The following is a 115,343-nucleotide window of genomic DNA, read 5'->3' as shown; positions in this document are numbered from 1 at the left end:
TATAATTGATTGGGATAGAAGATAAAGATGTATAATTAAAAAAGAGATAAAATGAAAGCAACGCTAATTTTTCTAATGTCGATTGCAATGCTCTGCTCAATGCAGGTCAATGCTGAAAACTTTCCATCAAAAGACCAGGTGATGGATAAAATGATACTGACCAATGCCTATTTTATGAATAAGTGGCCTGATACCGGTAAGTCTATCATAACCAATAAAGAACGGCCCAGTAATATTTGGACCCGTGCGGTGTACTACGAAGGTTTAATGGCACTATATGCGTTAAAGCCTGATAAAGCTTATTACGATTACGCCGTTAGTTGGGGTGAGGCACACAAATGGGGATTGCGCAACGGTATTGAAACCCGCCATGCTGATAATCATTGCTGTGGGCAAACTTACCTGGATTTATATATGATGGATTCGAAGCCAGAGCGCATCGCAGATATCAAAAAATCGATTGATTTGATGATGGATACTGAGAAGACAGATGACTGGACTTGGATTGATGCATTACAAATGGCTATGCCTGTTTTTGCCCAGCTTAGTGTAATTACCGGTGATCAAAATTACTCCGAACGGATGTACGAAATGTACATGGATTCGAAGGAACAACAAGGCTTTTGGAATCCAGAGGATAATCTTTGGTGGCGCGATAAAGATTTTATGCCTCCTTACAAAGAACCGAATGGCGAAGATTGTTACTGGTCGCGCGGGAATGGCTGGGTAGTGGCTGCGTTGGTTCGTGTATTGGAAATTTTACCGGCAGACGATCCTCATCGTGATGAATACCTCGATACTTTTCATAAGATGATTGAGGCACTTGTTCCAATCCAGCGTAAAGATGGTTTCTGGAATGTAAGTTTACATGATGCAACCCATTTTGGAGGAAAAGAAACAACCGGAACTGCCTTATTTGTTTATGGTATGGCCTGGGGGGTGAACAATGGTTTATTGAAAGCAAGCAAGTACAAACCAATTATTGCCAAAGCCTGGAATGCCATGGCAACAGAAGCTGTTCATCCGAATGGATTTCTTGGATACGTGCAGGGAACCGGCAAAGAACCTGCTGACGGCCAACCTGTAACTTACGATAGTATGCCTGACTTTGAAGACTACGGCTTAGGTTGTTATTTATTGGCAGGAAGCGAAGTGTACAAAATGGCTGACTAATCTCGATTGGTATAATGAATGTTATAACAATATAGAAATTAAACCCCGGTTATCCCGGGGTTTTTTTTTGAGTCTTGTATCGATTTTTCGACGCAAAAGAATCTGTTCTTAATGTTCTGTGCTTTTGATTATCTGCCTGATCATATGATGTATGGGGATGGACTATTTTTATGTCACGGTAGACTGTTTGATGCCGTTGATCTGAGTTGCTTTTCTCTTTTGATCCTTATGCATAAAAAAAATAGATAATACACACCTATTTAGTTAAATAATTACTATTTTAATGGTCTGATTTGTATTGCCAAACTAAAAAAAACTGTTACATGAAATCGAAACTGATCTTGTTGTTGTGCATGATCCTTTTTTTCGGGACACACGTTTATTCTCAAACTGAATTCCTGAGGCAGGTCAATACTCAACTCAATCAATATGTTCTAGGAAATGTCCAGGAAAAAGTCTACGTTCAAACGAATTCAAATCAGTATTCGCCTGGCGATACGATCTGGTTTAAAAGCAGCTTGGTAAATGCAATCAATCACAAACCGCTTGGTGTTGAATATTTGTACTATGTCGATTTAATTTCGCCCGACAATAAGCTAATCAGCCATCAAATGTTTTCGCTCGAAAATGGATTTTCAGATGGATCTCTTGCATTGGATCGCGAACTTTCTTCCGGACAGTATAAATTGTTGGCATACACCAACTATATGTTAAATTTCTCCAACGATTTTCTCTTTCAAAAACCCATTCAATTGATTCACAAAACTGAGCTTCAAACCGACTGGGAGTTTAGTTCCAGGGTTATCCCTTTCGCCAATGGCGATTCGGTTTTTATAAAAATGTATGCTCACAGCCTTAATGGACGGGAGTTGAATGAAGACGTTAATGTAATGCTGCAATTAGCTCGTGGCTCAATGCTGGGAGCAACTTGCCCGATTACGAACAATGAAGGCAGTTTTAGTTTTTTTGTGCCCGACTCGCTAAAACTGTCGGTTGCATTGCTGTCAGTTAAGCCAGACGGAAAAGCCGAGATGAGTGAGAAATATAGGATTAAGCTGTCGGCACAAAAACCTGACTTGCAGTTTTTACCTGAAGGAGGCGAATTGGTTGCCGGGCAAGAAAATCTACTGGCTTTTCGGGGTGTTGATGCCGACGGAAATCCGATTGATATTGCAGGTGAATTGATTGACGAAGATGCACAGCTTATTGCTCGGTTTACCAGTGAATATCAAGGTACAGGAAGTCTTAAAATAGTCCCCGAAACAGGGCAGAAATACGTGGCAAAAATCAACTATCGAGATTCCGTTTTTGAGTATGATATTCCCGAGGTTAGAGCGGATGGATACAGTTTACAGCTTACCGAACAAAATCAGGATAGTATCAGTTTTACGGTTTTAAAAAGCGGAAATGGAAGTGTAAATTACTACTTGGTTGGACATTGTAGAGGCAGTATCAAGTTTATGGGACAAGGCATTCTTAAGAATAGTCGACTTGAGTTGAACGTGCCAACGCAGGATTTCCCGGAAGGGATATTAACTTTTACTCTGTTTATCAATCGAATTCCTCGTGCCGAGCGGTTGGTTTATCACGATAGTGGCGACGCCATTCAACTTAAACTGACAAAGGAAATCGTAAATACAAAAAGTAGCGCTTCCATCAATTTTACGTTGCAGGCTAGTCAAAATGATGGAAGCCCGGTGCAAGGAAATTTTTCGGTGTTAGCTTGGAATACCAGCATAGAAAGGTCGCTCGACTCATTGGAAAATATACGTAATTACCTATTGCTTTCGTCCGATTTGCGAGGAGAGGTTTTTACCAATACGGATTTATTTAACTCATCTGATCCTAAACGTGAGCGCAAGCTCGACCTGATGTTGCTTACTTATGGCTGGCGACGCTTTAACTGGATTGATGTTGCCAGTTATATGGGTGAGACTAAACCATATGAGGTGGAGAAAGGAATTTATCTTGATGGAAAAATTTACCGAAAGTTAACGGGCAAGCCTGTTCCCAAAAACTTTGAGGTCAGTATTATTTTGCAAAATAGCAAGATGATGCATGTTGATAAGGCATATACGAACGACAAGGGGCAATTCGGTTTTTACTTGCCTGAATTTGCTGATTCGGCTAGTCTTACAATACAAACGAAGAACCGATGGGCCCAACAAAAAGACTACCTTATCGATCTTAATACAAATTTGGAGCAGCTTCATCTTAATTCAATTGGCTTCGATAAAATTACAAAAGGTAAATCATCGCCTTTGGTGCTAAACTTGCCAGCATCGAAAAAAGTGGTGCAGACTCAAGTTAAAAACCACCCATCAGCTGTAGCTGCAAAACCATCCACTATTCGGAAACCAAGAATTGATAATTATTATTTCCCGGGCAAGGACACCTTTATGATTGAAGAAGTAGAAGCTCGCTCAAAGTTTCTGAACCGGCGCGATTCAATGATTAGTCAAGTTGGCCAGCCAGATGTGGTCATTGAGTCGGCACAGCTGAAAAAACTAACAGAAGAGAAAGCCTGGTATTCCAGCCTCTGGGATCTTTTGTCCGATCAGATTCCTGGCCTTAAAATCAGACAGCAGCCTTATCAGGATCAATTGGCCAAGAATAGCAATTTGGTTATCGGTAATCCGCAGGATATTAAGAATCAAAAAGGAGACACTTTTGCTATGGGGTCACCTGCTGTTTATTTTAATATTCCGGAAAATCCCGATGGCTACTTGTATATTTTTGTGGATGATGACTTTTTGAACAATGGGAATGTTCCGTTATACGATTTTTTGAGTTATATGGATCCTGGAGAAATTGAGTCAATCAATTTTATTGCAAAACCTAAAAATTACGACATCAGTATGTCATTTATGGAAGTTTTTACTGACGTGAGTATTGAACTTGGACGACAAGATTTGGTTGAAGGTTTAGACGAAAGTCCTAATCTATTTCCAAACCAAATGGAATTAATGGAACAAATGCAGAGAACCAGTGCACCGCCATCGTTCTTGTTTATTACAACCAAGTTGAAAGGTGGCGTTTTTTACAAACGAAGCAAAGGGTTGCAAACACTATACTTGAATGGTCTGACTCCCGAGCGAGAGTTTTATGTGCCAAAATACCAGGCCAAAAACAGCTCCGATTTTGCTGTACAATCGCGTAAAACGTTCTATTGGCAACCACAATTGATAACCGATAGCCTGGGAACGGCTCATTTTTCAATCAACTCGAGGCCAGGATTCGAGAGTTTCGCCATACAGGTTCAGGGGATTGATGGCCGGGGGAGGAGTGGATCTTCTACATTCACCTTCGAAAATCAAAATGAATTGAAGGACGTGTTTGCGGAGCCGCTGATTGTGGAAAAAAAGAAGAATATCGCACCAACAAGTGTTAACCGCTATCAGAATCTTCGTTTGTACTCCGGGATTGTTACTGATAAGGAAAGTGGTAATCCAATTTCATTTGCCGATCTTAGTCAATCAAAACCTTATTATCATGAATGTACGAATAGCGAAGGAGAGTTTTTTCTTTCGGCTGATCGCTTGAATGAAACCCGGAAGATCATCGTTTCAAGTCCGGGCTACCAAATGCAAACACTTGTCCTTCCTGCTAAGACTGATTCGATTTGGCGCATTCAGTTAGTTAAATCATCTGTCGTACCGTCAACATCACAAGAGAGGGCATTGTCTATTGTTCGCGAATCCATTCGCAAATCACGTAAATTGTATGCTTCAGAGAAAAGTTTTCAAGGATATAATCGAGAGGCTGTAACCATTGATCAGGATGTTTACGGTATTTACGAAATGGCTTTTAATTACTCTTGTGGAAGGTATCCGGGAGCAGAATCTGCTATTCGCTTTGAAACGGTGAAGTTTAAAAACATGGAGGATAAAACCGGGCATCGGCTGATGATGTTGAAGCCGAATCATCGCAGTACTTTTTATCCATTAAAAGCCGATATTGTTGCCACTTCTCCCGACTTCTGGACTTTGGAGTCGAGTGATAAGATTGACTATGAGCAGATTGGACTTGTGCCGTATGGCGGTGAGTTGTGCTTCAAAATTAAGTTTCAGCAAAAAGACCACCTTGTTTTAGCCCTTCAAAGCGGGATACTTTATATTGGCTCCGAATCAGGAGCTGTGCGTTATGCTGCTTGGTCAACTACACCTGATAAGCGCAAATATCTGAGCTACGTCAATTACCTGCAATCCAATCCAATGGAGTGCGATGTTAATGTAGTTGATGATTATAATGAAGTCAGTTATGGTTTGGTTGATGGAGAACTTCGTTTGCAGGGAACAAATCAGCGGATCGAAATTTTAGTTAATCAGGAAAACGTTTTGCGATTTGACAGCCGGCTATCGGTGGTTGGCGATAGCCAGCGAAATTATAAGGACATCAAAAGTAAAAATGCCGACATGTTGATTAAAGATCAAATGGCCAAACACATGATTGTAAAAGATGCCGAATACCAGATTGAACCGTGGGTAAATCAGGGTATTATAAAACCAGAGCGAAAGTTGATTCACGATGCAGCATTTCTGCATGATATTACGGTGAATGACTGAGGTTGTTCATTTTTTTTTATTGACAATGATCGCTTATTCTGTTGTTGTTGAGCGAGGTGATCCTGTTGTTCTGATTATCGTTCGGAAGCCGTCAGCAAGTGAAATCACTTTCCTATCTTTGCGGCATGAAATCGGATCGTTTTAAGGGATACTTTTTTGCCGCAATTGCTACGGTTACTTTCTCCAGTATTTACATATTTAGTAAAGCTGCTCTAAACGAAGTTCATCTGGCTCAGTTTGGTGTCTATTGGTTCTTCGTTGCATTCGTTTTAAGTGCTACATGGTTGCTTAAAACGGGCGGGCACAGAGCCATTCCCAAATTAGCCAAACGCCAGTGGCGCATTTTGGCTTTGCTTGGTGTGCTCGAAATTCTCACGACAGCGTCGTTCTTTTTATCGATACAGATTATACCCGATCCGGCGGTTACCTCATTCATCGGAAATTTATTTCCGGTTATTCTTACGGTTATGGGCATTGTTTTTTTACACGAGCGTTTCACATGGGTGGAATCGTTTGGTGCTATTTTAGCATTAATCGGAGCTTTTATTATCAGTTACCAAGGCGGAACAACCCTGTCCGACCTTTTTATTCCTGGAGCCGGAATTGTTTTAATCAACTCTTTTTTTGCAGCCACTGCATCAATGGTGGTCAAAGTGAATGTGAAAAAGATGAGTCCCGAGTTGCTGATTACAAACCGGGCGTTGTGGTTGTTTATTTTTTCTGTAGTTATGCTGCTGGTATACAAACAGTCACTTGTTATTCCGGTTAAAGCACTGATTAATATTGCTATTGGTGCTACGCTGGGCCCCTTTTTCGCAGTAATGTTTATTTACTATTCGTTTCGTTATATCGAAGTTTCCAAGTCGAGCGTAGTCCAAAGCCTGAAAGGGGTTTGTGTTTTAATCGCAAGCTTCTTGTATTTTCATACTTTGCCCTTGCCGCATCAACTTGCAGGAGGTATTCTTTCAGTAGTCGGAGTGTTTATTATTTCAGTAAGTAAAGCACGATTATCAAAAAGAGGCAGAATCAAAAATTAGGAGGCTGCAATTCTGATCAATAGTTGTTTATATCTCGGTTGAGAGGTGTGTCTTTTCATCTTCAAACGTAGTTGTCGTTATACTTTTTGAAGTGAAACCAAGTCTTCTAAATTAAAATGGGTAATTTCGAGTATGAATTACTTGGCACATTTGTACCTGTCGGGCGAAGACGAATCAATTATGGTTGGCAACTTTATAGGCGATTATGTAAAGGGAAAGCAATACCAGCAGTTTCCACTGGCTGTTCAAAGGGGTGTCTTGTTGCACCGCCAAATCGATTGGTTTACTGATCGGCATCCATTGGTGAAGGCTTGTGCCAATCGCTTTCGTGCGAATTACGGGCGATATTCAGGTATTGTTACCGACGTTATTTTTGATCATTTTTTGGCAACAAACTGGAAGCGGTATTCTAACGATCCTTTGCGCCAATTTTCCAAACACGTGCATGCTGTTTTGCTGTCAAATTTTTCGATCCTGCCCCTTCGGGTTAAGATGTTCTTACCCTTTCTGATTCAGCATAAACGCCTGGAATCTTATGCTGGTCTGCAAGGAATCTGGCAATCGCTTGCTATTATGGGACGTCGCACCAGTTTGCCTCAGGAAGCTGACTTTGCGATAGAAGTTTTGAAGCAGGATTATGCGTTGATCAAAACTGAATTTGAAGGGTTTTTCGTTGAGCTTATTGAGTTTGTTGAAACAAATTATGAGATTGAGATTGATAAACCTCAAGAATTGTAAACACGAAAACGCCCCCAAAATAGTTAGTGACTTAGTTTTTCTGCCCGGCTGGCATCTAATCGTAAAAAGATAAATAGTAAGATGGTAAATGACCAGAGAGACGAACCTCCATAACTAAAAAATGGCAGGGGAATACCTATAACGGGAGCAAGGCCAATTGTCATTCCCACATTAATGGCTAAGTGAAAGAATATTATACAGGCCACACCATAACCATATACCCGACTAAAGGTTGATCGTTGTCGTTCTGCCAGGTAAATTAGCCGGAGCAGTAAAAGCAGGAATAGCGCAACAACCAGCGTTGTCCCTATAAAACCCCATTCTTCTCCAACGGTGCAGAAGATAAAGTCGGTACTTTGTTCCGGGACAAAATCAAACTTGGTTTGTGTGCCGTTCAAAAATCCTTTCCCGGTCAGACCACCCGAACCAATTGCAATTTTCGATTGATTGACATTATATCCGACGCCCAATGGATCTGATTCTATCCCAAATAGTTCATTAATTCGGCTTTGTTGATGAGGTTCAAGGATATTGTTGAAAACATAATCGACTGAAAACGTAAAAAACGTTAACCCGATGTAGATGGACAAAACAAGAAGCAGATTATAAAGATGTTGTCGAAAAGCAAAAACCGCAAAAATAAGCGATGAAATGATTGTTGCATAAAGTAGCCACTGTACCGAAGGTATTCCTGTTTTAAACAGACTTCCTCCAAAGATAAAGGCAGCTGCCAGACTCGAGAAAATACCTGCTACTTTTAGTGTTTCGATAGGTTTTTGTCGCATAAAGTAGTGCAGAAATAATGCTGCAATACTTAAAATGATAATAGTATGCAATGGCGAAAGAACCAGTGTGAAAATGAACACCAGTGCAATAACTAGTCCGATAAAAAGGATCGATCCGGAGAGCCCTTCGCGAAACAATACCAGTAAAAAGACACTGATAACCAGTGCCGACCCGGTGTCATTTTGTAAGAATATGAGCACGACTGGCATGAGCAAGATAAGCCCGATTGTAAGGTAGGACTTAAGCTTATGCATTTTGAAATTGTATGTGCTCAGGTATTTTGCAAGCGCAAGAGCAGTCGTAAATTTAACAAATTCAGCCGGTTGTATGGCTACACCTCCAAGCTGAAACCACGAAGTTGCTCCTTTTACTTTGGTACCAAAAATGAGCACGGCAATAAGCAGTAGAATGGTAATCCCATAGAAAGCGTAGGCGAAAAACACATAGAACTTACTGTCGATTATAATTAATGTGAACCCAATAACGAGTGCTGCTGTAATCCAAATAAGCTGCTTCCCATACCGTTGGCTCATGTCCAAAATACTACTGTGCTCATCATTATAAACAGCGGCATAAATGCTAATCCAACCCAATAATACCAGAATCAGGTAGATTCCAATTGTCATCCAGTCCAAGCTTGCCCATATGTTATTTCTTCTTGCCACCTTATTATTTGGGTTGAAATGAGTTTAATAAATTCGCTTCATGCATCCGGGTTTCTATTGAAATCCGGCGTGGAGCAATGCTGTCATTTAAGTATTTTTCAATGATCAGACTGGCAATGGGGGCCGCATAACGAGCACCCCACACTCCATTTTCAACATACACCGAAATAGCTATTTGAGGATTTTCCTTTGGAGCAAATGCGATGAATACGGAGTGGTCAGAACCGTGTGGATTCTGAACTGTTCCTGTTTTTCCACAAATAATTATACTGTCGAGCTTGGAATAATATCGGGTGTTACTTTCTTCGATAACGGCTTGCATCCCTTCTATTACCACTTCAAAATGCTCCGGATCGATCGTTGTTACATGGCGTTCAAAATTTAGCTCTTTGGGTTCATTTTCAATGCTCCATACCGATTTTACAAAATGAGGGGTAATGTAATATCCCCGATTGGCAATTGTGGCAGCCATATTGGCCAGTTGAAAGGGCGTAATCAGAAGTTCTCCCTGCCCAATAGCCATCGAACGGATAGTTAGTCCATTCCAGTGGCCTTCGCCATAATAATGGTTGTAATACCCAACTTCCGGGATATTTCCGGGTAGCTCATTGCTCAGTTCCGTTCCGAGTCGTTGGCTCAGTCCACAGCTTATCAAATGTTCTCTCCATACTTTGTATCCTTCATCAGCACGCGGATATTTCCGAACAATTGAGTTAAAGGTATTCCAGAAAAATGGATTGCAGGATTCCCGAATTGCATTACGAACACTAATTGGTGAAATGTGATTGTGTGTACACCGAATTGGCCGGGACAACGGACCATTGCAACTAAATTGGGTTTGCAGGTTAATTGTATTTTCCTGAAGTGCAATTAAAGCATTAAACAGTTTAAAGGTTGATCCGGGAGGATAGGCAGCTCGGATGGCCCGGTTAAAAATAGGTTTGAGTGTGTCTTGTGCCAGTTTTTGATAATTCGTACCACGTGCCCGACCTACCAGTAATGAAGGATCGTAGGTTGGGGCACTCAAAAATGCCAATACTTCTCCGGTGGCCGGCTCAATGGCGACAACACTCCCTTTTTTATTGTCCATCAGATACTCTGCATAAGCTTGCAGATCAGCATCCAATGTTGTGACTAAGTTTTTACCAAGCACTGCTAAAGTATCACTTTTACCATCTCTGTAATTTCCTTTGGGCCGGTTGTGTACATCAACGAGTTGAAAATTAACCCCTTTCTGTCCGCGTAGTTCTTCTTCATAAGCTTTTTCAAGTCCGGTAATTCCAATGTAGTCTCCTTGTGTGTAATAAGGGTCTTCTTGAATCTTCGAACGGTTTACTTCTCCAACGTATCCAAGGACGTGACCTGCTGTTTTTTCCGGATATTCTCTCAGTGTACGTGTTTGAACGAAAAAGCCCGGAAATCGAAAAAGCTTTTCCTGAAGCACCGCATAGCTTTCAGGCGAAAGTTGCTTGATGATCACCGATGGTTTATAACGAGAATAGTTTTTTGCTTTGTCCAGGCCGGCAATCAGTTCTTCTTTTTGTATTTCTAAGATCTCACAAAATGCAGTTGTATCAAAAGCTGACACTTCGCGTGGGGTTACCAATAAGTCGTACGAGGCTTTATTGTAAACCAATAAATCTCCGTTTCGGTCGTAAATTAATCCGCGTGCCGGATAGGTCACTACTCGGCGAAGTACATTTCGTGTTGCGTATTGTTTGTAGTCGTTGTTTACAACCTGAAGACGAAATAAGCGCACAAAGAAGACCAATGCGACCAAAATAAAAATGGCTCCAATTAGGTATTTTCGTTTTGAATAATTGTCCACGATGCTTACTCCTTAAAAATCAAAAACTGACTGATGACAATCAATATTACTGTAAACACAGTACTTAACAAACTTCTGGTTAACGTGTGTAAAAAGCCGCTCATTGAGAAAATTTCAATAAAGAATAGAAAAAGGTGATGAGCCAATACTAAAATGATGGTATAACGCAAAAACCAGCCAAATCCCATTGTTTTTAATCGAGGTGGAATACTTACCTCAATTGAATCACGAGAAGAAATGAGTGATATTGTGTACGGTCTTACAAAGGCCATAAAGGTTGCAGCAGAAGCGTGCATCCCCGGCGTATTACTGAAAATATCGACCAATAACCCAATCAGAAAACCCAGCAAAAGCAATAAATAACGGGGCGTTTCAAAGGGTAGCAGCAAGATGAAAAGAACGTACATATACGGATTGACATACCCGCTAAATTGAATATTATTGAGGAGCAGTACTTGCAAAAGAACCAGCACCACTAACATACTTGTATATTTCAGAAGATCGCTAATCATTGTTATTCAATATCTCCAGCTTTTCTTGTTCTTTGATGTGTTTGTTTTTAACCAGTTCAACATTCGAAATGGTTTTGAAGTTGCTTGATAGCTTGACTTTGATTTGATAAAAGTTGGCTCCGCTATTGTGGTTGAAATCATCGATTACTCCCAGTAAAATACCTTCAGGAAAAATGGAAGAATAGCCACTTGTTATAATTGTATCGCCTTTCGCCAGTTCAACATGAAAAGGGATTTCATTCAACTGAGCATATTGATAGTCGGAGCCATCCCAGGATAATGACCCAAAATAGGCATTCTTCTTAATTTTTGCTGAAACCCGCCAACGTTTGTTTAGTAGGCTGGGGCCCGAGCTATAATGATCGGTCACGTTGGTGACAACCCCCACAACGCCTCTCGGACCAATAATCCCCATGTCGGGCTCAATGCCATCCAATGCTCCTTTGTTGATGGTTAGGTAGTTGTATTGTTTGTTTACCGAGTTGTTAATGACCCGGGCAGGAATAAACTGGTAAGTGGTGTCTTTCCTGGTTGTGTCAAGACTACCGAAAATTTCGGCTACTTGCAGTTTTTGGAGCTTTGTACGCAGCCTTGCATTTTCGTTTGCTAGTTCCTCGTTTTCTTTCCGAAGTTTGAAATACGCAGTAAAATCATCGGTCGTTTTATAAATCGAAGCCGATATCCGGTTGCTTGAATTCAGAAATTTGACTCGTTGGAAATTATTGTAATTAACAATCAGTATCATTGAGACAACTTCGAGTGCCAAAAACAAAAATAAAAAAGAATTTCGAGCAAGAAATTGGAGCAAACTTCTCATTAAGCAGCAAAGTTTTGTTTTGCTCCTCCCTACCTGGTATTACCTGATCAGGAAAGAGAATTTATCAACATTTTTAAGCGCAATACCTGTTCCCCGGGCAACTGCTCTCAGTGGATCTTCAGCAACGTGAAATGGGATATTAATTTTTTCCGTCAATCGTTTGTCCAGTCCACGAAGAAGGGCTCCACCACCGGCCAGGTAAATTCCTTTTGAAACAATGTCAGAATACAGTTCCGGAGGGGTTTGTTCTAATGCACTCAGGATTGCGGTTTCAATTTTCGAAATTGATTTTTCCAAGCAGTGTGAAATTTCCTGATAAGAAACCGGAACTTCAATAGGCAGTGCTGTCATTTGGTTTGGCCCTTGAATGATGTAATCATTTGGCGGTTCTTCCAGTTGAGATAATGCCGACCCTACGTGGATTTTGATTTCTTCAGCTGTTCGTTCGCCAATTTTAATATTGTGTTGATGACGCATGTACTCCATAATGTCTGCAGTCAGGTCATCGCCAGCAATACGAATTGACTTGTTGGTGACAATTCCGCCCAACGATATCACCGCAATCTCGGTTGTTCCACCGCCGATATCGACAATCATACTACCTTCTGGAGCTTCAACATCCAATCCAATACCGATGGCAGCAGCCATGGGTTCATAAATCATGTAAACTTCACGTCCGCCCGCATGCTCCGAAGAGTCACGTACCGCACGAATTTCAACCTCCGTAGAGCCTGAAGGAATACATACGACCATTTTTAAGGCAGGCGAGAATAACCGGGATTTTGGATTGATCATTTTGATCATGCCCCTAATCATCTGCTCCGCTGCATTAAAGTCGGCAATTACTCCATCGCGCAATGGCCTGATCGTTTTCAGGTTGGCGTGTGTTTTTCCCTGCATCTGGCGAGCTTTCTCACCGATTGCAACGAGCTTTTCTGTTTTCAGGTCAATCGTTACAATCGATGGTTCGTCAACCACAATCTTATCATTTTGAATGATAATTGTATTAGCCGTTCCAAGGTCAATCGCAATTTCCTGAGTTAAAAATGAAAACAATCCCATAATTTATTCTCCTAGCTGTATCTTAATTTCTGCTAATAGCAGATTTTTGTATTAATGTTTAAAGTGTCGTCTGCCGGTAAACAACATGGCAATACCAAATTCATCGCATGCATCAATCACTTCGTCATCTCTGATGCTACCTCCCGGCTCAACAATGTATTTCACACCATACTCGTTGGCAGCTTCAATGCTGTCTCTGAAAGGGAAGAAGGCATCCGAAATTACAACAGACTCTTCAATCTTGATTCCTTCTTTCATGTCAAAACGGGGCATGGTTAACTGACGCATACTGTCTAGTCGGTTGGGTTGCCCCATACCGGCACCAGTTAGCCAGAAAGAACCATCTGAATTCTCGGTGACTACTGCGATCGCATTACTTTTCAAATGTTTACACGCTGTAATACCAAACTTGGCAAGATTTAATTTATTGTCATCAAATTTAATTTTTGTGACATTTTTAAATTCGCTATCCATGCCTTCGTCTTCATCCTGAACCAGCATTCCACCACTAATTGAGCGGTATAGTTTTTCTCCCGTGGTTTCTGCTTTCACAGGAGTTACCAGTAACCGAAGATTTTTCTTTTTACTAAATATTTCGAGTGCTTCGGGGGTAAACTCCGGAGCAATAATAATTTCCACAAATTTTTTCCCAAACCACGAGGCCACTTCCGCTGTCACGGTATCGGTGAAACAAATGATCGATCCAAAGGCACTAATCGGATCGCCTGCCCAGGCCAAATCCAACGATTTCAGAATGTCGTCGGTTACGGCCAATCCGCAAGGATTTAAGTGCTTGATAACTGAAACAGCAACTTTTGTATCGATATGGGTGGTGGCATGATAAGCATCGCTGGCTGACTTCCAGGCAGCATCGGCATCCAGCATGTTGTTGTACGAAAGTGCTTTGCCTTGTAACACTTCAGCATTGGCTAACGTTGTTTTACTTTCAGTATTGTTGAATTTGTAAAAGGTTGCCGACTGATGTGAGTTTTCACCATAACGAAGTACCTGTCCATTGTTCAGACTCACCCGGTTTGTTTCGGTAATTCCTTCGTTAAAATAATTAAAAATAGCCGAATCGTAGTGCGACGAAGTGGCAAAAGCTTTACGCGCAAATGCTTTGCGGTCATCAATTGAGCTTTCACCATTTTTCTCATCCAGCAGTAGGTTGAGATCATCGTATTGATCGCGCGATGAAACAATGATTACATCGTTAAAATTTTTAGCTGCGGCACGAATTAACGCAATACCGCCAATATCTATTTTTTCAATAATATCTTGTTCTGAAGCTCCCGAGGCTACAGTTTCTTCAAACGGGTATAAATCAACAATAACTAAATCAATTTCCGGAATTTCATAATCGGTAATTTGTTGTTGGTCACCTTCGTTATCGCGTCGGTTCAAAATACCACCAAACACTTTTGGGTGAAGTGTTTTCACACGACCACCCAGGATGGATGGATAGCTGGTTAAATCTTCTACCGGAATAACGTCAGTTCCTAAACTTTCAATAAACGATTGGGTTCCTCCTGTTGAATAAATATTCACACCAAGCTTATCCAGTTTCTTTACAATAGAATCTAGTTTATCTTTATGGTAAACGGAGATTAGTGCCGATTTAATCTTTTTTAAATCCTTCATTTATAGTCTTTTGAAATTGATGCACAAAGATAATAAAATCGACTGATTTTCCTTTCTGAAAAGTAGGTGAATTCAGTATTTTATTGTCAAAAGATACAAACAAGTTTTCAGTATCGGATTACTGTTTCTTAAAACTTTTTCAGATCGTGGAATTTATAATTTGCTATGGTTCATATTTCATTCGGAAGGAATATTTCTATCTTTATTGATCTAAACTAAAATGATGCTTCTGTTCCGATTAATCTTTGAGAGCTTTTCGTTTGCCGGTGATTCCATGCGTGCCAATAAATTGCGTACTTTTTTGTCGCTTTTAGGAATTACCATTGGCATTTTTGCCATCATTTCGGTTTTTACAATAATCGATTCTCTTGAAAACTATATTCGCAGTAACCTCAATGCCTTGGGTAGTAATATGGTCTATATTCAGAAATGGCCATGGACACCTCCCGAAGGAGAAAACGAATATCCTTGGTGGAAATATCAGAACCGGCCATTTCCGAAACTCGAGGAGGCGGAGACAATCGTTCGAAATTCGCAGTATAGTGAATATGCCGTTTTTCTTTTTGGATTTAGCTCGACTGTTGAATTTGGAAATAGTAGTGTTGAACGTACCGAGGTGTTGGCAACAACATCTGATTTAATAGGTACCTGGAGCCTGGATATTGATCGGGGGAGATATTTTACTGATTCGGAGATGCGTTCGGGGGCACCGATGGCGGTTGTAGGCAGCGAAATCGTTAAGCTACTGTTTAAGGAAGACAACCCGGTTGGAAAAGAAATTAAAGTTAACGGGCACCGAATGTTGGTGATTGGTACGTACAAAAAGCAAGGTTCGAGTATGGTTGGCACAAGCATGGACAAGCGGGTTCATATTCCGGTAACGTATGCGAGTAATCTGGTTGATTTTAAAACCCGTGAACGAGGACAGACGATTAATGTAAAGGCGAAGCCTGGTGCCAGTCGGGGAGAGTTTACAGCCGAATTGGAAGGTATTATGCGATCGCTGCATCGCTTGAAACCGATGGAGGAAAATGACTTTGCCATTAATGAGATGCATACCATTAGTGACCGTTTTGAGCCTGTTTTTAAAGTGATTAATGTTGCCGGCTGGATCATCGGTGGCTTTAGCATTGTTGTAGGCGGCTTTGGAATTGCCAATATTATGTTTGTGTCGGTAAAGGAACGTACGCGGCTTATTGGTATTCAGAAAGCCTTGGGGGCCAAAAAATATTTCATTCTGTTGCAGTTTATCTTTGAGGCGGTTTTCCTGTCACTCATGGGTGGAGCTGTTGGCTTGTTCTTGATTTTTATAGGAACAAGTATTTTTAGCTACGTGTCGGATATGACGATTGCGATGAATGCAGGTAATGTTATCACCGGTTTTATGATTTCTGCGGTCATCGGGGTTTTATCCGGCTTTTTCCCGGCACTGATTGCTTCCCGGCTCGATCCGGTTAAAGCAATGGGAGCGGTTTGATGTTGGAATGTGGTTTGATCTTTACTCAGCGGGTTTTTAAAGACAATCGTTTTGCAACGTTAGGGTTTATTAAGTCAAAAAAAATTAAGTTATTACACTCCTAAAAATAAAATATGCAACCAATTGATGAATTAGACGAAAAGTTTGGTCTTGAAGGAGAGGTCGGTTTCATGGAAATTGAAGGCGAGCTACCGTTTATTAGTATATCAAATAAATACGCTCAGGCTGATATTTGCCTGTATGGCGCCCATGCGATGAGCTTCATTCCTCACAATAATATGGATTTTCTTTGGATGAGCCCCGACAGTTTCATGCAGGAAGGAAAGGCCATCCGTGGAGGAATTCCGGTTTGCTTTCCCTGGTTCGGTCCTCATCAGTCAGATTCCCAGCAGCCCCAGCACGGTTTTGGACGACTGATGTTTTGGGATGTTGTAGAAACTCAGGCATTGCCGAATGGCGAAACCCTTATTCGGATGCAACTTCAGTCATCGGATGCTACCAAAGCTTACTGGCCTCATGATTTTTTAGCTGAAATGATTTTTACGATTGGGAAAAAACTGACAGCCACACTCAAAGTGACCAATACTTCGACTGCGTCATTTGAATACGGGTGTGCACTGCATACGTATTATACGATATCAGCTATTGGAAACATCCAGATGGAAGGGTTGGAAGGATTAAGCTACTACAACCAGCTGACCGGGGAAGATGGTCGGCAAAACGAAAAGCTGTTAACGGTCAATGAGCCGCTTACCCGTCATTATCTCAATACCGAAACGCCGGTTGTAATTAATGATCCGGCTTTTCGTCGCCGTATTGTTGTTGAAAAGTCAGGCAGTAAAGTCACTACCGTTTGGAACCCGGGCAAAGAAGCCACATCAGGTATTGCCGATATTCCTGATGATGGCTATGAAGCTTTTGTTTGCGTGGAAGCCACCAATGCGTTTGATTATACCGTTCAACTGACACCTGGCGCAAGCTACGAAACCTCGGCTATTCTTGGATTGGAAGAATAGTGATCGTGCAGGATTTATCGTTGTTGTGTGCACCTTTCCGCTCATGGCTGTGGGTAGCTGACCTGCTCCTGCGCGATTTTGTACTTGCCACGCGTACATAGGGGATAAGCTTTCGGCCCTTGGGGATTGCTCCAATTACCTTGGGGATCATGTTTCGCCCTTAGGGGATAAGCTCTCGCCCCTTGGGGATCATCCTTTTCCCCTTGTGACTTATCGTGCGTCCCTTGGGGATAAGCTTGCGCCCCAAAGGGATTGCTCCTGGTCCCTTGGGGATCGTGTCTCGCCCCTTGGGGATTGCTCCTGGTACCTTGGGGATAAGCTTTCGTCCTTTGGGGATTGCTCCTGTTACCTTGGGGATCATGTCTCGCCCTTTGGGGAAAACAATATGTTCCTTGGTGATCGGGTCTCGTCCCTGGGGGATGACCTTTCCTGAAATAGCTTAGGTCGTTTTAGTGGTTCCCAAATGAAGCAGAGCATCTCCCTGGTAAACAATAGGAGCATGGTTTAGTCCGAGTATATGGCCGCTTTCCGGCATTTTTACCCGATGTATGAATTTTCCATACGGATCAGAAATGCTACCGATGATTTCTCCTTTTTCAACACTCGCCCCATCTTTGATGTCGAAACGGAACAGGCCTCCGTGGCGAGCTCGAACCCAGCTAGAACTTTCTATAATAACAGATTCGCTCATGGGCAAAGCTTCGATCTCTTCAGTAAAGTCTCGCATGCCCAGGTGGGTCATGGTTTTCATCACTCCACGAACGCCACGCAAGGTTATTCGTTTGTGGAAATCGAGCGATTTTCCGCCTTCAAAAAGCAGTACTTTTTTTCCGGCCAGGGAAGCTGCCTGTCTGAACGACTTTTCGCGATTGGGGGCATAAACAATAAAGCGGGGGTTGAAAATCTTCGCCAGCTCTAGTAGCTCCTGATCTCCTCTGTTAATTCGAATTTGTGAGCTGTTGAACCGATTGGCGCCTCCTGTATGAAAATCGATGCAGTAATCGATGTGTGGCAAAATGTTGTTCATTAGGTGGTATGCAAAAATACTTGCCAGCGAACCGGTTTTAGATCCAGGAAAAACCCTGTTGAGATCTTTTCCATCGGGGAATTCCCGGGTTTGGCTCAGGAATCCAAACACATTTAACACGGGAATGCAAATAACAGTACCTCGTTTGGGTTTATTGATTTTTTTTGAAATTAGTTCACGAATAATCTCAATACCATTTACTTCGTTTCCATGGATACCCGCATTCAATAAGAGTACAGGCCCGTCTTCTCTGGCCCGTTCAACAATCACTGGAACTTCAACTTTTGCCCGGGTGTGCAGACGAGCAATATCTAAATTCAGGATGGTTTGTTTTCCCGGTTTAATTTCGGTTCCCAGGATTTTCATTGGTTTGTTTTGTCTCATACTTAAATACCCTTAAATATTGCGCTCAACATATCGGATGATGTTTCTGGCAATATCCTTTTCGGTGGCAGCTTCAATTCCTTCAAGTCCTGGTGATGAGTTGACTTCGAGAATTAAAGGTCCGTGGTTTGATTGTAGCATGTCAACTCCGGCAACACCCAATCCCATCACCCGGGCGGCTTTCAGTGCTGCATTTTCTTCATCTTCGCTAAGCTCAATTATTTCAGCCGATCCGCCACGGTGCAGGTTCGATCGGAATTCTCCTTTTTTGCCCTGACGCTTCATGGCGCCAACAACAACTCCATCAACAACAAATGCACGAATGTCGGCTCCTTTTGACTCTTTGATGTACTCCTGAACAATAACACGGGCTTTTAGTCCATTGAAAGCTTCGATGACTGATTCGGCTGCATTGTCGGTTTCGGCAAGTACAACTCCCAGTCCCTGGGTTCCTTCCAGCACTTTAATAACAACAGGCGTTCCGCCCACGCTTTGAATGATGTCTTTTACATTGCGCGAATAGTTCGTAAAAACCGTTTTAGGAAGTCCTAAACCAGCACGGCTTAATATTTGGAGGCTGCGCAGTTTGTCGCGCGAACGCACCAGGGCCTGACTTTCAATTGCGGTAAAAACTTTCATCATTTCAAACTGGCGAACGACAGCCGTTCCATAAAAGGTGACCGAGGCACCAATTCGGGGAATAACGGCGTCAACATTTTCCAGTTTGCTGCCTTTGTAATAAACTGAAGGCTTTTTCTTTTCAATAAACAGGTCGCACTTGGAGTGGTCAACAACGAGAACCTCGTGGCCTCTTTGTTCGCCTGCGTCAACCAATCGTTTTGTAGAATATAATTGAGGATTTCTTGATAATACAACTAATTTCATGGTGTTTGATTTTTTATTTAAGTGTTGGCACGAGGATTTCTCTTCATGTAATTTTCTGGTGTCTGAATTTACGAATAGGCTTGTTGTCTGTTTTTCTCTCAGTAAGTTACAAATTTTATTTTTCCTTTTTGTGAGAGGTTCGTTAATGAACTGTCAACAACAAATCGTTTCGATAAAAATTTTCGTCCCAACAAAACAGGGAATTTCATGGTTCCACGCTCTGTTAAAGTCAGGTCAATCGGAAATGTTTTTTCAAAGAGCCTTATTTCTGTTGAAATAGAATAGCGTTCTTCCATATGCCCGTTTGAGCTTTTTACCTTTTTTAAAACGAAGGTTTCAAAGATAAATTCTTTGTCGTGGTATTTGTCATGTTCCGGATCTAAAAAATAACACTTCAGTTTTTCAACTCCATCAACTTTGATCAATTCAATATTGTGGCAATGAAAACTAGATGTGTAAGCACCCGAATCGGTCTTCACTTCAATCCCCTCAAGATTTAAAAGAGGAAAGCTGGCAATGTCCTCCCGCCCGATGACGATTTTGGATTTTGTCATTTTAAATGATATTGAAAAATAGTTTAGCGATCATCATGTACATAATCAGTCCCAGGATGTCGTTCATGGTCGTAATAAAAGGTCCGGTGGCAAGAGCCGGGTCTATTTTTAGTTTGTTTAAAACAAGTGGGATTGTTGTTCCAAACAGGGAGGCAAAAACAATAACGATGAATAAAGAGATACTTACAGCCCAGGTTAGGTTCATGCTATCGCCGAAGAAAAAATTATAACTAAAAATAAGGCTTGAAAATACAAAAGCGGTGATTAGTCCGACTGCCAGTTCTTTCAGGAGTTTTTTTCCAAAAGAGTCGAAGTCGCGTGCCCCGCTGGCGATAGTCTGCACAACAATAGAAGATGATTGTACCCCCACATTTCCGGCCATGGCAGCAATAAGTGGAATGAAAAAGGCGATGCCTTTAATTTCAGCCAAGGCTGTTTCGTTTGCTCCTAAAACACGCGCTCCTAGTATTCCACCAATCAATCCAATAAGCAGCCATGGCAGCCGGGCTTTTGTTAAATTCCAGACACGGTCTCCCGATTCGACATCGCCGGTGATACCCGAAACCATTTGGTAGTCGCGTTCGGCTTCTTCGCGAATAACGTCAACCACATCGTCAATGGTGATTCGTCCTTTTAGTCGCCCAATATGGTCAACAACCGGCACGGCCACCAAGTCAAAACGTTCCATCATTTGCGCAACTTCTTCCTGCGAAGCATCAGTTTTCACAGAATGTATTTCATCTTCAACCAGATTTTTAATTTTTGATTGGGTTGAATTTAAAATCAATTTTTTCAACGAAAGAATGCCTTTCAAAAACTCTCCATCGTCAACAACATATACATAGTATATTTCGTCAATGTCTTCAGCTTGCTTCGATATTTCTTTTAACGAAGTTTGAACCGTCCAGTTTTCGTTTACTTTAATCAGCTCTTTAGCCATCAATCCACCGGCCGATTCGTCATCGTATTCTAGCAGGTCGGCAATGTCTCCGGCTTGTTCCTTGTCCTCGATCTCCTGGAGAACGGCCTCCTTCATATCGTCTTCCAGATCACCCACAACATCGGCCGCATCATCCGAGTCCATGTATTCGATAAATTGCCGGGCAATCAGTTCGGGGGGTAGAACTTTCAGGAATCGCCTTCGTTCGTTTTCGGGAATTTCAACCAGTACATCAGAAGCCTTCTCTCCATCCAGTTGTAGGTAGAGGTATTTGGCCTCGTCCATGCTCAACTCATCCATAAGCTCAGCAATCTCGGTTGGGTGAAGGCCTTCAAGTTTGGACAGAATAGCTTCGGAGGCTTCGTGTTCAATAAGGTCTTTCAGCTCGTCGATAAATTCTCGATTCAGTTCAAATTGCATGGCTGCTTTTTTAAGACTGATCTTGGATCAGCCTGGTTAAACGTTCAAAATCATTAACACTTAACTGCTCGGGACGTTTAGAAAAAATTGGATCGTGCTTTAGTTCTTCGTCGCGGAGAAATGATTTTACGGAGTTGCGAAGCGTTTTTCGACGTTGGTTAAATCCGGCTTTTACCAATTGGAAGAAAAGTTTTTCATCACAATCCAGTTGCTGCCTGTTGTTTCGTTTTAACCGGATAACGGCCGATTTTACTTTGGGTGGAGGGATGAATACATTTTCGTCTACCGTGAACAGGTATTCAATATCATAAAAAGCCTGTAAAAAAACACTTAAAATTCCATAGACTTTACTACCCGGACCTCTGGCAATTCGTTCGGCTACTTCTTTCTGAAGCATGCCGACTACCTCCGGTATCAGATCCCGGTACTCCAAAACTTTAAAAAAGATTTGCGATGAAATGTTGTAGGGGAAATTTCCAATGATGGCAAAAGGCTCCTGATAATATTCCGTTAGATTCAGTTTTAAAAAATCCCTTGAAATAATCCGGTCTTTCAATTCCGGGAAATGTACTTTCAGGTAATCAACTGACTCGCGATCAATTTCGACAACTGTTGTTTGATAAGTTTTTTTCTGAAGCAGAAACTGGGTGAGCACGCCCATGCCCGGACCGATTTCTAAAACCTGCTTGATATCTTCTGCCTGAAGGCTTTCAACTATGTTTTGGGCAATATTTTTGTCTTTTAAAAAATGCTGTCCTAAATTCTTTTTTGCTCTGACATTACCCATTATTAATTGCTGTTGTATATGATATGATATTAGATATGTTGTTAAAAATCGAGGTGATTTAAAACAAATATATATTTTTGTCTGCGAAACTTGCCTTTTCACGAGGCGTGCAAAATTAGTAAAGTACTTAATAAAAAGAAGAAGTGACGCGAAAACGATTCTAAAAATAGCGTTATTTCAATAATTAACAAGTTTGATTTGAAACAGAAAATAGTTAAGACCCTTAAGTTTCTTGCCTTTTTAGCCTTGGGTATTCTTTTATTTTGGCTGGTGTACAAAGATCAGGATGTTGACCGATTGAAGTCCGTGTTGAAAAATGATGTCAACTATTGGTGGGTCTGGCTATCTTTATTTTTTGGCTTGCTTAGTCACATCAGTCGCACGATGCGCTGGAACTTGATGATTGAACCGCTCGGTAAAAAACCTCGCCTGCTGAATACCTTTTTAGCTGTAATGGTTGGTTACTTGATGAACTTGGTTTTCCCGCGGATGGGAGAAATTTCACGTTGTGGTGTTTTGGCTCGGTACGAGAAAATGTCGTTCACCCAGTTGATCGGCACGGTGGTTGTCGAGCGCATTATTGACGTAATTATGCTGTTGATACTAACATTTATCGTGATTGTTGGTCAGTTTGGTCAGGTTATCCAGTTTTTGGAGAACAACCCGGACGTCAAAGAGAAGCTGAATAGTGTAGCCTTGTCGCCCTGGGCTGTTTTGTCGGTTATATCCGTGATTATTGTACTTTATTTGATGCGTAATAAATTATTAAGATCCTCTCTTTTTGAGAAGGTGCGTGGCATTCTTATTAAATTTGCCGAAGGCGTAAAGTCGATCAAAGCAATGAGAAATAAGTGGGCTTTTATCGCACACTCCATCTTCATTTGGGGGATGTATTACCTGATGCTTTATGTGGTCTTCTTTTCCTTCGACTTCACTTCGCATCTATCAATGATAGCTGGATTAACAACCTTTGTTTTAGGAAGCTATGGCATGGTTGCTCCCGTGCAAGGCGGAATTGGAGCCTGGCATTTCATGGTCGTTCAAGCGCTGATGGTTTATGGAATCGACAAAGCTGATGGGATGGTTTTTGCCTTATTGGCACACACTTCTATGACAGCGATGATGATTATTGTAGGGCTGATTTCTCTGCTTGTTTTGCCATTCATCAATCGGACAAAGGAATAAAATAGCTGCCCTTTCATATGCATCGAGCTTGAAGTATTTCTCAGAATACTGTTTGTTTCAAATAATCTTTCGTGAAGTCGTTGACTGCCGCGGCAAATTGTTAAATTTGACATGTGTTGTGGCAGTTCACCCGTTTTTAATCGATTGATTTGTAAATGTTGACTAGCTTTTAGTTTTAGATGAATACTGAATTATTTATAGCGCGCAGATTATTTTCCTCAAAAGATAGCGACCAAAGACTTTCCCGGCGTATTGTTCGTCTGGCAGTGGCAGGCATTAGTCTGGGCATGGTGGTTATGATTTTATCCGTGGCTATTGTAACCGGTTTTCAACGAGAAGTTGAAAGTAAAGTCAACGGATTTGCAGCGCATTTGCAGCTGGTGAATTATGACAGCAATATGTCGTATCAAACCGAATCAATTAATAAACAACAGCCTTTTTTAAACGAACTGAAAGCAATGCCTTTTGTGGATCATGTGCAGCAATATGCTACTAAGCCGGGCATGATTAAAACAGAGGAAGATATCCAAGGCGTAGTATTAAAAGGTGTAGCTGCTGATTTTGACTGGCGTTTTTTTGAGAGTAATAAAGTTGTCGGACAGCAAATCGAATTAGATTCGTTGAGAACAAACCAGGTTTGGATTTCGGAACAGCTTTCCAATTTACTGAAGTTGAAGTTAGGTGACTCATTCCGAATGTATTTTCTGAATCAAAATGAAAAAGTTCCCCGTATTCGTCAGTTCGACGTTGGCGGAGTTTATCGAACCGGCCTGGAAGAGTTTGACCGCATGTTTGTGCTGATTGATATTCGACATATTCAGCGGCTGAATTCGTGGGATGAGAATCAGATAAGCGGGTACGAGATTTATATCAGAAATATGGATGAAGTTGACCAGGCGGAGTATGCTGTTCGAAACTTGGTCTTAGCTAATATGAATGATGATGATTCGTTGTTGCGGGTTGTTAATGTCAAACGTAAATTTCCCTATATTTTTGATTGGCTCAACCTGTTGGACATGAATGTTTGGATTATTTTGGTGTTGATGATATTAGTTGCCGGTTTTAATATGGTGTCCGGTTTGTTGGTCATTATTTTAGAGCGGACTCAGATGATTGGTGTGCTCAAATCGCTTGGGGCAGCCAATGTGAATGTACGGAAAGTTTTCCTGTATTTTTCTGCTTTTTTGATTGGAGAGGGTTTACTTTGGGGAAATATTCTGGGTATTGTTTTGGGCTTGCTTCAGCATTATTTTGAAATAATTCATCTCGACCCAACCTCTTATTACGTCGATACCGTTCCTGTAAATATTTCGGTTTTACACATTGTGCTATTGAACGTTGGCGCGCTGGTGATTACCCTTTTCATGCTGATTGGGCCATCCTATTTTGTAAGCCGGATTTCGCCGGAGAAGACGGTTCGGTTTGAATAGTTGATTTGATTTACACTTTTTTGAATCTATCGTCAGCGGATCATGAATTGATAAATTGGAGATTGTCAAAACTTTTTTCAAGCTTAAATGATTATTATAAATTTAGATGTACACTAATTTCATACAACATATTGAGCAATTGCTTCAGGCTGATTTGCCGGGAGAAAAGGCACACCAGAAGATGTTGCCTCCGGGGCGAAAACTGAAAATGACTTTTGAAGAGTCTCATGAAATTAAGTACAGCAGCGTGCTGTTGTTGTTGTTTCCGTATAAAGAGAAAATTTATACCTGTTTAACTCAACGCAATCCGAATATGAAGCATCATCCGGGACAGATTAGTTTCCCGGGAGGAAAGATTGAAGTAGGCGAAAGTCCCGAATTGACGGCTATTCGGGAGGCGCAGGAAGAGGTCGGAATATCTCCGGCAGATGTTCGTTTATTGGGGATGTTGTCGGAGTTACACATTCCGGTAAGTGGTTATTCTATTTTCCCTTATGTTGGGTGGATGGATTATAAGCCTGACTTTGTACTTAATAAAGATGAAGCGGAAAAGTTGATCCTGTTTCCACTGCAAGATTTTGTTCAGAATGAGAAAATCAGTTTCACAGAGATGAATACCATTCGCGGAAGATTAACCGTGCCTTATTATCCATTTGAAGGATACGAAGTTTGGGGAGCTACGGCCATGATCTTGTCCGAATTCTTAGAGCTCGCAAAAAAAGGCCGTTTTACTTTTCAATAATGTTCTTGTAGTCTCGATAAGTTGTTAGTACCCGATTTACGTAATTATACGGTTCTTCGCCGCGACAATATCCCCATCGAACAACCGGATCTTTGTAATATTTTGAGGCTGATTTATTGAGCAGAAAAAAATCGACATTGTCATCCCAAATCGTCGGATCTTTGTCATATTTCTCTGCTAGTCGTTGGGCGTCTTTAATATGTCCAAGACCTACATTATATGAGGCTAATACAAATTTAACCCGTTGCACAGAGTCTGGAACCTCTGGTTTTAGATTTTTGTCAAGCCATTTCAGTAGTCGTACTCCAACTTTAATATTTTGAATCGGTTCTTCATATTCATTTATTCGGAACAAGTCAGCAGATTCCGGCATAATTTGCATCAGCCCATAGGCTCCTGCCCATGATTCAGCATGAGGGTCAAATCTGGATTCCCGATAAATAATAGCCGCCAGCAATCGCCAGTCTAGATTTGCTTTGTCTGCAGCTTCCTTAATCAGGTCATCAAACGGTGAAATTTGGCCACCACCAATCGAGTGGTACGTGCTGTTTACCATCGTTCGTGAGCGAATATTTTCAAAATACTTGTCGTAGAGAATGGCGTAGGTGACCGTATTTTTAAAATTTCGTATCCAGGTATTCAGGTATTTGAGCCATTCGCCTGCGTCGTTTCGTACTGCCCAAGCTATATTTTGAGGAAAGCTAATTGGTGTTTTAATGTCGAGGTTTGGGTAGTATGTTTGATTCACTTTTGCTACATTTTCATCGCTTACGGTAAAGTCAATATCTCCTTTGGCGACCATGGCAATCAACTGCTCAACACCATAAATTGAATCTTCAACAATTGTAATTTCTTCCCCAATTTCGTCTGAAAGATTGACCAGTCGTCGATAGTATGCGGTGTTCTTTTGAACGTGTATTTTTTTTTGGGCTAAATCTAGCTGGTTTCTGATGAGCGAATCTTCAATTGCTGCTCGGGTCATTCGCTGCCAGTTTTCCGGCTTTCGTTGCACAAGCACTTGCCGGGTTTGCTCCAGCGGCTCTGTAAACTGAATGGTTTCATTCCTTCTTTTTGTTACTGTCAGGTTTTTAGCTACCAGGTCGTATTTTTTCTTATTCAGCCCATCAAAAGTTTCCTTAAGGTTATTGCTCACCGATATTTCCAGCTCCAGTCCCATATCGTCAGCAAGGTGTTGTAGTAGCTCATATTTGAATCCCATTGGCTTCCCCCGGTAAACGAAGTAATTGGTGGAATTATAATCGACAACAGCTTTCAGACGACCTGAATTCATGATGCGGGAAAGCTCGCTGTTTTTGAGAGATGCTTTTTCTTTTTTCTTTCCAGAGTCAGAACTACACGCAAAGAAAATAAGGATTGCGATGAATGATAAAACTTGGATGTAGATCTTTTTATTTCTCATGCAATAAATAAAAGTTGCCAAACTAAACTAGTCGTAGAAGGTCCATGAGACACCAAGCCTGAACGTTCTGCGATAAAACGGATAGTCCGGCGCGGTCCAGAATCCACTGTCAAGCATATCTGAAGCCGCGTTTAACCATTGAAAAAACAACCGGGTGCGCTTCAGTTTGAGGTTTACATGTGCATCTACAAACGGGAAGTTACCAATTTTTTCTTGATCCTGCCAATAGAATCTTCCGGTAGGTGCGTCGTACGCATCAGCATAGAACTCGGTGTTGTAGCGAACGTCAGCGCCAATTTGGGCGTACAACACTTTCGATATGATTGTTTTATAGCTGATGCTTAGATACCCGCTAAAGTCTGGTAGATGCAGATATTCTTCCTGATTCGCATTCTGCCATAAAATTTGGCCTCTCAAAAGCCAGTGGTCAGATTCAATCGTTTTGTTCAGGTACGCAGACAATACCAGCATTTCCCGGCCTCCTTGCTGCGGGGTGGCAACAGAGTCGTTGTAGATATAATTCCCAATTAACGCATAGTTTGCACCCAAAGTCAACTTGCGTTTTTGTGAGTGAATCTCACCTTTTAGAATCATTTCGTTGATGTTTTTGAAACGATTACTCCATTGATAGTGGTTCGAGTTAAAGCGTTGCTCGAAATAGTCGGGAACAATTGTATTTAGCTCTCCTGATACTTTTAAGCTGGTTGTGTCATTGCCGATGTTAATTGGCTTATAAATATATGCGCTGAGCTCGGTTTGCCCTGAGCGATAACCTGTCAGGTAAAATTTACCTTGTGCTCCCCATTTCCAAAATACACCTTCCTCTCTGGATATTCCACCACCAACAAACGTGTTGCTATGCTTGTATTTTTGCAGTGTTGTATCTAAAGGCATTTTTATTCTGATCAGGTCATGACCAATAAAAGCTCGCTTACTAAATGTGTATTTTCGATCTGGTGCTTCGTAAAATTTAAGTTGAAATAAATTGGTTAACCGATTATAACCGATTGTGTCATTTGTCGCTGTTGAGTCAATATAAGTGTTTCGATAAAAATTCAGGTTGGCTTCATCGTCTGTATACGTTTTTTGATTCCCTGAGTATTCAACCTGATAAAAGAATCCGGTACGTGGAATAAATTCATCGGTAATGAAACCAAGTGTATCTTCCACTTCCTTGTACTTTCCCAAACGGTATTCGCTGTTCCAAAAGAACGTGTTATTTCTGAGCGTATAATTGGCTTGATCCAGATTGACGATATAGTTATCGGTCTCATCATACTTGTTTAAATCAATATTGCCATCCTCTAAGCCACCGTTTTCTTCATTTTTTAGCCGATTAAATATCAGGTTAAAGTGAGAATTGAATTTGTCCGATTCGTAACTGGAATAAAGAGCAATGGAATGATGTTTATTTTCCTGGTATTCATACTGGCCGGTAGCTTTTGATTGATCGTAAAAAAAAGTGGCGTTAAAATCCCTATTGATGTTTTGAGAATGAAAAGCGTTGAAACGGGTTTCATTTTGCGTATTTTGATTCTCACTTTGACTATAGTCCAAAATCGTATACGGGGTTGTGGTATTGAAATACCTAATGTCGGCCGGTAGTTTAGTATACAAATCAAATGCCCGGTAAAAATAAAAGTCCGACTCCCCTTCACGTTTGAAAAAGTTGTTGGATTGATAGGCTCCTCCAAAATTTCCCGTAAAGGTATTGCTTATACTTTTCTGAAATATCGGATTATAGTTATGAAAAAAATTAAGGGTTGTATCAACCTCCACTTCTTCGGTTGATGCTCCGTTATTTATTAGTTTCCAGCTGTGTATGTGAGAAACGATCGGTTTATTCTTGTCATGCGGATCAGATTGAATGCTGTCATTTCTACCGTCGTCAGGGAGAGTACTCTCGGCATTAAACCCTCCAAAATTATTCAGGTTACCCTGGGCAAAAAGGAGCGTAAATCCTCCGAGGACAATCAATATGGTTAACTGTATTTTTCGAAACATACAGCGGCAAATATAGTTAAAAGTCAAAGTCCGATTGAATTTTAATTGTTAAAAAGGTAGATTTTTGTGATGTCACAAGACATTATCGTCGTTTTTCATGTGTTTATAATTGTTTATTTCTTGCAACACATGGAACTCGCTTTATATAATCATGCTCCTGCGTGTGAATATTTTTACATGCTCGTTTCATCTAAACTGTTGCTGAGTAACGCGAAATTTCAATAAATGGTATCTGATTAATCATCTAAAGTATTCTGCATATTGCTTTTTTTGCAATATAAATTTATATTGTTGCATTGAAAAAAGAACTTTGCAAGTTGATAAGTTGTTCTTTCATAATTAAGAACTTGGAGTGAGCCCTATTTTTATGGAAAACTAGCGATCCAAATAGATCATTTAATGAAAAAAAGACTGGAAAATCAAATACAGGAAATTGCTCAAATTATAAACCATATTGAAGATGGTGATATTGATATAGATTCGTTGATGGGAATGGATGAATTGCTCGACTTGTTAAGTAGCAAGATAAAATCCACAAAGTTGGGACACTCTTTGTATGGTGATGCGAAACGCCATGAAGCTGAAAGACATGAGGCCATTTTTATTTTCGACGCTTCTTTTAAAGTTTACAAGTACACGGGGATTTTTGATCACCTTTTTTACCCCGAAAAAAATGAAAAACTCAAAGTAACCGACTTACTTAAAATTGAGGATTCTGAGTTGCTTTCGGAACAAGTTGAACGACTGATTGAAACCAGAACAAATCAAGAGTTTGAGACGATCATTCATTCGGCACAGGAAATTCCTCTGGCTGCAACAATATGCTTGGAGCTCCTCTCTGAAAAAGCGGGAGAGGAGCTGATCTTAGCAGGGGTTAATTTTGCGAACACCACATTGTCTGACATCAAAGACTATCAGCAGATTGTGATCGAAAATTTACCCGGCATAGATGTTTATTTGTTTGATAAGGAGTATCGTTATGTGCTTGCCGGAGGACGAGAGAAAGAACGTTTCGGATTAACAAATAGCTATTTTACCGGAAAAACGCTTTTCGAGGCTTTTGACGAAAAAGTGAGTAAACGACTATTCCCTTTTTACCATAAAGCGTTAAATGGGGAGATGGCTGACGGCGAAATACGCATTGAAGACCAGGTTTACTACATTTGGGCGACTCCGGTTGGCAATGTTTATGATGAGGTGGTGGGGGGAACAGCGATTGTTCAGAATGTTACGAAAGATAAAGAGATTGAACTAAGACTTAAGAAAGCTAGAAATGATGCTCAGGAAGCAGAAAAAGCAAAGTCAATTTTTCTGGCTAGCATGAGTCATGAAATTCGTACTCCATTGAACGCCATTGTCGGTTTTTCAGAACAGTTAAATAATACCCAGCTCAATAAAAAGCAAGATAAGTTCGTTCGCTTGATTAATGATTCTTCAGAGCATTTGCTTTCGCTGGTCAATGAAATTCTAGTCTTATTTAAGTTGGGAATGGGGAAGGTCTTTATTGACGAGATTCCCTTCAGTTTGACGCGAATATTGAATGTGATATACAATTCGTTTATCATTCGGGCTAATGAAAAAAGGCTGCAATTTTTCATTTATGTTGATCCGGAAATTCCGGAAACGATCGTTGGTGACCCATTTCGAATTCGACAAGTGATTATCAATTTGGTATCCAATGCATTGAAGTATACCGACGAAGGTCGTGTTGACTTGCGTTGTTTGCTTCAGAAAGGCGACCCCGAAGAGATTTGTGTTCGTTTTGAAGTGGAAGACACCGGAGTTGGAATTGCTGCCGATCTGTTACCCAGTATATTTGATGAATTTACGCAGTCTTCTTCTCAACCCGATAAAAAAAGAAAAGGGGTTGGGTTGGGACTTACCATCTGTAAGAAGATGGTTGAACTGATGGATGGCAATATTCGAGTGGATAGTGAAGAAGGGAAAGGAAGTTTATTTCATTTGACCATTCCTTTTAAGAAAGCTACCGGAAAAGAAGCATTGGACAATGAAACACATTTCTTTTTAAAAGAAAATCTGTTGAAAGGAAAGAAAATATTATTTGCAGACGATGACGAGTATAATCTGTTGCTTGCTGAAACGGTTTTGACTAACTGGGAAGCCGACTTTAAACTGGCAAGAAATGGTGAAGAAGCATTGGGCAATTTGTTGGCAACAAGTTATGATATTATTTTGTTAGATATTCATATGCCAAAATTGACTGGAGTTGAGGTGATCCAAGAAGTTAGAAAAAATAAGTCGAACCCAAATTATAAAACCAAGGCCTTGGCTGTTACGGCAAATGTTGTTAAGAGCGATGTAAAAAGATATATGGACGAAGGGTTTGATGGCTACGTTTTAAAGCCATTTAAAGAGCATGATTTGTACAACAAGATTTGCAACGTGCTGGAGGTGGGGTCGACGAGCAGCGAAGAGCATGAGGAAATGCCCGTTAAAGAAAAGGCAGGGAGCAAGGATCAGCTGGATTTTGACACACACAATTTATGGGTTACTGCAAATGGTGACAAAGTGTTTTTCAATAAAATGATTGATACATTTTTGAAAAATACAACAGTGATGCTTGAAAATTTAGAATTAGCACTCAGCAATGAAGATTGGAAAGGAGTGGGGGAGATTGCACACAAAGGAATTCCTTCATTCACTTATTTTAACCTCGGGCATGTTGTTGAAAAACTGAAAAATTTAGAAGATTTGGCGCTTCGGTCAGAAGAGTTTGACGATATACCATCACTATGCAAAGATGTTGTACTTTTGATGAATGAAGTGATAAAGCGAGCAGAAAATGCTAAATTGTAGCCCGATATCAATCGAATGAAATTGAAAATAAGAATTACCAAAAAGATATGGGAAATAAAATATTGATCATCGACGATGATACTTTTATTTGCGAGATACTAAAAAAGCAATTGGCCAGTGATGGATATGATATTGAAACAGCTTTCTCGGGGCAAAGCGGCATGGAGATTATTAAGAGTGCAAAATTTGATTTGGTACTTTGTGATTTCCGCTTGCCTGATACCGACGGAATGGAGTTGTTGCAAAAAATAAAAGCGGTGTCTCCTTCAACCATTGTTATTATTATTACTGCTTACGCTGACGTACGGCAAGCTGTGAAATTGATGAAGATGGGAGCCGAAGATTACATTACGAAACCTCTTCAGCAGGAAGAAATTCGATCACTAATTGAAAAGAAATTAAAAGGGAATTCGCCGAAAAAGAGAAAAGTACAAAGTCATATTTATACCGACGGCGATTTTTTGATGGGAAAGAGTGAAAAAATGCGATCAGTAATAAATCTTTCTCGGCGCGTTGCTCCAACCAATATGTCTGTGCTTATTCAGGGGGAAACAGGAACAGGAAAAGAATATGTTGCTCGTTTTATTCATCAACATAGTAAGCGTGGAGATAAGCCATTTGTTGCTCTCGACTGTGGTGCTATTCCCAAAGACTTAGCAAATAGTGAGCTTTTTGGTCATGTGAAAGGATCGTTTACCGGCGCTGTCCGCGATAAAGAAGGCGTTTTTCAACAAGCCAACGGAGGGACCCTGTTTCTGGATGAAATTGGGAATCTTAGCTATGATATTCAGGTGCGGCTTTTGCGTGTTTTGCAGGAACGTATGGTGTCCAGGGTTGGCGAAAATAAAACGACGAAAGTTGATGTTCGTATTATTACTGCAACAAATGACGATTTACTGAATGAGGTTGAACAGAATACGTTTCGCGAGGATTTATACCATCGGGTAAATGAATTTAAAATCAGTCTACCTCCAATGCGTGAGCGCACCGATGACATTCTGTTTTTTGCGAACAGCTTCCTCAGATCGTCAAATGATGAGCTTGGACTAACGATCGAAGGATTTAGCCCGGATGTAGAAATAATTTTGCAACAATACGCCTGGCATGGGAATTTACGGGAGTTGAAAAATGTGGTAAAGCGCGCAACTTTGATGGCTTCCGAAAATAAAATTACAAAAGATTGCTTGCCACAGGAACTTGTTTACCCTTCTCATCAACCAGAGAACAATGGTGATGTGGAGATTGGTGAGTCTAAATTAAAAGATGCATCATCAGAATTTGAAAAGCAATTAATTATCCGAACTATTGAAGAAGCAGGCTTTAATAAGTCGAAAGCTGCCCGCCTTTTAAAAATTGACCGCAAAACACTTTATAACAAAATCAAACAATACGGAATTGAGATCTGATTTGTTTGTTTGATAAATGGAACGAATATTGGTACATCTGAATCATTGAGCTTGTAGCTAGTGAGGGGGAATTAGTATGATACGAAAATCAAATGAACTAAAGAAAATAGCAATTGTAGACGGATCTTCCGATTTATTTCGTGTTGAAGAAGGACGATTGAAGAAAGAAACCGTAAAGAATCAGGTGCAGTACTTTAAAAAAGCTGCCGGCTTACTTAATTATTTGCGAGGGCTTAAGCAAGACCGATTAACCGATCAATTTCCTGATTATATTTTGGTTGATATTCAATTCAAGGATATGAAGGCAGCCAGTTTTCTGGATAGTATAGAACAGATTTTGGGTAAAATGGAAGCCCCGGAAGTATTTATTCTATCAAGTTCTGCAAGTAAGAAAAAGCGGGATTTGGCTATGCAATACCCATTTGTGAGTGCCTACTTGGAAAAACCGGTTCCTGTTGATTTGTTGGAGTTGCTGATTGCCGGCAATGATGTGGACAATTCCCCTCATTGAAATGTAGACTTTGTTGCACACTTACCCAGTTTCAAATAGTTCAACTTAAGCGAATATATTTTTTGTGTTTAAAGTCGTTTTTTTTCTGAGAAGGCTTATTTTTTGTGTCGCTGCGAAGTTTTAAAGCAATTAAGCGAATGGTTCAAGAAACGAGGGTGTGTGTTGCTTTAATGTGTTGTTGTAGAGGTGTTTGGTTGGCGTTTGTGAGTTTGTTGATCTGTTGATTTCATTTGTTCGAATTTTCCCCTTTGTTTTTTTTTATCTGTTTTTCATTTTTCGATTTGAATTTATGGTATATCGGTCTATTTAATTCAGCCTTTCGCCAAACTGCTTTTTTGTGCGATTCCCTACCATCGGATTTGAATGCAATTTTCCTCTGAAACCCCAGTGTTTGAAGTCTGTTAAGTAATCTCTACAATTTGTAGAACAAGCTCTACTGCAAGTTTTTTTCGGCAATGTGATTGATTTTGTGTATTGTCTTGAAAAGGAGTCGATTGTGGGCGTTTTGATGGAGGTGTTCTTTTTTGGAACGCTTTTTTCAGTAGTAGAAACAAACGTTAAATAAGTGAAAGCATGAAAAGTTTGAAAAAGAGAATTGATAATATACGAGTGTATCATAATTCAGATGAGTACAAAGCGAGAGTATTAAATACAATCCGAAGTGCTGATCGGCCATTGACATCCGAAAGGATGACCACAACGCTTGACAATACAAAAAGTACGAGGACGTCTGAAAAAATAAAAACGTCCATTTAATATACATTCATAATTAAAGTATTAACCATAAAAATCAAATGTCATGAGTAAAGGAACAAGTGCCCTTTTAGGGTTCGTAGCAGGCGCTGCAACAGGTGCCTTGGTTGGAGTTTTGTTTGCACCTGAAAGAGGTGATAAAACAAGGAAAAAGATTCAGAAAAGTGTGAAAAGAGTTTCGGAAGATGTCACAGACACGATCGGAGAAAAAGTTGATAGTTTGAAGGATCAGGTTGGTGAGATGATTGATCAGGTAAAAGAGCGGACAAGCGACGTTGAAGAGAAGTTAAAAAAAGAAGCCAAAACTCCAACGAACGGTAAGTAAGTAACTGAATTTTCGAAACCTCTTAATTTATGAGTAAAAACCTATCAGATAATTTTAGCGAACTGAGTGACGTTGCACAGAAATATGTGCAAGCTAGAGTGGATTTAGTTAAGCTCTCGGTCTTAAATAAAGCAACCAGTGTAACAACCTACTTAATCGGTCATTTTATTGTTTCACTGGGTGGGGCATTGATCTTGTTTTTCGGCCTCGCAGCGCTTGTCGTATGGTATGGGCAAACTTACCACGATTATCTGACGGGTTTATTGCTTGCTATTGGAGTGTTGGTTGTTCTTACTGTTTTATTTGCATTGCTGAAAAACAAGCTGCTTACGACTATCGTATTGCGGAAGTATTCATCCATGTTGTTTGACGAAGATGACGATGAAGAGGAGGTCAAATTATGAAAGAGATAAGAAACATGGGGGAGTTGCGCTTAGAACGCCAAAAAGTAAAATACAAGATTCGCTATTTGGAAGACGAATTGAAAGATCAATCGACCTTAACGGTTCATGTCTTTAAAAAATACGTGCGAAATATGGCGTTCGAGACAGGTATGAAAATCGTCCTTGGTTTATTTCTGCAGAAAAGGAGAAACAGAAAACAAAAAGAGAAGGAACAAGCATTAGATTCTTCTTGAAAAAATTAACAAAGCCCATTAAAGGTATATACTGATTTTGGGTGCAAAGATAAAAAAGCCATGAAAACAAATTTATTACTATTAGACACGCTGAAAAATATGGAAACCCTTATCACATCGGGGTTTGCATTGAGTAACCAATTAAAACGAAAACTGAAAATCGTTTATGTTTTAGATTTCGGCTGGATGAGAAGTGGAGAGTTTGTTGGCGTAGCCACCCCAAACTACCAACCGAACGTGGCGATCTCGGAGGCTCAGTTTCGTGCCGATTATGAAGCAGCCGAAGCAGAGATGAAAAAGACGGTGGCAGACTTGTTAAAGAAGATACCCCAAAGTGTTCCGTATGAAATAGAAGTCGCAGAAGTAAGTCGATTGATGGTGGTTAATGACACCATTGAGAAAGAGAAGGATGTTATTCTGCTTATGAGTAATTACAATAGTTATTCGGGCTTTGTAACGGGAGCAATCAGTTATCCAAACATCATCGAAAAAGTTGACTGCCCGGTCATTATTGTGCCGGATGATAAATCGACTTTCAGCATGAGTAACTTCCTATATGCAACAGCACTGCATGCCGAAGACCTGAAAGCAATGCGTCATTTATCTGACCTTGTTGAAGGAACTGAGAATAAAAATCTCACCATTTTCCACAATATGGAAACGACTGATTTTGATTCTATTCTTAAATGGAAAGGATTTAAGGATATGGCAAAAGACAGTATTAAAAACTTTAGTCCGAGTTTCGTTCATTCGCACGAGAAAGATGTGAGCAAAGGCTTACAGAAGTACCTGGAAGAGAATGAACCGGATGTTCTGGTGATTCTAAAGGAGGAGAAAGGCTTTTTTGAAGATCTATTCTCATCTTCAGAAACCCATTACGTTGTTACTCATTTCAATAAACCTGTATTGGTTTATCATGAGTCCAACTTTAAATAATTATTTATTCAATTTTAAAAACAATATATATTACCATGGAAACTAAAGAGAAAACATTTGTAAGATTAGGGTTCAATAAAAAAGATACCTCAGAATTAATTGATCAAGTAAATATATTAATATCAAGCTATCACGTACACTATCAGAAATTAAGAAACTTTCACTGGAACGTTACCGGTAAAGATTTTTTTGATTTACACGATAAGTTTGAGGAACTCTACAACTTTTCAAAAGTGAATATCGATGATTTGGCAGAGCGGGTGCGCGTATTTGGTGCTTTCCCAACTGCTACACTTCAGGAGTATCTGGATAGTTCAAAAATAAAAGAACCAGAAGGAGTGCCTAGCCCCGATGAGATGGTTGATCATCTTTTATCCGATTTTGAAATTTTGCTTTCGCAAATGATCAATGTCTTGGAGACAGCCAACGATATTGGTGACGTTTCGACAATTGATCTGGTTAACTCGATGGTAAAACAGACCGAAAAGTACTACTGGATGTTTACGTCGTGGAGTGATGAAAAATAATAAATTATAAAATACATTAAGCCGTTGATTTTATCAGCGGCTTTTTTTTACGCCAATTTGTAATTTGGAGCGATTATAATTTGCGCTTCACTCGGCGCTTTTTTTTTCAAACAATCACTTTAAAAGCTATTTTTGTCTTACTTCATATTTCGAGGAAGTTTTCAACCGTTCGCCATTAATTATTGACAAAATGGTGGAAATCTGAGGGTGTTTTGTTTTCTTTATATTTGTGACAAATTGCTATAAGTATGACTCCTAATTACGATGAAGGTTCGATAAGAACACTTGATTGGCAGGAACACATCCGGAAGCGCCCCGGTATGTATATCGGGAAGCTCGGAGATGGGACTGCCTCTGATGATGGAATTTATGTGCTTTTAAAAGAGGTCATGGACAATTCAATTGATGAGTTCATGATGGGCTATGGGAAAAAAATTGAAGTGCGAGTTTCAAATGAGCTCGTAAGTGTTCGTGATTTCGGAAGGGGGATTCCTCTTGGTAAGCTCTTGGATGTTGCTTCAAAGATGAATACCGGTGCAAAGTACGATTCTAAAGTATTCAAAAAATCAGTCGGGCTGAACGGAGTTGGTATTAAGGCTGTTAATGCGTTATCATCCGAGTTTACAATTAGAGCCTTTCGCGAAGGGCAGTTGAAAGAAATTATCTTTTCGCAAGGGAAAGTTGTTGAGGAAAAGGATTTGGGCAGCACCGATGAGCCTAACGGAACACAAGTTGAATTTGTACCCGATATCGATATTTTTAAGTCATATCGTTACCACAAAGACTATGTGGTAAACATGATGAAGAACTATTCTTTCCTGAATGCGGGTTTGTCGATCTATTATAATGGAGAACGCTTCCAGTCGAAAAATGGGTTGAAAGACCTGCTGGAGGAAAACCTTGATTCGGCTTCGCTTTACCCGGTTATTCACTTAAAAGGAGAAGATATTGAGGCTGCCATTACGCACGGAAACCAATATGGAGAGGATTATTATTCGTTTGTAAATGGGCAACACACTTCACAAGGAGGAACGCATTTGCTGGCTTTTCGCGAATCTATTGTTAAAACTGTTCGCGATTTTTATAGAAAAGATTTTGATCCATCAGATATCCGGGCATCAATAATTGCTGCAATTAGTATTAAGGTTGAAGAGCCGGTTTTCGAATCGCAGACTAAAACAAAACTCGGATCGAAAGATATTGGTCCCGAAGGTCCTTCTGTTCGCCACCATGTGGTTACCTTTATTCAGAAAGAACTGGATAATTACTTACACAAAAATCAAGAGGTTGCTGAGGTTCTATTAAAACGTATTCAAGAGTCGGAGCGAGAGCGAAAAGCTATTTCAGGAGTAAAAAAGTTAGCCAAACAAAGGGCGAAGAAGGCTAGTCTGCACAATAAAAAATTACGCGATTGCCGCATTCATTACAATACTACGAGTGATAAAAAAGAAGACTCTTCTATTTTTATCACGGAGGGTGATTCAGCAAGTGGATCGATCACAAAATCACGCAATGTAAATACACAGGCTGTTTTTAGCTTGAAAGGAAAGCCATTGAATACCTATGGCCTGACCAAAAAAGTGGTGTATGAAAACGAAGAGTTCAATTTGCTTCAGGCTGCCTTGAATATTGAGGAAAGCATGGAAGATTTGCGATATAATCAGGTGATTATTGCAACCGATGCTGATGTAGATGGAATGCACATACGTTTACTATTAATTACCTTCTTTTTGCAGTTTTTTCCTGAGCTGGTGAAAAAAGGGCATTTATTTATTTTACAAACTCCGTTGTTTCGGGTTCGAAATAAGAAAAAGACATTTTACTGTTACACCGAGGAAGAACGACTTAAAGCCATTCAGGAAGTAGGAGCAAAGCCTGAAATCACCAGGTTTAAGGGACTTGGCGAAATTTCTCCGGACGAATTCAAAAATTTTATTGGACCGGATATTCGGTTGGAGCCGGTTCAAATGAAAAAGCATGAATCAGTTTCGCAAATGCTTGATTTTTATATGGGCAAGAATACACCGGATCGGCAAGAATTTATTATTGAAAACCTTTACGTTGAGAAAGATGAGCTGGGATAGTCCGATAATGAATTCGAAGTAGCAGAAGTTTTACTTATAATAAAATTGTTGTGGCAGAAGAAGAAAAAAATAAAGAAAATCAACAGGCTGAACAGGGTGATGGCATTACCTATTTGTCGGGTATGTATCAGGATTGGTTTCTTGATTATGCCTCTTATGTGATTCTGGAACGAGCTGTCCCTTATGTGAATGACGGGTTAAAACCAGTTCAGCGCAGGATCTTGCATGCCATGCGCGAAATGGATGATGGCCGATACAACAAAGTAGCCAATATTATTGGACAAACCATGCAGTATCACCCGCATGGCGATGCTTCCATTGGTGACGCGTTGGTGCAATTGGGACAAAAAGATTTACTGATTGATGCTCAGGGAAACTGGGGTAATATTCTTACCGGCGATGGTTCTGCAGCTCCACGGTATATTGAAGCTCGTCTGTCGAAATTCGCTTTGGAGGTGGCGTTTAATCCAAAAACAACCAATTGGAAGTTGTCCTACGACGGACGTAACAAAGAGCCAATTACACTGCCCGTAAAGTTCCCGCTGCTGTTGGCTCAAGGGGTTGAAGGTATTGCTGTTGGCTTGGCTTCGAAAATCCTTCCGCATAATTTCAACGAATTAATTGATGCCTCAATTGCTTACTTAAGAAAAGAAGAATTTGAATTGTACCCTGATTTTCCAACAGGTGGATCTGCTGATTTTTCGAGATACAACGATGGCTTGCGTGGTGGAGCCGTTAAGGTGCGCGCCAAAATCGAAAAGATTGATAATAAAACGTTGGCAATTACAGAACTGCCTTTTGGAAAAACAACGACTACTTTGATCGATTCAATTATCAAAGCCAACGATAAAAATAAAATTAAGGTTAAACGAATTGATGATAATACGTCGGATCGGGTAGAAATACTGGTTCATCTGGGGTCCGGGATTTCCTCCGACAGAACCATCGACGCATTGTATGCTTTCACTGACTGCGAAGTGTCGGTATCGCCCAATGCATGCACGATTGAGAACGATAAACCAATTTTTATTGGTGTCAGCGAAATACTAAAAAGAAATACAGACCAGACCTTACTTTTATTAAAGTTAGAACTTGAAATTCGAAAAGGAGAACTGGAGCAAGCCTGGCATTTTGCCTCTTTGGAGAAAATCTTTATCGAAGAGCGAATCTATAAAGACAAGGAATTTGAACAGTCTGAGAATATGGATGAAGCGATAGCCCATATTGATAAGCGGCTGGAGCCCTGGAAACCTAAGTTGATGCGCGAAGTTACCCGTGAGGATATCCTTAAATTGATGGAGATTCGCATGGCGCGTATTCTGAAATTCAATACGGATAAGGCGAATAATCATATTCAATCGATTGAAGAGGAGATTGAAGAGATTAATAAGAAGATAAAGAATATTGTTCCTTTTACCATTGAATATTATCAGCACATAAAAGAGAAATACGGAAAGGATAAAGATCGAAAAACAGAAATTCGCAGCTTCGAGAATATTGTAGCCAGCAAGGTGGTTGTAGCGAATGAAAAGCTTTATTTCGATCGGGAGGAAGGGTTTATTGGAATCAGTTTGCGAAAAGCAGAATATGTATGCGATTGTTCGGATATTGATGATGTTATCGTGTTTCGGCGCGATGGAACTTATCTCATTACCAAGGTCTCAGAAAAGGCATTTATTGGGAAGAACATCCAACACATTGCTGTATTTAAAAAGAATGACAAGCGAACCATTTACAACGTGGTTTATCGTGATGGACGGCAGGGGACTTTCTATATGAAACGCTTTGCTGTTACCGGAATGACCCGAGATAAGGAATATGATCTGACCCGGGGAACAAAAGGATCGAGGATCTGGTATTTTAGCGCCAATCCAAATGGCGAGGCCGAAGTACTGAAGGTGATCCTCAAGCAAAAGGCCCGACTTAAAAAGCTAAACTTTGAAGTTGATTTTGGAGACTTGGCTATTAAAGGCCGCGGTGCGATGGGGAACATCCTTACCAAAAATGACGTTCACAAAATTAGCCTGAAAGAAAAGGGCGTTTCAACGCTCGGTGGGCGAAAAATCTGGTTCGATGCGGATGTATTGCGACTTAATTCAGATTCGCGGGGGAAATTCCTTGGCGAGTTCCAGGGAGAGGATAAGATATTGGTTCTCTATAAGAATGGAGAATATCAACTGTATAATTTCGACTTGTCTAACCATTTCGATCCGGATATTCTTCAGATTGAGAAGTTTGACAGTCAGAAAGTTTTATCGGTTGTCTACTATGATGCTGATCAGGAATTCTATTACGTGAAGCGATTTGAGATTGATGAGATAATAGGACGTCGCATTAGTTTTATTGGCGATAATCCCGATAGTCGGTTGGTGAGCATCACCTGGGTGCACTATCCGCGGCTGGAAATTGAATTTGGAGGTAAAAATGCTTCACGCGAAAATGAAATCATCGAAGTTTACGAGTTTATTGGCATAAAATCATATAAGGCAAGAGGTAAACGGCTGACAAACTACGAGGTTGAAAACATAAAAGAGATTGAACCTGTTATCAAGGATGAGGATGATAAGCCTCAAGAAGAAGAGCAAGAACAGTCGGATGAAGACGTGCCTTTTGAGGTCAATCGACCAAAGAAGGACGAGGATGAAGATGATAAGAACCAAATGTCGTTGTTTTGATGAAACGAGCGTGTAAATTTATTAATTAGAAGCAATGTTAACAGAGGTGAGTTCTATGTGTTGCCTTAAAAAGTAAACAACGATAAGCACATGAAAATATTTTTGATTGGATATATGGCCTCAGGGAAATCAACCATAGGCCGCAAGTTGTCGCAAGAGTTAGGTGTACCTTTTATCGATTTGGATAAATACATTGAGGAGAAGTACTTTAAAACGATTCCCCAGATTTTTGAGCAGGAAGGAGAAGGTGCTTTCCGTAAAAAGGAGCAGACGTCTTTAAAAGAAGTTGCCGAGTTTGAAAATGCAGTAATTGCAACGGGTGGTGGTGCTCCCTGCTTTTTTGACAATATGAATGTGATGAATCAATCCGGGCTTTGTGTCTTTTTAGATGTTGATGCTGAAGAATTGGCCAGTCGGTTGATGCAATCTAAAACAGAACGTCCGTTGATCAAAGGAAAGTCGCCGGATGAATTGGTTGATTTTATTGAAAGTATGATGGCTAAACGTCGACCGTTTTATGAGAAGGCCAAATGCATACTCAAAGGGAAAGATATTCAGGCCGAAGATGTCATTGCAGAAATGGAAGGTGAAAAGTGAATAAGTTGGAGATTTGTGCGTTGGCTTCGGGGAGCAATGGGAATTGCTACTATATAGGAAATGAAACCGAAGCCTTGCTGATTGACGCCGGCTTGTCGGCCAGACAGCTGCAGGTACGTCTGGCCGAAAAGCAGATCGATCAATCGAAAATAAAAGCCGTTTTAATTACACATGAACATAGCGATCATTGTCGTGGAGCAAGGGTCTTGAGTAAACGACTTCACCTTCCGGTTTACCTCACGAAAAAAACTTTTTTGGCGATGCGCAAAGCAGTTCGGCCAGATACCCCAAGATGGTTCGAACCAAATTTTGAATTTCAATTGGGCGAATTCTCCGTTTTCCCATTTACCAAACAGCACGATGCTGCTGATGCCTGTTCATTCCGAATTTCGTATGCAGGCAAGCATGTTGGCGTAATGACTGATATTGGTGAAGCTTGCGAAAAAGTGAAAAGTGAGTTTGCCAAATGTCACGCTGTTTTTCTGGAAAGCAACTATGATGAAGAGATGCTAAAGAATGGTCGGTATCCCTATCATCTCAAGCAGCGTGTTGCGTCGTCAATTGGGCATTTGTCAAATGATCAGGCTTTTGTACTTTTGAAGGAATTTGCTGGTAATGAGCTGCACACCATTCTTTTAAGTCATATTTCAGGAGAAAATAATACTCCTGAAAAAGCTTATAGTGTATTTGAGTCATTAAAGGAGCAGTACCGGATTGAGCTGACATCGCGGCATCGGGCAACAGAGATCCGCTCAGTATAAATTTGCTTTTTTTCAGAATGTATAATTCAAAAAGAATTGCCATCCTCTGAAGTCCAATGAACTGCTGCTTCTCGCAATCTCTATGGAATATCTCCCTTCCAGGCTCCAGTGTTTAATGGGATGAATGGAGAGACCGGCTAAAAGACCAAGCGGCACTTTTTCTAAGCTTCCTTCCTGCGCGGTATATAGATTATTTGTGTGGTTGTATTTAAGCTCATGACTTAGCCTGAACCCGATTTGCCCTCCGGAATATATGGCAAGCTGTTTGATCGGTTGGACCTGGATGAAAACGGGGATGTCAAAGTAGCTGCCTTTCGCTTTTACTTCCCAGGAATCTCGATAGGGCTCTTCAAAGGCTTTCTTTACAAAGAGGAATTCAGTCTGAATAGATATAAATTTATACACTTTAAAATTCGAAGCTGCTCCGAATTGGTACTTCCCGATCGGGTCATCAAATTCATAGTTAGAATAGAAATAATTTGGACCAATTTTAAATCCAAATGTGCTATTTTGAGCTGATAACGATGTTGTTAAGAGTATTAATAGGAGTGTGCTAAGATATACTTTCATGAAAAATGGTAATGGAGTAGTCTGACTCTCTTGCATTTCGAGGAGCTGGATTTTTACTTAGTCTAAAGGTAATTGAATTAAATTATTTCCTATGTATTGTGAAGTAGTTTGCACTGGTTATAAATAATTGCTGTAACCTAGAGATTGCTGTGTAAACCATAAAAAAAGCCTGACCGAAGCCAGGCTTTTAATAATACAAGTAGTGAAAATATCGTTAATTGAAGGAGCTGACTTTTAAAGTACCCGCTCCAATCTCAGAATTAGTCTACTTTAGTAACGTTCGTTGCAATTGGACCTTTGTTTCCTTGTCCAACTTCAAATTCTACAGTCTCGTCTGTTTCCAGACCAGCGTAGGCATCGACTAAACCAGAACGGTGAACAAAGATATCTTTGTTGTCCTCGGTTAGGATAAATCCAAAACCTTTGGTTGCGTCATACCATTTTACAGTACCTTTCATAATCAACCTCCTGAATTAGTAGTTTGATCTGAAATTGTTGTCTCTACGGCCACCACCGCCGCCGTAACCGCCGTTACCACCGCCACGGCTGTTGCCGCCACGGAAGCCACCGCCACCACGATTGTTGTCTCTCTTTTTCTCGATAGACTCATTAACAACCATAGAACGTCCTTCGACTTCTGCGCCATTCAATTCTTCAATGGCTTTTTTAGCTTCTTCTGCGTCAGGCATTTCAACGAATCCGAAACCTTTACTTCTACCAGTGAATTTATCAGTGATCAATTTTACTGAGCTTAATTCACCATACTCCTCAAAAATTTCACGCATATCATCTTCAGTAATTGCGTAATTGAGGTTTCCTACAAAAATGTTCATAATAAAAAAATAAAATATGTGAGCGACAAATGTAGACTATATTTTACGACAAAAAAAATTAATTGAGCAAAATAAATGAATTATTTGTCCTTTTTCTTTGTGTTGGAAATCAATTAAAAAGACAAGGTTATGACTGTGTCAGCTCAATGTTGGTGTATGATTTTACGATGTCGCGAAGGTTGTAATTCGAAGCCATTACCTCACCGTAAGCACCCGCTGAATGGATGGCAAGTAGATCGCCGCGTTTTGATCCCGGCAAGTCAATTCCTTTTGCAAAAACATCAGTGCTTTCACAAATCGGACCTACAACATCATAAGTTTGATGTGGCAGCTTCGACGTGAGGTTGCTAATTTGGTGCTCTGCCTGGTAAAGCATCGGACGAATGAGTTCAGTCATTCCAGCATCAGTAATCAGGAATTTGATGTTTAGCCCTTCTTTGACATAGAGGACTTTGGTAATTAAATGTCCGCACTGCCCAACAACTGATCGGCCTAGTTCGACATGCAGTTCCTGATTTGGCTTTAATTTGAGGTGATCGTTGAAAGCTTTGAAATAGGCTTTAAAATCAGAGAGTGGATTTGACGTTGGATTTTCGTAATCAATTCCCAGGCCTCCGCCAACATTGATGTGCTGCAGGTTGAATCCTTGATCTTCGAACCATTTCGAAATGGTATTGATTTTCTGACTCAGTTCCTGGAATACGCTGATGTCGGTGATTTGTGAACCAATATGAAAATGTAGTCCGGTGAGTTTGATGTGATTAAACGATGGGATCAACTTGCTAAGTTTTTCAAAATCCCAGTGGTTAACTCCAAACTTGTTTTCGTTTAAGCCGGTTGTAATATACTTGTGTGTTTTTGGATCAACGTTTGGATTGATGCGAATGGCTATTGGGGCAATCTTGCCCATTTTTCCTGCCAGTTCGTTGATGACTTCAATTTCGGGAATTGATTCGCAATTAAAACTGAAAATTTCGTTTTGCAGAGCTGTTGTTATTTCCTTATCTGTTTTCCCAACGCCGGCAAATGCTATTTTAGAGCCAGGAACTCCATGAGTCCTGGCTTTTATAATTTCATTTCCACTAACACAATCAGCTCCTAAATTCTGTGAAAAGATTGTCTCCAGTACCTTGTCATTTGCATTGGCCTTTACCGCATAGTGAACATGATAGCCATACTTTTCGCTTTCGCTTTTAATTTTCGACAATGTTTTGTGCAACAAATCCAGGTCGTAATAATAAAACGGAGTCTCCAGCTTTTGAAACTGGCTGATTGTTTTTGGATCGATCATTTTAATTTTCCAACAGGTTATCACTAATAGCCTGAAGCGTTTCTTGCTTGTGATTTGTTGAAACCAATAGGGAAATATTATGACGGCTTCCACCATATGAAATCATACGGATGGGGATACCTTCCAGTGCGTCAAATACTTTTGCAGCAAAACCACGCTCTTCGGCAATGATATCACCAACAATGCAAATGATGGTTTGGTTTTCATCAATTTGAACTTCACCATATTCTTTCAATTCCTTGATAATATCTTTCAGTTTTCGGGTGTTGTCAATGGTCAGTGAAACGGCAACCTCCGAGGTCGAAATCATGTCAATCGGTGTTTTGAAGAACTCAAAAATTTCAAAAACGCTTTTCAGGAAACCATAGGCCATCAACATTCGATCCGACTTGATTTTGATGGCAGTGATACCATCTTTTGCAGCAACTGCCTTAATTCCGCTGCCGCTGGTTTCTGATGTGATTAAAGTTCCACTGTCAGTGGGGTTCATGGTATTTTTCAGGCGAACCGGGATGTTGTGTAATTTCGCAGGAAGTACCGTTTGGGGGTGTAAGATTTTTGCTCCAAAATAGGCCAGCTCAGCTGTCTCATCAAACGAAAGCTGTTCGATCTTTTTGGTGTTGTTAACATAGCGGGGGTCGTTGTTGTGAAACCCGTCAATGTCGGTCCATATTTGTATTTCGTCAGCTTCAATTGCAGCGCCAATCAACGAGGCTGTGTAGTCTGATCCACCACGTTGAAGGTTGTCGATCTCCTCTTTTTCGTTACGGCAAATAAAGCCTTGGGTAATGTAGTAATCAGCTTCGCCAACCTCTTCCAGTACTTTTGCAATGTTGGTTTTTATCGCTTGTAAGTCGGCTGCTTTTTCCTCGTCAATCCGCATGAAATCAAGTGCAGGAAGCAATTTCGTTTTATGGCCATTTTCAAGCATTAGTTGGGTGAAGAAAGCGGTTGAAATTAACTCACCCTGAGCAAGAATCGTCTGCTCTTTTATTGGGCCAAATTTACCGTTGGCTTGCTTGCGTATCGTGTCAAAACTCTTTTCAACGATTTTTAGGCCTTCTTGTTTGCGGGTGTCAGCTTCAAAAAGCTTGTCAACTATCTTTTTGTATTTGCTTTCAAGTCTGCCGATTTGCGAACGGGCAACGTCTTTATTTTTTTTGTACAGATAATCAGAAATTTCAACTAAAGCATTGGTTGTTCCTGACATGGCAGAAAGCACAACCAGCTTTTTCTCTCCATCAGTAATCAGTTTCATAACTGCGTTCATATTTTCAACATTTCCAACTGATGTACCACCGAATTTTAAAACTTTCATGTTTTGAGCTTTAATCTTTTAACGTATTTTTTCGAGGCACAAAGATTAAAAATTTTTGCTAATTTATAAAGCCTTGCGCTAAGCGATATGAATATTTATTCATTATTCTTGAATTAATATTAATTGATGGCCGGTTGAACTGGATTTTGAAGGACAGAGCATTCAAATTAAAAAAGATGGGTGAGGTCAATCGGTTTAGTCCTTAATATTCTATTTTAGATTTCACTGTCTTTCGAGGTGTTGTAGAATATCTTAATTATTTGTAAAATACTCGTTAAATTTGGAGTGAAAATATTTTTGTGGATGTCCAAGTCTCTTCTCAAGAGATTTATGTGCAGCTAGGGGTGGATGCACGGACATCCACTTTTTTGTCGATATCCCAGTTGTTTTCTTTCTAGAAATTTCCAAAAATTGCATGCTTCTCCGAATTGAAATAAATCGTAGAGTAAATGTGAAAGCCTTCGCGGTTAGTTAATAATTTCCGTTCCATGTAGAGTACCGGGTCGCCTGTTTTTATTTTTAAAAGCTGGCTGACTGTTCCGGTTGCCTTTATTGCTTTTAATTTCTGTGTTCCTCCTTTTATTTCAATTTGATAGCCTGTTCTTAAGATGTCGAAAAGAGATTTGTTTTCGAATGTCCGGCTGGTAAAGCGTGGTAAATTGATGTTTGGAATGTGGTTGATGTCGTAAAAAACCGGTTGCTCATTCACAAAGCGTAAGCGTTCCATGTAGATGCAGCCAAAATCTTTTTCAGCTTCGGTGAGATCGAAATTGAAAGGCACTGGCCACGCTTTTATTTGAGGTTTCTGTATTATTTGCGTTCGCAGGTATTGTTTTCCAATGGCCGAAGAAGTTCCTGAGATCGATAGGATTCCAATATCCTGCGGTGGTTTTTGTACAATACTACCCTTTCCTTGTTTTTTCTGAATAAATCCATCTTGCACTAAAGCTTCCAGCGCATGTCTAACAGTAGGTCGGGTCATGCTGTGGACGGCACAAAGTTCATTTTCTGATGGGAGTAAACTTCCTTCCTCGTAAACTCCTGATGCGATATGCCGACGCAGGGTTTCGTACAGTTTTTTGTATTGCGGTATTTTATTTTCTTCAGTCATATGTTTCGTAATGATGATCAAAAGTAAGAAAAAATATTAATTTTAAATTGCCAACTTGTAAATACAAGTTATAAAATGTAAGTTTACAATCCAATTTCGTAAAAGTGTTGTGAAATCTAGTTTTAAGAGTGCTTTTAGGAAGGTTGGATTTTATGTAATGTATTAACAAGTGAAACTAATATACTATGGCTATTCCGGTAATTATGCCTCGTCAGGGGCAATCTGTTGAGACTTGTATCATTGGAGAATGGTATAAGCAAGTCGGTGATCAGGTGAAGACAGGCGATATCTTGTTTTCGTATGAAACCGACAAGGCTTCGTTTGAAGAAGAAGCCAAAGAAGATGGCGAATTGTTGGCTGTTTTTTATGAGGAAGGAGATGAAGTTCCTGTGCTAATTAATGTTGCTGTTTTAGGAAAGAGTGGCGAAAGTGTTGAAGAATTTCGTCCAGATGGTGATTCAACTGAAGGATCTTCAGTAGAACAGGAGGAGGCTCCTGCTGCATCAGATGCCACACCAGCAAAAGAAGAAAAAGCAGTGGTGCTGGATGAGAAACCTGAAGGTAAAATACGCATTTCTCCTCGTGCCAAAGTGATGGCTGAGAAAATGGGGGTGCCTTACGAGAAAGTAAAAGGTTCAGGCCCCCATGGACGAATTATTGCTCAGGATGTTGAAGCTGCGTCAGAGTCAATTCCTAAATTAACTCCGCTGGCTAAGGAAAAGGCGCAAGCTGAGAGCCTGGAGCCTGCTAAAGAAACAACCGGCTTAGGTGGACGTGCGAGCGCATCTGATCTTATTTCATACAATCCGGTTTATGGCGATGACTTTGAAGTGAAGAAATTGACGAACATCCGTAAGTTGATTGCTAAATCAATGCATCAGTCGCTGCAAAATTCAGCTCAGTTAACACACCACATGAGTGCTGATGCCCGCCAAATTATGGCATTGCGTAAAAGCTTTAAGAAAAAACTGGAAGTTGGAGAGGTGTCTCAGAATATTACCATCAACGACTTGGTTTGTCTGGCAGTAATCAGGGCATTAAAGAAGTATCCGCAAGCGAATACGCATTTTATAGGCGACAGCATGCGCTGGTTCAAAAAAGTGCATTTGGGCTTGGCGGTCGATACGGAGCGCGGATTGATGGTTCCGGCGGTTAAAAATGCCGATGACCTCTCGATCGAAGGCCTTTCGTCTCAGTTAAGCACTGTGGCTGGAAATTGCCGAAAAGGGAGTATTGATCCCGAATTGTTGAAACCTGAAGCAGCTAGTTTTACGGTTTCCAACCTTGGTAATTATGGTGTCGAAATGTTTACACCTGTCATCAACCTTCCCCAAACAGCAATTCTGGGTGTTTGTACGATTGTTCCTCGTCCGAAAGATTTGGGTGATGGTGTCTACGGTTTTGTTCCAATGATGGGGCTTTCTCTAACCTATGATCACCAGGCGTTGGATGGTGGTGAAGCGACGCTGTTCTTAAGAGAGATCAAAACTCAAATTGAAAACCTGTCAATTTAGATATTCGGATATCGGATATTTGGATTGACGGACTTCATTCGACTTGGTTTGGAAATTTCAAAATCTGATGATCTGAGAATCCAGCAATCTAAAAATCTAAAAGATAATGAGTAACAAGTTCGATATAGCAATCTTAGGCGGTGGTCCCGCCGGATATGTTGCAGCCGAGCGCGCCGGAGCAAAAGGAATGCGTGTAGTAATTTTTGACAAAAGAGCGTTGGGAGGAGTGTGCCTGAATGAGGGCTGCATTCCTACCAAAACGCTTTTGAACTCTGCCAAAGTGTTGGAGAATGCCCACGATGCAGGCAAGTACGGGATCAATGTGGGCTCCGATATCTCTATCGATTTTGGGAAAATCATGAAGCGTAAGGATAAAGTGGTCCGCAAACTGGTTTCCGGTGTTGGCGCGAAAATGAAGCACGTAAAAGCCGAGGTCGTGATGGCTGAGGCCGTTATTAAAGAAAAGCGGGCTGATGTGATTACACTAACTGCTGACGGAAAGGACTACCAGGCCACCCGTTTGTTGATTTGCACCGGTTCCGAAGCCGCGGTTCCTCCCATTCCGGGCTTAGACAAAGATGTGGTGACGACCAATCGCGAAATTCTGCAATTGAAAAAATTGCCCGAGAGTTTAGTGATTATTGGAGGCGGTGTTATTGGAACTGAGTTTGCCGATTTCTTTAACGCGATGGGAACGAAGGTAACGGTAATCGAAATGTTGCCCGAGATCCTGACCGGAGTGGATGAGGATATCGCTGCGTTTGTTCGCAAGGACTTTACCAAACGGGGAATCGATTATCATCTGAATGCAAAAGTAACCGAACTGAGAGGCAAAGAAGTTATTTTTGAAAAAGCGGGAGAAGTCTTCTCGATAACCGGAGACGAAGTGCTGCTTTCGGTTGGACGGAAGGCGAACGTTGCCGGAATTGGCTTGGAAAACATTGGTGTGGAATTGGCTCGAAACGGAATTAAGATCGACCAACATTGTCGCACGAACGTGCCCAATGTCTATGCTGCAGGCGATGTTACCGGCTTCTCGTTGTTGGCTCATACCGCCAGCCGTGAAGGCGAAGTGGCCGTTAACCACATGCTTGGGCGTAAGGACGTGATGCGCTATAATGCCATTCCGGGAGTTGTTTATACCCACCCTGAAATTGCAGGTGTAGGCTTAACTGAATCAGCCGCCAAAGCGAAAGGTATTGAAGTGGAGACCCGTCAACTACCAATGGCTTATGCCGGGCGTTTTATTGCTGAAAATGAAGGTAAAGATGGATTCTGTAAAGTCATTGTCGGGAAAAAATATAAAGAGATACTCGGAATTCACATGGTCGGCGGAGCCTGCTCCGAAATGATCTGGGGAGCCTGTGCCTTAATCGAGGCCCAACTTCGCGTGCAGGATGTAGAGGAGATTGTTTTCCCACACCCAACAGTAAGCGAAATCATCAAAGAAACGATATTTCAATTCTAAATAGTTTCAAGTTCGAAATTTCAAATTCCAGATTATGGCAACCATTGAGCGTTTTGAAGATTTAAAAGTTTGGAAGGCAGCAAGGGAATTTTGTAAAGAAATTCATCAAATGACAATCCACGATGACTTCTCAAAAGATTTCAAGTTGGTCAGCCAAATTAAAGCGTCTTCAGGTTCAATCATGGATAATATTGCTGAAGGGTTTGAGCGCGATGGGAACAAAGAATTCGGACAGTTTTTGTCCTTTTCAAAAGGTTCATGCGGTGAATCACGTTCTCAGTTGTATCGAGCTTTGGATAACGGATATATTTCTAAAGAAGAATTTGATCAAGCTTATGCTCATGCTTTAGAAATAAGCAAAATGCTAAGTGGATTCATGACTTATCTGAAAGAGTCGGAGCTGAAAGGAAAGAAATTCAAGTAATCACCCAACCCAATTTGAAACTTGGAATATGAAATTTGGAACTTATCGGGAGAAGTGAAACAGAAGAAATTAAAAGCGAAAAATTTAAACACATACAAAGATGCCAAAAGTACAATTTATTGATCCAAAAGATGTCAGGAAAGCTGGAGAAGTAACCTTCAACCCAATTCCTGTCAATCAATACAACAAAAGTATTGAGGAGGAGAAAGCGAATTTCTCGAAAGAAGATTTTCTCCGTATTTACCACGACATGGCCGTTATTCGTGAGTTTGAAACCATGTTGAATGAAATCAAAATCAAAAGTGAATACAATGGTGTGGCTTATAACCATCCGGGACCTGCTCACTTGTCAATCGGACAGGAAGCAGCCGCAGTGGGGATGGCTTACACGCTGGGTGTTGAAGATTTCATCTTCGGTTCGCACCGTTCACATGGCGAAATCCTGGCTAAAGGATTATCGGCCATTCACAAACTGAGTGACGAGCAGCTGACAGAGGTCATGGAAAATCACTTCGATGGTAAAACCTTCGCTCCGGTGAAAGCTAACTTTAAAGGAACCACCAAGGAACTCGCCATTCGCTTCCTGATTTACGGAACATTGGCGGAGATCTTTGCCCGGGAAACCGGCTTCAACCGTGGCTTGGGTGGATCAATGCATGCCTTCTTTACACCATTCGGCGTATACCCAAACAACGCCATTGTAGGAGGATCGGGTGACATCGCCGTAGGTGCGGCGCTCTTCAAAAAGGTGAATCGCAAAGACGGTATCGTGGTTGCCAACATTGGTGATGCTTCTATGGCTTGCGGTCCGGTTTGGGAAGGTTTGGCCTTTGCTTCCATGGATCAGTATACCCAATTGTGGGAAGGTGATATGAAAGGTGGCTTGCCGCTGATCATCAACATCATGAACAACCAATACGGAATGGGCGGACAAACCTGTGGAGAAACCATGGGGTATGATATTGCTGCCCGTATTGGCGCCGGAGTTAACCGCGACCAGATGCACGCTGAGCGTGTGGATGGTTACAATCCATTGGCGGTGATTGATGCCTACAAACGCAAGCGTGAAATTCTGAAAGAAAAACGCGGACCGGTATTGTTGGATATCTTGACTTACCGTTTCAGTGGTCACTCGCCATCCGACGCTTCTTCGTACCGTTCAAAAGAGGAAATTGAAGCCTGGCAAGCGGTTGATTCGATCATCTGGTTTGGTAAAGAACTGGTTGACGCCGGAATTGCCACACAAGATGAACTAAGCAGCATCAATTCAGGCAATACAGACCTGATCACCTGGGGATTGAAATTAGCGATCGACGACAAGGTTTCGCCGCTGATGGATATGGAGAAAAATCCTGAATTGATTGGTGAAATGATGTTCTCCGACTCTCCGGTTGATAGCATGGAAGCAGGCCGTGAGGCAGAAGTGAACCATCCGTTGGAGGAAAACCCACGCGTGAAACAATTGAAAAACAAAGAGCGTTTTGCCTTCGACAAAGACGGCAAGCCTTTCTCAAAAATTAAGCAATACGGTTTGCGCGATGGCTTGTTCGAGGCCATTGCTGATCGCTTTTATAAAGATCCGACCTTGATAGCCTATGGTGAAGAAAACCGCGACTGGGGAGGCGCTTTTGCCGTATATCGTGGACTAACTGAGGCTTTGCCTTATCATCGCCTATTCAACTCACCCATTTCTGAGGCTTCTATTGTTGGTACTGCCATTGGTTATGCCATGTGTGGTGGACGGGTGATTCCAGAAATCATGTATTGCGACTTCCTTGGTCGTGCAGGCGACGAGGTGTTCAACCAGTTGCCGAAGTGGCAGGCCATGAGTGGTAACGTGATTAAAATGCCGGTGGTGATCCGCGTATCCGTAGGTTCGAAATACGGTGCACAGCACTCCCAAGATTGGACGGCACTGCCCGCACACATTCCGGGGCTGAAAGTTGTTTTCCCGGCTACTCCGTATGATGCAAAAGGCTTGATGAACTCGGCACTTCAAGGAACTGATCCGGTGATTTTCTTCGAAAGCCAGCGGATTTATGATATTGGTGAGCAGTTCCACGAAGGTGGCGTGCCTGAAGGTTATTACGAAATTCCTTTTGGTGAGCCGGATGTGAAACGCGAAGGAAAAGATGTAACCATCCTGAGTATCGGAGCCACACTATACCGCGTGTTGGAAGCTGCTGATCAGTTGCAGGAAAAATATGGTATGAGCGCTGAGGTAATTGATGCCCGCTCTCTGGTGCCATTCAACTACGAACCCGTAATTGAATCCTTGAAGAAGACAGGGCGGATCGTCATTACAGGCGATGCTACTGCCCGTGGTTCTTTCATGAAGGAAATGGCTTCTACAATTACCGAGCTGGCTTTTGATGAGCTGGATGCTCCACCAGTGGTCGTTGGTTCGCGTAACTGGATTACACCTGCTTACGAGTTGGAAGATGCATTCTTCCCGCAAGCTGAATGGATCATCGATGCGATTCACGAGAAAATTGTTCCATTGAAAGGACATGTCGTGAAAAGTAACTTCACCGAACCAGAACAAATTCGCCGTAACAAATTAGGCATCTAATTTTTCTCTCTTCTATATATAATTTATAAAGTCCCTTGCTCCTGACGGCAAGGGGCTTTTTGTTTTTTATAACAACAGCTTACGGATTTGAGGTACAATCGTACGGTAGCGGAGGGAAGTATTAATATGAACTCTATTGATTATTCGTTAATAGTTGGAAGGGGGGCTTGGGAATTCTGTTTGGGTTATGTTGATTGTGTATTAAAAAATTCTTTGCTTCCAGGGTAATTGCGCGCACTGTAGGAGATGGAATTTTTATTTGCTTACAAGCTATTTGTTCAGCATACTCCCTGGCTCTCTCAATATTGCCATTTTCCTTGTAATGTTTGAAAAGACGATACAAAGGAATGAAACGACAGGGAATCATTTCTACAGCATGCTGATATCGCTGTAGTGCCAATCCTATTTTACCCGTTTGTTCATAATTATAGGCCAATAGCATTTGAAGATCATAGTCGTTAAATTTTTTCCGACATTCAGCCAATATAGCATTGCTCTGGATATAGTGGCCAACGTGGTTTAGTTCTGCTCCATAGTTATACAGAAAGAGGGGCTGTTTTTTTAGTGGCGAGTCGCGATATAGCTTTTCGTATTCAGGTAGCATTTTCTGAGTGTCTCCATTAAGTGATTTTATGGCTATTTTTTTCCATCTCATTTCCGCTTCAACATGTCCTATAATAATAAAGATACCTATTAAGGTAATGGCGAACAAACATACCCGAAATCCGATGTTTTTTGTCGAATATCCTATGTGGTAGTTTTTTTTCGGTAACAACAATGAAAGGTAAAAAACGAGCATAAGCCAAACAGGAGCGTAGTGAAATGGGTACGAAAAGCAAGCAAAAATGCTGATCGAAGTGAGTCCCGATAATAAAAAAGACGACCAATCATCTTTACTTTTTATAGCCCGGTAGACAATTACCGCATAAAGTCCTATAATAGTTAAGAGACCAGCGAAGCCAAATTCTACTGTGACCTTTAAAAACTCGTTAAACGGGTGTTTTACATTATCGGCCAACATAGCCAGTCCCGAGTTCGGATGTTTGTTGAAGTATACAGCTTGGTAGTCCATATATTCGGTTTGAAAAGAACCATAACCATGTCCTAACAGCGGTTTGTCTTTAATCATTTGCCACGAAACCTGCCAAATTAATAAACGCCCGTTGGCCGAATTTTTCTTTTGTTGATAAAGAAAGTAACAACCCCATAGCAGGGCAATAGCAATAGGAAGCAAAACCAATTTTCGCGGAAGAACAAGTTTAAGTAAGCGTTCTCGATATTCCAGTAATATAAAAACAATGAAGGCTAACGCAACGGCCAGGATTCCCGTTCTTGACCCGGAAAAGATAATTCCTGAAAGAATAATCAACTGACAGATAATAAGCCCACAGCGTTTCCATCCTTTTAAATTGTACAACAGGTATAAACCCAGCGGAAAAACTGCTGCAAGTACTGAAGTAAAACCTGCGGGGTTATCGAAGCTACCAGTTATGGTAAAGTAGCGGTGGCTCGACGGTAACCAGCCAGCAAATTGAAACAGTCCGTAAATAGCTTGTGCGAAACAAGCCAGGTAAATAGTCCATTTCGCTTGTCTATTGTTTAAACTATGCGGGTTGAATATCTTCCCATAAACTGAAAATAACAGAAGCAAGCATGATATAGCCAGCAACACAAAATAGGACTTCGGGCTATTCATTGAGTCGACAAATTTACCGGAAGTGAGAAATACACTCCCGGTAAAAATATTAGTGTATAGGACAAGCCCAATATTAGGGCGTTTTCTTTGGGTATACATATTCACCATGTAGCGATTGAAGCTCCTCTAGACTGAATGCATTTATGCCATATTTAATAACTCTAATTGAATCGGGGATGATAAGCTCAAATTCAAACAATTTTTTTTTCTTTCGAAAATGTTAGAAAAAAAGGTTTATTATATACGAACAATTCCAAGGTGTCTCTATGTGCCTTTGTTTTCAGCTTCGATAAATTTCGAGCTGATTCAGTTCGAGAAACTTTAAGTTTATTGTTTTTTGAGTTGTATTTTAAAATTACACTAGTGTGATTTTTGCTTGCACATCCTGCTAATCCCAAAATGCACATCATGACAACAATCGCTAATTTCATGTTCATTTTAAATTATAGTTTCACCCAAGATGAGACAAAGTAGATCAAGAAATAGGGTCAGTATCCTTTGACAGTACATGAGCTTGGTTTCATATACGGCTTTTATAAGGAAACTTTCTGGTGAAAATCCTGCCCTGCCTGTAAGCAAAGGAGTTTCCAAAAGATTATTGCAACGAGTAACCGAACTTGCTTTTCGTTTAATTCAGATTTGGCATCGGACACAACAAAAAACTGCGCAAAATTGATAAAAGAGAAGTATAAGTCGTGGTTGAGCCGTTTTTTTAAGTAAGAAGCCGTTTTACTATCTTGGGGATATAAAGAGTCAGTAAATTCCTGACTCATGACGACATTGTGCGATTCAAAAAAACTGTCAAAAACCATATCTTGTTTTGTTATGGTAGGTCCGAACATAATAGCAGTATCAACCCCTACGGTTGGACTATCACTCGGTTTGAAATCTAATTTTTCATCTTTCTCTTCAATTACTTCACTATAAAAACGGTAATAATGCTGCCTGTCTCGAATGAAAAGCAATTGATTAATTTTATGTAACTTTTCAGTATCGATAGAGTCTAAAAAGCCTATTTTCTTATTGATGGTTATATGCTGATAATATTCAAAATAGTCATTCAAAAATGTTTCGTACAACTTGGCTTCATCTTCAATTTTGTAGTTGGTATGTAATGTTTCAGTGAAAAATTTGTACATCTGCTTAGGAAGAGACGTATCAACCCTATTATCGCTGGCTATAATGTTCATATTTCCATAAATACAGCATAGATAAGATATAAGTAATAGATGTTTCATGACAGTGATTTTATATGTATCAATCAACAATCTAATTAGATTGTTGATTGATACAATTGCTTAATCGTTAAATGTTGTTATTGTTACAATTTTTCTTCCGGAAGGATTGTTTATATAATATTGATCTCTATCGTCCCACGAAGCTGAACCATTTTCTGCACAATCATTGGCCCAACAGTCTTCACCATCACCTGCATTATTGTAGTAACAAGCATCGTACAATCTAAAACTAGCCTCTTTTCCACCTAGTGTGCCATGGCCTTCAACGTAACAATCATCCGAACCTTTATCCCAGCGGAGTGTGCTGAAATCAAAATAAGCACTAGTGCTTGATGCTGGCATTTCGCCAATAAAATCAGTAACAGCCTCAAGAAGGTCTTGCATAGTCATATTCTTGAATTTGAACATACAGAATTTCTAAGCTTTAGTTTTTTATGCGAATGTTCTGTAAAGTTATTTTGCAAAAATGACACATCGTGTCATTTTGTAATTTGTAATAATTCTACATAATAAGTATTTGTGTTTTTATTGTAGGTTGCTTTTATATCGTCAATTTCATGAAGATATTTCAGAAGTCTAAAAAAAGTCCTCGTGCTGATTCCCAGTCTGTTTGAGAAGTGAATAGCATCGCCTTTTTCTCCGTTTGAAAACATTTCTTTCAATCTTTTGTAATTTTCAAGACACTTGATATCGCCCATTTATAATTTCCTTTGATAGTTTAATAAACTAAATCAGAATAAAGATTACATTGAAATATGGAGCTGTGTATAAGCTATTCATATGCAAATTTTGAAAAATAGAAATAAACAGATGTGGAATTTTGTTCAGATTATACCTGACAAATTGTTTTATTTCATTTTTCATAGTTTTTGGAGTTGTTGCCTTTATTTGGGCATGAGATTTAGATAGGCTCGTATAAACAAATGTCTTGGGGTAAGTCAAAGTGATTACAGTATAGTGTTTAAAGAGAAGACAATGAATTTAATTCATCAGCGAGAAAAGATTAGCTTATTCATTAGGCATCTAATTTTTCTCTCTTCTAAATATAATTTATAAAGTCCCTTGCTCCTGACGGCAAGGGGCTTTTTGTTTTAGAAGATCTTGGTGTATGGTAACTTTGACTTAAATAATCCGTTTTGTAGTTTTGTATAAACTCAATGAAATGCCGAAAATCTACGAATATTTAGGGATACTGGTTTATTTCTACTCCAATGAGCATGAGCCCATTCATGTGCATGCCAGAAAAGGGGAATTTGAAAGTAAGGCGGAGTTCTATATTGAGAACGGCGAAATTTTAGAGATTAAAATTACTTTGGTAAAAGGACAGGAGCCTTTGGTTGGACGGGATTTAAAAAATTTTAAGGATTTTTTAGCCGTTTATGCAAACCAAATCGTTGAAAAATGGGTAAACTATTTCGTGTATCATAAAGATGTTGAGTTTGAAAAGATAAATAGCAGACTGAAATGAAAATTGTTGAAGACTACCAAATACCCTATCAGGCCGAAACGATAAGAGTAGAGTCGGCCAAATATATCGGCGATTTCGCTGTAAGACTAAAGTTTTCCGATGGAAAAGAAAAACTCGTTGATTTTAAATCTTTCTTGATGAATTCTCGTCATCCCACGATCCAAAAGTATCAAAATGAGTCACTTTTTAAAGACTTCAAGATTGTAGAAGGGAATCTGAACTGGAATAATTATGACCTGATTTTTCCTGTATGGGATTTGTATACAGCCAATATTAAAGCCTGAAATTTTAGGCTATTGATAATCTCCCGGTTCTTCTATGATTTTCACTTTTTACCTCCCTTCCTGAAAATATTTTCGTCGATTTTGTTATTTTCATCTTCAGAAATAAAATCGGATATTATGAATGAATTAGCAGTAGGCACCAGGGTTTCGCACCCGGTATACGGCGAAGGAATTATCGCCCGCTCTCACCTGACCATCTATGAAATATTCTTCGAACGCGGGGGCAAGTCGGAAATGAGCAAGTACAACCCCGATTTGGAGGTGGTGGAAACACCCGAAACCGAACCGCGCACGGGTTTGTCGCTCGAAGAGCTTGAGGAGGTCATCACCTTTGTAATGGACAAATATCAGGGAATTACGCATACCGTAAAGATGGCTGAGAAATGGAAAGACGGCACCCTGGAAATGAAACCCGGCAATCCGGACTTACAGTCGAAGGAAATCCCAATCGATGGGTTTTTTCACAAAATCGTGATGCTGCGTGATCGCTTGCGGGTATTGGAGCAAAACATCAACAGCCACCCAAAGCTGGATGATGAAGATCGGATTCACCTGCAGCAATACATTACCCGGGCGTATGGCAGCCTGACAACCTTCAATGTGTTGTTTGCCGATAAAAAAGATTATTTCAAAGGGCAGGGGAAGTAGTTCTTGTAACCGTTTGTTTTAGTAGCTGGATTTTCTGATGCTTTATTGGACCGCGTAGCGGTTTGGGTATTGGATCAAGCCAAAAAGTAAAACCTGTCTGGTAAGACAATGATAGCGGGAGTGAATCCAGTTGCTGCCGCATGAGCTTTAATGATTTAAGTCCCCGACTTCGCCGCAAGGCGAAAAGCGGCGCAGGCCGTCAAAGTCGCCCGGGCCGTGCGCCGGAAAGAAAAAATCCTGACGTGAGGAGAAGGATCACTTTGACAAGATTTTTTCCTCCTTTTCATCGATTGGAAAAGGAGGTGCCCGTCCGGCACGAGGACAAATAAGCATCGATCAAAAAATAGCCATTTTGCGATGCGGCGCATGCCGGCAGCGAAATAGAAGAAATGGGGTTGGCCTATTTATGGTGTCAATAGCGTCATCATATAATCAATTTTTGTTAAATTGAAGCTTCATTCATTTTAACCAAAAATCATGAGCGATTTCAAACCTACCGAAAATCACATCGAGCTGTTACAAGCTATTCCCCCCAGCCAACTCAAACGTCCTTCCATGCCCATATCGGTCTACCTGCAGGAAGCCAACGACCTGTATTTATGGAGCAAGGACGACTGGCCCGAGCTGTTGGATGCGGGTTTGTCAGCCGAAGTGCTCGATACCTTCCTCCTGCGCTACGAGCTGTTGAGCTATTTCCAGTTGCAATGGAATAAAGAGAAGCGGCAGTCTCCCGCGATGATGGATGTCTTTCAGGATAAGCTCAGGGAAGGAAAGCAATTACATGTTAGCGTTACGAAAAGCCTTCGGTATGCCTTCCGCAAGCACCCGAAGCTGCAGGAAAAGCTACGGCAAATTGCCCGGGTAAGTCCGCATGCGGCACTTTACCAATCGCTGAATGACTTGGCCGTGTTGGGCGAAGCTCACCAGGACTTACTTCAAGCCATTCATTTCGATACAAGAGCGCTTGCTCAGGCGCGGCAACTGTCCGATGAACTTCCAGGGCTGGCTGCCGCCGCCCACCCACCGCGGGGCGAAACAAAAGACCTGCGCGACCGCGCCTATGCTTACTTCAAGGAGGCGGTAGACGAACTGTACAGCTGTGGCAAATACGTGTTTCGGAATAATGAGGACAGGCGAATTGGCTACCGGAGCCAGTACATGCATCGGAAGGGCAGGGCTCGAAAACAATCGCGAAATAGTAAAAAAGCAGTTGCAGAACACCGAAAAGACTCTGCAGAACAGTTGAGAGAGCGTGCAGAATAAAATAATTAGTATGCAGAACACTATATGTTAGGTGCGGAACTGTTCTTCATAGCGATTTTAGTGTTCTGTAAGACAAATCTGATGTTCTGCAAGCGGAATTTAATAACAGGGACCGGATACACTTAACAGGGCTTTCTTCAGTAGCTACAGGTTTCTGTTGAATTTCAAAAAAAAACTTTTCTTCCTCTTGCAGGTTATAACCTAAAAGCTGCAACTTTGCAGGATTAAACAACGCAAGCTATGACTACACTCGCAGGATTCATTAAGGGTTTGCCCAAGGTTGAACTTCACTTACACATTGAAGGCACCCTGGAGCCGGAGTTACTTTTTAAGTTGGCCGATCGGAACAACATCCGGCTGAAATACGACTCGGTGGAGGAACTGAAGCAGGCTTACCAATTCTCTAACCTGCAGGAGTTCCTGAATTTGTATTACGAAGGCGCACAGGTATTGCTCAGGGAGCAGGATTTTTACGATCTCACCTGGGCCTACCTCGAAAAGTGCAAAGCGCAAAATGTAGTCCATACCGAAATCTTTTTCGATCCGCAAACGCATACCGAACGAGGTATTTTGTTTGCAACGGTCATCAATGGTATCAACAGAGCCTTGCAAGATGGTCGCGAAAAACTGGCAATCAGCAGCAAGTTGATTATGTGCTTTCTGCGACACCTTGATGAAGCATCGGCTTTTAAAACATTGGAGGAAGCGCTCGACTATAAAGATCTGATTGTAGGCGTTGGATTGGATTCATCGGAGAAAGGCAATCCTCCGTCCAAGTTTGAACGGGTGTTTGCCAAAGCTCGCGACGAAGGCTTCCTCAGCTTTGCCCACGCCGGAGAAGAAGGCCCGGCAAGCTATGTGAAAGATGCGGTAGAGCTCTTGAAAGTCGTTCGGATCGATCATGGAATTTCATCCATTGACGATGAATACCTGGTGGCCGAGCTGGTGCAAAAGCAAATTCCTTTAACGGTCTGCCCATTGTCCAACTTGGCCTTGCAGGCTGTCGATGACTTGAAAAATCATCCGCTTAAAAAGCTGATGGATCATGGAGTGCTGGTCACGATTAATTCCGACGATCCGGCCTATTTTGGCGGGTACATGAATGAAAATTTTGAAGCTTCGGCCCAGTCTCTGGGACTGAGCAAAGGCGATTTGTGCCAGTTGGCTCGCAATGCCGTAGTGGCCAGCCTGCTTCCCGAACAAGAAAAGGAGCAGCACTTTCATGCTATAGAGCAGTATTGCCGCGAAAATGCCTGAAAGCATGTCAACAAAAAGCTGGGCGACGATGAGTTGTTGGAAGTTATTGCTCCGTTTATCCCGGCTCCATTGCTGGATAAATCGCTGAGCATGAACTACCGGCATTGGATGAAGAAAAAATCGGACGAAAAGTATGTAATTTACTTTAGCCGATAAGGGCGATTGACAACTTTGTCAGGTTGCGAGATTTCGTGCCCTGATTAATTATACGACAAGCTTTCTGTCCGGCATACAGGATACCAAAGGATGGTTTTTGCTTGTTGTTTTTCTTCTTTTGTAGTACAATCAATAAACTATAGATGAAAACCGTATGAGTGAATCAATTTTTAAACAATATCCACAAGAACGCAAGCTTTTATCCGAAGTGTTGGAGGTGAGTGAAAATATACTTCCGGTGAATGGACATTTCCATACACCCTATTCGTTTAGTGCATTTTCCGAAATTATTCAGGTTTTTGAAATGGCTGAAGAGGAAGGAGTGAAGGTGTTAGGAATTAATGACTTTTACACAACTGATGGTTACGTTGAATTTAACAGGCAAGCCAAGAAGTTTAATATCTTCCCTTTATTCAATATTGAATTTATGGCTTTGCAAAAGGATTTGCAGGCTGAAGGTGTTCGGGTAAATGACCCTAACAATCCCGGGAGAACTTATTTTAGTGGTAAAGGATTGAAGTATCCGGTTGAGATGAATGCCAAAATGCTTGAGCGTTTGTTGTCCGTTCAGGATGAGAGCAATCGGCAAACGGCAGAGATGATAGAGAAATTGAATGCCTGGTTGAAAGAATTAGGCGAAGATATAAACTTCTCATTTGATAAGATGAAAGCAACATACGCGAAAAACCTACTTCGCGAACGTCATATTGCCAAAGCATTGCGAGAAGCTATTGCTGCCAAATACACTTCCGAAGAACAGCAAAAAGCAGTTTGGGAAAAAATATTTAGTGGAAAAGAGCCGAAGTCTGCGATGGATGATTTTGCCGGATTGGAAAATGAAATTCGTGGGAACCTACTAAAGTCTGGAGGAAAAGCATTTGTTGCGGAAGATGACAAAGCTTTTTTAAGTTTGGAGCAGGTGATTGACTTAATTACTCACGCTGGGGGCATCCCTTGCTACCCGGTTTTATTGGATAACCCGAAAGGTGAGTTCACCGATTTTGAGGGTGACTATGAAAAACTATACCAGAGCTTACTTGCTAAAAATGTCTATTCACTGGAATTGATTCCGGGAAGAAATAATCCTGAGATTTTAGAGAAGTTTGTCAACTTCTTCAACGATAAAGGATTTGTAATTACGTTTGGTACCGAGCACAACACGCCGAAGCTTGATCCAATAACTATTTTTGGTGGCGATGGGAAAGAGCTTAGCCCTGCAATGAAAAAAATCGGGTACGAAGGAGCATGCGTTGTCGCAGCACATCAATACTTGTTGGCCAGCGATAAAGAGGGTTTTCTGGATGCAACCGGTAAAGCCAAGTTGTCCGAGCGTGATGAGTTTGTAGCCCTGGGGCATGCAGTCATCAGTCACTTTGTGAAATAGCAAACGGCTACAATGATCTTGTGTGGGACGAACGGCAGAAGGGGGGCGGAAACTCACGAAGACATGCAACTTGGAATTTGAAACATGAATTTTGGAATTTAATACAATTATGGAACAAGGAATAAAAGACCTCATTGAAGTATCGCAGTTTTATGGCAAACAGAAAGACTACGTGTTGGCCGGAGGTGGTAATACTTCATACAAAAACGATAAATATATTTGGATTAAAGCCAGTGGATTTGCATTGGCAACGATTGAAGAGAATGGCTTTGCCAAGTTAGATCGTTCGATATTGGCCGAAGTACATACCAAACAATACTCTGATGATGTATTGAAACGAGAGGATGAAATTGTTAAAGACTTGATGAAAAGCCGGGTGGAACCGGAGAAAGGACAGCGACCTTCGGTTGAAACTTCATTACACAACCTGATTGATTATTCGCTGGTCGTGCACACCCATTCAACCAAAGTAAACGGTTTGATGTGTAGTAACCAGGTCGCTGAAAAAACAGCAGAACTGTTTGGTGATGATGTGCTTTATATTGGCTACGAGGACCCGGGATATATTCTGTTTAAAGTGATTGAAAAGGAAATTCTCAAGTACCGCGCAGAAAAAGGAAAAGAACCTGCCGTTATTTTCCTGCAAAACCACGGGGTGTTTGTTGGTGGAAACTCAATTGAGGAAATTCATGTGGCCTACAATGAGATTGATGAGAAATTGAACGCTGCTTATGGCGAAGAACCTCTAAATGAAGTTTTACCTGTCCATTCAAGTGCCGACAAAATTATTCCTGCCATTCGTATGATGGTTTCTGGCGACGGATTAAAAACTGTTCAGCTGGCAAACAGCACGCTGTTAGATAAATACTTGCAAAAAGAAAATCGCCAGGCTATTTCTTTACCCTTTACTCCTGATGGTATTGTGTATGCCAATTCATCTTATTTGTATGTTGATTTTAAGGAAGATGTAGCGGCATTTTTAACAGATGTAAAAGCCGGAATTGAAAACTATCAATCAGAAAAAGGAAAATTACCGAAAGTGATTTTTGCTTCCGGATTGGGTGTTATTGTCATGGCCGATCATGCTGAAGGAGCCGGGATTTTGGTCGATGTAGTGACCGATCACTGTCGTATCGCTCAATTCGCCGATTCGTTTGGTGGGCAGCATCCCATGAGCAAAGCACAAATCGAATTCATCGAAAGCTGGGAAGTGGAACAGTATCGTTCTAAAATATCGCTTGGAGCAACAGCAGGTCGCGTTGATCGCAAGGTTATTATTGTAACCGGCGGAGCTCAGGGGTTTGGTGCAGGTATCGTGGAAGAACTGATGAATCACGGAGCAAATGTGGTAATCGCAGACTTGAATGCTGAAAAAGGACAGGAATTCGCCACTGAACTGAATGCTGTTAAAAGAAAAAATAAGGCTCTGTTTGTAAAAGCTGATGTTTCGAATGCAGACTCAGTAAATAATCTGGTTTTTGAAACGGTCATTAATTTTGGTGGCTTGGATGCTTTTATCAGTAATGCCGGCATTCTTCGTGCAGGGGGTTTGGATGAAATGACTCCTGAAACTTTTGAGTTGATGACGAAGGTGAATTACTCAGCTTATTTTATTTGTTCAAAATATGCTTCGGCAGTTATGAAATTGCAAAACCAGTTTAATCCGGATCATTTTGCGGATATCATTCAAATTAACTCAAAATCGGGACTGAAAGGAAGTAACAAGAACTTTGCTTATGCCGGTGGTAAATTTGGTGGAATTGGCTTAACTCAGTCGTTCGCTTTGGAATTAATGCCATCAAGAATCAAGGTGAATTCCATTTGTCCGGGTAACTTTTTCGATGGGCCACTTTGGGCTGATCCGGAAAACGGATTGTTTGTGCAGTACTTACGAGCGGGGAAAGTACCGGGAGCTAAAACCATTGAAGATGTGAAGAAATTCTACGAAGCGCAGGTGCCTGCCGGCCGTGGATGTACGCCACTTGATGTGATGAGAGCCATCTTTTACGTGATGGAGCAGGAATACGAAACCGGGCAGGCAGTACCTGTAACCGGCGGACAAAATATGTTGAAATAAGGGATATTTGTCCTTTTTGAGGGAGTCTTCCTGAACTTGTTTCAGGATCTCTTTGCAGACAGATTCCGAAACAAGTTTGGAATGACGGGTTATTGAAAAATGAAAAAATAAGACAATATGAAAACAAAAGCAGTTCGATTATACGGTAAAAAAGATTTGCGTTTGGAAGAATTTGAACTTCCCGCAATCAAAGATGATGAGATTTTAGCCAAAGTAGTTTCCGACAGTATTTGTATGTCGTCGTACAAAGCAGCAACACAGGGAACCGATCACAAGCGTATCCCAAATGATGTGGCTGAGAAGCCAATTTTAATTGGCCATGAGTTTGCCGGCGAAATTGTTGAAGTGGGGGCTAAATGGCAGAATAAATTCAAGGCAGGTCAGAAATATTCGATTCAGCCTGCTATCTATTACAAGGATGGTCCTGTTGGAGTGCTCAGCGCTCCGGGTTATTCGTACCAGTTTATTGGTGGCGATGCGACTTATGTGATCATTCCGAAAGATGTGTTGGAGCAGGATTGCCTGCTGGCTTATGAAGGACCAGGTTATTATCCGGCATCATTAGCTGAGCCGTTAAGCTGTGTAATTGGTGCGATGCATGCCAATTATCATACCACTCCCGGATCGTACAAGCACGATATGGAAATTGTTGATGGTGGAAAAATGGCGATTCTGGCAGGAGTTGGCCCCATGGGATTGGCAGCGATCAATTATGTGATTATGCGTGAAGACCGTAAACCATCATTAATGGTTGTAACCGATATTGATCAGGCACGTTTGGACAGAGCGGCAACCATTTATTCTCCCGAATGGGCGAAATCAAAAGGGATTGAGTTGGTTTACCTGAATACAAGCGGTGAAGATCCTGTTGGTAAACTGCGTGGTCTGACTAATGATGAAGGTTATAACGACGTTTTTGTTTTTGCTCCTGTACCTCCGGTAATCGAGCAAGGCGATGCCATTCTTTCAAATGATGGATGTTTGAACTTTTTTGCTGGTCCGAGCAATACTGATTTTAGTGCTAAAATGAATTTCTATAACGTACACTATGGCTCAACGCACATTGTGGGTACGTCAGGAGGAAATAATGATGACATGGTTGAATCGCTCGAGATGTTCGGAAAGGGACTGGATCCTGCCGGATTAGTAACCCATATTGGTGGGTTGAATGCCGTGATTGATACAACTCTTGACTTGCCGAATATTCCGGGAGGAAAGAAATTAATTTACACCCATAAGGAAATTCCGTTAACAGCCATTTCTGAATTTAAAGAAAAGGGTAAATCTGATCCTTTATTTGCTAAGTTGCACGAAATATGTGAGAATAATAACGAACTTTGGTCCGTCGAAGCTGAAGATTATCTTCTGGCAAATGCGAAAGATATTTAATTGAAAATTTAAAATAAACGAACTGACGCAGGATTATATTGATAGTTGAAAACTCTCAATGAGTCTTGCGTTTTTTGTTGCAAAAAAGTAAAACGTTATGATTTACATGGCAGACACGGCTGATATTAAAGCCTTGAAGGAACTATACAATTTTTTCCCTCTAGAAGGAGTTACAACAAATCCGACGATACTAAAACAGTCGGGAATGAAACTTTCAGTTGCTATTGATGAGGTTTCGAAAATTGTGGGCGATGGTATGATGCATGTTCAGGTAATGAGCTCTACTTCTGACGAAATTGTGAAAGAAGCGAAAAAGTACAAAACGTATTTCGATTTGGGTGATAACTTTTATGCCAAAATCCCGGTTTTCCCGGAAGGGTTCAAAGCTATGCGTATTCTGAAAGATGCTGGAATAAAAGTAACAGCAACAGCCATTTTCACACAGCAGCAAGCCTTGGTGGCTGCGAAAGCCGGAGCCGACTTTGTTGCTCCGTATGTTAGTCGCTTAGACAATATTTCGTCACACGGTATCGAAGTCGTACGTGACATTGCCAGAAATATGGACGAATACAAATTAGATACAAAAGTACTGGCCGCCAGCTTTAAAACAGTTGACCAAATTTACCGGGTCAGTATGAATGGTTCTCATTCGGCAACAATTAGCCCCGATTTATTGATGCAATTAATCAAACACCCCATGACTGACATTAGTATCGCTCAGTTTGAAAAAGATGGTGCAGATTTATATGACATTGAAATATAGTTAAATCATATTGATAAAAGTGAAGAAAGAGCGGTCTGATGATCTCTCTTTTTTTGTTTCTGTAAGTCTGATTCTGACACGCTTTCCGTTTCTCCCATATTGTGTTTTTAACGTAGAGTAATCTTTATTTCATGACAGCTTTACTGAGAGCTCTAAAAATGTATTAAGTACAAATGTTCTTCGTTAAGCAATATCGTCCGCTATGAAATATCTTGTTTACCACGAGAGTCATCATAAAAGCATTTATTCTTCAGCAGGAGTAAATAGTACAATCTCATTTTCTGAAGGTTTCAACGTTTGTAAATAAGCAAAAATGGCTTTTAAATCTTCAGTTTTCATGCCGGCATAAAATGTCCAGGGCATTAAAGTTTGAAACTCTCCCGGTGCAACTTTAATTCGTTCGAACGCTGAATCGGAGAACGTCCGAAACCGATCAATAAAATCTTTCTCTGTCCAATATCCAATTCCTGATTCGGTCGGTGTAATATTCGCTGAGCGTAAAACAGAACCATCAGGAAACCCAAATTCCATTCCTCCACCAAACGGATCACCAACAAACTTACCCTTTTCCTGTCGGGTGTGACAATCCATGCAGGCAGCAGCATTTACCAAATATTTGCCATAATTAATCTGATCTGATTCATCAGGCTTTTTTGAGGGATTAGCTTTTTTAGGAATCGTGTTAATAATTATATTCATCGGAAAATCAGGAGATGATGCTTCCGGGGTATTTTCTATTGGTGCCAATGAACGCAAGTACGCAATAACTGACTTAATATCCTCCACGTCAACTTCGCCATAGTGTGGATGTGGCATTAATGGAAACAGCGCCCGGCCATCTTTTGAAACCCCACTCGTAATTGCCCTGAATATCTCGCCATCGGTCCATGTACTGAGTTTTGACGGTGTAATATTTGGAGATACAAATCGACCGGGGAATCCCATGACCTGATCAAATACCTCGCCTCCCTGGCCTTTTGTTCCCGGAACCATTGGCGCAGCGAAAACACTGAAATCGCGCCTCGAATGACAATCAATACAAGACATCACATGGTTGGCCAGGTATTCTCCGCGCTCAATACGTTCTGGTGTCAATTCGACTTTCATATCGGGTGCTTGGCCAACGTTTGGGAGCATAACTTTCACATAGAATACCAATGCTACGACAACCAATACGATAAATGCTAATGCAGAGACAGTAATCTTAACGGTTAATTTTTTCATAAGAAGGATTTTGATTTACTTGCGCACCATATAAAATTAAGACATATTAAAAGACTTTTAGATCTTTTAATGTATGCTCGATAGCATGTATTCACCTCCCGTCTAAAAAATTAAGTCTCGTGGTGACGTCTTTGATATTACCCATTTAGGCACGAAGAAAGGGCTAACGATATGCATAATCATTAGCCCTTTCTTTCCATAGTACCAGAATGGTTTTATTCGCGTAATATCCTTTTTTCAATATATTTGGAGTTCATCAAACGAAGCACTCCCATGTAGTCCATTTCAAATTCGAGCTGAGACCCAACCTGATAGTTTTCCTTGTTTTTACCCAGATCGACAACCAGCATGTCGGAAGAAGCCCCAACAATTTTAAGGTCTTTATTTCTTAGTTTGATGTGTTTCTCGTCAATGTCCAAAAGTCCTAAATCGATTAATGCGCGGTGTGATTTTTCGGTTTGGACATCATCTCCAAAAATGATGGTTTCGCCCAGTAAATTTTTACCAAGTTCGCCAATCGGGCGCATGCGTTTTTCGGTGAGCTCGATAATTTCGGCATGTAGCTTAAACACATTGTTTTCCATTTGCGGAAATGTTTCGTTGTTGTAAACGTCGGTTCCCAGAAAAAATGTTTCGCCAATGCGAAAATGGTTGATCCCTTTCGGCAGCAGCCCTTGAAAGATCAGAGGAACAGTTACCGAAGCCCCTCCTGATACGTACTCAATCTCTTTGTTGAACTTGGCCTCGATAAGTTGCTCATATAAACAAAGCTGAACCAGTTTGTCGTGACTGGGTAAAATTCCGTACATGCACGTCAGGTTGGTTCCAATACCAACAACTTTAATATTCGGGAGTTTGAAAACCGCGTCATAAAAATCAAGAAACTCCTCTTGCAATACGCCTTCCCGCAACTCACCCGTCTCAATCATAATGATGATCTTGTGCATCTTTCCTTGCTTTTTAGCTTCCTTTGAAAGTCGCTCAATGGTGTCAATCTCAGTATTAAAACTAATGTCCGCATACGTTACAATTTCATCAATCGAATGCTTTGGAGGTGGTTTTATATAAACCGTTTCAACTTCTTCTGATATTGATTTAATCATCTTCAGGTTTGAAACTCGAGAGTCACACATTTGTTTTATTCCCAGTTTAATGACTTCTTCCAGGTAGGTCTTGTTTCCGCACAACATCTTTGAAACAACAGCCCATGTAATGCCATTTTTTGAAAGTAATTTTTCAAGATAGTCGTAGTTCTTTTTTAGTTTCTTGGTGTCTAATGTGATAAATGCCATAATTTAGTTTTGCCTTTTAGTCTTCCTTGTATATTCAATTTTCTATTTATCTAAGTGAAATAGTGACGCAGGGATTTACTCCAAAACAAGGTGTCTTGGTTTTTGATAAACGCTTTTGTATTTCCCTCTGGAAATATCTTTGGTTTCTTGAGTTCATTTCATTTTTAAATTTCTGGGTAGACCGCTATTTTTAAAGAGGTAAGCGAATGTGCAGTTTGCCTGTATATGTAGATTCCGTTCTTTATCTGAGAGTTTGGCCTGATATTTAAAGAGATCATAATTTCCTTTGTTTTACCATCAACAGAACAAACAACTGCAATCTGACATTGTTCGTATTTTTTTAATCCACGAATTTTTCAGAAGCTCTTCCACCGGGATCGTCAACTTTATGAGTGCCTTTCCGCATTTTTTTTGTGTGACGAAAAAAGGTGGTTTCTAAAAAAACCACCTCTAGTCACTGAATCATTTCATTCTTTTATTCTGAGAATTGATCAGTCTTTTTAGATATTTTCTTGAGTTCTTTCTTATTATTAAAACGAATTCTCGTTCTAAATTGTGATTTAACTAAATTAATAAATTGCAGGGGATTAGAAAATGAAGTAATAACTTTTGTTTTTTTTTATGAAGAAATAGGATTGAAAGAAGATCAGATTATCACTCGAAATTTTGTCCCTTTTCCAATCTCGCTGGAAACATTCACCGTAGCCCCATTTTTATCCAGAAAGTCTTTGGTTAAAAACAAACCAACTCCGGAGCTGGATTCTCCTTCTGTTCCTTCTTTGGAATGATCTTCACTGTAGGTGAACAGTTTCTGAAGGATATTTTCATGCATGCCAACACCTGTATCTTCAATTTCAATGATCGTTTTATTGTTTTCGCTAAAAACCCGAATGAATATTTTGCCCTTGTTTTCCGTGTATTTAGTTGCATTAGAGAATATGTTTCGTAAAGAGGTACGAATCATTTCTTCATCAGCATAAATCATTATTTCCTCTAAATAATAATCTTCAAAAATCTCAAATTTCTTTAGCTCTATCGTATGTTTAAACTGCGATAAAATATCTTTAAAAACAGGAATGAGGTTGAAATGTTCCTTATTGGCTTTCAGCTGCAGCAGATCATTTTTTGACCAGATTAGCAGGTTTTCGAGCGTGTGATACACGGCACTGGTGTTTTGGCTTAAAGAGCTGAGCACATTTTTTAGAAAAACTTTATCGTACTGATCAAAGCTGTTGAGTATTAATTTAAGAAATGAATCCATTGTACTCACCGAGCCTCTTACATCGTGTGATATCAGTGAGAGTAGTCTGGATTTTACCTTGTTGAGTTTCTCCAGCTCATCGGTTTTTTCTTGCAGCTTTCTATTTGTGATGAGCCATTGCAAGTCCGTTTCAATATGTAGTTTTACCTGATTTAGGAGTTCTTTGTGTGTTTCGCTATAATTATTCTCTTCATTGTCGAAAAGACAAACCGTACCAAAAACTTCACCATCAGGCCAGTTTACCGGAAAGCCCATATAGGAAGTAAACTCTGTTTTATAATTTTTCCACACCTCATCTTTTCTTGAATTGGTTACTATGAGTTGTTTCTGTGTGCCGATAACTGTTTCGCAGAAAATTCCCTGATTCAATTCGACTTTGAGGTTTTTCTTCAAGGATGTATTTTGGTGTTCGGTCACTACAAATACTTCCAGCGAATCTTCGTTAAGTTTCATAATGGAGCCTACATGGGCATTAACAACCTGGGCCACGGCGTCAATTAGCGATTGCCATTTGTTAATGGTCAAATCAATTACTTCAGGTTTCAATCCCGAACCGATCAAAACCTCCATTGTCTTATTTTCTTTTCGGATCTGGACTTCCGCGTACTTTCTCTTATCGTCCATAAATTAAGTATTTATATCAGGAAACGTCTTGTCGGGCGTGGCGTGGCGTTGATTTTTGATAAATATAGGGAAATAAAAATCATCAGATCGCAAAAAATTGTTAACATTTCTGATTGATTAATTTTGATTTAATAGAGTGAGTTCTAAACAAAGAAGATGGCAATCGGATTTTCTCTGATTGCCATCTTCTTTGTTTAGCTATACCTGACTTACAAACCTTTTATTTCGCTAACCAAGGTTTGTAAAGTATCTTTTGCATTTCCAAAAAGCAAACGAGTTTTATCATCAAAAAACAAGCTGTTTTCAATACCAGCATAGCCTTTTCCCCGACCACGTTTCATGACAATTATATTTTTGGCTTCGTGCGCCTTTATTATTGGCATGCCTGCAATTGGGCTTCCAGGGTCATTAATGGCAGCCGGGTTAACAACGTCGTTCGCTCCAATTACAATAGCTACGTCGGTATTGGGCATGTCCGGGTTGATATCGGCCATTTCTACCAATTTATCGTAAGGAACGTCAGCTTCTGCCAGTAGTACATTCATGTGTCCGGGCATTCGTCCGGCAACCGGGTGAATAGCATATCGAACATTCACTCCCTTGTCTGCAAGTAAGAGGTCGAGTTCATGACAAATGTGCTGAGCCTGAGCAACCGCCAATCCGTAACCCGGAATAATGACTATATTTTGCGAGTAGGCCAGTAAAACAGAAGCGTCACTCATGGTCATTTCTTTCATCGTTCCTTCAGCTCCGGCAGCTGCAGTGCCACCACCTCCAAATGCGCCGATAATCACATTCAGCAAGGATCGGTTCATCGCTTTACACATCAGTAGCGTTAAAATACTACCGGCTGCGCCAACCAGAATACCGCCTAAAATCATGGCTTGGTTGTTATAAATAAAGCCAGCCATAGCTGCGGCAATTCCGGTAAAGCTGTTTAGCAACGAAATAACAACCGGCATATCGGCTCCACCAATCGGCATGACGAAAAGTACTCCGTAAAGAAGCGATACAAAGAGAAGCAAATAAATAGCCCAATTAAGTTCAGCTGGTGTTTGCCCTGACAGCAGAATGAAAATTGCCAATCCGAACGTTCCAACCAATAATGCGAGATTAACAAAGCTCATGTAACCAGCCCGGATATCTTTTACCTTCCCGTCCAACTTCCCGTAAGCAATCATACTTCCACTAAAGGCCACACTACCAATAATTAAGCCCAGGAGTGTTACGAGTACCGAGCCCCAATTGCTCATGTCGGCATTTGGGAATTCTAGTAGAGCAACTAGTGCTGAAGCTGCTCCACCCGTTGCATTGTAAAATGAAACAAGCTGGGGCATGGCAGTCATTTTTATTTTTCGGGCAATGATCCAACCAATGGCAGAACCAACGCCAATTGCTGCCAGAATAATCCAGACGTTTGCCGGTTGGATACCTACTCCATTGGCATTTTTATGCAAAAGTAAGGTTGTGAGCATGGCCAGGACCATACCTCCGCCGGCATAAAAATTACCACGACGAGCGGTTTCGGGGTGGCTAAGCAGTTTTAATCCGATAACAAACAAGATCGCTGCAAGTAAGTAGCTCAATTCGAGGAGAGTGCCTCCAATCGTATAGTCAACACCGTTTAATGTTCCGAGTATTTTATCCATGGGACCTCCTATTTTTTCTTCTTTTTAAACATTTCCAGCATGCGGTCGGTAACCACGAATCCGCCAACGACATTGAGGGTGGCAAAAATGATAGCGAATATTCCCAGGATCAACTCGGTGTTGATGGTTGTTGCATCAGCATGGCCAACCAAAATGATTCCACCGATAATGATAACACCACTAATGGCGTTGGCTCCCGACATTAGCGGGGTATGGAGAACAGCAGGTACATTGGAGATGACTTCAATCCCCAAAAAAATGGAAAGAGCGATAATAAAAATCGCTTCCTTGTAAGTATAGAAAAAGATTAATATTTCATTCATCGTAGTTGGGTTTTAGCTTTGAACGACAGATTTTACACGTTCATTGATAATTTCTCCGCCATGAGTTATGCAGGTTCCTTTTATAATATCATCCTCAAAATTCAGGTTGAATTCTCCTTCTTCGTTAAACAGAAGTTCGAGGAAGTTTAAAATGTTTTTTCCGAACATCTTGCTGGCATCAGCTGGCATTAAGCTTGGATAATTCGACTGTCCGATGATGGTGACTCCATGTTCCACCACGGTTTTATTGTCTTGCGTGAGTTCGCAGTTTCCGCCGGTTGAGGCTGCCAAATCAATTATCACCGAACCCGGCTTCATGGCTGCTACAGCTTCTTTGGGAAGAAGCAAGGGGGCTTTGCGCCCCGGAATTTGTGCCGTACAGATCACCACGCTGGCTTTTGCTGCATGGTCATTGATCGCTTGCTGTTGCTTTTGCTTAAACTCATCGGTTTGCTCTACCGCATAGCCCCCCGCAGCAGCATCTTCTTTGGCACCTTCAACTTCTATAAACCTGGCTCCAAGGCTCATTACTTCTTCTTTTACTGCCGATCGAACATCGAAAGCCTGAACCTGTGCGCCAAGTTTTCGGGCAATAGCAATTGCTTGTAATCCGGCAACTCCGGCGCCTAACACCAGCACCGTAGCCGGGCGAATGGTTCCGGCAGCTGTCATAAACATAGGAAAGAAGGAGGGTAGTGTGAAGGCTGCCTCGAGTACTGCTTTATAGCCGGCAACAGTTGCCTGTGACGATAACACATCCATCGCCTGCCCCCGTGTTGATCGCGGAATGGTATCCATACTAAACGTGGTTATTCCTTTCGAGACAAATTGTTTAACCAGGTCAGTGTTCCACATCGGATTATATTGGCTGAGCCACATTTTGCTCTGGTCAAGTGCTTCTACTAACCTTTTGTCGGGAGGTTGAATACCGATCAGAAAATCAGCTTTTTTCAGCACTTCTTCTCTCGGTGAAACAGTAGCTCCGGCTTCTTTGTAAGCTGCATCAGTAGCTAATGCAGACTCGCCAGCTCCGATTTCAACAAGTACCTCCACTTTGCGTTTGGTAAGGTTGGAAACAATTTCGGGTAAGAGGGCAACCCGGTTTTCCGATTCCCCCTCTTTTAAGAGTCCAATAAGCATAAATAGTAAAATTAGATTACAAAATTAAAAGCTCTTCTATTTCGTGTTGCTATATTCTTCTTTTTGACTCCCTGCTAATATAATCATTTCTCAATCGTTTTGAAACATAATCAGATACGACTTTTTAATGAGTGCGTTGAACTTAGCCTCCTGCACTCTGTATGCTTGCAATTTGTGAAAAACTATTTCTGAAAAAGCCGATATAAATGCTTGAAGAAAATATCTTTGCATATTCATTTTAAAAGAAAACATTATGCAGACTTGGTTTGAATGCAAAGTAAAATATGTGAAGATTGATCAGGATGGTCGCGAACGAAAAGTAACAGAGTCTTATTTGGTAGATGCGGTGTCGTTTACCGATGCTGAAACGCGTATTATTGAGCAAATGCAGCAGGTCGTGCGTGGCGGCGAATTTCTGGTTGATAACATTAAGAAATCAAATATTATAGAAATATTTCCTCACGATGATGGAGAATACTGGTTCAAGGCTAAAATTGGTATTGTAACGATCGATGAAAAAGCCGGGAAAGAAAAGAAAATAAACAACTACTTTTTGGTGGCAGCTGATGATTTCAAGCAAGCTCTTCAGCGGTTGGAAGAAGGACTCTCTTATATTTTGGTGCCGATCCAGATTACAGCCATGAACCTGAGTACCATTGTTGACGTGTATCCTTATTTTAAAGATGATGTCAATGAGCCACTTCCTCCACACTTGAAACGCATTGAGCCGGAAGAAGAGCCAGTGGCTGTAACACAGGCGCCTGTTGCAAGCGATTTTGAAGAAAACACAGAAGACGACGAAGCCGCTGCGGTTAATGAAGAGAATGACGAGGAAGAGTCAAAAGAGTAATTGAGATCATTTTAACTCGATAATGTAAAGATCGTTCCAGGTCTGTTTCTGAATCGTTATCAACTTAATACAGGCTGCTTGCAGTTCGAGAAACGAGTTCTGGATGACAAAAAAATATAAAAAAGCTCCGATTCATATTTAAAAGAATCGGAGCTTTTTTGTATTCTTATTTCAGAAATTAATCTTCAATAGGCTTCAAGGTATCTACTCCAATAGTTCCTTCCAGTTCATTCAGGTACTCGGATGAAGAAACCCTGCTTAGCGTTTCTTTAGCTGCTTTTAAGCGTTCCTGTAAATTCAGGCGGGCGGTTGTTTCCGCAAAATTCTTCAGGTTGATGATCCGTTCAATGTAAGCTACACGCTTAGTCCATTGCTCAATATCACGCTTTTGTTTTTCAACCAAACGAGCTTTATACCAATCGCTATTCAGCACCGCTTCACGGGTAAACATGGCGCGAATTTTAGGATCATTGCGATCTTTCCCCTTGTACTTACCATCTACCATGATGTGAACCAGAGCCTTCAGTGGCGGGCAAAGCATATCCACTGTACCATCGCGCATCAATCCTTCAGCCACTCGTCTTTGAGTAATGCTTAGATTTTCGATTGACGCTACAAACATGTCAATGTCTTGTTTTTCAGGGCGCAACATGTCGTCGCTGAAAACCGCATCAGGCTTACTGAAGATACGAGCCAGGAAGTGAGTTACAAACTTCAGGGTAATTCGGTATCCCAACAAGCTGGCATCAACTTCTTTTCCTTTATGCTTGAAGTTTTCAATTTTTTCCAAGTACCCGTTTTCTATTAAGAATTTTGGATCGCGCTCCTCAACTGACATCCGACACCAGATTTCAGGAACCAGCAAACTAACATCGTGATCAACTTTATATTTTGGTCCAACATAGCCCGCTGCTGAAGAGAAACCATCGTAACCTGTTAAGATGTATGACAAGAATGCATTATTCAAGTCAGAAGCAGGTAACAAGGAGTTGAAAGGCCCTTTGGTTAATGCCCCTTCAGAACCAAACCCGGTGGTTGATGGAGATTTCCCGGTTATGCTACATATAAAATCGATAAACAATTCAGGCAATTCCTGATAGTGAATTGGATTATAAACGGCCAATGGTGGTACATTATTTTCAGGTTCGGCAGGGTTATTTCTGCGACCTGGCAATACTGCGTTCACCGGAGAGTGTACCGGTTGATCCAGCGGAATTTTTCTGAAAATACGTGTACCCACTTCGGCAACATATTTATCCGTTGAGTCTACCAAATCAGGCCTTGTTTGTAAGTATCTCGGATTTTTAGAAGGCACACCATTTACCAAACGGGGTTCCGAAGGAACCACCAGGTAATCGGTGGTCCCGATTTCTAAAAAGTCGTTAATTAAGTCTTTCACAGGCTGAGTGTACAGCTCAAAGCCAATTGCATCGTCTTTGATTTCCTGCACCTGCTCACGTGTCAATGGTTCAAAGTTTGACAAGAAGGTATTCGGACTTGAAAGATCTTTTTCACCTTGCTTATCATACCCTTTATGCACACAATCATCAGGTCGCTGGAATAAACGTGATTCGCAGTTGGTAAGTAATTTTACGCTTTGATTTTTATATTCGGTATTTAAGTTGTTCAGGTTTTCTGATTTCAACGTTACTGATGCTGTTATATCATCCTCTGCCTGAACTTTACTTGACGGATTATAATCCTGACGTAATAGAAAAATGCGCCATGAGTTATCCTCGTCATGTCCAACTCTCAGGAAGTTCGACAGCAGTTTATCATTCTGAAATTTCAGTTCATTTCCGGGCACACCATTTACTTTATCCACCGAGAAGTATTTTCGCCAATCTTTATCCCAGTCCGCACTGTAGTTTCCTTTAATCACATAAATCAGTACTTTGATTCGTTGCGGAAAGGAAGTCAGCCATTCGTTGTATTCATCGGTATATTCTTCAGCAGGAGTCAACAACTTTATCACTGAGCCTAAAGAACGTCGACGGCTTAAAATATGACGTGGTTTATTTTTTGAATAGTCGGGAGAAACTTTGAAACGTTTTGAGTAGTCTTTCGACATGATTTCTTCAACAATGTCCAGATCCTTGTTCAAATCAGTAACAATAACTGGTCCCTGAATCATGGCATCTTTAATCGATTTTGAGATCTCTGATTTTCCACCTCCAGAAACAGTACAAGGTTTGTGACAAAGTGTTCCTTCGGCCATAGTACCTACCAGATGCCACTTCGGTCCTTCAATACGCTTTTTCATTTCTACTTTGTACCCATTCGGATAAATGTAGTGTTTGTAGGGAAGAAGTTTAATAACCTGCTCTGCTCCACTTGTTGACCATTTAATTGTTTGCTCCATCAGGTTAAATCGGGCATCTTCAGGAATATAAATAATATCCCGGTATTTTTTGTCAACCGCATAACCTTCCTTTTTCAAATCCAGCATATCGGCAAACAAGTAGATAAAGGAAGCGAAATTCAGCCCATTATTGGGTAAACGTTCATCTAGATAGCATTTTTCACCCAGGTTATAGCTAGGGAAAGCGATGGCTCCACCGGCATGTTCTTCCTCTGCCAAACCAAATAAATTGGCTGAGTAGCCAATCATGGTTTTTACTTCCTTCTTGCAATATCCGTAGTAGTTATCGGCAATTAACGTGATGGCCACACCTCGTTCGTCACGAGCTGCAATTTTAAAAGCACTACCGTCATTGTATTTCTCATCTTCTTTTTTCCAGCACATACCATCACGACGCTGGCGTTCAGTCGCGTTATCGTAATGCGGAAGACCAAGCTCTTTCTTGGTCAGTTGTGTCAAGTGCGGCGCAAGAATTACACATCCGGTGTGTCCGGTCCAGTGTTCCGGATCTAATGCTGCATCATTTTCGGGCAGGAATGGGTCGCCGGCATTTCCGAAGATTGACTCCACAAAGTCAAGGTTCGATACCAAACTTCCAGGAGCCAGAAAACACACTTCCATCGATTTTTCAGATATTACTCCCGGAACCTCAGGAACAACAATCGGGCGTAACATCAATGTAACGAATAACTCAGCCACGTCTTCCTGATTTGCGGTGAAGGGCAATTTCAGTAGCTCCTTTGGTGGATTCATAGCCGCTTGCAACAGTTTGCAGAATGTTGTTTTTGGGACTGCCTTCTTATCATCAGGAATTGGCAATCCGCCTTCACTAACATGAAAAACTCCTTTTGTTGTTCTTCTGTCTTCTTTGGGGTTGTTCAGAACGCCCTGCGCTGTCCGATAAGATTTTACGATATCTGTTTCATACAAATCAGCAGTTGGTGGTATTGAAATCATCCGAGCCAATCCGTAACGATCTAAAATAAAAGGATGGCTTGGGAAATTAACAGTATTATCACCCGGAACATCACTAAGATAGTCCGAAATAAAATTCCGGATCCGATCTCCCATGGGAGATGTATTTTTTGATAGCAACCTCGACTTGACATTGTAGTTATTCAGAAGAGGCATGGCCATTTCAAGAAAATCGGATTTAGCTCCACTGGTGCACGTAGGATAACCATCAGCGGCCAATTTAAGGTTGATATATTGGATCTTTTTTTTGTCTGACACGTCAGGCTTATTCTTATCGATGCCGATCCCAAAGGTTCTATTTACAGTCATGATATATATTTATTTGGTTATTATTTTAATCGTATCTGATTGTTCAGCCAAACTGAATAATCAAAATTTAAGCTTGCTGTTGATCTTATCTAATCTTTAATTCTGACTGAATCTTAATTTTCCGAACCGGACAACAGCTAATGAATTAATTCTACTCCTGTTAAATAAGTACGTTCTTTATAACTAAGATGTTCAACGTAATATTGAATCAAATCAGATTTCCCTAATTAGCCACGAAAATAGGCAGAAAATGGTTTCTATTTCAGAAAAAGATAACTCGTAATTCAATTTTAACACAAAAGTTACATCATAAAAAAAGGAGCCGTAGTTGCTCCTTTTTAAGAGTTAGATTTAACGTTATCTTTTCACATCTACCAATGCTCCTTCTATGATACTTTCAACCACATCTTCATCCAACAAAGTTGAGGTGTCCCCAAGATTGGTTACATCGCCTTCCGCTACCTTACGCAATATTCTACGCATAATTTTACCACTTCGGGTTTTAGGAAGCCCCGGAACAATTTGCACCAAATCCGGTCGTGCAATAGGTCCAATAATTTTTGTAACTCCTTGCATAATACTTTTTCGAATTCCGTCAACTCCTCCTGTTGATAATTCGCCACAAACCACAAATGCGTAAACTCCCTGTCCTTTAATGGCATGAGGATATCCGACAACCGCAGACTCATTTACCAGTGGATGCTCATTAATGGCATTTTCAATTTCGGCAGTACCTAAACGATGTCCCGACACGTTGATTACATCGTCTACTCGTCCGAGGATTCGGTAATAACCGTCTTCGTCGCGTTTAGCACCATCACCGGTAAAGTACAGCTTATCGTAGGTTGAGAAATACGTTTGCTTAAATCGCTCGTGATCTCCCCATAACGTGCGGGCTATTCCCGGCCAGGGGTATTTTATACAGAGATTTCCCGCTACCGAATTACCTGTTAATTCTTTCCCTTCGTTGTTAACAATTATTGGTTGAACACCGGGAAGTGGCAAGGTTGCAAAGGAGGGCTTGGTCGGAGTAATTCCGGCAACAGGAGAAATCAAGATCCCACCGGTTTCGGTTTGCCACCAGGTATCAACAATTGGACATTGGTTGCGCCCAACATGATCGTGATACCAGTGCCAGGCCTCTTCATTAATAGGCTCTCCAACTGTTCCCAGAACTTTAAGCGAATCGACTTTTTTCCCTTCTAAAAAATCGTTACCCTGCGCCAGTAGGGCTCGAATAGCTGTTGGTGCCGTGTAAAATTGATTGACCTTATACTTGGCAACAATATCCCAAAAACGGCCGGCATCAGGCCAGGTGGGAATTCCTTCAAACATGAGGGTTTGTGCTCCCGTCAGCAACGGACCATACACAATATAGCTGTGACCTGTAATCCAGCCAATGTCTGCTGTACAGAAAAATACGTCTCCGGCATTGTACTGAAAAACATTGTTAAACGTATAAGCAGAGTACACCATGTACCCAGCAGTGGAATGAACGATTCCTTTTGGTTTTCCGGTTGATCCTGAAGTATATAAGATAAATAGCGGATCTTCCGAGTCCATTTCTTCAGCAACACACTCAGTAGATTGTCCATCAACCGCCTTGTGCCACCAAATATCACGACCAACAACCATCTTCACATCTGATTTTGTTCGTTTCAGAACAACCACCGTTTCAATGGTTGGGCATGTTTCGAGGGCTTCGTCCGCAATTTCTTTTAAGGGGGTAATTTTCGATCCCCGAAAACCGCCATCAGCCGTTAACAGGAGTTTGGCCGATGCATCGTTAATACGCTCCTGAAGTGCGTTTGCTGAAAATCCGGCAAAAACAACCGAGTGAATTGCACCTATTCGTGCGCAAGCCAAAACGGCAATTGCCAGTTCGGGCACCATGGGCATATACAATGCAACCCGGTCTCCTTTTACAACGCCCAGCCGTTTCAGTGTATTGGCAAATCGATTTACTTCTTCAAATAATTCCCTATAAGTTAGTGTTCGTGATTCATCGTTGGGATCATTGGGTTCCCAAATAATAGCCGGTTGGTTCCCATGCGTATACAAATTCCGCTCAAAAATATTCTCGGTAATATTGAGCTTCCCATTCACATACCACTCAATACTGGGTTCGTCAAAATTCCAATCCAATACTTTATCCCATCGCTTGCGCCAATAAAAGCATTCGGCTTGCTGTCCCCAAAAAGCCCGAGGATTAGCGATACTTTTCTGATATTCATGAATGTAGCCTCCCAGACTGTGAATCTTGTTTATCATTTTATTCGTTTTATAGGTTATTTTCAGGTGCTAATTTGATTATACTAATTTAAACTGAATAAAAATAAGATGCAAGGCGGGTAGCTTATACAGTCAAACCGATGAAGGATTTGAAACGACAGAAGCATGCCTCACACAGCGCTTATTTCCCAAATAATATACCACTTAAAGATTAAGATCGTGCTTTGTTCTCCCTAATTAGACTTAACAATTGGCAATAAGAGTAAGTTCGAATACTCTACTTCGCTGGGTACTCTTCAAAGCACAGTAGCTTGATTTGGAAGATCAATATTAAATGAATAGATTTGTAGACTGATTAGTCGATTCAAAATGAATACAAAAAGAGACCAAATACTAGATACGGCACTTAAATTGTTTGTAAACAATGGTTTTCACGCCACGCCCACTTCAAAAATAGCAAAGGATGCTGGCGTAGCGACAGGCACTCTTTTTCATTATTTTAAAACCAAGGAGGAGTTAATCAATACCCTTTACCTTGAAACAAAAGATAACCTAACGAATTCTCTTTTAGAGAACGTAAACGTGCAAGAAACGCTTAAAGCTAAGTTTCGCCAAGTCTTTTTCAACTATATTTTTTGGGCCGTCGATCACCCGAACCATCAACAGTTTTACACCAGTTACAGCAATTCTCCATTTATCACGAATTTAACAAAAGAACATGGTCTACAGCGATTTCAGTTTATTTATGAACTAATTGAAAAGGGACAGGATGAAGATATTTTAAAGGCGGTTCCTATCGATCTGCTGGTTGAGGCAATGCAAGGACTGTTAAACGGTATCATCAAACACTTGATGGAGAATCCTGAGAAAATGAATGAAGAAAAATACCAGAATGATGCTTTTAAGCTGTTCTGGGACACCATAAAAGGGTAAAAATTTTTTAATCAATATAGACTGATCAGTCTATGGCTTATTAAATAGAACAAACGATGAAAACAATTAATAAGAACACCCCAATTTTAGTTACAGGAGGCACAGGATATCTGGCTTCTTGGATCGTTAAACGATTATTGGACGATGGATATACTGTTCATACAACTGTCCGGAATAAATCCAACCAAGAGAAATTTCAGCACTTATTAGATTGTGCAGAAAAGACTAAAGGTAAACTTGAAATATTTGAAGCAGATTTGCTGATCAACCAATCTTTTGCCGAGGCAATGAGTGGTTGCGAATTGGTAATTCACACGGCTTCTCCCTTCAAAATTTCAGGAATAAAGAATGCCGATAAAGAGTTGATCCAGCCGGCGCTACAAGGAACACGGAACATTTTATTCTCAGCCAACGACATAGCTTCAGTCAAAAGGGTGGTGCTCACATCCAGTATTGTCGCCATGATTGGCGACGCCGCAGACATTAAAGAATTAAACAACGGGCTGATGGCTGAAAAAAGCTGGAATACCACCAGCAGCGTGAACCATCAACCTTATCCGTACTCTAAAACCATGGCAGAGAAAGAAGCCTGGAAAATTGCAGAAAAACAAAATCGCTGGGATCTGGTTGTTATCAATCCCGGGTTTATCCTCGGTCCATCATTAAGTAAACGCTCCGATTCTACCAGTATCGATCTCATGATTCAGCTTTATTCAGGGAAGTTTAAAACCGGAGCACCAGCCGGAGCTCAAGCAATGGTTGATGTTCGGGATGTCGCCAAAGCACACATTCTGGCGGGGCTTACCCCTTCGGCTTCCGGCCGACATATCACAGCTGGCCACCAAAAAGATTTTCTGGACATTGCTAAGATTGTTGGAGAGAAATATCCCAATTATCCTGTTCCTAGAAAGCATGTTCCCAAATGGCTATTTAAACTACTTGCCCCATTATTTGGTTTTACAAGGAAATATGTTGAACGAAATGTGGGACATGATATCGTCTTCGACAATTCGTATATTAAGCAAGATCTGAAAATGACATTTATTCCATTTGAGCAAACGATTCTGGATCATTTTAATCAGCTGGTTTCAGATAAGCTAATACCAGATAAAAGATGATGAAGTGAGCATCTAAAAGTTCTTACACACGGGAGTGCGAATAGGAGCCAGTACCATTTACTCTGGTAAAAAGCAAAAATTATAAGCACATGAAAAATTTGACAGCAAACGTAATAGGTGCAACCGGACTTGTGGGGAGTTATTTAGTCCGTTTATTATTGGAAGATGATCGTTTCGGGGAAGTAAACATTTTTACGCGTCGGACAACTGGCATAAAACACAAAAAACTAAAAGAGCACTTGGTTGATTTTGCAAAAACTAGCAGCTGGGCTGAGAAACTTCAGGGGGACGTTTTGTTTTCGTCATTAGGAACAACCCGCAAGAAAGCCGGCAGCATAAAAAAGCAGTTTTTAGTGGACTATACCTACCAATACACTGTTGCTGAAGCTGCCGCACAGCAGAAAGTCAGTAACTATGTGCTGATTTCATCCGCTGGGGCCGATGCAAAATCCAAAATTTTCTACAGTAAAATAAAAGGAGAACTCGACGACGACGTGAGAAAACTTGATTTTGAAAAAACAATTATCTTGCGTCCCTCCATACTCGACGGGCAGCGAGGCGAACAAAGAGGCGCCGAGCAGCTCAGTCTGAAAATTATTCGTTGGCTAACCAAGTTTGTGTTTAAAAGGTATCGGCCTATTCATGCACAAGATGTGGCTAAGTCAATGATCAACTCCGTTTTTCGCAAGCACGACACGCCTTCATATTCAATATACACATTGGATGAATTATTTGAACTGGCATCGGATTAAGATTGACACCCTTCTTGAATTAATCATCATCGCAATAAGAGGCAGGCAGATATTATCCTGATTTTTCTATATTTGCGCTATGCTACTAATTGCTTGAGTGAGTTGGTATGGGCAAAGAACTGAATGAAAATTGGAATAGTGATGAGCTATTTATCATCAACCGGATGATTGATGGTGATAAACAGGCTTTCAGGTATTTCTTCGACAAATATTATGCGGAGCTCTGCAATTTTGTTAATATTTATTTGAAAGACACTGTCCTTTCGGAAGAGGTTGTTCAGGATATTTTCGTTTACTTTTGGGAAAATAAATCAAAGATAAATGTCAGCTCTTCAGTCCGATCCTATCTTTTTAGTGCAACAAAATACAGAAGCTTAAATATGCTTCGGGAGCAAAAGAGCTTTGAGCGACTCAAAGAAAACATAAAGCATGAAAAGAGCATTGTTCCGGATCAGGAATTAGAAGCTTTCCCGAATGTGGAAGACTTCAGGAATTTATTGGATAAAGCCATTCATGAACTTCCGGACAAATGTCGTACAATATTTCTTTTGAGCAAGAAAGAAGAACTCTCAAACAAAGAAATTGCCAACCGGTTAAACATCTCGGTTAAAACGGTAGAAAGCCAAATGACCATTGCCTTAAAAAAACTCAGATCTACCTTGTACCCTCATCGCGAAAAACTTTTCGTACTTTTTCTTGCAAACCGGATTCGCGAATAAGTCGCTCAAAAACAATTACCTAAAGCCCTCGTATCCCAACTTCTTTGTCCACAACGTAATTTTCTCAACTATTTTTTAGGGGTTAGCCCTATTCGGTGTTACTTATTAGTAAAGCGACTAATTATGGCGACAAATGTCCCTTGGAAAAAAATACAATATTACCTTCAAAACAATGAGGAGTCATTTGATGAAGAATTCAAATTATGGCTGAGCTCCAATAATGAGAATAGGAAATTGTGGGAGGAATTACAGGTAACTTATTCTGTATTTGGAGAAATGCCTGAGGAATATAATCCAAACAAAAAGCAAGGTTGGACACAGGTTGAGAAAAGAATTGAAGTACGCGGAAAGAGAATTAGGGTTAATCAGTTTATGTTGAGAATTGCGGCTTCAATTCTTTTAGTTATTGCCGGTGGAGCAGTTAGCTGGTTTGTTACGAACCAAGCTGAACCCACATATACCGAAATTTATTCACCTTACGGACATAAAACACAGGTTACCCTCCCCGATAATTCAATAGTATGGCTGAATGGCGACACTCATCTGAAATACGAAAGTAGCTTTGCTCATTCACGTTCGTTACAACTGAATGGAGAAGCACTTTTTGAAGTAAAAAAGAATACGAACAAAGTATTTACCGTGCAATCCGGCGACTTGAAAGTGGCGGTGTATGGAACAACGTTCAATTTCAAACATTACAACAAAGAACAAAAAGCTGAAGTGGCATTACTCGAAGGAAGTGTTGGACTTTTCAGTGATGATCAGTTTTTAACTCAAATGTCTCCGGGAGAGGTTGCAGAATACAACGTTGAAACCCGCAAGACAGAACTATCTCAAGGAAATATTGCACAAATCATTTCGTGGAGTACCGATGAATTAATCATCGAAAATGAAACATTTAATAACGTAATAACCTATTTAGAAAGATGGTATGGTGTGGATATTCGTGTTGAAGACGATCTTGAAATTAATCAGAGATTGAGTTTTAAGGTGAAAACCGAAAGTTTGCAAGAGCTGTTTTCAATTATCAATCACATTACTCCAATCAACTATAAAATTGATGGTAAAACCGTAATAATATCAAAGAAAATGTAAACGCTACGTAATAATCAAGAGGCCCACTTAATAAGCAGACCTCTCTAATCTATTTTTTGTTTAACCGCAAATCTGCAAAATCTCAAGCGCCAACTTAAAGGATTGCAGAAATGCACAAAAATGTATGACAAACTTATGAAAAAATTGTTGAATTCAGGCGGGGACAGTCAAAGCTTCTCCCCCTGGGCTAAAAGATTCTTAATTATGAAATTAACGTTAGTCTTTTGCTTATTTTTAGGTCTGCTCAGCAGTATGGCTGAAACGACGGCCCAAGAGACCAAGCTCAATCTAAAGATTCAAAGTGGTACAGTAAAAGATGTAATTGAAGAGATCGAACAACAAACGGAATACTCGTTCATGTACGACAACAACGTTTTTGATGTCACCCGTGCAATCACTGTAAACGTTGACAATTCAACGGTCTCAGAAGTTCTCAGTCGCATTATTGAAGGCGAAAACCTGGCGTATGAGATTGTCAACCGTTACATTGTCATCTCGGCAAAAAATCCATCGGTTACACAACAGACAATTCAAAAAGTATCTGGTACAGTGACCAACGTAAAAGGAGAAATACTTCCCGGTGTTACTGTAATTATTCAAGGTACAACAAATGGAACGGTAACCGATTTTGATGGAAACTATTCGTTATCAAGTATCTCATCTGATGCGACTTTGGTGTTTTCCTTTATAGGAATGAAAACTCAGGAAGTTCCTGTAGCCGGGAAAAGTCAGATTGACGTTACCATGCAGGAAGAATCCATCGGATTAGATGAAGTGGTAGCTATTGGCTACGGTACAATGAAAAAGAGTGACCTTACCGGATCTGTCTCAAGTGTAAGCAGTGATGATTTCAATAAAGGACCGCAATTATCGACTCAACAGTTGATCCAAGGAAAAATATCTGGTGTAAACATTAGTCAAAATAGTGGTAAACCAGGCGGCTCAAACACCATTCGAATTCGTGGTGGCACGTCTATTGGTGCATCAAACGACCCATTATATGTAATTGATGGTGTACCGATTTCAACATCAGATGTTGGTCAATCCAACATTGGTAATTATTCTACTAATATCTTTGATCAGGAGCCAACAAACCCTTTGATGACACTTAACCCAAATGACATCGAATCAGTGAACGTTTTAAAAGATGCATCTGCCACTGCAATCTATGGATCTCGTGGTGCTAATGGTGTGATCATGATCACCACAAAAAGGGGAAAAGCCGGGCGATCTCAAGTTTCGTATGATGTATCATCAGGCTTTTCAAGAGGAGCAAATACTTTAGACGTGTTGTCTGCTGACCAATACAGAGAAACGGTTATTGATATCGCAGGAGCTGATAAATTGACCGATAAAGGAGCAAATACCGATTGGCAAGATTTAATATACAGAACAGCTTTTCAACAAAATCATTATTTGTCACTGTCAGGCGGTAATGAGAGTACTAGCTACAGGGCATCAGTAGGATACGGTACTCAAGAGGGTATCATGTTGGCATCTAGTCTTGAGCAGGAAAACATCAGGGTTAATATTAACCACAAAGCTTTGGATGATAAATTATCATTCGATCTTCGTATGAACTATGGGCAAAACTTATCAGACCAATCGGCTATTTCCAATACTGTTGGTAGTGAATTTGGTTCCAGTTTGAACTATGAAGCGTACGTATTCAATCCAACCTATCCGGTTCGTGATTCAGAGGGGAACTACAATCATGTCCCTCCCTTCCGCATTAATCCGGTATCTTACTCAACTGATGTTATCGACCAAAAAAGCAACTCTCGTTTTTTGGGGAATCTATCTACCACTTATCAAATTGTTGACCCATTAAGCCTTAAAGTTAATTTGGGCTACAACAGACAAACGATCGATAGAAATTCCTATATCAGTAAAACCAATCCTCAGGGAGAAGGATCGGGAGGTTACGCCAGTGTTCAGAAATTAGCTGATTATTCTAAACTGATAGAAACTATTTTAAGTTTCGATAAGACCTTTGGGAAGAACACAATCAATGCAATTGCTGGTTATTCATACCAATACTTTAAAAATGAAGGGCTGTGGAATACTGCAACGGGATTTCTTTCTGATGAGTTCAGATGGTACAGTTTGCAAGCTGCCAGCTCTATTGAAAGTGTAACAAGCTTTCTTGGGAGTAACAAGCTGATTTCCATGTATGGGCGTGTCAACTACAATTATGACAGTCGTTTTTTATTTACAGCCACAGTACGTAGGGACGGTTCAAGTCGATTTGGAGCTGGAAACAAATGGGGTATTTTTCCTTCAGGGGCTGCTTCCTGGAGAGTATCACAGGAAAAGTTCTTCCAGAGTAGTACAATCTCTGATTTGAAACTTCGTGCCAGTTATGGGGTGACTGGTAACCAGGAAATTGGTAACTACAGATCGATCTCTACTTTGGGAGCCAGTTCGTCTGGCTATCTGGTTGGAGGGAGCAGGGTAACAGTTGTTTTACCTCAGCAATACGCTAATCCTGATTTGAAGTGGGAACAAACTGCTCAGCTTAACTTAGGTTTGAATTTCGGATTTTTTGATCAACGGATTTTCGGTAGTATTGACTATTACCGCAAGAAAACGTCCGATTTATTGTTAGAGATAGCTGTTCCTTCCCCATCACCGATCACCACACAACTAGCAAACGTAGGAAGTGTTGAAAATAAAGGGATTGAATTTGAAATTAATGCAAAAGCAATTGACAAAGGAGTTTTTACATGGGATGTAAACTTTAACTTAAGTGCTAACCGTAACAAGATTTTGAGCTTGTCCAATGATCAGTATCAAGGGAATGAGATCAAATCAGGTCCCGCTGGTGGATTGTCAGGAGTTTATTCACAGCTGATTAAAGAAGGTGAATCACTTGGTATCTTCTGGGGACGTGTGTTTACGGGTATTGTTGATGGAGTTGAACAATTTGAAGAAGGCAACACAATTATTGGTAATGCACAACCAGACTTTACTTTCGGATTCAGCAACACTTTTACCTACAAAAACTGGGACATGAACATTAACATGAGAGGTTCGGTAGGAAATGATGTTTATAATGCAACAGCCAACTATTTGGGCTACTTGGTTGATCTTCCTGCGAGGAATGTAATCACGGAAGCAATAACCAGTGGAGTAACCAAAGACCAGCCAAAACAATTCTCATCAAGGTGGATTGAAGATGGCTCATTTTTACGCCTGGATAATGTGAGTCTTGGATACAACTTTAATGTCAAGAGTACATTTCTATCTAATGCAAGAATATATGTGTCCGGACAAAATTTATTCCTCATAACCAGTTATTCAGGTCTTGATCCTGAAGTAAACTCTGATGTAACCGGAGGTTCAGGTGTCCTACCTTTAGGAATTGATTACATGGCTTATCCTAAAGCAAAAACCATAAGCATTGGTGCTAATATCACATTCTAAAAGTATACAGAATACAAAAAAAGAAAAAAGAGATGAAAAACAAGATATTAAAAATCAATTTATTGGTGCTTCTGGCATTTGTTGTGGGAAGCTGCACCAATTTAGATGAAGAACTTTACGGAAGGTTGTCTCCGGAAAACTACTATCAAACAGAAGAGGAAGCGCTTTCTTCGGTTGTTGGTATCTACCAAACACTATCTAATGTCGTTAAAATTGGCGACGCATATCGTTGTGGAGAATTGGAAACTGATGAATTCTTCGTGCCTGGTCGTGCCAGCGGTGGATGGTATCACCAACCTTATCAGAATTTAATGCAGCACAAAGCAACTCCGGAAAACGCAAGAACGGCTAATGCCTGGAGTATCCTATTTCAGGGAGTTGGTAAGGCAAATGCGGTCTTACAGAGTCTGGAATCATCACCCAACAAGGAGAACCTAACAACACTGATTGCGGAAACCCGTGCATTACGAGCCTATTGTTACTTCTATACCATGGATTATTTTGGGAACGTTCCGATTTTTACAGATGCAAGGGTTGATCCCAACAATCTGCCTTCGACAAATACCAGATCAGACGTTTATGACTTTGTTGTTTCTGAAATGTTGACTGCAGTATCTAATTTACCCTCAATAACAGAGGTGAATAGAGCAGACTATTATCCACGTTTTACTAAGGAAGCAATCTTAGCTGCATTGGCAACAGTCTATTTAAATGCAGAAGTTTATTCGGGAACAGCTGATTGGTCAAGCGCCATTTCAATGTGTGACCAGATTATTAATACCAATGCGTACTCTTTAGAGGAGCAAGTAGGAGATTGCTTTCTGTCAACGAATGAGGAAAATTCAACGGAGCTGATCTCTGCTTTTTCAATTGATCCTACGATTAATGCGGGACAAAATCAGTTCATTCTTTATACTAACCATGCACTGGACAAGTTAAAGTACAACTTGCCTTTTTCTCCAGCCAATGGTTATAGTACGGGTCCTGTAGCTTTAAATCGTTATGAAGATCAAGACGAACGCAAAAGCTTAATTGAATACGGTCCGCAATACTATTTGAATGGTGATCCATTGCTTGATGCTAATGGCGAGCAATTAGTTTTGGTGCCTATTGAAGATATTGCTTCTGCTCAAGATAATGAAGGATACCATGTATTAAAATACTCTCCGGTTGGTGCTAATTTTTCTGGCTTTAATGCTGATAATGATTTGGTTTTGATTAGATATGCAGATATCCTTTTAATAAAAGCTGAAGCATTATTTAGAACCGGAGAAACAGATGAAGCCCTTGATTTAGTTAATCAAGTGCGGATTAGAAGTAATGCAACACCGTTCTCATCGCTTACTTTAAAAGATATTGAAGAAGAGCGTGCACGTGAGTTTATATGGGAAGGACACAGAAGAAGAGATATGATCCGTTTTGGCTCATTCTTTACAGATACCTGGTATCCAAAAGAAACAGTTACTCCCGAATGGAGAGCGTTATGGCCAATCCCTGCCATTGAAATTAATTCAAATCCTAATTTAGTGCAAAACCCGGGATATAATTAATCAGTTAAATCAATATTTGGTATTATCAGGGGACTGTCTTATTTTTGACTTTCCCCTGATTTAATTTAAATAAGGCACTCAGCTATGAAACAAATGCAATCGATTGTTCTTCTCGTTTTTCTGTGCATCGCCAGTCCGCTTTTTGCACAGATCGTTACGATTGATGGAATCCCCAAAGACACCGCGTACACGCCTTATTCGGCTTGGGTGAAAATCAAAAAAGATTATCCCAATGTAACTCGTGTTTACCCCATTCTTCCGGACGGCGTAAAAGCAGAAAACAACATTGTGTACGCTACGTTGCCCGATACTCCTTATGGCAAGCGCGACTTACACATGGACGTCTTTCGACCGGATAAAGGTGAAAAATACCCGGCATTGGTGATGGTTTTTGGTGGAGGCTGGCGCACAGGAAGCAAAGAAGCACAAGTGCCTATGGCTCAAAAAATCGCTGCGCAAGGTTATGTAACAGCGGCGATTGAATACCGACTTTCACCCGAAGCGCTTTACCCAGCCGCTGTTTACGATATTAAAGCGGCTATTCGCTTTTTGCGAGCCAACGCGGATAAGTATGGTATCGATCCCAATAGATTCGCCATCACCGGGAGTTCTGCCGGCGGGCAATTAGCGGCCCTGGTTGGTTTCACAGGAAACCTGGAAAAATTTGAAGGCGACCTGGGCTATAACGAAGTTTCGTCTGAGGTGCAGGCGATTATCGACATGGATGGGGTCCTGGATTTCACGACTCCATCTGAAAGTTTGGGCGATAATACCCCGGGACGGCACTCTGCCGGATATTATTGGTTTGGTGCTACCTTAAAAGAAGCTCGGGACAAATGGGTAGAAGCATCGCCTATGATTTACACCGGCAAAGATTCTCCGCCTATCTTATTCATCAACAGCGCTCAACCACGATTTCATGCGGGGCGCGACTCGGTAATTTCTGTTCTGAACACCTACAATATTTACACCGAAGTTCAAACGATTCCCGACAGCCCACACTCATTCTGGCAAGTTCATCCGTGGTTTGAGGAAACGGTAGATTATATGGTGAATTTTCTGGATCGGACGTTAAAAAATGAAGGGGAATGAAAATCAAACTAATCATCATTCTACTAGCGGTTAGTAGTTGTTTGTTCGCTCAAAAAAAGGAGTTTCCTGAGATTCCCAGAGATACGTCCTTTAATGTCAATTCGTCTTACGCGAAATATAAAAAGTACTTTCCTGAAATCAGACCGGCAAACCCAGAGCTATCAGAAAATGTGGCCGCTCACTTCAACCTTGGTTATACCACGTTACCCGACACACCATTCGGCAAACGCGACCTGCATGTTGACTTATTTCACCCGAAAAAAGAAGGCAAATATCCGGCCTTGATCCTGGTACATGGTGGTGGATGGCGGTCGGGCGACAAATCGTTGCAAGTTCCGATGGCCAAAGCAATAGCCGAGCAGGGGTTTGTAACTGTGGCCGTTGAGTACCAATTGTCATTGGAGGCGAAATATCCAGCGGCGATTCACAACATTAAAGCAGCTATTCGCTGGATGCGGGCAAATGCCGACAAATACCACATTGATTCGGACCGGATTGCCATTTCCGGCTGTTCGGCAGGAGGACAACTGGCATCGCTTGTTGGACTAACGAATGACGTTGAAAAGTTTGAAGGTAAGCAGGGCTATTCAGAATATTCAAGCTCCGTGCAGGCCATTATCGACATTGACGGTGTAATCAACTTCATGGCTCCCCTGTCATTAAATAATGAACGCCGCCCGGATTCCCCGGATGTAGAGTGGTTGGAGGGAGATTTTTATAGTCGCCCGGATCGCTGGAAAGAAGCATCGCCAATTTACTGGGCCAATGAAAACTCAGTACCCATGCTGTTTCTAAACAGCGGATTTCCTCGTTTTACCGCTGGAGAGTACGAGTTAATCAGCATGCTCGATCGTTGGGGAATTGAAAATGAACTGCACAAGTTTGATGTACAACTTCATCCTTTTTGGTTATTCCATCCGTGGTTTGAGCCAACAGGAGATTATATGGTCACATTTTTGCATAAAGTACTCTGATTTTGAAGTGAAAACTCAACATCATTGTCCGTTAACATTGAATAATAAAAAATTAACTAACATGAAATCAATTAAAAATATCTTAACCGTCGGACTGCTAATGCTCTCCAATTTTCTAATGGCAGCATCATACGAAACAGAGATTACCGTTGCTCAAGACGGAAGCGGAGACTATACATCCATACAGGAAGCGATTGACGCCTGTAAAGCTTTTCCCGACGAAAGAGTAACCGTGTTCATCAAGAACGGAACATACAATGAAAAAGTGAAAATACCTGCCTGCAACACCAACCTTTCGTTGATTGGTGAAAGTGCCGAAAAAACTATGATCACTTACGATGATTATTTTGATACCATTGACCGCGGCCGGAACAGTACTTTTTATACTTACACCTTAAAGGTTGAAGCAGATGATTTTTATGCCGAAAACCTGACTATTGCCAACTCTGCCGGCCCGGTGGGACAAGCTGTTGCTCTGCATGTGGTTGGTGATCGCTGTACGTTCAAAAACTGCCGGATGCTTGGTAACCAGGATACCTTGTACACAACCGGAGAAAAAAGCCGCCAGTATTTTACGGAGTGTTACATTGAAGGAACAACCGATTTTATCTTCGGTAACTCAACAGTACTCTTTAATGAGTGTGTTATTCACAGTCTGGCCGACTCTTATATTACTGCCGCCAGCACTGTAAAAGGCAAAAAATATGGCTATGTGTTTCAAAACTGCACGCTAACGGCAGCCGAGGGTGTCAGTAAAGTTTATCTTGGCCGCCCATGGCGCGACTATGCCAAGGTTGTTTTTATCAGCTGTAAACTGGGGAAACACATTCTGCCCGAAGGATGGTCGAACTGGGGAGGCACCAACAGAGACCAAACTGCGTACTACGCCGAATTTAATAATTCCGGTAGCGGATTCACCCCAGATCAACGGGTTGACTGGAGTCATCAACTAACGAAAGATGAAGCATCGGTATATACGATCGTTAACATTTTTGCTCCAGTTCAACCAGTTCAACCAGCTGAACCACAGGCTGAAGTATGGAGCAGAACCACCAACTGAAAATTATCCAAGTATCATTAAATACGCTGGTTTTCCTTTCATTTTGTTTTGAAGAATTGTACTTTTAAGATCGTCAAACTGTCATCCTAACTAAATGAAAACGAACTATTCCTTATTCAAACCATTTCTCTTATCGATATTGGCAGGACTGCTTATTTCTTCCTGCCAAATGAGTTCAAAAGAATACATTTTGCTGGATGAAAACTTTTCAGAATTGCCGCAGGGCCCCCTTGCCTACGATGTTGGAGCGCACACTGAATATCATTATTTGCCCGAAGCAAGCCCCCGAACCCCGTGGATTGTTACAACATTCCGCTATAACCTGCCACCATCTTGGGAAGTACGTCAGCACCATGCAAACAGCGAGTTGGTTCAAACGGCACATAATCCAAATAAGCACTGGCATCCGATGGTTGTCACCGGATCGCCATTTTGGACCGATTATACAATCGAGTTTTCATTTCAACCTCAAAAATCAGCCAGCCGTAATGGATTGGTCTTTCGCTACCTGAATGATCGCCAATATTACTTTGCCGGGTTTGAAGACAACAAGTTAGTCTTATTAAAAGTCGATCACGGCAAAGCTTTCCGAATACCAAACGAAACAGAACTTGACCAATCATTTGTCATCTTTAACCAGGCCCGGCCCATCAATTTAAAGGTACAGGCAGAAGGCAATAAAATAACCGTTTTTCAGAATGAAGACCAAATCATGTCAGCTATTGACAATGATTTTATGAGTGGAAAAATCGGGCTGCTTTCAGACAGTCCGACCTCTTTTCGTCAAATTAAAATAACAACCAGCGAAAAAGCGATTCAAAAGGCAAAAGCGCAGGAATTAGCGCAAAAACAAGAGCAAGATTCATTAATCAGTAAAACCCCGAAAATGGACGTATACAAAACAATGTTCCTGGGAGATTTCGGTGTAGGAAGAAACGTTCGTTTTGGAGATCTTGATGGAGACGCCAAGATTGATGTGCTATTTGGGCAGGTGAACCATCATGGCCCCAAAGACCGTAACAGTGAATTAAGCTGCCTGACTGCGATGACCCTGGATGGCGAAATCCTTTGGCAAATAGGAGAACCTGACCCCTGGAAAACAATGGTCACAAACGATGTCGCATTTCAAATCCACGACGTCGATCAAGATGGTAACACTGAAGTCATTTATTGCAAAAACCAAGAGCTAATCATTGCCGAAGGAGCAACTGGAAAGACAATCAAAAAGGTATCGACACCGTTAACCCCGGGAGGCAAACCAATGGAATCCGGGCACAATATGTTTAAACACATTCTGGGTGATGCCATCTATTTTCTCGATTTACAGGGAAAAGGTTACGACTCCGACTTCATCCTAAAGGACCGGTACCAATATCTTTGGGCTTTTGACTCCGACCTCAACCAATTATGGACAGGAAAGTGCCGTACCGGGCATTTCCCGTACGCATATGATACCGATCAGGATGGCAAAGATGAGCTGTTAATTGGCTATTCGCTGTTCGATAATGATGGTACGATGCTTTGGAGTCTCGATGATCAGATCCAGGATCATGCTGATGGGGTCGCTATTGCTCAGTTTGAACAGAATCAGGCACCCAAAATACTTTGTGCAGCCAGCGACGAAGGGTTGTTTTACGCCAACCTGGACGGAGAAATTACCAAACACCACTACATTGGCCATGTACAAAATCCGGCAGTTGCAAACTTTAGAGATGACTTGCCAGGTTTGGAAACAGTTAGCATCAATTTTTGGGGCAACCAGGGGATTATTCATCTTTTTGACAAAGATGGAGAGATCTACCACAGTTTTGAACCCAACCAATATGGAAGCATGTGTTTACCATTAAACTGGACAGGCAATTCAGAAGAATTTTTTGTTTTGAATGCCAATGCTGCAGAAGGCGGTGCCTGGGATGGCTACGGACGCAAAGTGTTGGAATTTCCGGATGATGGTCATCCGGATATGTGTTATGCCGTGATGAACATTGTCGGCGATATTCGGGACGAAATTGTGGTTTGGGATCCTCATCAGTTGTGGGTGTATACACAAACTGATAATCCAATTACCAACGTAGATTTGTATCACCCGGTTAAGAATCCATTGTACAACTTATCGAATTACCAGGCAACTGTTTCAACTAAAGATTAAAAATATAACCAACAGAAAAGCTGACAAATGAGTTTTCCGGATAAAGCAGGTTGGGATCAAGCGAACGAGGAAAGTTATGTGTCCAGGAAACTTCAAAATCAAATCCTTTGTAAGTCAAACTCAGGGGGATTTCCAATTGGGTATTCATCATACCAAACTTGTCGGTGTATGACGCGCTTAGCAGCGGATCGGCAAACAAGTTACCCAGGTTATCGTATTCTGCCATGGCGACTGATTCCGACCCGAAATAGAAGGTCAACTCGGGTTCTAACCTTAATTTGTTGAAGCGGTTTAGTTTCAACAATGTCAAATAGGCGTACACATCCGCTGAAAGGTGACTACCAATATCATCGCCCAGTAAGAATGAAGCATTCAAGCGTGTTCCAATGGTTTTTGTCTTAAAAGTTGTTCCCAGATTCAACCCACTTGAATATGTGGGATCAAAGTCGGGGTCGCTGTTATGGTACAGGTAATAATCGAACGAAGCCCTGTAACGGAAAAACTTCGCCTTTTTCATGCCTTTACTGTATCCAAGACTAATTACAGTCATTTGATAGGCCGGGTCAATCTGATCGTACCATGCTCCGGCCAGTCCTGCAAAAATCCCGTTGGAGTTGAGATAATACAGTTGGCCAGTCATGTTGTACAGGCTTTCTCCAATTTCGCGTCCGGCATAAAACGTGCGGGAATCGTAGCTGCTGCGCATGTACAAGAACTGCATATTATCCTTGTAACCGAACAAATAGCTCAGTTCGTCATCTCCAAAAACAACATCTTCAATCAGCGAATCTAACCGGTTCTCATAAATCTCTTCCTGCAACTCATTTTTTTGAGCTTTTAGTTGAAATGAAAACATTAGAATAAGAGCAACAAGGATAGTCTGTTTCATCCGTTTATAATTTATATTTTTCAAAAGCAAGGCATGGAACTCGCATGTAATCATTCTTCTGAGTGGGAATACCTTTACATGCTCGTTTCATGGTTCATTGAATTAAAAAGATTGGGAAAAGGCTTACAGGACCGTAATGACAATCCTGTAAGCCTCCTCTGTTGGGAAGCGATATTTAATTTCCTCCTCTACCATTTCCCTGTCCACCATGTTGGCGGCCTTGTTCTTGACCACGTTGCCGGGCATTTTGTCGGGCATTCTGCTGACCATCTTGCAGACCCCTTTGTCTCATCATTGCTTTTTGATCGTCAGTCAGACAGTCTTGCAATGCCTGGCGCTGAGCTTGGCGAGCTTGTTGGTTCGCTTCAACAAGAGCCAGTTGTTCTTCACTGAAAGTAGCACGTAAGGCTTCACGTCTTTCTTCGCGTGTCATTTCCATGTTTTGGATAATGGCTAATTGCTCTTCAGTAAATGTTTCACGTAATGCCTGGCGGTGTTCGCGATTAGCCTGGCGGTGTTCCTGCATTGTCGCCTTTTGCTCGTCAGTCATATGAAGTCGTGCGCGTTCCTGGATCGGTTCATCGGGTACTTCTTCTGTTTGTGCAAACGCACTTGTTCCGGATAACACAATCATTACGGCTGCTGCAGCCATCATTCTCATCATTGTTTTCATCTTATTCAATTTAAGGTTGATAATTTTTCTTTTCACTTGCTAACCGAATAAGATCAATTTCACCCTACCTCCACAATCAACTTTTCTTGATTATTCGTTTGAATAATGCAATTGGACCACTTTGAAGTATACCTCCAAGCAGTTTGAAAACAGTTGACCGATTCGAGTAAATACGAATCCAGGGAACAGATTGATATGAATAGCGCCTTTGAAGAATGATTTTGATTAAAATGAAAAGTTTAAAAAAACGGTTGGCGTAAAAGGAATCGCTTCTGCCTGCAAGTTGATGGACAGCTCCTGATCATCGGGCACTTGAATAAAATTGGCATACTTCAGATTGTTGTAGTCAAGTAGGTTTAAAATCGACAGCCCTCCTTCCAGTACAAAGCTTTTAGTTTGCCAACTGTAAGTAGCAGAAACATCCAAACGATGGTAATCTCTCTCGAAGTCTTCGCTATCTGTAAGGCGCGGATCAGGAAATCCGGAGCCATACACGTAGTTGGCCGAAAAGTGAAACGGGTTGAAATTGAACAAAACAGCTGTTTTTACTTCATGTCGCTGATCGTGCAAGGCCCGGTGGTAAGTTTGTTGCTGAAAATAGTCAAAACGCTCGAGCGTTTCGCTCAATGTGTAGCTGACCCAGGCAGAATGAGCTCCAAAATCTTGTTTCAGGAAAACATCTAAACCTGTTGTCTTACTTTGTCCTTCAAATACATCTTCAAACCTTAAATTTCGAATATAGCGGGTTAGTCCTTCTGTCTCTTTATAAAAACTTTCCAGGCTGAAAGTAAAATCGTTCTGATGGTATGTTAATCCGGTTACGAAGTGCTTGGCGTCCAGTACCGGAACGGTTTTCTCGTCGCAAATCAGCCAGTAGTAATGATAATTGCCATCATCGTCAATCAACGAACTGCGATTGATAAATTGGTTATGAATTCCGGCAGCTAGGTTTAACTTGAATGCGTTGGTCAATTGAATTCCGGCCGAAATCCGTGGTTGCCAAAAAAACTGATTCAGATTTAATGAATAACTGGTTCGCAAACCCAGTTTAAGTTCTAACATTCGGCTCAACGAAATCGCATCTTCCAGGTAGAGGTTGAACCGACTGCCGCTATGTTCCTGTCGAACGATCTGTACATCGAATGAATCCTCTGTAAAGCTCACGTCGTTGAAAATAAGGGAACTGCCCAGCGTTAGCTGATGCTTTTCAGCCAGAGGTATTTGATTGTCAACCGAAAAATTTGCTTCCGACACTTCATTTAGCAATTGCTGGTTTTTGTTAATTCGATTGTTGTGGCCACTGCCCATTCCGTTGCCGTTGTTTCGTTGCCGTTCTAGAAGCCGAACTGTTCCAACTTCTTTATTAAGCGTAGAAAAAGCCCCCGAAAATTTAGTTCGTGCTCCCCAATCCCAATTCTTTTGATAAAAGGCCGACAATGCATACTGTTTGTTGTGTTCATGATCTTCGTATGTTCCGCGCCAGGAATCACTGAGGTCTAAATTGTTGGAGAAACGGTCTTCGGCAATTAGCGTACTAATGGAATACATGTCTCCTCCGGAAGTTGAGCCTGAATATTTAACATTCAGATCGCGAAAGTTGTAATCCGGATAAATCGTTTGATTTGTAATTGCGGGAGAATTAACGCCCCTGTTATTTCGGAACGAGAGCTGCCTGGAATCGTACAGTTCGTAATACGTTTGGCGAAAGGCCAACACCAATGCCGAGCGCTTTTTTACCGGGATGCTAAGCAAGCCGTTCAGAGTCATGTTATTCAAACTCAATTTCAAATCCAGCTCACGCGTGTCACCGTCAATGCCGGTAATATTTACCAAGCCACCAACTCTTCCCCCGTATTTTGCTTCGTAAGCTCCTTTCAGTACCAGAATATCTTTGGCCATAAATGGATTGACCGCGCTAATGTTGTCATTGAAATTTTTCATGCCAAACAAGGTAAAACCATCAAACAAGACCTGTGTTTGTCCTTCGTAACTGCCCCAGATAACCAAGTCGTTCGACTGCTCGCCGGCAGCCAGAATGCCCGGTTGTAAACGCAAAAGATTAAATACCGAGTTATCCCCGTTTCCGGGCAGGTACTTGGCCACCTGATGATTTGCACGCATCACTCCGGCTTTATTCCCAGTTTGTAACGATTTTACCACCCGGGAGCCTTCCACCTGTATTTCCCGAAGTTCGTAGGTTGATGGAGTCAAAGTCAATACCAAATGACTTCCTGCCTTGACAACGGTGTCTTTTAAATAATAGCCTAAATACGATACCCGGATATGAAACAAGCTATCGGAAACACTCACCAATGAAAACAGACCTTGTTGATCGGTTACCATTCCCAATCCGTTAACCGACAGGTTTGAATAGGGCAGTGCCTCTGAGCTCAACCGGTCCTTCACTTGCCCGCTAAGCAGAAAGCTCGATCGGGTAGTGGTTCGTCGATCTTGGTAAAACAAAAAAACCTCCCCGGCTTTTTCATAAGCAACAGGAAGATCTTTCAATAGATAATCAAATGCGTTTTCCGGTGAACTGAAATTTTTACTGACACTTACTTTGTATCGAGACAGATTTTCATCGTCAAAGGAAAGCTGCAAGTCATAGCTGTCTCGCAACTCAACCAGCAGTTCGTTCAATTGCTTTTGCTGACAGTTGATTTCAACTGGTTGTGCCCAACTTAAGCATGTTGAAACTAAAAGTAGAATAATGATGAGATATCGGTTCAATGTTCAGGATTCATGTTTGTCAGGCGAAATTCATTTTCTCCTGTTTTTTCAAATTTAATACCGAATGGTTTACAAACAAAACCTAAAACTTCTTCTACATCTTGTCTTCGGTTAAAATTACCGGTGTATTTGTACTTGAGCGTATCGGCACCATTAATTTGAACGCCATATTGTCGTTCAATTTCGTTTAACACCATGCTCAAACTTTTGGAGGTGAAGAAAAACTCCTGATTCACCCAAGCTGTTTCTTCTCTTAAATCAACATTCTTCTGAACGTTAAACCCAGCTGAACTTAGGCTGGCTTTTTGGTTGGGAAGTAAAACAAGCTTTTCGTTATTATTGTCTGTAACCTGCACTTTGCCTGTTAAACATGCAACCTGATAATCTTGATCGCGCGAATAAATATTGAAGCTGGTTCCCAGTACCGAGGTGCTTCCTTTGGAAGAATGAACCGTAAACGTGCTTCCTTTCTCAACCTCAAAATAAGCTTCACCTTCAAAATTGAGGCTTCGGGAGAATTGCCACCAATACGGATGATAACTCAACGATGAAGCTGCATTTAAGTGCACAACCGATCCGTCGGGCAAATCAACAAGCAAGTGCTGCCCGGGAACGGCCTCCGGCGAAACCTGATAAAAGCGCATCAGACCGGTTAATCCTAAAACTAAAATAACAGAAGCTGCCACCGCCCAACGAAAGACAGGACGGTCGGTTAAGCGAATCGTCTTTAGCTCATTCACAGGTTCCAGCTTCGGTTCCATGGTTGCCCAAATGTCGGCTTTCGATTTCTTATAAGTTACCTCCAATCGCTTGTTCAGACGTTCAACGTCGTCCCAGCTTCTCGGCTTGTTTGTATGTGCGTTCTTGTGGTTCATGATACAAGTAATTTCTTTCGTAAATCATCCAAGGCATATTTCATGCGTTTTTCAACCGCTTTCATGCTGATGTTTAATCGGTCGGCAATTTCAGAATATTTCAGGCCATCCATCCGGCTCATTAAGAAAACCACTCGCTGCTTCTCCGATAATCCGGCCAGAGCTTTTTCATATTCCGCTTGCAATTCCTTTTCTTCCAGCTCATTTTCGGGGGTCACTTCATGCAGATTAAACGTAAGGCCTTTTTGATAACTGATTTCCAATTGTTGCCTGCGATACCGACTGATAAACTCATCACTGGCCATTTTATAAAGTAACCCGACATTCGGCTTTTCATTAAAATCAACCTGCTTTTCCCAGAGTTTCAAAAAGACGTCCTGTGCCAGATCGGTGGCTAAATCCACGTCTCCCGACCGGTAATAGATGTAATTTCGAATCCCATCAAAATACCTGTCAAACAACTGTTTAAACTCTTGCTTTGTCAATGTTTTAAAACTTTGTTCCGAAACCAATTCATTCGTTTTACTGCTATTCTCCCAGTTCAAAAAGTTAAGCAATATTCTCTGTTTTTCAATTGTTGACCGAATTAAATGCCATTTACCCTACCTTGGAACGGATTTTATTTTTGTAATTTCGATTCAAATTCAACAAATATGATCAAGTGGTTTCTTTTTATCTTCTGTCTTAGTTTATTTTCGGGTTGTCAATCGGCTGGAAAAAAAAGCGTGAAGTCTTCGTCGCAGACTTCTCAACGTCCGATCGTGTGCCAGTTGAGCGACAGTTCCAGGATTCAGCAGGTTTTAGCTCAATATGCAGATTCCTCCGGGCTTTCAACAGCCGATCTGCTAGCTGAAACCGGCAAACAGTTTTTGGGAGTTCCGTATGTGGCGCATACTCTGGAGCACGGAGCAACCGAACCACTGACCGTTGAGGTAGATGGGCTGGACTGCACCACCTTTGTTGAAACAGCACTGGCTCTTGCCCGAACCATAAAAAGCGGTGAGCCCGAGTTTGATCAATTTACCAACCAACTGGAAACCATTCGTTACCGCGATGGAAACAGACAGGGGTACCCGAGCCGCCTCCATTATTTTAGCGACTGGATTTTCAACAATCAGCAAAAAGGACTGGTAAGCCAACCGACTGCTGATTTTGGGAAACCGCTCGATATTGAAGTGAATTTTATGTCGACTCACCCGAATAGTTATGAAGTACTGAAAGACAATCCGGAGCTGGTAAAAACGATTGCAGATCAGGAGCAAGCGATTTCGGAACGTGACTATTTCTACCTGCCAAAATCAGAATTTGCATCCAACGAAAAGCATCTGAAGACAGGCGATATTATAGGAATCGTAACCAGCATTAACGGGCTGGATGTTGCCCACACCGGCATTTTACTTGACGTTGGTGGTCGTATTCATTTAATGCATGCTTCAACGCTCAGTAACCAGGTCGTTATTTCGGAGCAACCATTTGCTGAAATGCTTGAAAGCAAAAAATCGTATTTGGGCATTCTGGTTGCGAGGCCAACGGATGTAAATTAAGATCTGCTAGCCGTTAATGCCCGCACTTTTTTGTTTGTCAACTATAAAAGTTCTTTCCACTTTGGTTCAACCGGCAATCGTTCTCCATCAGCTGTCGTATGCTCCTCCAACGAATCCTTTTTCGACTGGATGACCATGTAGATCATTGTTTCGTCAGAAGAGTTGCAGATGCCGCGTTTCCCTGGTGGTGCAACACGTATTACGCTGCCCTCTTCAATCGGAAAGCAGTCTTCGTCAACCTGAAAATACCCGGCACCTTTCAAGATAATGTATGTTTCTTCATTTTTCCAGTGAATATGAAAATACGGTTGTTCCGAATGTGGAGGAAGCGAATTAAACGAAATTTGGGTTCCGGTTGCTTTTGTTGCATCCTTCAAAAATACTTTGCCTTCAATGAGTTTTTTATTCACCGGATGAATGAGCGAATAATCCATCAACGTATCTAAATTGCCCATATTTACAGCGGAGTAATTGGTATTCTCCGATAGGTTCTCCATTTTCTTCATCTCATTATAATTTAAAATTTTCAACGGTATTCGATGGAACTCGCTTATAATGATTCTCCTGTGTGTGATGGCCTTTACATGCTCGTTTCATGTTTTTCTATTTATTTTGCTGATAAACGGTTTAATGATGATTCTTGTTTGATTTCTTAATCACATCATTAAAGTCCAGTTTCTCGCGAGCAACGAACGTGAGCTGTTGGGAGGCTAGTCAAACCAATAATTAGTCCCATGTCAAGTATTTTCGCCAGTTGTGTTGTTCTTTGAATCCCAGTACTTCCCGGATTTTTCGATTCGAAAACAATGCTTCGTGTTCCTCCAGTTCACGAGTAATCGGTACTCCCGGAAAAAACCGTTCAGCCAACTCTTTGCTGGGAATAATCGCGCCATTGTGATCGTTTCCGGCATTGAAAACCTGATAACCAAGCTGATCTTTTTTCAAACATAAATCGACAATCTGTCCCAGATCACGCGCATCAATATAACAGAATGCATTTCGACGACGCACTTCGGGGTTTCTAAAATAATGTGGAAACAGTTCAGCGTACTCGTGAGGTTCAATCACATTCCCGATTCGAAGCGCATAAATATCAAAGCCCGATCGCCGCTGGAAACTGCGTGCTGTTTTTTCGTTCACAACCTTCGACATTCCATAGCTGTCCATGGGATCAACATCATAGTCCTCCTCCAAAGGCAGTACATGCGGGTTGGTTTGGCCATCTGAAAAACAGATGCCGTAGGTGGTTTCCGACGAAGCAATAATGATCTTCTTAATTCCAAGCTTTACAGCCGCTTCAATCACATTGTAGGTGCCCATGGTGTTTACCCGAAAGGTTTCATTATCCGGTTTGAGCAAGATGCGGGGCACGGCAGCAAAATGTACCACCGCATCAAATTTTGGAACGCCATTACCCTGCTCCAGTTCATCGATGTCGGCATACGCACTCATGGCATTAAACACTTGTCCGGAATCTGTAATGTCAGCTACCAGGTTATCGACCCCCGGATGATCCAGCGGTGTCAGGTCTACATTCATCACCCGATGTCCCTGCTCTAGCAGGTAGGGGATTACGTGCTTTCCGGCTTTTCCCGATCCTCCTGTAAATAATATTCGCTTTTTATTCGTCATATACTCTTCTGTTTTATAATGATTTTAGTTGCGATCTGCTAAAAATGCTTGCGCTGAACTCTCCATACACTGAAGCTCCAAAAAAATATTTAAAATACAAATTTTCTTTGTTAAAGAATAAACCGATGTATGGAGCCATCCACAGCTGGGTGGCAATTGCTCAAAGCCCTATTCTTGGTACTACCATAACTGTTGAACGTTTGAGAAAACGGGCTTACATTCCTTTATTGGAACGCTACAATCAGCTTAAACCAAACACGGTTTTGTTTTCGATGACTTAACGAACTGCCCGGTATGCTCCTGAGCGATAGCGAAGGGAGGGAGCGCAGCTCGCGTACGCCGTGGTGTTGTGAAAGCCTCTCCCTGCTAGTGTTTGCTAGCGGGGAGAGGCTTTCGATTAGCGGTCGTTGTTTTATTTTCTAATCCAGACGTAAAACCATACATATCTATGATTTTTGCCTTCGGATAATTTATGTTTGTTTTTTTATTAGTCTTAAAATCTGTAGTAAAAGTTTCAGATGATAATTTGTCTATTGGCACTTTATTGTTCTCATAAAATGCTTTTATAATTGACAATGAATTGGCATTAACTCTTCTGAAACCACATTTGTCTTTGGAAATCTCTCTGAAAGAATTACAAAAATAATTGTCAAATGCAGGAATAAATCCAAAAACTCCAAGAAGGATTTTTGTTATTAAAGTCAAATCAGCATTATTGTTGTCAATCAGGCATTTCTTAATGTCATTATAAATTTTGATAATTGTCTGAATATTATTTTCATCGTAATTGTCAACGTCTATTTGCCATATCGACTTATCTAATGTTGCAATATATTTAATTGTTGGCTCAAACTGTTTTACACTCTTTTGAAGTAAAAAACTAGAACCTCTAAACATTCCCCAACTTGCCAAATAAAATCCAAGGACTAAACAGCTTTTTTCGACATCTTGAGTAATATCTTTTGTTGCTATGAAATAATTGTAGCAATAATCAAATGAAGTGTATCTGTCTTGAGGATACATTTGACTTTTGAATTTGGAAACAATATTTTCAATGTCTGTTTTTGTCATTTAAGGTTGATTTGCGTTATCTTGGATTCTTTTCTTCCAAATCTTTTCTAATACAAGTTTGCCTTTGGGACTCTGATAAAAGGCCCCCGGCTACCGCACGAATCCTTTCGTGTGGTGTTTAAGAATAACCACGCGATACAATCGCGCGGGAGCGGAGACTCTTTTACCTAAGATATCTATGGTCTGCTTTGTGAAATTATCTCTACTCATAATTGCCTGTTATTTTTAAACTTGCACCTAACGGTCATTTCTATGTGGTCGGGCGGTCCCGATGCAATCAGGAGTGTCAGACCCGCAGGAAAGTGGGCGCAAGGTCTGACTTGTCAGACCGCTAAAACCCCCGCCTGCCATATACAATTTGTTGGGCGCAGTTATTTTCCAATCTCGTGTCTAAACTCATTGTAATTCATGACTGATATTTCATGTCGTAATGCACGAGCAATGATTTTCTTTTCATCTGTTACGAGTATTAAATTATTCTCTTTGGCAATTTCTGCAATTAGTGCATCTATCCACGTATTTTGTTTATTCGATTCTCCTTTAATTTCATTAAATACTTCACCAATATGATTTGTTAAGGGCGTGTCATAGTTTAAAATTAACTTACTAAATAACGCACCACTCTCTAGATTGAGAGATATTGGAGATAATGAATCGTAGTATTTAAGTCGACTATTTTGTCTGTTTAAGTTATTGTCAGCTTTGATTTCACTTAGCTGTGCAATCGATGAATAAACCTCAAAAACTGATTTTACTAACTCTGGATTAATCCCATCGTCATCAAGTTTAATAATGATATTTGTATCGAGTATTATTTTAGGTTTTGGTATCATATTTTGTTGTGGTTATAGATAAATTGAGATTGTTTTCCATGCTGATTAATTTTGTGAATCTCAATAATTTGATTTAAACTATAGAATTCATCCAAGTTGTGGAAATTTACTTTCACAAATCAAAGTTGATATATCCTCGTTAATTTATTTTTCATTGAGTCAATCTGTTTATTAGAGCGAATTATAATTGTGCCTAACGGTTTGTGTAAGTGGAGTGCGGGATTGAAAGTGATGAACTTTCAAGCTCGCACGGAGCCAATTCGTTTATTCAAATTTTATATTTTACGCCAATCGTCAAAGACGAATTGGCGGTGTTGCAACGGAGAACTGCGGTTGAATTACCCGCTGAAACCCGCATTACATTTACACTTTGTTGTAGTTCGTTTTTATTCTTCACATTTATATGTGTTATTATATTTGTTTTCTAATTCAGAGAACCAATATTTTATTGAATCGCCAGCATTATTTATATCTCTAAGTATTTCTCGTCTAAAACAAAAGTGTTCAGGATATTGAGAAGAAACATCAACAATAGTGTCATTTTTAACTGTGAGAATATTAATATCAGCATTTATGGAAAAAGAGAATACTTTATAATGATTGGGCATTCCATATTTGGCATTGCAATTATCATAATCTCCAATAATTTTATTGTATTCCATTACAATTTTTTCTCTGTCAGAATCTTCAAGTTCATATCTTACAGCTGGATTATAGTCGGCGTATCCTTCATCTATTTTTGTTATTTGATTTAGAATTTCAGGAATCCCATCCATGTTTATATCAACAATAGCACAGTATGCAATGTTATTACTATAAATCATTTTGAAAGGTACAGAAGTATTTTTATTAATCTGATTTAAAAATAAACGACTTCCAAAAACATCTTCAAATCCAATGAAATGATATAAATCTTTATCTCCGTCATTATCAAAATCTATCCAAGAAAAAGAATGTGGACCAAAATCTCCGTAGATTAGATTATACCAAATTACATTGTTTGTGGGATTCGATTCATCAACAACCAAATAACCCGTTCCATAAGGCCAGGGTTGTTCTTGATTTCTTTCTCTGAAATTAAAATGAAGAACTTTATAAGGAGAAAACGAAATAGAATCAATTTCTGTGATTTCACCAATTTTGGATTTTAATGTGTCCAATCCAAATTGTAAATAAATAGGATGGAATTGCTCAACTTTCAAATGTCCATTATTTTCTTTAGACACCTGTGCTTGAGTATTTATAAATTGAAAAAGTCCTAAAGTCAACAATATGATTATTAATTTTTTCATGTCTTTCAAAATGAACTACAACGGTTGGTACATGTTGCGGGGCGGATTTCGGAGAGCGTTCCTGTCCGCCAGCTGGCGGACACGGAACTGCGATGCGAGAATCCGCAGTTGGCACACCACCGAACCCCGCCCTGCAATATGTACTGTGTTGTGCGTTCGTGTTTTTATTTTTTTATTCGTTTTATTCTCATGTGTTCTTCTAATCCAAACCTGTCAAATACAAAGTGAACTATTTGAACATTCTCAAGATTCCAAGTATAGTTTTTAAAATCTCCGATTCCATTAGATTCCGAAGTCGGTTTGCCAAATTCGGTTTCAAAGTGAGATTGAAAATCGCTAAAGGATTTTTCTTGGTCATTGTAGTTTGTTCGGAAAAATTCCAATTCGTTTAGTAAACCATTTTTCCTTGGTTCAAAGTGAAATCCAATCATGCAATTAAGTCCATTCAACGATTTACTTGAAATAGTATAATATCCTGTCGTTACATGTTTAAAGTCGTGCGCCTTCAATTTTTGAGTCAATGTCTGTTCATCAATGTCCCAGGGAATAAAAATGTCCGGTTCGTCAATTTTATATCCTTCTTGAATATTCATCTTTTTAATCTTTTTGCCTTTTCAGCAATCTCTTTATAGTGATTAAAATCCGATTCAATTTGGTCAAATGTTTTTCCATTAGTTACTTGTCTATTAATGGCAAAATCCAAAGCTGTCAGTTCGATAATCTTGATTCTTCTGTTTTTGTCTTTTAGCATCACAAGTTTGTCAACCAACATTTCTCTAAAATCACAGTTTCCACTTTTTTCTTTTTCAGTCAGAGTTTTACAAGCTGCAAAAACTTCATCTTCATATTCAGAAGTCATTGCGATATTTATTAATTCATTTGTGTCTGGAAGTGGAAGTTTTCCGCAAACAGGACTTCCTCCTCCGTGATATTCAGTATCAACATAAAAGCAAAGCCATTTCGAATCAGTTTCAGTGTCCAAATATGTTTTTGTCCACTCAGCAAGATTGTTTTCAACTAATTCAAATTGCTTTTCCAATTCCTGAATCAGTTTTCTGTCCGCAATTAATTTTCTTTTATGTAGCATTCTGCTTCTTTTTCAACATGACGCACAACGGTCACTTGCAAGTTGTCGTTGCGGATTTCGAAGAGCGTCAGTGTCCGACAGGACATGACGGTCAAGAAAGGAGTTGCGGCAACTGATACCACGAACCCCGCAATGCAATTTGCAACTTGTTATGCGCTTTTATTCTTATTTTTTTGTTTATTTTTCACATGTCCAATCGTAAATGCCCCACTAATCATTGCTGCTAAAAGTCCAAATATTGTTGCAGGTTTTATTTGCTGTCCTGAAATGAATGCCCACGGAATTAAAACAATTCCTGCGGCAATAATAAAGTAGCCAAAACCCATCAATAATTTTCCTGTCACTCCATCATACATGTTTGGAGCTTCTGCAATTTTAAGATTGTCAGGTAGTGCTTCATTTTGTTCTCTAATGTTTCTTCTAAATGCAGCATTAAAACTTCTAAAGTCATCTTTATCATTTGAAGCGTGCTCAAACTTAAAATTTCGTTGATTTTTTACTTTTATTTTAAAAATGTCAAAATGTTGGTCTGGAGTAAATTTAAACCAATCTATGTCTTGCCATTTTATAAATCTGTCTGAATATTTATAAAGGATGTAGCTTCTTTCCCAATTGATTTCTAATCCGTTCTCAACAATTTGTACAATTAGTTTTGCTTTAGATGTCCTTTTGGATAAAAACCAACCACCTAAGAAGTAAAGTCCAACTACAATCAAAGTCATAATCCCAAACAAGTCCTTATTCGTGTCCTCAAGTTTGCCAACTAAAAACATTGTCGGAATAAGACAAACTATCGGTAAGATAAAAATTGTCAATAAGAAATGGATTCTTGAACTTGTTGTTATTTTATAAGTCTTTATTTCTGTCACTTAGTTGCTTTTTTCGTTTTGTTTAATTGCGCATAACGGTAAATTGTATGAGTAGTGGCAGATTGCGTGGTAGTTTCCTGTCAAACCGCTACGCAGTTTGAGCGGGCTACAAACCTTGATATTTACCACATTGCCTGCCATTACTTATACAAAATGTTAGGCGCTTTTATTCATTACAAATTATATTATTCACCGCTGTAAAATAAGAAGGGTATAAACTTAAAAATGCTTCAACCTCACTTTTATTTGCTTTTAAATTATCTTTTAATTCAGTTCTATAATATGAGAAATAATCAAATTTACGTGCAAGCTCTAAAGCAACAATCCTATCTGCAAACCCCAATTCATAAAATGAAATTGATAATTTATTCGGCAACCCATATTTCATCATTTTTTGAATTAAGTCCATTTTTTCTAAAATATTATCATTTTCAGTATTTCCCATGAGCCTAATCACCTCAGAAACTGCACCAATTATCAAAGTAAGTCCATAGGAATAAGTATTATGACAAATATCAATTATATGCTCAATTGTTACTGTTCTTCTTTGTCTACCAGCCTTATATTTAACATTTTCTGATAAAGAAGCAAGCAATTCGTTAAATGTGTATCCTTTTAGCCAATGATTTGTCAATTCAAAAGCTGAATTGTCTGGTGTTAATTTTTTTATACTGACAGGCGCTTTTTCGTATAATATTGTCCACAAAACTTCAAATAATTCTTCATCGGTTTTAGATACTAACAGTTTGTCAATATTTTCCAAAGTCCATGCTTCTATTTGAAGAATATCTTCTACACCTAATAATGTACGGCCAAAAGATATCCTTTTCTCATCTGAAGTGACCTTCTTACTTATATTGTCAGCTAAAACTTTAAATAATTCTTTTAATTGTTCCTTCTGGTTGTTATCTGATATACTGTACGCCAAAGTCCCCATTGCAACTTTTTCAATTTTATCTGAATCAGTACCAAGCCCGAAATCAATCCAATATGCCATTAAATAGCTTTCAATAGCAGCAATAATGTCAAGTTTATTATCAAGTTGTTTTTTCAGGCCATTAACTGAGAAATTTGAATCAGAATGTTCTTCTGCAAAATCTTTAGGGAGCTTACGAATTGCTTCGGGACTATCCAAGTATGCACTCACTAATTCCAAAGGGCTTAAAGCAACACTATAATTCTTGTCATCGCTGTAAAGCGGTTCAAAAATAGTCAGCAAAGTACTACCACAAGGCTCTGAATTTACTGGGTCGAGCATATCAATTGCATTTTCCCATTTCCACTTTTCTCTATTATTGTTTCTCTTATCAAACAGTTCTGTGTCAGTAAATATTATACTCCCTTCTGTATGCATTCCTGCTCTTCCTGCTCTTCCAATAAGATTGTGAAAATCCCGGGTTTTAATTTTTGAATCAGCTTGATAAAAGCTTGTAATCATTAGGTATTTGATTGGTAAATTCACTCCTTGTGCAAGTGTCGATGTGCAAATAACAAATTTAATTTTGTCTTCTTGCATAGCGTATTCAATTGCCAACCTCAATCCCTCAGAAGTAAAGCCACTATGAGAGTATATTCCTATCCTTGAACATCTGGTCATATAATGGTCATCACCTAAGTGCTTTTGATGAAGATATGTTAATTTCTCAACCTCTTCTATATTCGATGAAATTAAAGGCTTTCCTGTTTCAAACCCCCTTTCTGTAATATCTAAAACTTTCTCAGAAATAGATTTTACCGTAAGTTTAGAACCACAGAAGATAGCCACAGCACCATTCTTTACAAGCTTTAAAGCTAAATATAAAGCAATAGATTTACCATCATTCTTTTCAGGAAACATGCGCTGATTTCTTTCACGCCCTCTTAGAGGAAAAGTCGTTTGCTCAATAACTCTAGGAACATAAAAATCAACATTATTTGCATTATCACGATTAATATACTGCAACCTGCCAAGACGTGTTGTCCAATTGGCAAAACTTACTGTTCTATGAGTAGGTAGTAAATCAACTCCAGAAATTATTTCCTTATCCTTTTCAATTAGCCAGTCCCCAATAGCAGATGCATTATTTATCACTGCAGAAATCAAAATAACCTGAGTGTCCTCTTTTACCATATTCTTTAGTGATGATAAAAGTAACTCATATGTTACTCCTCTAATTCCATTATCAAATTGGTGGCCTTCATCATAGATAAGAAGACCAATTTTTTGAACCAATTCTGGGCTATTTCTAATAATGTATATAAACTTCTCTGGGGTTAAGACTAAAACAAGGTTTGATTCTACAAAATCAAATTCTTCAATAAAGCTAAAATCATTCTGTAAAGCATCAGAAGGTTCGTCCACATCAATATTTTCATTCTTAAAAGTATCTTGGAGGCTGTTTTTTATTTCAGAACAAAGTGCCCTAAATGGAGCAACAATTACTGCCATCTTGGTTCTTTCCGAATAAAAACTACTGCGTATAATAATTTCTAGTGATTTTGTTTTTCCCGCACTTGTTGGCATTTGAATTACAGCCGATTTACCTTTATATATACCCTTTTCTCCAAGTAGTTTTTGAGATGGCCAAAACTCCTTTATAAAATCGCCATTTTGTATTGTACTACTCCATTTATCTTTGTTAATATTTGTATATCTCTGAAGACTCATCCACGATGAATTGTAAATGCTTTTCTTTACAACTGCACGTATTACATCGACAAATAATAATTGTCTATCTGTTCCACTTTCATAAATAGATTGACATAAATAATCAAGTGCTTTAAAGACTTGTTTACTATTATTTCCGCTATTATAAAATGATATTAATTGTGCTTGAAAATCATTAATATTAGAGGGAAAGGTATTTTGGGTATGTGAAGCAGAATAGGATTTTAAAGAGTCATTTAAGATATTATACAATAGGTGTTCTAATCCTTCACTCCCTAAATCAAGTTCCGACGAAACTATTTTACTAGACAATACTCTTGCGTTCCCCTGTAAATCTGCTAAATAGTAAGATGCAGCACCAATTAAAAGAAAGTAATTAGAATTTTTATCATCAAGTCTAGTTTCTACATATGAATCAAAGAATTGAGCAGAAAAAACTAAATTCTTAATGTAATTTGTGACAACAGACTCGGTTAATTCACTTTTTTTAATCTTTCCATAATCTCCAATTAACCCTATTGTTAGTGATAGTAATTCGGAAGGATTACGAGTAAGCTCTAAATGATAACGTTCAGGAATATCAAATTCAAACATTTTAGCTTTTGAACGTGTTACACCTAGTAAATTATAAGATTGAGTTCTAGGATTCATCAGCTGCAATTTCAAAGAGTTTATGCGCTAATTTCATCATATCATCTCCTTTTACCACAATTAGGAAAAGTGCTGAATTGTATGGATGAGCAGATGTGTCAGAATTAATAACGACATCTTCATCATAAATATCATTTGAATATAAAGCTGCAACACCATATTCTGAAGTATATGGAATATCAACTTGGTTTTGAAACCTTGCGACTTTAAGGGCTTCTTCAGTTTTTCCTTTATCGAATAGCCTTTGTTTTATAGCATTTAAGGATTCTGCTTTTCTTAAATCATCTTTAATAGAATCATCAATTGCATCCTGTAATCTGGGTTTAGCTTCGTTGCCTGAATATTGAGCTTTAACCTCAAACATTTTAAGGATATCTTTGGGTGTTTTGTTTTCATCATATAGTTTAAAACCAATTAAATCAGTTCCTTTAGTTGATTCATCTCGAATTGTTTTATTCCCATAGCGTGTACGTGGAACCCAATAACCTAAGATATACTCTATATAATCAGCCACTAAAATTTCACTAAAATCTCCTGACCTTATACCTGGACCAAAACCTCTTGCTTCTGTTGGGAATTTTAATTGAATCAGAAAATCTTTCCTTGACAAGCCTGTTCCATCCCTTAAAAAATCAATTTCATTATCAAAACAATAATGATTTCTAAAGTGTTTAGCCCATTTTGATAATACGGCTTTATCAGCTAAGTCGTGATTGTATTCTAACAGACAAATCTCTTTTCCATCCTTAGATTTTAAATCAGAATCAATTCTTGAAAACCAACTTGTATGTTCAGAGCTCCATGGCATATATATTATTTTAAGGTTGTTTCAGGGCTTGTTTAATTGCGCCTAACGGTTAGTATATGAAAAGTAGGCGATTACGAAGCACCAAACTTACGATTAAGCACAAAGTTTGATACGAGCCGAAAACCTTGATTTCACTACTGTTTCGCCTATTTTTTATATACATTGTTACCTGCAGTTTTTTATTCCATTCTTGTCATTCTACAAGGGTCATAAATTATTGGAATTACGATTTCGCCCTTCTTATTTATGAAACCTGATTTTCCTTCAAGTTCGACATATGCGAATCCATTATTAAACTGACTTGCGTAGTCAAATTTGGGTTTAATTACAATTTCTCCTTTCTTATTTACAAATCCCCATTTCTCATTAAGACTAAAGTTCGCTACACCTTCATAGAAGTGCCATAAATCGTCAAATTGAGGCTCAATTATAAGTTTGCCATTTGAATTGTAAGCACCCCATTTTTCATTCTTTGCACGAACTATGTGCATTCCATCCGATAGATTTCCTGTAGCCATATAGTTCGGTGGAATAATCGTGTCACCTTTAGCATTTAATCTCCCACGTCCATCTTCCGTGTTAAATGCTCCTGGATAGGTGTTTAATGACCACAACTTTTTGTCTTTGTGTTTTTCTTCAACGTACTCAAATGTTTCACCTTCTTTGTTAATTAGTTAATCCTTATGAACTAATATTTACTGGAAATAATTGTTTTTGTCTAATGATTATTTCCAGTAAAATTTTAAGCCAAAGAACTTCTTCTTTGATTTTCCGAAGTAATCCTT

General features: G+C 40.4%; 95 protein-coding genes. 48 read left to right on the top strand and 47 right to left on the bottom strand.

The window, feature by feature from the left end; translation table 11 throughout:
• The first annotated feature begins 51 nt into the window (after positions 1-51).
• The 4 genes from GR929_RS07515 to GR929_RS07500 all read left to right on the top strand — a co-directional run bounded on the left by GR929_RS07515 (position 52) and on the right by GR929_RS07500 (position 7,513).
• Positions 52-1,173 carry a glycoside hydrolase family 88/105 protein gene (locus tag GR929_RS07515; protein WP_235934155.1) on the top strand — a complete coding sequence of 374 codons (1,122 nt, stop codon included), beginning with the start codon at positions 52-54 and terminating at the stop codon, positions 1,171-1,173.
• 323 nt (positions 1,174-1,496) lie between these two features.
• Entirely contained in the window at positions 1,497-5,738 is a 4,242-nt protein-coding gene (locus GR929_RS07510) for a collagen binding domain-containing protein (RefSeq protein WP_159518425.1), read from the top strand.
• 125 nt (positions 5,739-5,863) lie between these two features.
• Complete coding sequence (locus GR929_RS07505; protein WP_159518423.1) at positions 5,864-6,775, top strand: DMT family transporter; 912 nt, start codon at positions 5,864-5,866, stop codon at positions 6,773-6,775.
• Between the two features lie 132 nt (positions 6,776-6,907).
• Positions 6,908-7,513 carry an acyl carrier protein phosphodiesterase gene (locus tag GR929_RS07500; protein ID WP_159518421.1) on the top strand — a complete coding sequence of 202 codons (606 nt, stop codon included), beginning with the start codon at positions 6,908-6,910 and terminating at the stop codon, positions 7,511-7,513.
• A 23-nt stretch (positions 7,514-7,536) separates the two neighbouring features.
• Here GR929_RS07500 and rodA read toward each other — a convergent pair whose 3' ends face one another.
• From rodA to purH, 6 genes are read right to left on the bottom strand one after another with little or no spacing between them, the layout of a single operon-like run.
• Positions 7,537-8,925, bottom strand: a complete 1,389-nt coding sequence (gene rodA, locus GR929_RS07495) for a rod shape-determining protein RodA (RefSeq protein ID WP_159518419.1) — start codon at positions 8,923-8,925, stop codon at positions 7,537-7,539.
• Positions 8,926-8,968: 43 nt separating this feature from the next.
• On the bottom strand, positions 8,969-10,792 hold the full coding sequence (mrdA, locus tag GR929_RS07490) for a penicillin-binding protein 2 (protein ID WP_159518417.1): 1,824 nt from the start codon (positions 10,790-10,792) through the stop codon (positions 8,969-8,971).
• Positions 10,793-10,797: 5 nt separating this feature from the next.
• Positions 10,798-11,304 (bottom strand): rod shape-determining protein MreD, encoded by a 507-nt coding sequence (gene mreD / locus GR929_RS07485; protein WP_159518415.1) that lies wholly within the window; start codon positions 11,302-11,304, stop codon positions 10,798-10,800.
• Positions 11,297-12,121 carry a rod shape-determining protein MreC gene (mreC, locus tag GR929_RS07480; protein WP_159518413.1) on the bottom strand — a complete coding sequence of 275 codons (825 nt, stop codon included), beginning with the start codon at positions 12,119-12,121 and terminating at the stop codon, positions 11,297-11,299. Before mreC ends, mreD begins: the two co-directional genes overlap by 8 nt.
• Before the next feature lie 39 nt (positions 12,122-12,160).
• The gene (locus GR929_RS07475; RefSeq protein WP_159518411.1) at positions 12,161-13,183 is read right to left on the bottom strand and encodes a rod shape-determining protein; all 1,023 of its coding nucleotides are present in this window, start codon (positions 13,181-13,183) and stop codon (positions 12,161-12,163) included.
• 51 nt (positions 13,184-13,234) lie between these two features.
• The gene (gene purH / locus GR929_RS07470) at positions 13,235-14,824 is read right to left on the bottom strand and encodes a bifunctional phosphoribosylaminoimidazolecarboxamide formyltransferase/IMP cyclohydrolase (RefSeq protein WP_159518409.1); all 1,590 of its coding nucleotides are present in this window, start codon (positions 14,822-14,824) and stop codon (positions 13,235-13,237) included.
• Between the two features lie 220 nt (positions 14,825-15,044).
• Between purH and GR929_RS07465 the strand changes: the two genes are divergently transcribed.
• Both GR929_RS07465 and GR929_RS07460 read left to right on the top strand, forming a co-directional pair.
• Entirely contained in the window at positions 15,045-16,301 is a 1,257-nt protein-coding gene (locus GR929_RS07465; RefSeq protein WP_159518407.1) for an ABC transporter permease, read from the top strand.
• A 113-nt stretch (positions 16,302-16,414) separates the two neighbouring features.
• Entirely contained in the window at positions 16,415-17,317 is a 903-nt protein-coding gene (locus GR929_RS07460; protein WP_159518405.1) for a D-hexose-6-phosphate mutarotase, read from the top strand.
• Positions 17,318-17,477: 160 nt separating this feature from the next.
• Here GR929_RS07460 and GR929_RS07455 read toward each other — a convergent pair whose 3' ends face one another.
• From GR929_RS07455 to rsmA, 6 genes are all read right to left on the bottom strand, one after another.
• On the bottom strand, positions 17,478-17,678 hold the full coding sequence (locus GR929_RS07455) for a hypothetical protein (RefSeq protein WP_159518403.1): 201 nt from the start codon (positions 17,676-17,678) through the stop codon (positions 17,478-17,480).
• A 78-nt stretch (positions 17,679-17,756) separates the two neighbouring features.
• Positions 17,757-18,728, bottom strand: a complete 972-nt coding sequence (locus GR929_RS07450; RefSeq protein ID WP_159518401.1) for a succinylglutamate desuccinylase/aspartoacylase family protein — start codon at positions 18,726-18,728, stop codon at positions 17,757-17,759.
• A 12-nt stretch (positions 18,729-18,740) separates the two neighbouring features.
• Positions 18,741-19,613: a 30S ribosomal protein S6--L-glutamate ligase gene (gene rimK / locus GR929_RS07445; RefSeq protein ID WP_159518398.1), complete on the bottom strand. Its 873-nt coding sequence runs from the start codon at positions 19,611-19,613 to the stop codon at positions 18,741-18,743.
• Positions 19,614-19,711: 98 nt separating this feature from the next.
• On the bottom strand, positions 19,712-20,167 hold the full coding sequence (locus tag GR929_RS07440) for an ATP-dependent zinc protease family protein (protein WP_159518396.1): 456 nt from the start codon (positions 20,165-20,167) through the stop codon (positions 19,712-19,714).
• A 1-nt stretch (position 20,168) separates the two neighbouring features.
• A complete protein-coding gene (gene mgtE, locus GR929_RS07435; protein WP_159518394.1) occupies positions 20,169-21,527 on the bottom strand; it encodes a magnesium transporter in 1,359 nt (452 codons plus the stop codon).
• A gap of 10 nt (positions 21,528-21,537) precedes the next feature.
• Positions 21,538-22,314, bottom strand: a complete 777-nt coding sequence (gene rsmA, locus GR929_RS07430; protein ID WP_159518392.1) for a 16S rRNA (adenine(1518)-N(6)/adenine(1519)-N(6))-dimethyltransferase RsmA — start codon at positions 22,312-22,314, stop codon at positions 21,538-21,540.
• Between the two features lie 198 nt (positions 22,315-22,512).
• On the opposite strand from rsmA, the gene GR929_RS07425 reads away from it, so the two are divergent.
• The 3 genes from GR929_RS07425 (at position 22,513) to GR929_RS07415 (ending at position 25,671) form a co-directional block, all read left to right on the top strand.
• Positions 22,513-23,499: a lysylphosphatidylglycerol synthase transmembrane domain-containing protein gene (locus GR929_RS07425; RefSeq protein ID WP_159518391.1), complete on the top strand. Its 987-nt coding sequence runs from the start codon at positions 22,513-22,515 to the stop codon at positions 23,497-23,499.
• A gap of 179 nt (positions 23,500-23,678) precedes the next feature.
• Complete coding sequence (locus GR929_RS07420; RefSeq protein WP_159518389.1) at positions 23,679-24,929, top strand: ABC transporter permease; 1,251 nt, start codon at positions 23,679-23,681, stop codon at positions 24,927-24,929.
• Positions 24,930-25,035: 106 nt separating this feature from the next.
• Positions 25,036-25,671 carry an NUDIX hydrolase gene (locus GR929_RS07415; RefSeq protein ID WP_159518387.1) on the top strand — a complete coding sequence of 212 codons (636 nt, stop codon included), beginning with the start codon at positions 25,036-25,038 and terminating at the stop codon, positions 25,669-25,671.
• On the opposite strand, the gene GR929_RS07410 is transcribed toward GR929_RS07415, so the two are convergent.
• A complete protein-coding gene (locus GR929_RS07410) occupies positions 25,658-27,091 on the bottom strand; it encodes an MltF family protein (protein WP_159518385.1) in 1,434 nt (477 codons plus the stop codon). The genes GR929_RS07415 and GR929_RS07410 overlap by 14 nt on opposite strands.
• 27 nt (positions 27,092-27,118) lie before the next feature.
• Positions 27,119-29,095 (bottom strand): putative porin, encoded by a 1,977-nt coding sequence (locus GR929_RS07405; RefSeq protein WP_159518383.1) that lies wholly within the window; start codon positions 29,093-29,095, stop codon positions 27,119-27,121.
• 399 nt (positions 29,096-29,494) lie between these two features.
• On the opposite strand from GR929_RS07405, the gene GR929_RS07400 reads away from it, so the two are divergent.
• The 12 genes from GR929_RS07400 (at position 29,495) to GR929_RS07345 (ending at position 43,124) form a co-directional block, all read left to right on the top strand.
• Positions 29,495-31,912 (top strand): ATP-binding protein, encoded by a 2,418-nt coding sequence (locus GR929_RS07400; protein ID WP_159518381.1) that lies wholly within the window; start codon positions 29,495-29,497, stop codon positions 31,910-31,912.
• Between the two features lie 47 nt (positions 31,913-31,959).
• Complete coding sequence (locus GR929_RS07395; protein WP_159518380.1) at positions 31,960-33,318, top strand: sigma-54-dependent transcriptional regulator; 1,359 nt, start codon at positions 31,960-31,962, stop codon at positions 33,316-33,318.
• Positions 33,319-33,394: 76 nt separating this feature from the next.
• Positions 33,395-33,829, top strand: coding sequence for a response regulator (locus GR929_RS07390; protein ID WP_159518378.1), 435 nt, complete (start codon positions 33,395-33,397; stop codon positions 33,827-33,829).
• A 799-nt stretch (positions 33,830-34,628) separates the two neighbouring features.
• A complete protein-coding gene (locus GR929_RS07385) occupies positions 34,629-34,907 on the top strand; it encodes a YtxH domain-containing protein (protein WP_159518376.1) in 279 nt (92 codons plus the stop codon).
• A 29-nt stretch (positions 34,908-34,936) separates the two neighbouring features.
• Positions 34,937-35,311 carry a hypothetical protein gene (locus tag GR929_RS07380; protein ID WP_159518374.1) on the top strand — a complete coding sequence of 125 codons (375 nt, stop codon included), beginning with the start codon at positions 34,937-34,939 and terminating at the stop codon, positions 35,309-35,311.
• Positions 35,308-35,544 (top strand): hypothetical protein, encoded by a 237-nt coding sequence (locus GR929_RS07375; RefSeq protein ID WP_159518372.1) that lies wholly within the window; start codon positions 35,308-35,310, stop codon positions 35,542-35,544. Before GR929_RS07380 ends, GR929_RS07375 begins: the two co-directional genes overlap by 4 nt.
• A gap of 60 nt (positions 35,545-35,604) precedes the next feature.
• A complete protein-coding gene (locus GR929_RS07370) occupies positions 35,605-36,480 on the top strand; it encodes a universal stress protein (RefSeq protein ID WP_159518370.1) in 876 nt (291 codons plus the stop codon).
• 35 nt (positions 36,481-36,515) lie between these two features.
• The gene (locus GR929_RS07365) at positions 36,516-37,007 is read left to right on the top strand and encodes a Dps family protein (protein ID WP_159518368.1); all 492 of its coding nucleotides are present in this window, start codon (positions 36,516-36,518) and stop codon (positions 37,005-37,007) included.
• A gap of 248 nt (positions 37,008-37,255) precedes the next feature.
• Positions 37,256-39,091, top strand: a complete 1,836-nt coding sequence (locus GR929_RS07360; RefSeq protein WP_159518366.1) for a DNA topoisomerase IV subunit B — start codon at positions 37,256-37,258, stop codon at positions 39,089-39,091.
• A gap of 50 nt (positions 39,092-39,141) precedes the next feature.
• Complete coding sequence (locus tag GR929_RS07355) at positions 39,142-41,766, top strand: DNA gyrase/topoisomerase IV subunit A (protein ID WP_235934138.1); 2,625 nt, start codon at positions 39,142-39,144, stop codon at positions 41,764-41,766.
• A 90-nt stretch (positions 41,767-41,856) separates the two neighbouring features.
• Positions 41,857-42,363 (top strand): shikimate kinase, encoded by a 507-nt coding sequence (locus GR929_RS07350; protein ID WP_159518364.1) that lies wholly within the window; start codon positions 41,857-41,859, stop codon positions 42,361-42,363.
• Positions 42,360-43,124: an MBL fold metallo-hydrolase gene (locus GR929_RS07345; protein ID WP_235934136.1), complete on the top strand. Its 765-nt coding sequence runs from the start codon at positions 42,360-42,362 to the stop codon at positions 43,122-43,124. Before GR929_RS07350 ends, GR929_RS07345 begins: the two co-directional genes overlap by 4 nt.
• Before the next feature lie 12 nt (positions 43,125-43,136).
• Here GR929_RS07345 and GR929_RS07340 read toward each other — a convergent pair whose 3' ends face one another.
• The 6 genes from GR929_RS07340 to GR929_RS07315 all read right to left on the bottom strand — a co-directional run bounded on the left by GR929_RS07340 (position 43,137) and on the right by GR929_RS07315 (position 48,247).
• A complete protein-coding gene (locus tag GR929_RS07340; RefSeq protein WP_159518362.1) occupies positions 43,137-43,694 on the bottom strand; it encodes an outer membrane beta-barrel protein in 558 nt (185 codons plus the stop codon).
• Positions 43,695-43,954: 260 nt separating this feature from the next.
• On the bottom strand, positions 43,955-44,152 hold the full coding sequence (locus GR929_RS07335; RefSeq protein WP_159518360.1) for a cold-shock protein: 198 nt from the start codon (positions 44,150-44,152) through the stop codon (positions 43,955-43,957).
• 15 nt (positions 44,153-44,167) lie between these two features.
• Positions 44,168-44,527, bottom strand: a complete 360-nt coding sequence (locus GR929_RS07330; RefSeq protein WP_159518358.1) for an RNA recognition motif domain-containing protein — start codon at positions 44,525-44,527, stop codon at positions 44,168-44,170.
• A 127-nt stretch (positions 44,528-44,654) separates the two neighbouring features.
• A complete protein-coding gene (gene lysA / locus GR929_RS07325; protein ID WP_159518356.1) occupies positions 44,655-45,818 on the bottom strand; it encodes a diaminopimelate decarboxylase in 1,164 nt (387 codons plus the stop codon).
• 1 nt (position 45,819) lies between these two features.
• Entirely contained in the window at positions 45,820-47,136 is a 1,317-nt protein-coding gene (locus GR929_RS07320; protein ID WP_159518354.1) for an aspartate kinase, read from the bottom strand.
• A 394-nt stretch (positions 47,137-47,530) separates the two neighbouring features.
• Positions 47,531-48,247 (bottom strand): GntR family transcriptional regulator, encoded by a 717-nt coding sequence (locus GR929_RS07315; RefSeq protein ID WP_159518352.1) that lies wholly within the window; start codon positions 48,245-48,247, stop codon positions 47,531-47,533.
• A 185-nt stretch (positions 48,248-48,432) separates the two neighbouring features.
• Here GR929_RS07315 and GR929_RS07310 point away from each other — a divergent pair, with 185 nt between their 5' ends.
• The 4 genes from GR929_RS07310 (at position 48,433) to GR929_RS07295 (ending at position 54,225) form a co-directional block, all read left to right on the top strand.
• Positions 48,433-49,761, top strand: coding sequence for a dihydrolipoamide acetyltransferase family protein (locus tag GR929_RS07310; RefSeq protein WP_159518351.1), 1,329 nt, complete (start codon positions 48,433-48,435; stop codon positions 49,759-49,761).
• A 106-nt stretch (positions 49,762-49,867) separates the two neighbouring features.
• Entirely contained in the window at positions 49,868-51,229 is a 1,362-nt protein-coding gene (gene lpdA / locus GR929_RS07305) for a dihydrolipoyl dehydrogenase (RefSeq protein ID WP_159518349.1), read from the top strand.
• 34 nt (positions 51,230-51,263) lie between these two features.
• Positions 51,264-51,653 carry a four helix bundle protein gene (locus tag GR929_RS07300; protein ID WP_159518347.1) on the top strand — a complete coding sequence of 130 codons (390 nt, stop codon included), beginning with the start codon at positions 51,264-51,266 and terminating at the stop codon, positions 51,651-51,653.
• 100 nt (positions 51,654-51,753) lie between these two features.
• On the top strand, positions 51,754-54,225 hold the full coding sequence (locus tag GR929_RS07295) for an alpha-ketoacid dehydrogenase subunit alpha/beta (RefSeq protein ID WP_159518345.1): 2,472 nt from the start codon (positions 51,754-51,756) through the stop codon (positions 54,223-54,225).
• 133 nt (positions 54,226-54,358) lie between these two features.
• Here GR929_RS07295 and GR929_RS07290 read toward each other — a convergent pair whose 3' ends face one another.
• The 3 genes from GR929_RS07290 to GR929_RS07280 all read right to left on the bottom strand — a co-directional run bounded on the left by GR929_RS07290 (position 54,359) and on the right by GR929_RS07280 (position 57,549).
• Positions 54,359-55,921 carry an O-antigen ligase family protein gene (locus GR929_RS07290; RefSeq protein ID WP_159518343.1) on the bottom strand — a complete coding sequence of 521 codons (1,563 nt, stop codon included), beginning with the start codon at positions 55,919-55,921 and terminating at the stop codon, positions 54,359-54,361.
• Between the two features lie 533 nt (positions 55,922-56,454).
• Positions 56,455-57,159 carry a hypothetical protein gene (locus tag GR929_RS07285; protein WP_159518341.1) on the bottom strand — a complete coding sequence of 235 codons (705 nt, stop codon included), beginning with the start codon at positions 57,157-57,159 and terminating at the stop codon, positions 56,455-56,457.
• Positions 57,160-57,219: 60 nt separating this feature from the next.
• Positions 57,220-57,549, bottom strand: a complete 330-nt coding sequence (locus GR929_RS07280) for a hypothetical protein (RefSeq protein WP_159518339.1) — start codon at positions 57,547-57,549, stop codon at positions 57,220-57,222.
• 772 nt (positions 57,550-58,321) lie between these two features.
• Here GR929_RS07280 and GR929_RS07275 point away from each other — a divergent pair.
• The 9 genes from GR929_RS07275 (at position 58,322) to GR929_RS07235 (ending at position 67,848) form a co-directional block, all read left to right on the top strand.
• Positions 58,322-58,627, top strand: a complete 306-nt coding sequence (locus tag GR929_RS07275) for a DUF4160 domain-containing protein (protein WP_159518338.1) — start codon at positions 58,322-58,324, stop codon at positions 58,625-58,627.
• Complete coding sequence (locus tag GR929_RS07270) at positions 58,624-58,911, top strand: DUF2442 domain-containing protein (protein WP_159518336.1); 288 nt, start codon at positions 58,624-58,626, stop codon at positions 58,909-58,911. Before GR929_RS07275 ends, GR929_RS07270 begins: the two co-directional genes overlap by 4 nt.
• Positions 58,912-59,028: 117 nt before the next feature.
• Positions 59,029-59,559 (top strand): hypothetical protein, encoded by a 531-nt coding sequence (locus tag GR929_RS07265; RefSeq protein ID WP_159518334.1) that lies wholly within the window; start codon positions 59,029-59,031, stop codon positions 59,557-59,559.
• Between the two features lie 477 nt (positions 59,560-60,036).
• A complete protein-coding gene (locus tag GR929_RS07260; protein WP_159518332.1) occupies positions 60,037-60,822 on the top strand; it encodes a hypothetical protein in 786 nt (261 codons plus the stop codon).
• 240 nt (positions 60,823-61,062) lie between these two features.
• Entirely contained in the window at positions 61,063-62,079 is a 1,017-nt protein-coding gene (locus GR929_RS07255) for an adenosine deaminase (RefSeq protein ID WP_159518330.1), read from the top strand.
• Between the two features lie 310 nt (positions 62,080-62,389).
• Entirely contained in the window at positions 62,390-63,619 is a 1,230-nt protein-coding gene (locus tag GR929_RS07250) for a PHP domain-containing protein (protein ID WP_159518328.1), read from the top strand.
• 109 nt (positions 63,620-63,728) lie between these two features.
• Positions 63,729-65,696 carry an SDR family NAD(P)-dependent oxidoreductase gene (locus GR929_RS07245; protein WP_159518326.1) on the top strand — a complete coding sequence of 656 codons (1,968 nt, stop codon included), beginning with the start codon at positions 63,729-63,731 and terminating at the stop codon, positions 65,694-65,696.
• 117 nt (positions 65,697-65,813) lie between these two features.
• Entirely contained in the window at positions 65,814-67,085 is a 1,272-nt protein-coding gene (locus GR929_RS07240; RefSeq protein ID WP_159518324.1) for a zinc-binding dehydrogenase, read from the top strand.
• A 97-nt stretch (positions 67,086-67,182) separates the two neighbouring features.
• A complete protein-coding gene (locus GR929_RS07235; protein WP_159518322.1) occupies positions 67,183-67,848 on the top strand; it encodes a transaldolase family protein in 666 nt (221 codons plus the stop codon).
• Positions 67,849-68,091: 243 nt separating this feature from the next.
• Here GR929_RS07235 and GR929_RS07230 read toward each other — a convergent pair whose 3' ends face one another.
• From GR929_RS07230 to GR929_RS07205, 6 genes are all read right to left on the bottom strand, one after another.
• Positions 68,092-69,072 (bottom strand): c-type cytochrome, encoded by a 981-nt coding sequence (locus GR929_RS07230; protein WP_159518320.1) that lies wholly within the window; start codon positions 69,070-69,072, stop codon positions 68,092-68,094.
• 215 nt (positions 69,073-69,287) lie between these two features.
• On the bottom strand, positions 69,288-70,364 hold the full coding sequence (locus GR929_RS07225; RefSeq protein WP_159518318.1) for an alanine racemase: 1,077 nt from the start codon (positions 70,362-70,364) through the stop codon (positions 69,288-69,290).
• Positions 70,365-71,010: 646 nt separating this feature from the next.
• Positions 71,011-72,249 (bottom strand): GAF domain-containing sensor histidine kinase, encoded by a 1,239-nt coding sequence (locus GR929_RS07220; protein WP_159518316.1) that lies wholly within the window; start codon positions 72,247-72,249, stop codon positions 71,011-71,013.
• Positions 72,250-72,458: 209 nt separating this feature from the next.
• Positions 72,459-73,898, bottom strand: a complete 1,440-nt coding sequence (locus GR929_RS07215; RefSeq protein WP_235934131.1) for an NAD(P)(+) transhydrogenase (Re/Si-specific) subunit beta — start codon at positions 73,896-73,898, stop codon at positions 72,459-72,461.
• 8 nt (positions 73,899-73,906) lie between these two features.
• Complete coding sequence (locus GR929_RS07210; RefSeq protein WP_159518314.1) at positions 73,907-74,221, bottom strand: NAD(P) transhydrogenase subunit alpha; 315 nt, start codon at positions 74,219-74,221, stop codon at positions 73,907-73,909.
• A gap of 12 nt (positions 74,222-74,233) precedes the next feature.
• Entirely contained in the window at positions 74,234-75,361 is a 1,128-nt protein-coding gene (locus GR929_RS07205; RefSeq protein ID WP_159518312.1) for a Re/Si-specific NAD(P)(+) transhydrogenase subunit alpha, read from the bottom strand.
• A 253-nt stretch (positions 75,362-75,614) separates the two neighbouring features.
• Here GR929_RS07205 and GR929_RS07200 point away from each other — a divergent pair, with 253 nt between their 5' ends.
• Positions 75,615-76,211 (top strand): DUF4494 domain-containing protein, encoded by a 597-nt coding sequence (locus GR929_RS07200; protein ID WP_159518310.1) that lies wholly within the window; start codon positions 75,615-75,617, stop codon positions 76,209-76,211.
• Between the two features lie 178 nt (positions 76,212-76,389).
• Here the strand turns inward: GR929_RS07200 and GR929_RS07195 are convergent, their stop codons facing one another.
• Together GR929_RS07195 and acs are read right to left on the bottom strand one after the other, a co-directional pair.
• Positions 76,390-79,857, bottom strand: coding sequence for a hypothetical protein (locus GR929_RS07195; protein WP_159518308.1), 3,468 nt, complete (start codon positions 79,855-79,857; stop codon positions 76,390-76,392).
• A 357-nt stretch (positions 79,858-80,214) separates the two neighbouring features.
• Complete coding sequence (gene acs, locus GR929_RS07190; protein WP_159518306.1) at positions 80,215-82,128, bottom strand: acetate--CoA ligase; 1,914 nt, start codon at positions 82,126-82,128, stop codon at positions 80,215-80,217.
• 330 nt (positions 82,129-82,458) lie between these two features.
• Here acs and GR929_RS07185 point away from each other — a divergent pair, with 330 nt between their 5' ends.
• From GR929_RS07185 to GR929_RS07135, 11 genes are all read left to right on the top strand, one after another.
• Positions 82,459-83,022 carry a TetR/AcrR family transcriptional regulator gene (locus tag GR929_RS07185; protein ID WP_159518304.1) on the top strand — a complete coding sequence of 188 codons (564 nt, stop codon included), beginning with the start codon at positions 82,459-82,461 and terminating at the stop codon, positions 83,020-83,022.
• A 56-nt stretch (positions 83,023-83,078) separates the two neighbouring features.
• On the top strand, positions 83,079-84,140 hold the full coding sequence (locus tag GR929_RS07180; RefSeq protein WP_159518302.1) for an SDR family oxidoreductase: 1,062 nt from the start codon (positions 83,079-83,081) through the stop codon (positions 84,138-84,140).
• Between the two features lie 89 nt (positions 84,141-84,229).
• Positions 84,230-84,892: an NAD(P)H-binding protein gene (locus tag GR929_RS07175; protein WP_159518300.1), complete on the top strand. Its 663-nt coding sequence runs from the start codon at positions 84,230-84,232 to the stop codon at positions 84,890-84,892.
• 107 nt (positions 84,893-84,999) lie between these two features.
• On the top strand, positions 85,000-85,611 hold the full coding sequence (locus tag GR929_RS07170) for an RNA polymerase sigma-70 factor (protein ID WP_159518298.1): 612 nt from the start codon (positions 85,000-85,002) through the stop codon (positions 85,609-85,611).
• Positions 85,612-85,734: 123 nt separating this feature from the next.
• A complete protein-coding gene (locus GR929_RS07165; protein WP_159518296.1) occupies positions 85,735-86,706 on the top strand; it encodes a FecR family protein in 972 nt (323 codons plus the stop codon).
• Positions 86,707-86,910: 204 nt separating this feature from the next.
• Positions 86,911-90,132, top strand: a complete 3,222-nt coding sequence (locus tag GR929_RS07160; protein WP_201300927.1) for a TonB-dependent receptor — start codon at positions 86,911-86,913, stop codon at positions 90,130-90,132.
• A gap of 32 nt (positions 90,133-90,164) precedes the next feature.
• Complete coding sequence (locus GR929_RS07155; protein WP_159518294.1) at positions 90,165-91,682, top strand: RagB/SusD family nutrient uptake outer membrane protein; 1,518 nt, start codon at positions 90,165-90,167, stop codon at positions 91,680-91,682.
• 84 nt (positions 91,683-91,766) lie between these two features.
• Positions 91,767-92,774 (top strand): alpha/beta hydrolase, encoded by a 1,008-nt coding sequence (locus GR929_RS07150; RefSeq protein ID WP_235934129.1) that lies wholly within the window; start codon positions 91,767-91,769, stop codon positions 92,772-92,774.
• Positions 92,771-93,748 (top strand): alpha/beta hydrolase, encoded by a 978-nt coding sequence (locus GR929_RS07145; RefSeq protein ID WP_159518292.1) that lies wholly within the window; start codon positions 92,771-92,773, stop codon positions 93,746-93,748. The genes GR929_RS07150 and GR929_RS07145 overlap by 4 nt, the downstream gene beginning before the upstream one ends.
• 61 nt (positions 93,749-93,809) lie before the next feature.
• Entirely contained in the window at positions 93,810-94,808 is a 999-nt protein-coding gene (locus tag GR929_RS07140) for a pectinesterase family protein (RefSeq protein WP_159518290.1), read from the top strand.
• Positions 94,809-94,902: 94 nt separating this feature from the next.
• Positions 94,903-96,957 (top strand): hypothetical protein, encoded by a 2,055-nt coding sequence (locus GR929_RS07135; protein ID WP_159518288.1) that lies wholly within the window; start codon positions 94,903-94,905, stop codon positions 96,955-96,957.
• Here GR929_RS07135 and GR929_RS07130 read toward each other — a convergent pair.
• The 5 genes from GR929_RS07130 to GR929_RS07110 form a co-directional block, all read right to left on the bottom strand.
• Positions 96,947-97,846 (bottom strand): hypothetical protein, encoded by a 900-nt coding sequence (locus GR929_RS07130; protein WP_159518286.1) that lies wholly within the window; start codon positions 97,844-97,846, stop codon positions 96,947-96,949. The genes GR929_RS07135 and GR929_RS07130 overlap by 11 nt on opposite strands.
• Positions 97,847-98,021: 175 nt before the next feature.
• Complete coding sequence (locus GR929_RS07125) at positions 98,022-98,501, bottom strand: hypothetical protein (RefSeq protein WP_159518284.1); 480 nt, start codon at positions 98,499-98,501, stop codon at positions 98,022-98,024.
• A 243-nt stretch (positions 98,502-98,744) separates the two neighbouring features.
• Complete coding sequence (locus GR929_RS07120) at positions 98,745-101,249, bottom strand: TonB-dependent receptor (protein ID WP_159518282.1); 2,505 nt, start codon at positions 101,247-101,249, stop codon at positions 98,745-98,747.
• The gene (locus GR929_RS07115) at positions 101,246-102,124 is read right to left on the bottom strand and encodes a FecR family protein (protein ID WP_159518281.1); all 879 of its coding nucleotides are present in this window, start codon (positions 102,122-102,124) and stop codon (positions 101,246-101,248) included. Before GR929_RS07115 ends, GR929_RS07120 begins: the two co-directional genes overlap by 4 nt.
• The gene (locus tag GR929_RS07110) at positions 102,121-102,681 is read right to left on the bottom strand and encodes an RNA polymerase sigma factor (RefSeq protein ID WP_235934126.1); all 561 of its coding nucleotides are present in this window, start codon (positions 102,679-102,681) and stop codon (positions 102,121-102,123) included. The genes GR929_RS07115 and GR929_RS07110 overlap by 4 nt, the downstream gene beginning before the upstream one ends.
• 96 nt (positions 102,682-102,777) lie before the next feature.
• On the opposite strand from GR929_RS07110, the gene GR929_RS07105 reads away from it, so the two are divergent.
• Positions 102,778-103,668 (top strand): N-acetylmuramoyl-L-alanine amidase-like domain-containing protein, encoded by an 891-nt coding sequence (locus GR929_RS07105; protein WP_159518279.1) that lies wholly within the window; start codon positions 102,778-102,780, stop codon positions 103,666-103,668.
• A gap of 41 nt (positions 103,669-103,709) precedes the next feature.
• Here the strand turns inward: GR929_RS07105 and GR929_RS07100 are convergent, their stop codons facing one another.
• Together GR929_RS07100 and GR929_RS07095 are read right to left on the bottom strand one after the other, a co-directional pair.
• Entirely contained in the window at positions 103,710-104,174 is a 465-nt protein-coding gene (locus GR929_RS07100) for a cupin domain-containing protein (protein ID WP_159518277.1), read from the bottom strand.
• A 220-nt stretch (positions 104,175-104,394) separates the two neighbouring features.
• The gene (locus GR929_RS07095; RefSeq protein WP_159518275.1) at positions 104,395-105,300 is read right to left on the bottom strand and encodes an NAD-dependent epimerase/dehydratase family protein; all 906 of its coding nucleotides are present in this window, start codon (positions 105,298-105,300) and stop codon (positions 104,395-104,397) included.
• A 107-nt stretch (positions 105,301-105,407) separates the two neighbouring features.
• Between GR929_RS07095 and GR929_RS07090 the strand changes: the two genes are divergently transcribed.
• Positions 105,408-105,581 (top strand): hypothetical protein, encoded by a 174-nt coding sequence (locus tag GR929_RS07090; RefSeq protein WP_159518273.1) that lies wholly within the window; start codon positions 105,408-105,410, stop codon positions 105,579-105,581.
• An 85-nt stretch (positions 105,582-105,666) separates the two neighbouring features.
• On the opposite strand, the gene GR929_RS07085 is transcribed toward GR929_RS07090, so the two are convergent.
• The 9 genes from GR929_RS07085 to GR929_RS07045 all read right to left on the bottom strand — a co-directional run bounded on the left by GR929_RS07085 (position 105,667) and on the right by GR929_RS07045 (position 115,172).
• Complete coding sequence (locus GR929_RS07085) at positions 105,667-106,371, bottom strand: hypothetical protein (RefSeq protein WP_159518271.1); 705 nt, start codon at positions 106,369-106,371, stop codon at positions 105,667-105,669.
• A 371-nt stretch (positions 106,372-106,742) separates the two neighbouring features.
• Entirely contained in the window at positions 106,743-107,204 is a 462-nt protein-coding gene (locus GR929_RS07080; protein ID WP_159518269.1) for a PIN domain-containing protein, read from the bottom strand.
• Positions 107,205-107,590: 386 nt separating this feature from the next.
• Positions 107,591-108,496, bottom strand: coding sequence for an FG-GAP repeat domain-containing protein (locus GR929_RS07075; RefSeq protein ID WP_159518267.1), 906 nt, complete (start codon positions 108,494-108,496; stop codon positions 107,591-107,593).
• A 164-nt stretch (positions 108,497-108,660) separates the two neighbouring features.
• Positions 108,661-109,089, bottom strand: a complete 429-nt coding sequence (locus GR929_RS07070; protein WP_159518265.1) for a hypothetical protein — start codon at positions 109,087-109,089, stop codon at positions 108,661-108,663.
• Complete coding sequence (locus tag GR929_RS07065; protein WP_159518263.1) at positions 109,086-109,583, bottom strand: hypothetical protein; 498 nt, start codon at positions 109,581-109,583, stop codon at positions 109,086-109,088. Before GR929_RS07065 ends, GR929_RS07070 begins: the two co-directional genes overlap by 4 nt.
• A gap of 149 nt (positions 109,584-109,732) precedes the next feature.
• Positions 109,733-110,452, bottom strand: coding sequence for a hypothetical protein (locus GR929_RS07060; protein ID WP_159518261.1), 720 nt, complete (start codon positions 110,450-110,452; stop codon positions 109,733-109,735).
• A gap of 166 nt (positions 110,453-110,618) precedes the next feature.
• Complete coding sequence (locus GR929_RS07055; RefSeq protein WP_159518259.1) at positions 110,619-113,750, bottom strand: DEAD/DEAH box helicase; 3,132 nt, start codon at positions 113,748-113,750, stop codon at positions 110,619-110,621.
• Positions 113,740-114,558 carry a Hachiman antiphage defense system protein HamA gene (locus tag GR929_RS07050; RefSeq protein ID WP_159518257.1) on the bottom strand — a complete coding sequence of 273 codons (819 nt, stop codon included), beginning with the start codon at positions 114,556-114,558 and terminating at the stop codon, positions 113,740-113,742. The genes GR929_RS07055 and GR929_RS07050 overlap by 11 nt, the downstream gene beginning before the upstream one ends.
• A gap of 179 nt (positions 114,559-114,737) precedes the next feature.
• Positions 114,738-115,172 carry a WG repeat-containing protein gene (locus GR929_RS07045; protein WP_159518255.1) on the bottom strand — a complete coding sequence of 145 codons (435 nt, stop codon included), beginning with the start codon at positions 115,170-115,172 and terminating at the stop codon, positions 114,738-114,740.
• Positions 115,173-115,343: the final 171 nt, after the last annotated feature.

Source organism: Sunxiuqinia indica (assembly GCF_009847015.1).
Taxonomy (GTDB): Bacteria; Bacteroidota; Bacteroidia; order Bacteroidales; family Prolixibacteraceae; genus Sunxiuqinia; species Sunxiuqinia indica.
This window is presented reverse-complemented; position numbering and strand designations above follow the sequence as displayed.

Coding starts and splice junctions, on each gene's coding strand:
- mgtE (WP_159518394.1), bottom strand. CDS start 21,527: ATGCAATTTGAACTGAATCGAGAATTTATCGACGAGCTGAAAGACCTT.
- GR929_RS07460 (WP_159518405.1), top strand. CDS start 16,415: ATGCAACCAATTGATGAATTAGACGAAAAGTTTGGTCTTGAAGGAGAG.
- GR929_RS07165 (WP_159518296.1), top strand. CDS start 85,735: ATGGCGACAAATGTCCCTTGGAAAAAAATACAATATTACCTTCAAAAC.
- GR929_RS07455 (WP_159518403.1), bottom strand. CDS start 17,678: ATGATCCCCAAGGTAACAGGAGCAATCCCCAAAGGACGAAAGCTTATC.
- GR929_RS07500 (WP_159518421.1), top strand. CDS start 6,908: ATGAATTACTTGGCACATTTGTACCTGTCGGGCGAAGACGAATCAATT.
- GR929_RS07195 (WP_159518308.1), bottom strand. CDS start 79,857: ATGACTGTAAATAGAACCTTTGGGATCGGCATCGATAAGAATAAGCCT.
- GR929_RS07360 (WP_159518366.1), top strand. CDS start 37,256: ATGACTCCTAATTACGATGAAGGTTCGATAAGAACACTTGATTGGCAG.
- lpdA (WP_159518349.1), top strand. CDS start 49,868: ATGAGTAACAAGTTCGATATAGCAATCTTAGGCGGTGGTCCCGCCGGA.
- GR929_RS07260 (WP_159518332.1), top strand. CDS start 60,037: ATGAGCGATTTCAAACCTACCGAAAATCACATCGAGCTGTTACAAGCT.
- GR929_RS07475 (WP_159518411.1), bottom strand. CDS start 13,183: ATGGGATTGTTTTCATTTTTAACTCAGGAAATTGCGATTGACCTTGGA.
- GR929_RS07105 (WP_159518279.1), top strand. CDS start 102,778: ATGATCAAGTGGTTTCTTTTTATCTTCTGTCTTAGTTTATTTTCGGGT.
- lysA (WP_159518356.1), bottom strand. CDS start 45,818: ATGATCGATCCAAAAACAATCAGCCAGTTTCAAAAGCTGGAGACTCCG.
- GR929_RS07080 (WP_159518269.1), bottom strand. CDS start 107,204: ATGATACCAAAACCTAAAATAATACTCGATACAAATATCATTATTAAA.
- GR929_RS07150 (WP_235934129.1), top strand. CDS start 91,767: ATGAAACAAATGCAATCGATTGTTCTTCTCGTTTTTCTGTGCATCGCC.
- GR929_RS07250 (WP_159518328.1), top strand. CDS start 62,390: ATGAGTGAATCAATTTTTAAACAATATCCACAAGAACGCAAGCTTTTA.
- GR929_RS07055 (WP_159518259.1), bottom strand. CDS start 113,750: ATGAATCCTAGAACTCAATCTTATAATTTACTAGGTGTAACACGTTCA.
- GR929_RS07095 (WP_159518275.1), bottom strand. CDS start 105,300: ATGACGAATAAAAAGCGAATATTATTTACAGGAGGATCGGGAAAAGCC.
- GR929_RS07205 (WP_159518312.1), bottom strand. CDS start 75,361: ATGCTTATTGGACTCTTAAAAGAGGGGGAATCGGAAAACCGGGTTGCC.
- GR929_RS07300 (WP_159518347.1), top strand. CDS start 51,264: ATGGCAACCATTGAGCGTTTTGAAGATTTAAAAGTTTGGAAGGCAGCA.
- GR929_RS07085 (WP_159518271.1), bottom strand. CDS start 106,371: ATGACAAAAACAGACATTGAAAATATTGTTTCCAAATTCAAAAGTCAA.
- GR929_RS07310 (WP_159518351.1), top strand. CDS start 48,433: ATGGCTATTCCGGTAATTATGCCTCGTCAGGGGCAATCTGTTGAGACT.
- GR929_RS07340 (WP_159518362.1), bottom strand. CDS start 43,694: ATGAAAGTATATCTTAGCACACTCCTATTAATACTCTTAACAACATCG.
- GR929_RS07225 (WP_159518318.1), bottom strand. CDS start 70,364: ATGGCATTTATCACATTAGACACCAAGAAACTAAAAAAGAACTACGAC.
- GR929_RS07285 (WP_159518341.1), bottom strand. CDS start 57,159: ATGAAACATCTATTACTTATATCTTATCTATGCTGTATTTATGGAAAT.
- GR929_RS07235 (WP_159518322.1), top strand. CDS start 67,183: ATGATTTACATGGCAGACACGGCTGATATTAAAGCCTTGAAGGAACTA.
- rimK (WP_159518398.1), bottom strand. CDS start 19,613: ATGAAATTAGTTGTATTATCAAGAAATCCTCAATTATATTCTACAAAA.
- GR929_RS07505 (WP_159518423.1), top strand. CDS start 5,864: ATGAAATCGGATCGTTTTAAGGGATACTTTTTTGCCGCAATTGCTACG.
- GR929_RS07070 (WP_159518265.1), bottom strand. CDS start 109,089: ATGAATATTCAAGAAGGATATAAAATTGACGAACCGGACATTTTTATT.
- GR929_RS07290 (WP_159518343.1), bottom strand. CDS start 55,921: ATGAATAGCCCGAAGTCCTATTTTGTGTTGCTGGCTATATCATGCTTG.
- GR929_RS07375 (WP_159518372.1), top strand. CDS start 35,308: ATGAAAGAGATAAGAAACATGGGGGAGTTGCGCTTAGAACGCCAAAAA.
- GR929_RS07115 (WP_159518281.1), bottom strand. CDS start 102,124: ATGAACCACAAGAACGCACATACAAACAAGCCGAGAAGCTGGGACGAC.
- GR929_RS07265 (WP_159518334.1), top strand. CDS start 59,029: ATGAATGAATTAGCAGTAGGCACCAGGGTTTCGCACCCGGTATACGGC.
- GR929_RS07145 (WP_159518292.1), top strand. CDS start 92,771: ATGAAAATCAAACTAATCATCATTCTACTAGCGGTTAGTAGTTGTTTG.
- GR929_RS07335 (WP_159518360.1), bottom strand. CDS start 44,152: ATGAAAGGTACTGTAAAATGGTATGACGCAACCAAAGGTTTTGGATTT.
- GR929_RS07140 (WP_159518290.1), top strand. CDS start 93,810: ATGAAATCAATTAAAAATATCTTAACCGTCGGACTGCTAATGCTCTCC.
- GR929_RS07515 (WP_235934155.1), top strand. CDS start 52: ATGAAAGCAACGCTAATTTTTCTAATGTCGATTGCAATGCTCTGCTCA.
- GR929_RS07415 (WP_159518387.1), top strand. CDS start 25,036: ATGTACACTAATTTCATACAACATATTGAGCAATTGCTTCAGGCTGAT.
- GR929_RS07050 (WP_159518257.1), bottom strand. CDS start 114,558: ATGCCATGGAGCTCTGAACATACAAGTTGGTTTTCAAGAATTGATTCT.
- GR929_RS07295 (WP_159518345.1), top strand. CDS start 51,754: ATGCCAAAAGTACAATTTATTGATCCAAAAGATGTCAGGAAAGCTGGA.
- GR929_RS07170 (WP_159518298.1), top strand. CDS start 85,000: ATGGGCAAAGAACTGAATGAAAATTGGAATAGTGATGAGCTATTTATC.
- GR929_RS07410 (WP_159518385.1), bottom strand. CDS start 27,091: ATGAGAAATAAAAAGATCTACATCCAAGTTTTATCATTCATCGCAATC.
- GR929_RS07130 (WP_159518286.1), bottom strand. CDS start 97,846: ATGAAACAGACTATCCTTGTTGCTCTTATTCTAATGTTTTCATTTCAA.
- GR929_RS07390 (WP_159518378.1), top strand. CDS start 33,395: ATGATACGAAAATCAAATGAACTAAAGAAAATAGCAATTGTAGACGGA.
- purH (WP_159518409.1), bottom strand. CDS start 14,824: ATGAAGGATTTAAAAAAGATTAAATCGGCACTAATCTCCGTTTACCAT.
- GR929_RS07420 (WP_159518389.1), top strand. CDS start 23,679: ATGAATACTGAATTATTTATAGCGCGCAGATTATTTTCCTCAAAAGAT.
- GR929_RS07075 (WP_159518267.1), bottom strand. CDS start 108,496: ATGAAAAAATTAATAATCATATTGTTGACTTTAGGACTTTTTCAATTT.
- GR929_RS07065 (WP_159518263.1), bottom strand. CDS start 109,583: ATGCTACATAAAAGAAAATTAATTGCGGACAGAAAACTGATTCAGGAA.
- GR929_RS07255 (WP_159518330.1), top strand. CDS start 61,063: ATGACTACACTCGCAGGATTCATTAAGGGTTTGCCCAAGGTTGAACTT.
- GR929_RS07160 (WP_201300927.1), top strand. CDS start 86,911: ATGAAATTAACGTTAGTCTTTTGCTTATTTTTAGGTCTGCTCAGCAGT.
- GR929_RS07330 (WP_159518358.1), bottom strand. CDS start 44,527: ATGAACATTTTTGTAGGAAACCTCAATTACGCAATTACTGAAGATGAT.
- GR929_RS07230 (WP_159518320.1), bottom strand. CDS start 69,072: ATGAAAAAATTAACCGTTAAGATTACTGTCTCTGCATTAGCATTTATC.
- mreC (WP_159518413.1), bottom strand. CDS start 12,121: ATGAGAAGTTTGCTCCAATTTCTTGCTCGAAATTCTTTTTTATTTTTG.
- GR929_RS07280 (WP_159518339.1), bottom strand. CDS start 57,549: ATGACTATGCAAGACCTTCTTGAGGCTGTTACTGATTTTATTGGCGAA.
- GR929_RS07155 (WP_159518294.1), top strand. CDS start 90,165: ATGAAAAACAAGATATTAAAAATCAATTTATTGGTGCTTCTGGCATTT.
- GR929_RS07240 (WP_159518324.1), top strand. CDS start 65,814: ATGAAAACAAAAGCAGTTCGATTATACGGTAAAAAAGATTTGCGTTTG.
- GR929_RS07365 (WP_159518368.1), top strand. CDS start 36,516: ATGGAAACTAAAGAGAAAACATTTGTAAGATTAGGGTTCAATAAAAAA.
- GR929_RS07465 (WP_159518407.1), top strand. CDS start 15,045: ATGATGCTTCTGTTCCGATTAATCTTTGAGAGCTTTTCGTTTGCCGGT.
- GR929_RS07135 (WP_159518288.1), top strand. CDS start 94,903: ATGAAAACGAACTATTCCTTATTCAAACCATTTCTCTTATCGATATTG.
- GR929_RS07370 (WP_159518370.1), top strand. CDS start 35,605: ATGAAAACAAATTTATTACTATTAGACACGCTGAAAAATATGGAAACC.
- GR929_RS07320 (WP_159518354.1), bottom strand. CDS start 47,136: ATGAAAGTTTTAAAATTCGGTGGTACATCAGTTGGAAATGTTGAAAAT.
- GR929_RS07350 (WP_159518364.1), top strand. CDS start 41,857: ATGAAAATATTTTTGATTGGATATATGGCCTCAGGGAAATCAACCATA.
- GR929_RS07385 (WP_159518376.1), top strand. CDS start 34,629: ATGAGTAAAGGAACAAGTGCCCTTTTAGGGTTCGTAGCAGGCGCTGCA.
- GR929_RS07125 (WP_159518284.1), bottom strand. CDS start 98,501: ATGATGGCTGCAGCAGCCGTAATGATTGTGTTATCCGGAACAAGTGCG.
- GR929_RS07400 (WP_159518381.1), top strand. CDS start 29,495: ATGAAAAAAAGACTGGAAAATCAAATACAGGAAATTGCTCAAATTATA.
- mreD (WP_159518415.1), bottom strand. CDS start 11,304: ATGATTAGCGATCTTCTGAAATATACAAGTATGTTAGTGGTGCTGGTT.
- GR929_RS07200 (WP_159518310.1), top strand. CDS start 75,615: ATGCAGACTTGGTTTGAATGCAAAGTAAAATATGTGAAGATTGATCAG.
- GR929_RS07395 (WP_159518380.1), top strand. CDS start 31,960: ATGGGAAATAAAATATTGATCATCGACGATGATACTTTTATTTGCGAG.
- GR929_RS07380 (WP_159518374.1), top strand. CDS start 34,937: ATGAGTAAAAACCTATCAGATAATTTTAGCGAACTGAGTGACGTTGCA.
- GR929_RS07315 (WP_159518352.1), bottom strand. CDS start 48,247: ATGACTGAAGAAAATAAAATACCGCAATACAAAAAACTGTACGAAACC.
- GR929_RS07275 (WP_159518338.1), top strand. CDS start 58,322: ATGCCGAAAATCTACGAATATTTAGGGATACTGGTTTATTTCTACTCC.
- rodA (WP_159518419.1), bottom strand. CDS start 8,925: ATGACAATTGGAATCTACCTGATTCTGGTATTATTGGGTTGGATTAGC.
- GR929_RS07245 (WP_159518326.1), top strand. CDS start 63,729: ATGGAACAAGGAATAAAAGACCTCATTGAAGTATCGCAGTTTTATGGC.
- GR929_RS07220 (WP_159518316.1), bottom strand. CDS start 72,249: ATGGACGATAAGAGAAAGTACGCGGAAGTCCAGATCCGAAAAGAAAAT.
- GR929_RS07180 (WP_159518302.1), top strand. CDS start 83,079: ATGAAAACAATTAATAAGAACACCCCAATTTTAGTTACAGGAGGCACA.
- GR929_RS07215 (WP_235934131.1), bottom strand. CDS start 73,898: ATGGATAAAATACTCGGAACATTAAACGGTGTTGACTATACGATTGGA.
- rsmA (WP_159518392.1), bottom strand. CDS start 22,314: ATGGGTAATGTCAGAGCAAAAAAGAATTTAGGACAGCATTTTTTAAAA.
- GR929_RS07405 (WP_159518383.1), bottom strand. CDS start 29,095: ATGTTTCGAAAAATACAGTTAACCATATTGATTGTCCTCGGAGGATTT.
- GR929_RS07100 (WP_159518277.1), bottom strand. CDS start 104,174: ATGAAGAAAATGGAGAACCTATCGGAGAATACCAATTACTCCGCTGTA.
- GR929_RS07175 (WP_159518300.1), top strand. CDS start 84,230: ATGAAAAATTTGACAGCAAACGTAATAGGTGCAACCGGACTTGTGGGG.
- GR929_RS07270 (WP_159518336.1), top strand. CDS start 58,624: ATGAAAATTGTTGAAGACTACCAAATACCCTATCAGGCCGAAACGATA.
- GR929_RS07510 (WP_159518425.1), top strand. CDS start 1,497: ATGAAATCGAAACTGATCTTGTTGTTGTGCATGATCCTTTTTTTCGGG.
- GR929_RS07210 (WP_159518314.1), bottom strand. CDS start 74,221: ATGAATGAAATATTAATCTTTTTCTATACTTACAAGGAAGCGATTTTT.
- GR929_RS07440 (WP_159518396.1), bottom strand. CDS start 20,167: ATGACAAAATCCAAAATCGTCATCGGGCGGGAGGACATTGCCAGCTTT.
- GR929_RS07450 (WP_159518401.1), bottom strand. CDS start 18,728: ATGAGACAAAACAAACCAATGAAAATCCTGGGAACCGAAATTAAACCG.
- GR929_RS07185 (WP_159518304.1), top strand. CDS start 82,459: ATGAATACAAAAAGAGACCAAATACTAGATACGGCACTTAAATTGTTT.
- acs (WP_159518306.1), bottom strand. CDS start 82,128: ATGATAAACAAGATTCACAGTCTGGGAGGCTACATTCATGAATATCAG.